The sequence below is a fragment of the Rhizobium giardinii bv. giardinii H152 genome (genome assembly GCF_000379605.1).
Lineage (GTDB): Bacteria > Pseudomonadota > Alphaproteobacteria > Rhizobiales > Rhizobiaceae > Pararhizobium > Pararhizobium giardinii.
This window is the reverse complement of sequence record NZ_KB902579.1, coordinates 171,596-283,613: the sequence shown is the minus strand read 5'-3', so window position 1 is coordinate 283,613 and position 112,018 is coordinate 171,596. Positions and strand designations below refer to the sequence as shown.

Below are 112,018 nucleotides of genomic sequence, written 5' to 3'. Positions count from 1 at the left end.
CGCCCGCAGTCGGCTCGTCGAGAAACAGGATGCGCGGCTCGTGCGAAAGCGCCTTGGCGATCAGCACCCGGCGCTTCATGCCGCCGGAAAGCTCGCGCAGCATGTTGTCCTTCTTGTCGTAGAGCGACAGGTCCTTCAACACCTTCTCGATATGTGCCGGGTCCGGCTTCTTGCCATGCAGGCCACGCGAGAAGGACACCGTGTTCCAGACGGTCTCGAACTGGTCGGTCGTCAGTTCCTGCGGCACCAGGCCGATGATCGAGCGCGTCTCGCGAAAATCCCTGACGACGTCGTAGCCGCCGACCTTAACCTCGCCGCTCGTCGGATTGACGATGCCGCAGATGATCGAGATCAGCGTCGTCTTGCCGGCACCGTTCGGGCCAAGCAGCGCAAGGATCTCGCCCTCCTCGATCTCGAGGCTGACATCTTTGAGCGCCTGGAAGCCAGACGCATAGGTTTTCACCAGATTGGAAACGGAAACGATGGGCGCCATGTAATGTGTTCCGGAGGGGTACGTGCGGAAAGAGAGGCCTTATATGGACCTTTCCGCGGCAATGTTCACCCCGGCATCGCAAAAAATAGGCAGATGCGTTTTGCCCGAGCGGATCAGAACGCCAAGGCGCTGCGGGCAAGCATATAGAGCGCGACGGCCAGGATCAGCACCGCGAAGATTCGGTTGAGGACGGCCTTGCGCCGCGCGAGGCGTGCCCCCATCACGGTTCCCCCAATGCCGCCCAGGATTCCGCCGGCGACGAATTCCGCTGCCACCACCCAGTCGATCAGGCCGGAGGCGGCATAATTCAGCGCTGTCGCAAGCCCGAACGTGCCAATGGCCAGAAGAGACGAGCCGACGGCCTGTATCATCGGCATTCCGGTCGCGAGAATGAGGCCCGGCACGATGAGAAACCCGCCGCCTATTCCGAAAAAGCCAGAGGCTGCGCCCGTCGCCGCGGCGACCAGCGCGGTCGTCAGGCACATCCGCAGGTCGACGGGTCGCACGACAGCTTCGGCGGTTTTCCTCGGCTTCAGCATCAATCCGCCGACGATGATCATCAGTAGCCCGAAGGCAAAGAGAAGAAGCTGCCCGTCGACCGCCTTGCCGAGCGTCGAGGCAACGAGCGCCGCGATAGTGCCGAACAGCGCGAAAACGGCAGCGCAGCGCCACCAGACATGCCCTGCCCGCGCATGGACGACGAAATTGGCGAAGGCATTGACCGAAACGGCAACGGCGCTCGTCCCGATCGCCACGTGCGGATTGGCGACGCCGACGACGTAGAGAAGCAGTGGCACGGCGAGGATCGATCCTCCTCCACCGACGAGACCGAGGGTAAAGCCGACGATGCCACCCGAACCGAGCGTAGCGAGAACGGTGGCGCTCATGTCCTTGGCACCACGAAACGGTCGTGGACGATCATGCCCGCCAGCATGGCAACGACAAACCAGACCGTTGCCGGCAGCCCGAGCGACAGCGATGCCAGCGCCGGTCCCGGGCAAAGCCCGCCAATGCCCCAGCCGATGCCGAAGATGGCCGAGCCGGCGACCAGGCGGCTGTCGATCAGCCGGCCCTCCGGCAGGTGGAACCGGTCGTCAAGCATCGGCGCGGCCATGCGTTTGGCGAGAAGCGTGCCCAGAGCCGCCACCGCCACCGCGCCGCCGAGAACGAAGGCAAGGCTTGGATCCCAGGCACCGGTGATGTCGAGAAAACCACGCACACGGGCGGGATCGAGCATTCCGGACAAGGACAGGCCGAGGCCGAACACGAGCCCGGAAACCAGGGCGGCGATCATGCGTGATCCGGCAGGCTTTGTCATGAAATGGCTCCCATCAGGAATACGGTCAACACCGCCGCTGTCATGAATGTCGCGACGGCAACGAGCGACCGCGGCGATAGCCGCGCCAGCCCGACGACGCCATGGCCGCTGGTGCAGCCGGAGCCCATCCGCGAGCCGAAGCCGACGAGCAGGCCGGCAATGATGAGCAGCGGCGTCGAGGCCTGGATCGTCACGGCCGGCCATGCCCCGGCGATCAGCCGGTAGCCTATGGGGCCAAGCATAAGGCCTGCCACGAACGCCGTGCCCACGCCCGGTTGCCGGCCCTGCAGAAGCCGTCCGGCAATGCCGCTTATTCCGGCGACCCGGCCGTTCGCCAGCATCAGGATCGCCGCCGAAAGGCCGATCAGCATGCCGCCCGCAAGCGAGATCAGATATACGCTCATATGCGGCCTCCATCGGCGCAGAAGATATCGTAGAGGGCGGTGACGAGGCGCGCGGCCCGATCTTCGGTCAAGCGGTAAAAGATCTGCTTGGCATCCCGCCTCGTTTCGACGAAACCGCCATCGCGAAGAACACCCAGTTGCTGCGATAGCGTCGGCTGGTGAATGCCGAGCAGTCCCTCGAGCTCACTCACCGAGCGCTCCCCTTCGACCAGCGTGCAGACGATCATCAGCCTGTTCGGATTGGCAAGGATGCGCAAAAACTCGGCGGCGTCCGTGGCGCGCGCTGCCATATCGGCACGCAGATGCGGCTGGGTGGGCGATGCTGTGTTCATGTGCTTACTCCCAGGCCGCGCCGCTCAGAGCATCAAGCGGAATTTTCAGATAACGCCGTCCATTGTCCTCCGGCTCGGGCAGCCTGCCGCCGCGGATGTTGACCTGCAGCGCATGCAGGATGAGCTTCGGCATCGGCAAGGTCGCATCGCGCGCCTTGCGCAGGCGGATGAAATCCTCGGCACTGCGCCCGGCGACATGCGGATTGTTCCGCTTCTGGGCGCCGACTGTACTTTCCCACAGCGGCGGGCGGCCATCCGGCTGGTAATCGTGTCCGGTAAAGACGCGCGTCTCCTCGGGCAGCGACAGGATCGCCTGGATCGTTTCCCACAGCCGCCGGGCGTCCCCGCCGGGAAAATCGGCGCGGGCGGTGCCGCTGTCGGGCATGAACAGCGTATCGTGCACGAAGGCCGCATCACCGATCACATAGGTGACCGAGGCCAGCGTATGCCCCGGCGAGAACATCACCCTTCCCTCGATCTGACCGACCTTGAACGTATCGCCGTCGGCAAACAGCCGATCCCATTGCGAACCGTCCGTGGCAGGGCCCGGCAGATTGTAGAGACCGCTCCAGAGCCGCTGCACGTCGACCACGCGTTCGCCGATCGCGGTTGGCGCGCCGGTTTTCTCTTTCAGATAGGCGGCGGCAGAAAAATGATCCGCATGGGGATGCGTATCGAGGATCCAGGTGACCTTGAGTTTCCGCTCCGCCACATAGGCGAGAATGGCATCGGCCTCGACGGTGGCCGTCGCCCCCGATTTCTCGTCATAGTCCAGGACCGGATCGATGATTGCGCAAGCGCCTGTCTGCGGATCGGACACGACGTATTGCACGCTTCCGGTCCGCGCATGGTAAAATCCCCGCACATCCGGTTTTTCCGCAGCAATCGGGGCGAAGGCCTGCAACGGCATGGGACGAACTCCTGCGTTTCTGTCAATTAACAATTACATATATTGTATATTGTTAACTTGCAAGACGAAACCCGCGGCAAAACGTCATCGCCCGCTCGGACGAGGAGTCCCGCAATCCCTCATCGCGGGGTTCAGGTGAAGGCCGGCTACGCGGATTGGCTCAATCGCAATGCCGGTAGCCAGACTTGCGGTTCCGCAGGTCGAAATGGAAGTGATCCTTGTGCTGCGGGTCGCTGCCGGGGCCAAGCACGGTGTTGAAATATTTGCAGCTGTCGCTGCGCACCGCCTTCAAGAGACCCTTTTCGCGGAAGGCGAAGAAGCCCGGCTTGCGCACGTCGATCTCCTTGCCGGACTTCAGCACGAACTTGCCGACGTCGATGGCATTGCCGCGGGCATGTTCCGACATCGGGTTGCCGCGCCGCGAATTCATCGTCCGGCAGGAATAGCCGCCGAGCGGCTTGATCGTCCTGACGCCGGAGAGATAGCGGTAGCGGGCCGACGGCGCCAGTTCGTTCTTCACCCAGAGCGCGAAGGCCTCGGTCACCTCGCAATTCAGCTTGACGGCGGGCTTGACGTCGATGCCGCCGGAAAGGCCGGTGAGCTCGATCGGATAGTCGATGCCGCAGGCCTTGCTGTCATGGATGCGCGCAATGTCCCTGAATTCGACCTTCAGCTTCTTCAGCCGCTTTCGGCAGGCGACTTCGGCTGCCGGCATCCGGCCGGTGAAATCGGGTTCGCTCAAAGGGTTTTCGGCCCGTGGCAGGAAGGCCACCTGCTGTTCTTCCTGCGCCTGCTGCCGGCGCAGCATCACCCGCTGCTGCTGCTCGAGAAACTGCGCCTTGCGCGCTTCCTCGGCGGCAATTTTCTCCGGGCTCAAGGGCGGCAGGTCCGGATCATAGCCTGGATCCGCCTCCGCCGACGCCGTTGCGCCCTGCGGTCCGCCGAGCTGCTGCACGGTATCGCCGCCGATGCCGCCGACCACCGGCTGGCTGGTGTTGCCCTCGGCGATCTCATTGCCCACGGCGATATCATTGCCTACGGCGATATCGCCGTTCTGCTCCTCGGCAAGGCCGACGACCGGCACGGAGGCCGGCTCGACGCCCAGCATCGCGTCCATATTGACGCCCTCGGGCGGTACGACCATCGGCTGAACGCTCGCCATGGCGGAAGACTGCTGGCCGCTTTCCATCGGCTCGCTGTCGATCATCGGCAGCCGCTCGCTTGTCTGCATCCGCGGATCGACGGGAACGGCACCGTCGGAATTTTCGGAGAATGTGCCGACCGGCGTTTCCGCCGAGGGATAGGCGGTTTCCCGCCTCCCCCGTGCCTGATCACGGACCGGTTGGATGGCGCTGACCCGGGCTGACGAATCGATCCGCGCCGGCGGGCTGAGATCGTCCGTCGAACAGGCCGTCAGCGAAAGCGACAGCACGAAAACCTGCGCGGGCCGCCGGAAAAGGGAAACCATACTCATTGCCGCCCACTGCGCCGCGCGTCGAAGCGGAAAGAACGCTGCAACGCTGTTACACTTGGTGACGATGCGCCGAACGCACCATCCGCTATCCGCCCGGCCCCGCATGAAACCTGAGGTCCGCCTGTGTCGAAAGGCGGGCACCGGTTCGCAAAGGTCGCGATCACAGCAGATTTTATGCAAACAGGGTAAACGAAGCCTTTCGGTTCCCTTACCGGATATGGTCCCTGCCCGCCTGGAAGCGCACAGAAGCCATGCGGCACATATCCGTCACAAATGCCTGACGGAGAGCGCCCCGCCCCATTTACCGTTGAGATAGTCGCAGACGAGCTGGCGGTGGCACTGGTGCGGCAAGGCCTCCGAGCAGAGCAGGCAACTCCCTGCGAACGCCGCAGGCGTAAGGCGACTCTCGATGCGGCGCTCCGCCATCAGTTCCATGAACCGATGGCGCATCGTGGTCCAGTCGCCCTTCTCCTTCTTGAAGGCCGTGAGAATGTCTTCGGTCGGTGCGAGCAGCGGCTGGTGGACATAGTCCGCGCCACACAACTCCTTGAGAAAATACGGCAGATCGCCGGCCTTGGCGAAGCCGGCCAGCTGGGATGTGTTGTGCAGCCTGATGTCCACGACCCTCTTCACGCCAGCCTGCCTCAGACGGCCAAAGAAATCCGCCGCGCTGCTCTGGGTAAACCCGATCGTGGTCACGTCAATCGGCATCTGCCACCTCCCTGACTGTGCGCGCGTGCCGATCCTAAGCAGGTTTCGGAAAAGTGTCCCACGATTTTCCGATCAGAACCTGCGACGAAGCCAAGCAGATCAGCGCATCTCCAGAAGCAGCGCTCGATGGTCAGAGACTTCGGGCTGCGCTACCACGTCGAAGCCGACGACCTCCACATCCGGCGTCACCAGCATGTAGTCGGCAAAGCGTCCCGGTTTTTCGTAGTAGGACGTCCGTGTATCCGTATGCCCCCGCGCCGTCACGAGATCGGCGAGGCCGAGATCGGCGAGCGCGCCGAACATCCCGCTCTCCGGCCGGACGTTGAAATCGCCGCAGACCACCAGCCGCTCATCGCCGCGCCAGAGATTCAGGATCACTTCGATCAACGCTTCCGTCTGCCTTTCGCGCGCCGGCGTATCGCCCTTGCCGCTGAGATCGCGAAGGCCGTGCATCTGGACGATGGTCACCGGAAAGCCGTCCTCATAGCTGAACAGCCGAACGCAATGGGCATTGCGCGCCCGCGGGTGCGGCCCCCAGCCATCCGGTGAAAATTCGCCGTGGACGAAATCGCTGGCCTGGCCGATGACGGCGAGCGAACGGCGCACGAAGGTCGCCAGCCCGAATTCGGAGGGAATTTCCTCGTTACCGTCAAACAGCGTGCCGCGCGCCGTCGGGCAGAAGAACGCATCATGCGATGGAAGCGCGGCGCGGATCTCGTCGAACAGATTGGCCCGCTGCGGCAGTTCCACGTCATGATCCCGATAGACCAGCCATGCCGAGGTGGTCGCCGGCGTGCGCACCACCTCCTGCAGGCAGATCACATCCGCGTCCACATCGACGAGATAACGCATCAGCGGTGCATAAACCCGGCCACCCCAGGCGTTCAATGAAACAATGCGCAAAGACATGCCGCAGCTTCCTGTTTTCCGTCGTCAACTGTGAACCGCTGCGAACGGGCGGTTCGATCGTCAGCGTGTTCTACCAACCCGTCCTCTTTGCGCCAAACGGTCATTGTCGCTGTCGCAGCTAATGTACCAGATCGCCCGCATCACCTGGGATTGCGGAGCGCTGGCCAAGGATAACTAGCTAGGGCATACCTCCGTTTGTTTTTCGGCTCCATCTATCCCTTAATTTTGCGTAAAATTCATGATTGCAGCGAAGGCGGCAAGTCATATCCTAACTGCATCTTGAACAGCCATAAGGAGTGGCAATTGGATATACTCCCTTTAACAGCGGCTATTGTTGCCATCACTGGTTTGATCGCGGCGATCAACTCGCTTCTTCGTGAGCTGCGAAGCTGGCGCAGGCGCCCGTTACGGGAAAGGAAATAGTGTGGCGGACATGGATGATGACGAGGATGTTTACTGCCCCGGCTGCAACGGCAGGGACTTCGTGAAGGACGGGAAGGTTCGAAAAATACAACGCTTTCGATGTGGGTGTTGCGGCTTGAATTTTGTCAATGACCCCAAGCATCGCTGGCCCCCTTCCGCCAAGATGATCAATCTGATGCTGTTCCAGGAGGAGGATGGGCCAGTGGAACCTGCTGAGGCCGCTCGGGCTGATCGGTGGCTATTGGAAGCCAAAGAGCATCATTCTTGGTTCGTCAGGGCTCTGGCCGAGCACGCGGTGACCACAGCGGACCAAGAGGGAGAAACGATGGAGACGACCCTCACGAGGACATGGGACCTGTATGCCTTCATCACGAAGCGCGACCCAGAACATTTCTATGACGCGCTTGCTCCCGAGCTATACCTCGACATGTTCAAGATCGGGGGCGCGCGCTTCCAAGAGGACCTCCTGACGTGGCTGGCTGCACATTCATCGGAAGCCGACGACTTTCAATTAATGTAGCACAACGTCAAACCATCCTGCCCGCCTTACTGGCACGGGCCGTTGTCGATCACCCTGAACCCCTCGGCCTCTGCCGTGCAGGCATTCGGAAAGGTCTGCCGCTGGCGGCCCTGGCGGGCGCAGACCGGCGCGTATTCGCGGGTGCAGGCCTGCGGCCGGCGATCGGGGTCGCGGTCGGGAGGCACACCGCTATCGTCGATGGGCGGCATTTCCGCGCGGCGGCATTCGCCGCGGCCGATCACCCGGAAACCTTCGGCTTCGGCCATGCAGCCATTGGAAAAGGTCTGCTGGCGGCGTCCCTGCCGGGCGCAGACGGGAGAGTATTCACGCGTGCAGACCCGCGGCCGGTCGTCGCCGAAATCAGGCCGCTGCGGCCGGCATTCGCCGCGGCCGATGATGCGGTAACCGTTGGACCGCGCCTGGCAGGCATTGGCAAAGGTCCTGCGGTTGTCACCGCGATCGGCGCAGACCGGGTCGTACTCCATCGTGCACATCTGCGGGTAGGAGGGCTCCGGCCGCGGCTCGTCGACGACGACGGTGCAGGCCGAAAGCCCGCCGAGCGACAGCGCCATCAGCGCCCCGATACGGATCGTCACACGTCGAAATGGCATCACTGGCAGTCCTCTCCGATTTCAGCGCCATGGCTGGCGCAGACGGTTAACATCTTGAATCACCGCGCCATTCTGGCTGCAAACCCGCCATGGTCAAGACAGGCCCGCAAGTGCCGGTATCGTGTCGACGCTTGCCTCGAAAATACATCCTTGCTAGCATTCGTGCCGGGACGAGGTTACAGGGCTGCCGGATTGAGTGCAGCGCTTGGAGGTATTTCATCAGCAAGCGCTCGCTCTTGCCACCTTTTGTAGCGGCACTCCTGCTCTTGGCGGTTGCTGCTTGCAGCCGCCCGCCCGAGCTCATAGGCATCGACAACCCGGCAGTCCCGACCGCATCGGTGCGTGACCTCAGCCGTAAACGCATCTTCATCACCACGACGCGCGAGGCCTCTGAAGTCGTGGGTGCCTTTTACTCGGCAAACCGTGCGCCGGAGCTCGGCCTCGCCTCGGTGGAAGTCACTGTTCCGCCGAACCACACCCCGGGGCAGCTCGAACGCGCAAAGCGTCTGCCACCCGATCCGCGCACCGAGTTCGCGATCGTCGATCCGGTGATATACAATAGCGACGACGCCTTTGTCTCGGAGATAAACCGCGAACTGGCCACCCGGCCGGTGGGCCAGCGGAAGGTGCTGCTCTTTATCCACGGCTACAACAACACGACGAGTGATGCCCTCCTTCGCCTGGCACAGTTCGTCGAGGACACTGGTTTCCAGGGCGTGCCCGTCCTCTTCACCTGGGCCTCCGCGGCCAGGGCGCCCCGCTATGTCTACGACCTCAACAGCGCGCTTGTTGCGCGCGTCAAGATCAAGGAGATGGCCGACATCCTGGTCCGGACCCGGGCCGAGAGTGCCGACCTCTTCGCTCATTCCATGGGCGCGTTCCTGATGATGGAAGGCCTCGTCGACGCCGAGCAGGCCGGCTACCTCGGTCGCCGCAAAACCATCAACCACTTCATCCTGGCCTCTCCCGACATCGACATCGACCTGTTCCGCACCCAGATCGGGCTGCTGCCGCAGGCCGTGCGCGACAAGATGTATATCCTCGTCTCCAAGGACGACAGCGCGCTTCGTCTCTCGCGTCGGATCGCGGGGGGTGTCCCGCGCGTCGGCGCGGCGGATGCGCAGGAGTTGGAACGACTCGGGCCCACGGTCATCGACCTTTCCGAGATCGACAATTCGAGTTCGGGCAGCCATTCAAAGTTCGCTGGCTCTCCCGAAGTCGTCCGACTCATCGGGTCCGGGTTGAACACCGCCGGCCGCTTCGGCGATAGCGCTACTCCCGGCCTCGACAGGATCCTGGAAGGCGTGCCGATCCGCATCGTTGGAAACTGATGTCGGACGATGTCGGATCGCCGCTGGCGATCACGGCGAAGAAGGCACTGGCGCCTCCATGCCAAAGGTCATGCGCGCAGGATGTCCTGCGCTGAGTAAACGCTCCATGTCGATGATGGCGCGGGACGCTTGCATCTGAGCACCATGGCCCGCAGGCAGCAGGCGCTGCGCTTTGTTTTTGATCCACGTCAATGCAGTTCACTGTCCTCGGTGCGATCGGTGTAAGGTGAATTTTGTCCTGTCACGGCAGCGTCCGTGTCCGGTCGATGGAGGGCGACGCAAATGCTACTTTCTCCTGAACTTTCAAATCTTCGCAGGGCAGTCTCGATCGGGGCAATCACGGCGGCCATGATCGTGGGAACAGGGGCGCCCGCGGCCCTGGCTGACGAGGCGCAGGCTCGCGATCTCCTGAAGGCGATGACCAAATACCTCGGGGCGCAGCAGAACCTGTCCTTCGATGTGGACCTGAGCCTCGAGATTGTGACAACGGACGGCCAGAAACTGGCCATCGCAAGCTCGGGCAGCGTCCATATGCAACGGCCCGACAAAATACATGTCACGCGCCACGGCGGCTTTGCAGAAGTTGACATGACGTTCGACGGCAAGACGCTGTCGGTCCTGAACCGAAGCACAAACAGCTTTGCCCAGTCCGAATTGCCGGGCACGATCGACCAGTTGGTCGACAAGCTGCGCGATGAATACCATCGCCCGTTGCCCGCGGCCGACCTGTTGGGTGCGGACGCCGAGGCCGTGCTTCTGGCCGAGGTAACCGAAGTGAAGGATCTCGGCAGCGGTGTGATCCGGGGCGAGGAATGCGACCACGTCGCCTTCCGTACCCCCGAAGTGGACTGGCAGATGTGGATCGCCCAGGGCGACGTGCCACATCCCTGTCGGTTCGTGATCACCAGCAAGACGGTTGAAGGCTGGCCCGAATATACGCTGGACTTCAGCGCCTGGGGTGCTGGTGCGGCAGCCGCCACGTTCACGTTGGCGGCGTCGGACGGGACAAAGAAGGTGGAAATGAAGGATATCCCCGATCTCGACGAGATGGGTGGGATCTACGTGCGAAAGGGCGCGAAATGAAAACGACTCGAAGAATCAGATGGATGCTCGTCACGCTCGCAATCGGCATGGGAGCACTGGAAACGGGCACGAGCCTGTTTTCCACTGGGACGTTCGGCCCCGGCCTTCCCGCCGAGGCCCGTGTCGGTCGCCCGCTCACCCCGGTCAGCGCCGCCGGCGTGGCGCGCCGAACGGTGCGGCGCTGCGCGGCCGGCGTATACTACTGCTGATGACCTGTCCCGCTTAAGACTTGGGTCTGTTGCATTTGAACCTTCCGCCCGGTTGGGGCGAGGCTTCCGCGTTAAGCCTCGTCCCGATCGGTCTCGGGCCGATGCGTAAGATCGCGGCCGCCGCACTCGTGCTATCCCCGAACGGAAAAAGCCCGCATCCTTGCGGACACGGGCAATCGGCATTTCCGTCTTTTTGAAGTGATCAGGCCGCGCGCCCGTAGGCGGTTTGGCTGGTGCTGGCGGAAAGGCGGAAGGTCTGCAGCAGGCTCTTCAGCTCGCGGCTTTCCTGCGCCAGCGTCTGGCTCGCCGCCGTCGTCTCCTCGACCATCGCCGCGTTCTGCTGGGTCATCTGGTCCATGCTGTTGACGGCCGTATTGACCTCCGCCAGACCGGTTGCCTGCTCGCGCGCGGCGGTGGCGATCGAGGCCACATGGTCGTTCACTCGATTGACGAGCGCCTCGATCTCCATCAGCGCATCGCCGGTCGAGCGCACCAGCGTCACGCCGGTTTCGACTTCCGTTGCCGAATTGCGGATCAGTTCCTTGATCTCCTTGGCGGCACCGGCCGAACGCTGCGCCAGTTCGCGCACTTCCTGGGCGACGACGGCGAAACCGCGGCCGGCTTCGCCTGCCCGCGCCGCCTCGACGCCGGCGTTCAGCGCAAGCAGGTTGGTCTGGAAGGCGATCTCGTCGATGACGCCGATGATCTGGTTGATGCGGCTGGACGAGCCCTCGATCCGGCTCATCGCGGCAACCGCGTTACGGACGATCTCGCCGGATCTGGCGGCGCTGCCCTTCGTCTCGTTGACCATCTCGCGCGCTTCGGCCGCGCGGTCGGAGGCGCTCTTGACGGTCGAGGTGATCTCGTCGAGCGCCGCTGCCGTCTGCTCCAGTGCTGCGGCCTGCTGCTCGGTGCGGCGCGACAGGTTGTTGGCGGCCTGCGAAATGTCGCCGGCGCTGCCGTGCACCACTTCGGTCGATTGCGCGATCGACTGGATGACGCCGCGCAGCGCCGCCACCGCCGTGTTGAAGTCGTCCCGCAGCTTGGAATATTCCGGCGCGATGCGGCCGATGTCCGCCGTCAGGTCGCCGCTCGCCAGCTTTTCCAGCGCTGCGCCGACCGTTGCCATGGCGTCGGCCTGCGCCTGCGCCCCGGACTGCAGGCGGTGTTCGTTGCTGCGGCGCTCCTCGTCGAGCTGGTTCTGCTGCTCGGCCTCGCGTTCGCGAAGCTCGATGCGCTCCTTCACCGAGTCGCGCAGAACGACCAGCACCCGCGCCATCTGGCCGACCTCGTCCTTGCGGTCGGTTTCCGGCACCTCGGCCGAGACATCCTCGTCGGCGATTGCCCGCATCGATGCCTTCAGGCGTTCGACCGGGCGAACGACGCTGCGAACGATCGACAAGGCGGCAAGCAGGATGATGAGAGCCGCGACGCCACACATCACGGCCACATGCATCAGGCCTTCCCGGAACATCGCAGCCAGGTCGTCGGCATAGACGCCGGTGCCGACGACCCAGCCCCAGGGCTTGAAGCCGGCGACATGCGAATATTTCAGCACCGGCTCCTCGGCGCCCGGCTTCGGCCAGTAGTAGTCGACGAAACCCTTGCCCTCGGCTTTGACGGTGTTGACGAACTCGATGAACAGATGCTTGCCGTTCGGATCCTTGTTTTCGGTGAGGTCCGTACCGTTCAGCGCAGGCTTGATCGGATGCATCACCATCTTCGGCTGCATGTCGTTGATCCAGAAATAGCCGTTTCCCTGATAGCGCATCGCGCCGACCGCCTCGATGGCGCGGGCTTGCGCATCCGCCTGGCTGAGCGTGCCGGCCTGCTCCTGCTTGTAATAGGCATCGAACACGGCGATCGCGTTCTCGTTCATGGCTTCAAGCATCGCCTTGCGTTGCGTCACCAGCTTTTCCTGCTCTTCGATGAGGCCAAGCAGCATCACGGCCGCCATCATCAGCAGCGCCAGCGCCACCAGCGCATAAAGGCGCACGGAAATTCGAAAATGTTTCATGGACGCAAACCCCTCCGCAGTGTCGAACCGCACGATAACCGCTCGTATTTTCAAACTCCCTAACAATAGATGGCTAAAATTGGCGGTATTCGACTTACCTTTTGTTAATCCCTGGCAGCAAACACCTTTGATGGTGCCCGGCGGATATTTTCCTGCGGGTCTTTTCCGATGCCTCCTCCTTGGGTTACATCGAACCAAACGGAGACAACGAACCATGACGAAACCAAATGGCGACCTGACGTTGCGCACGCTGGCGATGCCGGCAGACGCCAATGCCGCAGGCGATATCTTCGGCGGCTGGGTGATGGCGCAGATGGACCTGTCCTGCGGCATCCGCGCTGCCGAACGGGCCCGCGGGCGCGTCGTCACCGCCGCGGTCAAGGAAATGGCCTTCGAGATGCCGGTCAAGATCGGCGACACGCTGTGCATCTATACCGATGTCGTCAAGGTCGGCCGCACCTCGATGACGCTGAAGGTCGAGGTCTGGGCGCAGCGCTACCTCTCGGATCGCATGGACAAGGTCACCGACGCACTGTTCGTCATGGTGGCGCTCGACGAAAGCGGTCATCCGAAACCGGTGCCGCCGGAGGCCTGAAGACATGGAGCCATTGGCCCCGCCCGTCGATCCGCAGGTCTTTTCCCATATCCGCGTCGTCATGGGCATGGTCATCAGCCTCAGCATGGCCGGTTGCTGACCGGGCTTGCCCTCTTCGTGCAGCATCCCGGCAAGACGAAGATCTACTGGCCGCATCTCGGCTGGGTGCTCTTCATGTTCCTCTTCCTGATCTATTTCTGGTGGTGGGAGTATCGGCTGCATACGGTGCCGGTCATCGATTTCGGCGTCTATCTTTTCGTCATCGTCTATTGCTGCATTTTCTTTTTCCTCTGCGTGCTGTTGTTTCCCACCACGATGGAGGATTACAGCGGCTACGAGCATTATTTCATGTCGCGCCGCGCCTGGTTCTTCGGCTTCCTGGCGCTCGCCTATGCGGTCGATCTCGTCGACACTGCGGTGAAAGGCCGGGCCTATTTCGCCTCGTTCGGACTGGAATATCCGCTGCGCAATGCCGCCTATATCCTCATGTGCATCATGGCCGCCATCACCCCGAACCGCCGGTTTCACGCGCTTTTCCTCATTGCCGGCCTGGGCTATCAGGTCATCTGGATTTTCCGCGCCTTCGATCTGCTCGACTGACCGCCGGCAAAAATCGGGTCACTTACCCGGCAATCGCGAAAAACCGTTTCCCTCTCCGACCAATCTACAAAATAAATAAACTCTATAATCTTAATGGATTTATCTAGCATGACCTCATGTTCAGCGGATAGGCGTCATCGCCTGCCGCCAACCGCAAGAGGGATCGATGCTCGCACTGACCAGACGGATTTTCGCCACCGGCCTTTTGGCTGCCGGGCTTTTTGCAGCCTCCAGCGCCGTCGCCGCCGAGCTGACGGAATTCAGGATCGGCTACCAGAAGACCGGCCTGCCGGTCATCGCCCAGCAACAGAAGATCATCGAGAAGGCGCTGGAGCCGAAGGGCATCAGCGTGTCCTGGGTCGAGTTCACCGCCGGCCCGCCGCTGGTCGAGGCACTGAACGTCGGCTCGATCGATGTCGGCTGGACTGGCGATGCGCCGCCGATCTTCGGCCAGGCAGCGGGCTCGGCCATCGTCTATGTCGCCGCCCTTCCGTCGCAGGGCACGGGCGAGGCGATCTTCGTCAAGCCGGATTCGCCGATCCGGTCGGTGGCCGACCTCAAGGGCAGGAAGATCGGCGTCGCCAAGGGTACCAGCTCCCACAATCTCGTCGTCGCCGCCCTCGAAAAGGCCGGTATCGGCTTCAACGAGGTGACGCCCGTCTATCTCAGTCCCGCCGATGCCGCCGCCGCCTTCGCCAGCGACAAGGTCGACGCCTGGGCGGTGTGGGACCCCTTCTTCGCCATTGCCGAAACGCGCTACAAGCCGCGCATTCTCACGACCTCGGCCGAGACGCTGAAGGTCAATACCTATTTCCTCGCCAACCGCGATTTCGCCGCCAAACACCCGGAAACGGTTTCGACGACGATCGCAGCGCTGAAGGAAGCCGCCGGCTGGGCGGATGCCAACCGCGACAAGGTGGCCGAGGCGCTGCATGAGGTGACCGGCGTGCCGCTGGACGCGCAGACGCTCGCCGCCGGCCGCGCCTCCTTCGGCATCGGACCGGTCACGCCCGAGATCGTCGCCAGCCAGCAGCAGACTGCCGACCGCTTCTTCAAGCTCGGGCTGATCCCGAAGGCGATCACCATCAGCGATGCCGTCTGGACAGCTCCGAGCAACTGATTTCCTCCCGGGAAATGCGCCAGGCGTGCCGGTCGATCCGGGCCGGCACGCGGACAAGGGACACAAAGGACAGACGATGAGAACCACCGGTCGATCGATCCTGAAAAATGCTTCGGGCTGGGCCTTGCCCGCCATTATCCTGCTTCTCTGGGAAATTGCAGCCCGCACCGGCCTGATCTCGCCCAACGTCATGGCCGCCCCTTCGGCGGTTGCCGAAGCCTTCTGGCGTCTGCTTTTGTCCGGCGAACTGATCCGGAACATCGGCGTCAGCAGCGCCCGCGCACTGTCCGGCTTCGTCATCGGTGGCTCGATCGGCCTCGTCTTCGGCCTTGCCAATGGTCTCTCCAGCCTGTCGCGAAACCTCACCGACACGACGCTGCAGATGGTCCGCAACATCCCGCATCTGGCGCTGATCCCGCTGGTCATCCTCTGGTTCGGCATCGACGAGCAGGCAAAACTGTTTCTCGTCGCGCTCGGCGTGTTCTTCCCGATCTACGTCAACACGCTGCTCGGCATCCAGAGCGTCGATCCGCAGCTGGTCGAGATGGGCCGCGTCTATGGCATGTCGCGCAGCAGCCTGTTCTTCCGCGTCATCCTGCCCGGCGCCCTGCCCGCCATCTTCGTCGGCCTGCGTTATGCGCTCGGCATCATGTGGCTGACGCTGATCGTCGCCGAAACCATCGCCGCCTCCTCCGGCCTCGGATACATGGCCATGCAGGCCCGCGAGTTCCTGCTGATCGACGTCGTCGTCCTGTCGATCCTGATTTACGCGCTGCTCGGCAAGCTCGCCGACAGTTTTGCCCGGCTGCTCGAGCGCCTGACGCTGCAATGGCACCCGGCCTTCCAGACCGCCTGAAGACACGAGCCAACCGAATACGGAGTGACCTGAATGTCTGTCATTGCCCTTAATCCGAAATCCGAGCCCCTTGGTAAGACGCCGAAGGAAACGGCCGAAGCGCGTGCGTTGCGCGAAACCACGCCGAGACAGTGGTTTCCCTACGCGGCGCCCCAGGCCCGCGGGCGCGATCCGCAGGATATCGCCGTTTCCTTCCGCGATATCGGCCGCAAATTCGGCGAAAAGACCGTCCTCGACAATATCGACCTGGATGTTCCCGCCGGCCAGTTCCTCGCAGTCATCGGCAAGAGCGGCTGCGGCAAGAGCACCCTGCTGCGGCTGCTCACCGGGCTCGACAGGCCGACCACCGGCACACTGACGGTGAAAAAGGGGGAAAACGGCGAAAACCGCACCCGCATCATGTTCCAGGAGCCGCGCCTGCTGCCGTGGGCACGGATCGCCAAAAACGTCGAAGTCGGCCTGACCGGCATTGCCGGCGGCGAGGAAGCCCGCGAAAAGTCACTCGCCATCCTCCGCGAAGTCGGCCTTGCCGACCGCGCCGGCGAGTGGCCCTCGGTGCTTTCCGGCGGTCAGCGCCAGCGCGTCGCACTCGCCCGCGCCCTCGTCGCCCACCCCTATATCCTTGCCCTCGACGAGCCGCTCGGCGCGCTCGACGCCCTCACCCGCATCGAGATGCAGCAGTTGCTCGAGCGCATCTGGCTGCAGCAGAAGTTCACCGCCGTGCTCGTCACCCACGACGTTGCCGAAGCGGTAGCACTGGCCGACCGCGTCATCGTCATCGACCGCGGCAGGATCGCCCTCGATCTCGACATCCCCTTGGAGCGCCCCCGCCGCCACGGTTCGCCCGAACTGGCACGGCTGGAGGGGGAGATACTGGACACGCTGTTCGGCGAAAAGGCAGGCTAGCGGCGAAAAGCCGACGCCTTGGATCTCAGAGATTGGCTTGCGGCTGGTCGTCCCCTACCCCCTTGGGGCAGGGCTTGCCTATGGGCTCGCGCTCATCCCTCTTGCTGCGCAGTCCCAACCGTCAGACGGATTTGAGGTAGATCGACGACGGGCTGAAATCCAGACCCGGAAAGATGGTGTTCGTCAGGCTGCCCGGTGAAATATCGAACTGCCGATAGAGCATCGCCGCCGCCAGTTCGCGCACGTCGCCGGTCGGCATCAGGTCGCGCCCGTTGAGCAGATGTTCTTCGCCCAGCCCTGGCCATTGTCCGATGACCTTGCCGCCATCGATGCCGCCGCCGGCGATCACCGCAAGGCCGCCGGTTCCGTGGTCGGTTCCCAGGGAGCCGTTCTCGCGCGCGGTGCGGCCAAACTCGGTAATGCAGACGACGATCGTCTCCTTCCAGACATCTGGCGAAAGCGTGCTGCGAATGGTCAGGATCGCCGTTGCCAGCTCCGCGGCGGGTCCCCTGAAAGCCATCTTCTGGCCGGCATGGGTATCCCAGCCGGTGAGCGAGAAACTGGCGATCCGGTAGTCCTGCATCAGCATGCCCGCGGCAAGGCGCGCAATATCGACGGCCTTCACCCCGCGCTTGCCGTCGCCATAGAGTTCGTCGACCGAAAAATCGGTGAGGGACGCATCGGCCATCGCCTTGGCGAACACCGGGTCGTTGCGGTAAAGCCGCTCGAAAAAGCTGCGCTCGTCGTTCTTCATCGCCAGATCGGTGCGTGGCGACCAGACCTCCACATCGTTGTCACCGCTCAACAGCAGTTCCGCCGAGGTGTTGACATCGATCGCTTTCCGGGCCGGTCCGGAAGGCATGGCCGACAACGCCCGGTTCAGCCAGCCGCTCTTTTCCTCGCCGACCGCGGAGCCGCCGTTCTCCAGAACGTCCTGCCCGTCGAAATGACTGCGCCCGTCCCGGTAGGGCGTCGAGACGGCGTGCACGAAAGCAAGCTCGCGGCTTTCCCAGAGCGGCAGAAAATCCTTTGCGTCGGCGTTGAGGCCGTAGAAACCGTCGAGATCGATCAAGCCGCTCTCCGGCGTCAGGGCAAGCGTCGGGCGATGAAGCTTGAACGCGCCGTCGGCATAGGGCTGGACGAGGTAAAGCCCGTCCATGGCGCCGCGCAGGATGATCGTCACCAGTCGCTTGTCGCCGGGCGCCGCCGCCAGCGTCAGGGACGTCATCAGCGGCGCTGCGGCAGCGCAGCAGGCCGAAGTGAGAAACGCCCGGCGGCTCATCGACAGCTTGACCATCTGCGGCTTACCTTCTGTTGAATTCCGGGGATGCGAGAACGAGTGAAAGCCCCATCTGCCGGCTGGGTGCCCGCGAGACGATGTCGATCGTGTCCTGGCGGGCCGCATCGCGCAATGCGGCCTGCAGGAAATCCCGCGGGTCGCGGTCGCCGCCCAGCCTTGCCGCGGCAAGCCGCGCCCAGGCGATCCGGTCCGCCAGAGGGCCGCCGGCGATCCAGGTCGAAAAATTGTCCTCGAACCCGGCTGGGCTCGGCGGTCTCCAGAGCGGCTGGCCGAGCCTTGCCGCGGCCTGCACCGTCAGCGGGTTGACACGCAGCGTCGGCATCGCCAGATCGAGGCTTTTGCCGGCGGCAGCCGGCATTGTCGCCCTCGCCTCCATTGCGTCCCGATCGACGGCCTGCGCCATCTTCCTGGGCTTGGCCAGGCCGCCGTCCTGCAAGTCCTCTTGCGTGGCGGACAGCGCGCGCAGGCCGGATACGATGTAATCGAAGGGTGGCTTGGCTTTCTGTCCTTCGTCGTCCCAGCTTTTGGGGTGACGAAGCATCGCCGCATAGACGGCGGTCAGATCGCCGTCCTCGTCCTCCCAGGCGGAGGTCATGGCCCGCACCACCTCCGGCGGCGGCGTGTCGGCCAGGAAATGGCCGGCGATCTTGCGGCAGACATGATCGCGTGTCGCCGGTGCTGCCGCCAGATCCTCGATCAGGGCGAGGATATCCGGCAGCCCGCGACCGCGGCCGCCATAGGTTCTGCCCAACACATCCCGCGCCCCCGGTTCGGCGATCTTCACGGCATAGCGGGCGCGGTAGCTGCGGCGATCGACGGTCATGCCGGTGAGCACGAACGCCGCATTGCGCACATCCGCCTGGCTGTAGCCGCTGCCGGCGCCGAGCGTATGAAGCTCCAGCAGTTCGCGACCGAGATTCTCGTTCAATCCGAGCTTGCGCTTCAATCCCTGCGGCGAGTTCGGACCGAAGGATTTCACCTGGTCGAGATAGATCAGCATCGCCGGATGCAGGACGGCCGCCTTGACGAGGTCGGCGAACCGGCCGCCAATGTTCGGCCGGATCGCCTCGGCCTCGTAGACGGGCACCAGAAGCCGCATGAATTGCGCCTTGATTGAGCTGACGCTGAAGTGGTTCAGCCAGAAGGTCGCCAGCCGCTCGTTGAAGCCGTTGGGCGACAGCACGGCCTGCATGAACCGCGCATGCTCATCCTCGCCGAGATGCGTGTTGATTTCGACCATCAGGCGCTTGCGGTTGACGCGTTTCGTCGCTTCATCGGCGGTCTTGTTGGCCCGCTTGAGCGCGTCCTGCTTGTCCGCCGCCTCGACGATCCGCTGGCGGGCGGCGCCAAGCCCGCCATGCGGGAACAACAGCGTTTCCCGCCGCCCCGCCGGCAGTTGCGCCAGCAGTTCCTCGACGCTTGCCGGCGGCACCTGCTGTGGCCGGAATCCCGTGCCGAACCGCAATGCCGCCATGGTGGAAAATGCCAGGCTCATCAAACCCTTCCCTCGCGCATTCCAGATAGCGCTACGGCATGCTTGTGGCGATTCTGCGAAGCACCGGCAGGATGGCGAAAGATCAGCCCTTGAACACGAAGGCCGCGCCGCCGGCGATCAGGCAGAAGCCGATCGCATGGTTCCAGGTCAGGGTTTCCTTCAGCCAGAAGGTCGAGAAGGCGGCGAAGACGACGAGGGTGATCACCTCCTGCATCGTCTTCAGCTGGGCGGCGGAATAGACCGTGTTGCCCATCCGGTTGGCCGGAACCGCCAGGCAGTATTCGAAGAAGGCGATGCCCCAGCTGGCGACGATCGCCAGGTACAGCGGCGACGAGGCGTGTTTCAGATGGCCGTACCAGGCGAAGGTCATGAACACGTTCGACAGGAGCAGCAGCAGGATCGGCCAGACGGCGGCCGGATTGATCGCAAAGGGCATGGGACGAATCCTGGGAGAGTGGAAAGCGGCCCGCATCTAGCTGCAGCGCGCCAATCCGGGCAAGACCCCGCGGCGGTTTTTCACCCTGCGCTGTGGGCGCCGCCGTGCCTCTCGCCATGTGTCAGAAACTGGCAGTAGCCGGCCTGTCCGTTGCCTTTTTGTACTCATCGCCCCCTTCCCTTTCCGCCGGACTCTCTCCATATTCCCCGGCATGTCGAAAGCACCGAAAAAATCCCCCCGCCCCGACCCTGGCGGCTTCGAGGAAGCCCCGCAGGCCTCGTTCGAAGGCACGCCGCTGTCGTCCAACGTGTCGGACTGGGCCGAAGAGCTGCAGCGCATGGCCGAGGCCGAGACGATCGAGACCCGCCACGACGTCGCCTCGAAGGCCGGCAAGCACCGCAAGAAGGTCGAGATCGCCGCCTCCAAATCCGCGCGGGGAACATCGATGGGCGGCACCTCCGACCCGAAGACCCGCGCCGCCGCCGGGCTCAATCCGGTCGCCGGCCTCGATATCTCGCTCGAGGAAGCCCAGCGGCTCGGCCTTGGCCGGCAGGGGACCTCCGGAGGAAAGCGCAGCGGACAAGCGTCCGCCGCCGGCCGCCCGGCGCCCCGCGCGGAGGGCGACGAGCCCGTGAGCGCAGAAAATGGCGTCACCGCCACCGTCGAGGCGCTGTCGAAGCTGATCGAGAGCGGCAATCCGCTGTTCAAGGACGGCAAGCTGTGGACGCCGCACCGGCCGGCCCGGCCGGAAAAGTCAGAGGGCGGCCTGCGGATCGTCATGAAATCCGACTACGAGCCCGCCGGCGACCAGCCGACCGCGATCCGGGACCTCGTCGAGGGCCTCGAAAACGGCGACCGCACCCAGGTGCTGCTCGGCGTCACCGGCTCGGGCAAGACCTTCACCATGGCCAAGGTGATCGAGGCGACGCAGCGCCCCGCCGTGATCCTCGCGCCGAACAAGACCTTGGCGGCGCAGCTCTATTCCGAGTTCAAGAACTTCTTCCCCGACAATGCGGTGGAATATTTCGTCTCCTACTACGACTATTACCAGCCGGAAGCCTACGTGCCGCGCTCGGATACCTTCATCGAGAAGGAATCGTCGATCAACGAGCAGATCGACCGCATGCGCCACTCGGCCACCCGCTCGCTGATCGAGCGCGACGACGTCATCATCGTCGCATCCGTCTCCTGCATCTACGGTATCGGCTCGGTCGAGACCTATACCGCCATGACCTTCCAGATGACGGTCGGCGACCGTCTCGACCAGCGCCAGCTCTTGGCCGACCTCGTCGCCCAGCAATACAAGCGCCGCGACATGGATTTCCAGCGCGGCTCTTTTCGCGTGCGCGGTGACACCATTGAAATATTCCCCGCCCACCTTGAGGATGCCGCCTGGCGCATAAGCATGTTCGGCGACGAGATCGACGCCATCACCGAGTTCGATCCGCTCACCGGCCAGAAGACCGACGACCTGAAATCGGTGAAGATCTACGCCAATTCCCACTATGTCACGCCGCGCCCGACGCTCAACCAGGCGATCAAGTCGATCAAGGAGGAGCTGAAACTGCGCCTCGCCGAACTGGAAAAGGGCGGCCGCCTGCTCGAGGCCCAGCGGCTGGAGCAGCGCACCCGCTACGACATCGAGATGCTCGAGGCGACCGGCTCCTGCGCCGGCATCGAGAACTATTCCCGCTACCTGACCGGCCGCCAGCCCGGCGAGCCGCCGCCGACCCTGTTCGAATACATCCCCGACAACGCCCTGTTGTTCATCGACGAGAGCCACGTCTCGGTCAGCCAGATCGGCGGCATGTATCGCGGCGACTTCCGCCGCAAGGCGACGCTGGCCGAATACGGTTTCCGCCTGCCGTCCTGCATGGACAACCGGCCGCTGCGCTTCGAGGAATGGGACGCCATGCGCCCCGATACCATTGCCGTCTCGGCGACGCCTGCGGCCTGGGAGCTGGAACAGTCCGGCGGCGTCTTTGCCGAACAGGTGATCCGCCCGACCGGCCTGATCGACCCCCCGGTCGAGGTCCGCTCGGCCAAGACCCAGGTCGACGACGTGCTCGGCGAGATCCGCGAGACCGCTAGCGCCGGCTACCGCACCCTCGTCACCGTGCTCACCAAGCGCATGGCCGAGGACCTCACCGAATATCTGCACGAACAGGGCGTGCGCGTCCGCTACATGCATTCCGACATCGACACGCTGGAGCGCATCGAGATCATCCGCGACCTGCGGCTCGGCGCCTTCGACGTGCTGGTCGGCATCAACCTGTTGCGCGAGGGCCTCGACATCCCCGAATGCGGCTTCGTCGCCATCCTCGACGCCGACAAGGAAGGTTTTCTGCGCTCGGAAACCTCGCTCGTCCAGACCATCGGCCGCGCCGCCCGCAACGTCGACGGCAAGGTCATCCTCTATGCCGATACGATCACCGGCTCGATGCAACGCGCCATGGAGGAGACCTCCCGCCGCCGCGAAAAGCAGATGGCCTATAACGAGGCCCACGGCATCACCCCGGAATCGGTCAAGGCAAAGATCTCCGACATCCTCGATTCGGTCTACGAGAGAGACCATGTCCGCGCCGACATCGGCATCAGGGGCGTCAAGGGCGGCATCACCGAACTGGTCGGCAACAACCTCGCCGCCCATCTCGAGGCGCTCGAAAAACAGATGCGCGCCGCCGCCACCGACCTCGACTTCGAAACCGCCGCCCGCCTGCGCGACGAGATCAAGCGCCTCAAAGCCGCCGAACTCGCCGTCATGGACGACCCAATGGCACGGCAAGAGGCGCGGGCGATGGAGGGTAGCCGTACTTCTCCGTCATCCTCGGGCAAGCGCAGCGCGACCCGAGGACCGGGTGCGGCATCCTCGGCCCCAATCTCCCCCCTTGTGGGGGAGATGTCCGGCAGGACAGAGGGGGGTGCCCCCTCAACCGCCGAATCTGCCGCAATACCCCCCTCTGACCCTTCGGGCCATCTCCCCCACAAGGGGGGAGATCAACCCGGCCGCTCCCTCTTCGCCAAACCCAGCCTCGACAACATGGGCCCAGGCACCGACATGACCCGCCCGGCCCGCTCGCCCGGCGCGGCATCCACGGTCGACTCCCGCCCCCCTGTGGGGAGGGAGGGGTCTTCCCTCTTCCGCAAGAACACCCTCGACGAAATGACCGTCGGCCGCACCGAAAAGCCGCTCAACACCCGCGGCAAGCTGCCGGAAAAACCGGTGCTGCCCGGCCAGCCGGAAAAACGCGACCTCACCTCCCCTGCGTCATCCTCGACCTCCCCTGCGTCATCCTCGACCCCGTCATCCTCGGGCCTGACCCGAGGATCCAGCGCCGACGACGCAAAGCCCTTCATCCGCGCCAAGGCGGGCGTCGGCTCCTACGAGGATGCGGGCGATGTGAAGCGGCAGAAGAAGACGAAGGGGAAAACGGGGCGGCCGGGGCAGTAGACTTGGGGCCAACTGGCAGGGATTTCGTTGTTCTCAAGATTGAGCGTGACTTGCTAGATTGATCGTTAATCCGCCAGTATTGCTGAGCACCAATTTTTACTGATTCGACAGCATGCCGTTCATTCGGTGGCGAATTTGCGCTCAAAAGCGCGAATATGTCGTTCAGTATTGTGCGGCTGGCGCTCAAGTATCCGTGCGAGAACTCGCCTAGATCCAAATTGTTTACAAGGATTGTATCCATTCCCGAAAGAACGAAGACCGGAGGTGTCACACCCACACGTGGGAAACCATGTAGCCACCCAGACACCTTAAGAGCGGTGTCCGTCTCCGAAACATAAGATGTGGTTCTCGTTGAATGGTTTATGGCGTGAACACCAACGTAAGGCATAATGCCAGTATCTACATCCGCCGCAGCTAAAATTATCTGATTCAGACGCTTCAGCACATGAGATCTCGTCGATGATAAAACCTCAAGCGCTCCGAGTACGGTTCGACAACCCATGCTATGGGCAATTATATTTGCGCTTTTCTGTCGCGAATTCTCGACAAACTGCTCGATGAAATCAGCTAGTGCATATTTGCTGGACTCAGATGAGGCTTCATCGGCGTTGTAGGCAGTCATGCTACCTTTGGAAGGCCAACTGAATAGCCCGATGCCCTGGCCAAGGCCGATGTCGTATCCTATTTGAGCAGCCCGCAATACGGCCTGCTCAAATGTATTGTTAAAACCATGAACGAATATCGTTGGGCGCTCCTTAATCCTCATTTTATCTGATGTGGATTTTAGAAAAGACCAAAATAATTCCTCATTTAGCGGAATTAAGGAATCTAGTCTTAAGCGATCGTCTTTTCTATTGAGAAGTCGCTTCCAAAGCGGAGAGCCCAAAGACCCGATTTTGTGGCTATTTGGGACAATGACTTCGCAAACACCATAGCTGATATTGGTGGTGTGATCCCGATTGAAATCAACCAAGACTCCCCTAGTAAATACAGGTGTTCTGTTGGTGCCGAAGAAGACGTCATATTTATTTTTACGCGTCTTCTCATCCGCTGCTTTGCGTCCAATAAGTCTATGCGAAACGGAATCGTTGATTTGAATCGCAGAACGGTTAACAGCGAATTGAGCCTCGTAAGCATCGCGATCTTCAAATACGTGAGCAGATTGCTTTTCAATCGACTCCTGCACGCCGTTATCGAAGTCGCTTCCTAGGAAAATTGCATTTGAGACATTGGCATCCGCGAAAGACACCTCTAACAGTCGTGAGTTCTCGAAAACGGTGCCTATTAGCAGTGAGCGAGTTAAGTTCGCTCCCGACAGATTCGCGTCAATGAACGTTGCGTTGTTAAAATTGGACATAGACATGTCCGCGCCGGTCAAATCGGAATACGAAAACTTTCCATTGTAAAAATTAAGTCCTGATAGATCAGCGCCAGTTAAATTGGCGTTTGACAAATCGATGCCTTCGAAAAAACGCGACGTCTTCGGAGAGTCACGGAAATCTGGCGGTAAGAGGTCAAAAAATTTGACGCCAGATAACTCTGGCGAAAAATCTACTTTTTTACGGCGCTTATTCCATCGCTCAACGCCTTCACTGAGCCAATTCACATGCCAACGGTCAGCCATAGCTTCCTAAATCAATGTTATCGGTACAAGTAAATGGTTCATTTTTGAGTACTGCAAGTCAAGCTGGATACCATAAATCATTTTGGCAAACTTTTCTTGATAGTAGCAGATGACGGCGGCATCTTAATCCATGGTGCAAAGGACTAATTGCTTTGGGAAAGACGCTGCTCCCCCCGACGCGCGGTGGCTGGATCACGGCTACAAAGGCGAAGAAGACGGGCAGTGAAGCAAGCGGCAGAATCGTATCTCTCCCCTAGCGGCACAAAACGAGGATAGTGAGTTGGTCGGGCAAGCTCGCCACACCTCCTCCACGAGGATAATAAGCACTTAGACTCAAATACTTAATCGTGACCGTGACCAAAATCTTCTCGAGATTCACCCTTCCTGCAGCCGCGCCACACCCCCGTTCATCCCCGCCCCGCGCCCTCATGCCATACTCCTCCCGTCCCGCCACGGATACCCTGCCAGCCGTGGCAGCGAGGCGGGGCCGGCGCCGGGGTCGGGGAAAGGACGGAAGTCCCCGAGGCCGGGGTTCGCAAGAAGGTTCCCCTCCGCAGGCCGATGCTGCTGCTGCGGGCGTGCAATCGCACAGAGGGCTGATCAGGCCGTAGCGGAACGAGTTTGCGGGCAAAAACCGCCGAACGGGGCGCTGGCGAGAGCCACCTTCCCAATACTCCATGAGGCTCTTGCGAGCGCCCCGTCCGAAGCCTGCCGCAACGGCAGGCGGGCGGATACGAAACCGAACCAAACCACGGACCGGCCGGTCGCGTGAAGGCGGGTTCATGCCCGCTTTGCCGGCCGCGCCACCACAACGGAGAAACGCCATGCCCGCCAAGCCCACCTCTGCCGATCTGCGCGAAGCCGCGCTGCCGCCCCGCATCGTCGAGATGTTCGGACTGCCCGGCGATATCTGCGCCAATCCGGCCTGCCGGCGAAAGGGGCGCTGCCTCGGCCGGTCGCCGCACGGCCCGGCCTGCCTCGACCGACTCGCCCCCGGCGACCTGAAATTTTACCGGCGATTGCTGGCAACGTGTCTGTGGGCCGACCGGGGCGAGCTTCATTTCCTCCGTCACTACATGCGCGCCACCGACGATCCCTACCTGTGGCTCGTCGGCGAGATCGTCCGCCGCGTCCAGCCACGCGACCACTGGATGCACCGGTCCCTTCCCTACTGGTACCGGTACGCGACGGGCAAGCGCGGCCGCCCCCTCATCTCGCTGCGGGCCGCCGCCAACGTCCCGGTCCGGTACTATTGTTGATGCGTGCCGCGGCCAATCGCCGCCTGCGGCCCGCCTTATTCCGCCGCCTTCACCTCCGGCAGCAGCTCCAGCTCATAGGAATAGCCCTCCAGCATCGTATAGGCCTGCTCGATCGCCTCGATCTGTGCTTCGGCGCTGCGGATGGCGTCGGCGATCGATTGCGAGCGGGTGCGCAGCATCGAGCCGAGCACGTCGGCAGCAGGCCGCCGGCCGAGCCGGTCGATGTGCTGGCGGACGCGCGCGCGGTGGCGCTCGAGCTCGAGGATATGGAAGCGGCTCTTGACGATGTCGTCCGACAGTTTGCGGCGCATGGCGGCGAGCGGGTCGAAGCTGCCGGGCTCGCGCTCGTCGAGGATGAACTCGTTGACCAGCGTCTCCAGCATCAGGATGCCCTTCAAGTCGCGCGGATCGGCAAGCTGCGGGTCGTAGCCGGTATTGTCATAGACCTTGCGCCGCACCGGGTCCTTCAGCAGGTCGTAGCAGGCCTGCAGCCGGCCAAAACCCTCGACGTCGCCGCCCTGGTCGGGATGGGCCGTCTTCGCCGCCTTGCGCCAGGCCGCCTTGATCGCCTGCTCATCGGCATCGCGTTCAAGTCCAAGCGTTTCATAGGGATCGATCACCAGGCCACCTCGTCTTCCAGCATCCGTCGTTCCCGCCCTAACCCGTCGCGCCCGCTGCATCAAGCCGGAACCGGAGGGCGGTTCGCCCCTTCTTCCGCCATAGCCGGGACGAAATTGTGGAGACATGGCGGCCAACGGACGGTTTTCCCCGGACGGCTGTGCCATTGCGGCACGTACCGCAACCTGCGCAGATCACCCCGGAAAAGGAACAGCATGCGGTTGAAATTCGGGGCATTAATCGCTTGCTATTTTCACGATTTGCTGCCAATTATTTCAGCGTTCGGGCGTTTGCATCCCGGAGACTGGACTGGCTGTATGGTCCCGGAGCAATCCGGGCGTGCCGAAAAGGCACTGTAGGCGTTCTTTCCCCGTTATCGACTTCACCGACTGGCTTTCCGGAATAAAGACAAAACCGGGAAGAAAAAAGGTCTCCACCCTGGCAGGGGTGAAGGCACATCATCAAGGGAAATAAGGACTTCTCCCATGGCCACCAAGGGCACCGTAAAATTCTTCAACCAGGACAAGGGTTTTGGTTTCATCACGCCGGAAGGCGGCGCCAAGGACGTTTTCGTTCACATCTCGGCGCTGCAGGCCGCTGGTCTCCAGACCCTGAAGGACGGCCAGCAGGTCACCTTCGACACCGAGCCGGATCGCATGGGCAAGGGCCCGAAGGCCGTCAACATCCAGGCTGCCTAAGCTTAGATCTGATCGCTTTGCGATGACTGACTTGAACGGCGTCCCTCGGGGCGCCGTTTTTTTCGAGAAAATAGACAATAGAATCAAAGACATACTGCCTACTGCTACTGCCTCATTCCTACTCCGCCGCCTGCCTCGCCTCTGCCGCGGCAAAGATCGCGTCGAAAGCGGCGGCGATCACCTCCGGCCCGGCCCCTGCCCGCGTCGCATCGGCCGACAGGATCTGCCGGAACCGCCGCGCCCCCGGCCAGCCCTGGAACAGCCCGACCATGTGGCGGCTGATATGGATGAGCCGCCCGCCGGACGCGATATGCCGGTCCGCATGCCCCATCATCGCGTCACGCACCCCGGCCCAGAATTCCAGCGACTGCCGGTGGCCATTGGCGGTGAAGGCCTCGGCGCTGAGATCGACCGGCCCCACACCCGTCACGGGATGCGAAAAATACTGATCCACGGCACTCAGCATGGCGCTATCATGATAGGCGGTCCGACCGAGCATGACGCCGTCCACATGCTCAAGCTCGTCGAGGGCCTGATTCAAACTGCCAAGACCGCCGTTCAGGCCTATGAAAAGAGAAGGATTTTCTGCCTTGAGCCGATGCACCAGACCATAATCCAGCGGCGGAACCTCGCGGTTCTCCTTCGGCGACAGCCCCTGCAGCCAGGCTTTGCGCGCATGCACCCAGACGGCATCCGTACCGGCCTTGGTGACCTGGGAAACGAGATCGCGCAGCGCCACCTCCGGCTCCTGGTCGTCGACGCCGATCCGGCATTTGACCGTCACCGGGATCGACACCGCCGCCTTCATCGCCGCCACGCAGTCGGCAACGAGCGAAGGCTCGCGCATCAGGCAGGCGCCGAACGTGCCCGACTGCACCCGGTCCGACGGACAGCCGACATTCATGTTGATCTCGGCATAGCCGAAGTCCTCACCGATCCGCGCCGCCTGCGCCATCCTGCCCGGATCGTTGCCGCCAAGCTGCAGCGCCACCGGCTGCTCGGTGTCGTCGAGCCCCAGCAGCCGCTCCCGGTCGCCGCGCAGGATCGCCTCGGAAACGATCATCTCGGTATAGAGCAGCGCATGCCTGGAAAGCTGCCGCGCCAGGAACCGGTAGTGACGATCGGTCCAGTCGATCATCGGCGCCACGGCGAAGACGGGAGCTTTGAAATAGCGTCCGCCGCCCGGCCCCGCCGGCATCTTGATGTCGTCACCCATGATAGTCGTTCTCGGTTCGGTGCCGGAAACGGCACCCGCGTCAATCCGCGTCCGCCGGCCTTATATAATGCACCGCCCGGCAAATCTACATGCCCTGTGTGTCACTCAGCCGGCCTCATCGGCAGAGCTCGCCACCGCCTTCCACATACTGGTCGCCCGGAATGCCCAGCCCGCCGGCCGCTCGCCGCGACGGTCATCTGCAGCCGCCATCAGGCCGAACAATTCCAGGGCATCCATGCGCTTCTGATCGACCGCGCCGCTCTTGAGAACCGTCGCCAGCCATTGCCGGTCGATCGGGGAGGCAAGCCCTGCGCGCCTGACGATTTCGGACCACGTCCTTTCCTTGTAGAAGATCGCGCTCGCCGCCCGCTCGAGCGCCGCCCCGACATCGGCAGTGATAGCCTCTGTCGCCTGCAGGTGCTCGAGCGTCGCCAGCGCGTTGACCAGCGGTACGGTCAGCGGCAGATAACCGAGCTCCGCCGGACCATGGAGCAGCGCCACATCGGCATCATCCTCCAGAATACCCGCAGCATAGTCACTGAAAATCCGCCCCACACCGATCATGCCGAAGTCGGCGCATTCAGCGGCCCGCAGCGCGCCCATGCTGGCGGCACCATAGACCTTTACACCATGCGACAGCGCATGGAGGATTTCCTTATGCCAGATCGGCGCCACATACTCGAAATTGCCGTCAATAATGCCGACTGCGGAAGCGCCGGAGCGTACCGCACGCAGGAGATCGCCCTGGATGGCCGGTGGGCGGATGATGATATCCTTGGCTGCCAGAACTCGGGCGTCGGGAAGTGTCGGGCCGACGAAGACGATTTTCATGCCGTCTCCAGCATACGGGCGACAGCGCGCGGTCCCAATCGCCGCTTGCGCAGGCCGTCGGGATTCTCCAGCTGCGGCAGGAAAACCTTCACCACCGAAAACGGGAAATCACCATGCAGGAGCGGCAGGGCAACCGCCGTTTTAATGTGCGCATCGCTGAGCCTTCGAAGAACATGGGCAAGGAGCGCATCCGGCCCTTCGGCGACAGGCGGCCGGGCGACGGCGCGCGGCGCAGCTGTGGCGGTAAACAGGACGCGCGTTTCCTCAGCGAGCGGGCGGGTAAAGGTCTCAGGAAAGACGTCGTCCCGCGCGCCGCTGATATAGGTCAGGCGCGATTGCGCGACTTCCGTAATTGCCCGGACAGCGGCGCGAACGGGGTTGGGATGGCAACCATGCCCGATCGTCGCCTGATGGTAGAGCGGCTGTTTCATCGAAAGAATGTCCTTGGGAGCAAGAAGGGCCGTGTAACAGGGCACGGCGATATCGCTGGTGATATCGAAAAGGCGCAGCGTCAGTCCGGCGTCGATGATGCGGCCCACCACATCGGAGAGCACCGCGTCGCCGAAAGCTGCGTGGTCAAGGAATGTCTGTAGCCTTTTTGCCAATGGCATCATCCGCCACAGCACCTCGGCATCTCTCTCGATCCGCTCGAGCGTGCCGTGCAGCGTTGCCTCCGTCTGCGTGTTGCCGGACGCCAGTCCATCGGAGGACTGCCAATAGCGGCAATCGTCACGCGTCCGGTCGAGGCTGGCGGCGTCAAGCGGTACCCACGCGGTCTCGTCCTTCAAAAGATCGTGGCCACTCGCCCAGCGAACTTCCTCACTATCGTCAAGGTCGGCAAATCCGTGCGCTGTCAGGGCATGAAGGGGTATGGCCTGCTCGCCCGCCGCCAGCATCGCGTCGCGGCTTGCACAACGGGTCGCAATGCACGGCTCGCAGGCAACGGCGCGCTCCAGCGCTTCCATGGCGGCGGAGACCTTGGCGTCGATGTCGGTGATGCCCTTGCCCTGGTTGATGACGATCGACCGGGCGTTGGGCGAAACGGCATTCCACACCGGAATGCCGATGTTGTCGAGCCCCGTCAGACGACCAAGCCGTGTCACGCCGAACCGGCACAGGAAGGGTTTTATTCGCGCAAGCGTCTCTTCCGGCGCGATGACACGATCGCAATAGCTGCTCAGTGCCGTCTCACCCACAGCGCCCACGCTCTCGGTTCGCAACCGGCTTATTCCGGGCCGCGATCCATGAAGCCGCCGGATGCGCTGCCGTTGCTTGCCATGAGCGCGACATCGATGCCGCGCGTGACCGCACCACGATCGCAATGCCCGCTGGCAACACCGTGGCCGGTGTGCGTCATCACGGAGCACTCCTGTCCCTGGACCGCCGGCTTGCGGGATAGGCCGCGATCGACATGGCCGCCAGCAGGGTCTTCGCCATTGTTCGTGACGACGGCAAATTTCACTCCGTGCACCCGGGGGGCAGCGGTAGGGCCACGATCAAAAAGACCACTGGCCGGCTCCTCACCGTTGTCTGCCAATACCGCAAATTTCACCCCGCGCACCACCGGTTCGCCGGATTGACGCGATCGGGCAGCAAACGCGAAAGAGTCGTCGGCCCCATCATCGATTTTAGTGAGCGTGCCCGCCTCGAAATCGACAAGCCAGAACCCTTCTTCGCCTTCTACACCAGACCAACAACCTTGGACATTCTGTTCAATCCCTCGGGTTAAATGCTGGTTGGAAAATTGCACGTGAGCATGAGACAAACAAGAGACGGGAACGGAACACGCGGCCTCATCCATCGGGCAGATCATGCTCAATGTGCAGGGTACAGTCAACGTGGGGTAGTAAAGGAAGAAATACGAATTATTAAAAAAGTTACTGGCTCCGCCAGCAGGCTGGCGGTTCGCGAGAGGCGTTTTTCACGCGCGGTTGCAGGCTTCAGCTTCTGAAGTCTGCCCGGTCAACCGTCAATGCGCCTGTAGTCTTGCCTCTTTCGCGGCGGAGATGAAGACCTCCCTCGCTTCCTCGGGCGACTTGCGGCCGTCGAGCGCGGCGCGGCACAGACTTCTGGCAGCGACATAGCGCGGACCGCGCAAATCCGGCCAGGTGTCCATCAGGCAGATCAGGGCATCAAACGGTCCCTGGACAAGCTGAGAGCCTTTTTGTCCAAACCCGACCTCTACGGGACTGGACCACTTGGCATATGGCATGAGCGTCTCCTCCGATTTTCTTGCCATCAGACAAGAAGGATAACTCATTTGGTTCCCGTTGGGCAAACAGCAAAATGAAAAAAGCCTGCCGCGGGAGGAGGTGCGGCAGGCTTCTGAAAATGACCCACGGTCGGGAGGAGGTGACCGCTGGTCGATCGCAGCCTTTCGGGAGGAGGTGAATCGCTGCGATAAATATGACTTTATTGTTGCATTGCAGCAAAGTCAAGCAATTTTTCATGCGACGCAGCATTTACCAGTAACGGCGGCGCTGCGGGGGTGGGCTGGCGGCGCTGCCGAACAGATAGCCCGCAAGAAAGGCTACCGCACCGACCATGAGGAACGCCGTGCTGGTCGCAGACGGGTGATCACGAGCCGTCATTGCCACCGCACTCGCCTCGTCCTTGACATAGCTCGCCGCCTGTTTTGCTTTTACCGCCACGCCGCCTGCCTCATCCAGTTCACCTGTGAAACCAGTTCGCAAATTTTTGACATTGGCCATCTCGGTACTCCTGTTCTCCAGCAACGAAACATCTCAAAAGTAATATTGTTCCATCAAAAAACCGGAGAGGATGCCCGCATTCTGGGCGTATGCTCGAAAAATACCTCCAAGCAGATTCTTTGCTCGAAAATCACGTATCGTTACGCCACGAAAGCCAAGCTTTTGCTGAAAAATGACTGTTGTGATTCGTTTACCTGTGGCATGTTATTAGTGAAGGCGCCTCATAAAAACCAATTTCGGAGTAACAACTGCGGCCCAGAATCAAAAGAATACGCGACGGGAGAGAAAACATGGTAGAGGAAAATCTGTATCGCATCGTCGAAGTCAGCTTGAAGCGTGGAACCGATCGCCGTGACGTCGGCATTATGACCGTGCGCCAGGCGCTTGAGCTTCCAGACGTCCCCAGCCTTGAATACACCCATCCGGACCTCAATTCCCGAGCCGGCGGCCGATTCCTGACGCGGGACCAGCTCGAAGCCTACGCCTGCAGCTGAAGCATCTTTCGCCACCCCTTGAAGGGGTGCTATCGTCAGGCATTCGCAATCGAATGCCTGGATATTTGATGACCACTGTAATTCCCCTTCCCGCCCCGGTCCTGCTGCCGGTTGCGAATTCCGATCGGGCCTTTCCCGTTCGCCGCGTTTATTGCGTGGGTCGTAACTATGCGGCCCACGCAATCGAGATGGGCCACGATCCCGACCGGGAGCCGCCTTTCTTCTTCCAGAAAAATCCGGACAATCTGTCGGTGCCGCGCGAGGAGTTTCCCTATCCACCGCTGTCGAGCGACGTGCACCACGAGGTCGAACTCGTCGTCCTTTTGAAGGGCGGCGGCGACAATATTGACAGCGGCGATGCTCTCGATTGCGTCTACGGCTATGCGGTGGGCATCGACTTCACGCGCCGCGACCTGCAGGCCGAGGCAAAGGCGGCGGGCAAGCCATGGGCGGCAGCGAAAGCCTTCGAGCACTCGGCGCCGGTTTCAGACATCGTTCCGGCCGAGACAATCGGCCATCCCGAGGCTGGCAATATCTGGCTTACGGTCAACGGCGACCGCAAGCAGCAGGGCGACCTCAACCAGATGATCTGGAAGGTTCCGGAAGTCATCGCCGAACTGTCGAAACTGTTCACGCTCGCTGCCGGAGACGTCATCATGACCGGAACACCCTCCGGTGTCGGGCCGGTGTCGCGCGGCGACGTGGTTTCCTGCGGCATCGATGGCGTTGCCACGCTGACCGTCACGGTCGTCTAAGCACAAGAAAGTAAAATCATGCCGCTTTATGCACTTGGCCCGACACGCCCCTCTGTTCCGGCGGAAGGCAGCTATTGGGTGGCGCCGGACGCGCATGTCATCGGCAAGGTCGAACTGGGTGACGATGTCGGCATCTGGTTCGGAGCGGTGCTGCGCGGCGACAACGAGCCGATCAGGGTCGGCGCCCGCACCAATATCCAGGAAGGCGTCGTCATCCATGTCGATCCCGGCTTTCCGGTGTCGATCGGAGAAGGTTGCACCATCGGCCATCACGCCATCGTGCATGGCTGCACCATTGGCGACAATTCGCTGGTCGGCATGGGCGCGGCGGTGCTGAATGGCGCGGTGATCGGCAGCAACTGTCTTATCGGGGCCAATGCCCTGGTGACGGAAGGCAAGGTCTTTCCCGACAATTCGCTGATCGTCGGCGCACCGGCAAAGGCGATCCGGCTGCTCGATGACGCGGCCGTCGCCGGCTTGAAGAAGTCGGCGATCGGCTATGTCAAGAAATGGCAGCTTTTCGCGACAAGCCTGTCCGTCATCGGGTAGTTGCCGTCAGAGCTTCAATCGCCTCAGCCGGAGTGCATTGACGACGACGGAAACCGAAGACAGGCTCATGGCGGCGGCGGCGATCATCGGCGACAGCAGCGAGCCGGTCAGCGGGTAAAGCAGACCGGCTGCGACCGGCACGCCGACGGCGTTGTAGGCAAAGGCGAAGAACAGGTTCTGGCGAATGTTCGACAGCGTCGCCTTCGACAGGGTTCGCGCCCGCACGATGCCGGACAGGTCACCCTTCAACAGCGTGATGCCGGCGCTTTCCAGCGCAACATCGGCGCCGGTGCCCATGGCGATGCCGACATCGGCTGCTGCCAGAGCCGGGGCATCGTTGATGCCATCGCCCGCCATGGCGACGACGCGCCCCTCGGCCTTCAGGCGCTCGACCAATGCTTTCTTGTCCTCCGGCAGCTGGTCGGCCGCGACATCGTCGATGCCGAGCGCCTTCGCCACCGCGTCGGCTGTAACGGCACTGTCGCCCGTCGCCATGACGACGCGGATGCCATCGGCATGCAGCGCGCGGATCGCCTCGGCCGCATTGATCTTGATCTCGTCGGCCAGCGCCAGAAGACCGGCCAGCTCGCCATTGACCGCGACGTAGAGTGCGGTGCGGCCATTCTGGCGCAGCCCTTCGGCGTGACCGGCAAAGGCCGACGTATCGACACCGACATCAGCCAGCAGCATGGCGGCATTGCCTGCGAGCACGCGATCGCCATCCACTCGGCCGGAGACGCCCTTGCCGTTGACCGCTTCGAAGTCGGAAACGGCAACCAGCGGCACGTCGCGCGCCCTGGCCCCTGCGACGATGGCCTCGGCCAAGGGGTGTTCCGAGGCCTTTTCCAGGGAGGCGGCGAGCATCAGCAGCCGGTTTTCCGGAAAGGTGGGCCCCACAAGCACGTCCGTCAGACGCGGCTTGCCTTCCGTCAGCGTACCGGTCTTGTCGACGATCAGCGTATCGATGGCCGCGAGACGCTCCAGCGCCGCGGCTTCACGGACGAGCACGCCGGACTGGGCGCCCCTACCGGTCGCCGTCATGATCGAGATCGGCGTGGCAAGACCGAGCGCACAGGGACAGGCAATGATGAGGACGGAGACGGCAGCGACCAGCCCGTAGGCGAAGGACGGTTGCGGACCAAGCACCAGCCAGCCGACGAAAGCCGCCGCCGCGACAAGCACGACTGCAGGCACGAACCAGCCGGACACCCGGTCGGCAAGCTTCTGGATCGGCGCGCGCGACCGCTGGGCCGACGCGACCATCTCGACGATCTGGGACAGGACCGTATCGCTGCCGACCTTTTGTGCCCTGACGACCAGCGTGCCGTTGCGGTTGATGGTGCCGCCGGTGACCTCGGCGCCCACGATCTTTTCCACCGGCAAAGGCTCGCCGGTGATCAGGCTCTCATCGACGCTGGAGTGGCCTTCGGTGACGATGCCATCGACCGGCACGGCTTCGCCGGGCCGTATGCGCAGATGATCGCCAGCCAGGATGTTTTCAAGTGGCGCGTCCTGTTCGGTTCCGTCCGGCTGTATGCGGCGCGCCGTCTTCGGTGCGAGGTTCATCAGGGCGCGGATCGCATCGCCGGTGCGCTCACGGGCGCGAAGCTCGAGGATCTGGCCGACGAAGACCAGCGTCACGATGACGGCCGCGGCCTCGAAATAGACGGCAACCTCCCCGTGATGACCGCCGAACTCCATCGGAAACAGGCTGGGCAACAGCGTCGCGACGACGCTGTAGAGATAGGCCGCGCCAACGCCGAGCATGATCAGCGTCCACATATTGTAGTGGCCCGTGCGCAGCGACACCCATCCCCGCTCGAAGAAGGGCCTCGCCGCCCACAGCACGACCGGCGTTGCAAGGAGGAGTTCGAGATAGGTGACGATGCGGGCGCCGATCCACTCGCGGATCGGAAGCCCGACCATCGGTCCCATCGATAAAATCACCAGCGGCACGGCGCAGGCAAGGCTTACCCAGAAGCGACGGGTGAAATCGACGAGTTCGGGATTGGGGCCCTCGACTGGGGCGCCCATCGGCTCGAGCGCCATGCCGCAGATCGGGCAGGTTCCGGGCGCGTCACGGACGATTTCCGGATCCATCGGGCAGGTATAGAGCGTCGCCTTCTTCGCAGCCTTCGGCTTGTTTCCGGCATGGCCCGACAGGTAGAACCAGGGATCGGCGCCGAAGCGCTCGTGGCAGCGCTGGCTGCAGAAATGATAGATGGTTCCCTGATAGTCGAGGCTCGGCTTTCCGGCATTGAGTTTGACGGTCATGCCGCAGACCGGATCAATGGCGGTTTCGGCCTTGTCCGTCGCCTGAGGGGCATGGACGTGATCACGCGTATGGGCGGAAAACAGGAAATCGGACATCGAATCGTGATTGTTCACAGCTGAACCTCGGGCCCGGATGGTCACACATCCGCTGGCGGTGGGGAAGACTTTGACCGACGGCAGAATTATCCGCTGGTGCAGTTCTGGCAGTGGCCGCGAATCTCGATCGTGGTCTTTTCGGTCTTGAAATGCTCCCTGCCGGCCAGGACGGAAAGCCGCTCCTCGATGCCGGCATCATGCATTTCGGTGACCTGGCCGCAATCCTCGCAGATTGCAAAGGCGGTGACGCCGTGATCATGGTGATGATGATCCGGATGCGAGCAGGCGACGAAAGAATTCATGCTTTCAAGCCGGTGGATCATGCCGAACTCGAGCAGCTTGTCCAGCGCGCGGTAAACCTGCAGCGGCGCGCGAAAACCGTGATCACGCAGCTTGTCGAGGATCGTATAGGCGCTGAGCGGACCTTCCGCATGGGTCAGCGCATCGAGCACCAGCGACTGGTTCCTGGTGAGTTGCTGCGCCATCAGTGGTGTCCTCCATGCGTCGAATGAATGGCCGTCTCGATTTCTCCCTTGCGGCCGAAGGGCAGCAGGCTGAGGACGAAAAGCCCCATTGCCGCAACCACGATCGACGGACCGGACGGCGTATCGAAGTGCAGCGAGCCGAAAAGGCCGCCGGTAACGGCGAGCACGCCGATCCCCGAGGCGAGCACGGCCATGATTTCGGGCGACGTGGCAAAACGCCGGGCGGTGGCCGCCGGAATGATCAAGAGCGAGGTGATCAGGAGGATGCCGACGATCTTCATGGCAATGGCGATCACCAAGGCCATCAGCAGCATGAAGTAAAGCCGCGCCCGCTCCGGCTGGAGGCCTTCGGCCTCGGCCAGTTCCGGATTGACGGTGGAGGCAAGCAGCGGCCGCCAGAGATAGACGATGGCAAACAATACGAGAATGCCACCGCCCCAGACGAGATCGATATCGGCCTCGGAAACCGCGAGAATATCACCGAACAGGAAGCCGACGAGATCGATGCGCACCCATGTCATGAAGGCAACCATCACGAGGCCGATCGACAGCGCCGAGTGGGAGAGAATGCCGAGCAGCGCATCTGTCGACAGCGCGCCGCGCTTCTGCAGCAACAGCAACAGCAGCGAAACGACGGCGGCGACGATAAAGACGCTGAGCATCAGATTGAGGTTGAACAGCAGCGACAGCGCCACGCCGAGCAATGCCGAATGGGCCATGGTGTCGCCGAAATAGGCCATGCGCCGCCAGATGACGAAGCAGCCGAGCGGACCGACCGTGATGGCAAGGCCGATGCCGGCAACGAGCGCGCGGGTGAAGAAATCGTCAAACACGGCGCGTCTCCTTGTTGCCCAGGCCCTGCAGGCGGTTTTGATGGCCGCAGCCGCAATCCGGACCGTGGACATGATCGGCATGGTCGTGATCGTCATGCCCATGCTCGGCGTGGGCGCCATGGTGGTGGCCGTCATCCGGATGGCAATGTTCGGTGATGCTGCCATCGGCATGCAGAACGCGGCCGTCGGGCAGATGGGTATGGTCGTGGTCGTGGCTGTAGACGGCAAGCGTCTTGGCCGCCCGGCTGCCGAACAGTTTCAGATATTCCGGGCTCTGGCTGACCACTTGCGGCGTGCCGCGGCAGCAGACATGGCCGTTGAGGCAGATCACCGTATCGGTCTCGGCCATCACCACATGCAGGTCGTGCGAGATCAGGAGGATGCCGCAGCCGGTCTGGTTGCGGATGGACTTGATCAGGTCGTAGAGCGCGATCTCGCCGGAGAAGTCGACGCCCTGCACCGGTTCGTCGAGCACCAGCAGGTCGGGTTTGCGGGCAATTGCGCGGGCAAGCAGCGCCCGCTGGAATTCGCCGCCGGACAGGTGCTGGACCTCGGCGCGGGCGAGATGCGCGATGCCGGTGGAGTGCAGCGCTTCCTCGATCTCGCGGCCCTTCAGCGGGCCGGTCAGTGTCATCAGGCGCTCGACCGTCAGGGGCAGCGTCCAGTCGATCGCGAGTTTCTGCGGCACATAGCCGACCTTGAGGCCCGGCTTGCGCTCGACCCAGCCCTCGTCCGGCTTCAAGACGCCGATCGCGGTTTTCGCCGTCGTGGATTTGCCCGAGCCGTTCGGGCCGATCAGCGTGACGATCTCGCCGCGGCTGATCGAAAACTCGACGCCGCGCACCAGCCAGCGGCCGCCGCGGCGCACGCCGGCATTGTTCAAAAGGACGAGAGGCTTCTGGTCGGGGTCGCGGAAATTCAGCATCAAAAAAATCCGGGTGAGGTGTTGCCAGCCGCTATGCCACACGTTATAGCATAACGCAATTGATGTAATAACATTACATTGATTTACAAGACAGGAGTCCCCCCGCATGAGCCTGAAAAAATCCCTGCTTTTGACATCCTCCCTGCTCGCCTCTTCCCTGCTTCTGGCTGCAGGCAGCGCGCATGCCGAAGTCCCGAACGTCGTCGTTTCGATCAAGCCGATCCACTCCCTGGTCGCCTCGATCATGCAAGGGCTGGGCGAGCCGGCGCTGATCGTCGAGGGCGCCGCCTCCCCCCATACCTACAGCATGAAGCCCTCCAACGCCTCGGCGCTGGAGAACGCCAACATCGTCTTCTGGGTCGGGCACGGGCTGGAAGCCTTCCTGGAGAAGCCGCTGGAGTCGCTCGGCAGCGGCGCGAAGATCGTCGAACTGGACGATGCGCCCGGGCTCGAAAAGCTGAAATTCCGAGAAGGCGGCGCCTTCGAGGCGCATGACGACGGCGACGAGCATGAAGCAAGCGCAGAAGGCGGCGAGGATCACGCCCATGAGGAGGGTCGCCACCACGAAGAAGGTGAATTCGACATGCACCTGTGGCTCGATCCCGCCAATGCCAAGGCGATGGCAGCCGAGATCGAAAAGACGCTGGCTGCTGCCGACCCGGACAATGCGGCGACCTACAAGAGCAATCTCGATGCCCTCAACATGCGGCTCGACGCGCTCGACAAGACGCTTACGGAAACCGTCGCGCCGATCAAGGACAAGCCCTTCATCGTCTTTCACGACGCCTACCAGTATTTCGAACATCGCTATCATGTGAAGGTGGCAGGTTCGATCACCGTCAGCCCCGAGGTCCTGCCCGGCGCCGAGCGCCTGTCTGAGATCCACGCCAAGATCGTCGAACTGGGCGCGACCTGCGTCTTTGCCGAACCGCAATTCGAGCCGAAGCTCGTCAATGTCGTGCTCGAAGGCACGCCGGCGAAACCCGGCACGCTCGACCCCGAAGCGGCCACCTTGGAGGCCGGCCCTGACCTCTATTTCCAGCTGATGCAAGGTATCGGCACATCTCTGAAAACCTGCCTTTCCAACGGCAGCTAAGCAGGTTTCCTTGGAAGGCGGCTCCCGGCCCTCTCAGGCTGCCGACAAATGCCGCAAACCTCTCTTTCGTCATGGTCGGGCCTGACCCGACCATCCGGGATGCGATTGGATTCTCGGCTCAAGGCCGAGGATGACGTCGTGTGCGAGGCAAGGTTTGTCAACGAACTGAGGCGGCCCCTAGGGCCACCTTTTCGGGCCACTGCACGTTATAGAAAAAAGGATACAGGATAATGCCCGGCAGACTTCCGGTTACCGTTCTCTCCGGCTTTCTCGGCGCCGGAAAGACGACGGTGCTCAACCATATCCTCAACAATCGCAACGGCCTGCGCGTCGCCGTCATCGTCAACGACATGAGCGAAGTGAACATCGACGCCGCTTTGGTGCGCGACGGCGGCGCGAACCTGTCGCGGACGGAAGAACAACTGGTCGAAATGACCAATGGCTGCATCTGCTGCACGCTGCGCGACGACCTTCTGAACGAGGTGCGGAAACTCGCCGAACAGGGCCGGTTCGATTATCTGCTGATCGAATCGACCGGCATTGCCGAGCCGCTTCCCGTCGCAACGACATTTGAATTCCGCGACGAAAGCGGCACCAGCCTTTCCGATGTGGCGCGCCTCGACACGATGGTAACCGTCGTCGATGCCGCGAGCCTCCTGGCCGACTATTCCTCCAACGATTTCCTGGCAGGAGACGGCGACAGCCGCACGCTTGTCGATCTGCTCGTCGAACAGATCGAATTCGCCGATGTCGCCGTGCTTAACAAGGCCGGCAGCGCCACGCCCGAACAGCTTGACGCGACCCGCAAGATCGTCGTCGGGCTTAATCCGGACGCGCGGCTGATCGAGACGGATTTCGGGCGGGTGGCGCTGGGCGATGTGCTGGGCACCGGGCTGTTCGATATGGCGAAAGCCGAGCAGCATCCGCTCTGGTACAAGGAACTGCACGGCTTCAAGGACCACGTACCCGAAACGGAGGAATACGGCATCCGCTCCTTCGTCTACCGCGCGAAACGGCCATTCGATCCCGCCCGGTTTCATGCCTTCATCAATCGTTCGTGGCCGGGCGTCGTGCGCGCCAAAGGCTTCTTCTGGCTGGCGACACGGCCGCATCAGGTCGGTGAACTGAGCCAGGCCGGCCCGATGGTGCGCACGTCGAAGATGGGGCTCTGGTGGTCGGCGGTCCCCAAAGCCCAATGGCCGGACGATCCCGGGTTCCTGGCGACGATGAGACCCTATCTTGATCCCGTCTGGGGCGACCGGCGCCAGGAGATCGTCTTCATCGGCGCAGATCCGATGAACCAGGTGGCGCTCGAAGCCGAGCTCGACGAATGTCTGGTGGATGCCGGAAGCTTCACGCCCGAGCGCTGGCGGACACTGCCCGATCCGTTCGCGGACTGGTCCGCCGGGGCAGGTTCGTAGCCCCGCCGCAGTTTGAGAAAGGCGGCGCGACGCCGCCTCTCGATCATCGTGCTCAGCGGGTCGCGAGGCTGACGATCGCGCCGGTCGCAACGCTGATCAGCAGGAAGTCGTTGTCGACGCGAACCCACTGCTGGCCGCGCTGTGGCGCATAGAGCCTGTAGCGGCGATAATCATTGACGGCGGCGATGCGGCGACGCTCGGCCGGCGACAGGCGATGGCCCCGCGCCCAGCGCTTCTTGACGACGACGCGCTTCTCGACGATTTTCGTCTTGCCATGCCTGTAGACATTCTTTTCGACATGCCGCTCCTTCACCTGAGCGACTTCGAACGGCTTTGCCGGCTGCGCGGAAGCCATTGGCGCGGCCAGGAAAGAACCGGCGACCAGGGCGATCAACAAGCGTTTCATCGGGGTGTCCTTTCGTTTTTGACACCCCGAAACTACGACCTGGCAGATGAACGGAAACTGAAATCAAAAATTACAAAACCGTAATGCGATCAGCTAATTACAACTACCTTCTAATGCACTGCTTGCTCATTCAGCAGTGAATGGCCGCGCCTCGTAAGTGAACCGATCGAAATCGGCGACCTGCGCCCGGCCGGACGTATCGAAGGCGAACACGCCCGCGAATGCGCCGGTGAACGACCCGTGTTCGCCGCGCCCGCCCTCGTCGGATACGACGCCGGCATCGAGCACCGGGCCGATCTTGCGCCAGGCACGGTAGCCGTCGGGGTGCCAGAAGAACTGCAACTCGTTATCCCGGACTTCCATGGCCAGATAGACCCGTCCGAATGGAACGGTGACGCCACTTTCGGCCGGAAACGTCATGCGGCCATGCGGAAAATCTCCGGCGCAGGAGAAGATCGTCACGACCCGGCCGAGCTTTTCATGCAGCGTGACGGCAAGCGCGTGAAACTTGTGGCGGTTGTAGTAATGGGTCAGACCGGCAGCCTGCTGATAGGTATCCGGCTCGAATTCGACGACCGTCTCGGCGCGGAAGGAATGGTGCTCCTGGCGGCGCGCCACCAGCGCCTGTTCGAACCAGCTGCCGATGCTCTCGCGGCCGAACAACCGCAGATGGCCGGGCTTGTCCGTCAGCGAAAAAATCCGCTCGGGCAGTGGCGTGCGTAGCCATTGGAATTCGTCGGGCAAGGCGGGGCCGTCGAAATCGGTTTCGACCCTTGCGGGCTTCTCGATGGCCGCGGTCTCGCCGGGCGCCGGAACCTCGACAGCCGGCACGACACCGCCCTGCTCGAGATAAAGCCAGCCATCGTCCCGCCAGACGCATTTCTGCAGCGCCGTCTCGCGGCCAAGCGTGCAGCGCTGCTGCGGCGGCAAGGGCCGGCCCGTCAGGTGGGTGTGATAGGCCTGGCCGTCCGGCGTCTCGACATACTGGCCGTGCCCTGCCCTTTGCAGCACCGCGTCCGGCGCGTCCTTCGAGGTGATCAGATGCGTCTGCGGATGCATCTCGTAGGGACCTTCGATGCTGCGCGCGCGAGCCATCGTCACCACGTGATCATATCCGGTGCCGCCCTCGGCCGTCGTCAGATAGTACCAGCCGTTGCGCTTGAAGAGATGCGGGCCTTCGACGAGCCCTTGCGCGCTGCCGGCGAAGATGTTCCTGATCGGCCCGACGAGCTTTTTCGAGACCGGATCCCACTCCTGCAGCAGGATACCGTCGAAGGCCGGCGATTTCGGCGCCCCGCCGAAGCTTTCGGTACGGTGGTTCCATTGCATGTTAACGAACCACTTGCGGCCATCGTCATCGTGGAACAGCGATGGATCGAAGCCGGAGGAATTGACATAGACCGGGTCCGACCACTCGCCTTCGATCGAAGGGGACGTGACGATGTAGTTGTGCGCGTCCTTGAAGTTGCCGTCGAAGCGCTTGACGTCGGTATAGACGAGCCAGAACAGGCCGTCGGCATGGGAAAGGCACGGCGCCCAGACGCCGCAGCTGTCGGGATTGCCGCGCATGTCGAGCTGGCTTGCCCGCTCCAGCGGCCGGCGCACCAGCCGCCAGTTGACCAGATCGCGCGAGTGGTGGATCTGCACGCCCGGATACCATTCGAACGTGGACGTGGCGATGTAGTAATCCTCGCCCACGCGGCAAATCGACGGGTCCGGATTGAAGCCCGGCAGGATCGGATTGCGGATCGTCGCGGTCATGTCTTCTCCCAGGTTTCTCAGGGCACCCGGCCTGAAGCTCGGCGCCGTTTCAAGACAGTCGCACCTGTTGCGCCACATTGAAATGCCGTTCTGCCGAGTCGCCCATGTTACAGAGACACGCCGACATTGCCGGGGGCGCCAAGGGTTTGGCAAGGCTGCTTTTCCACGATTTTTGCCTAAGCTTTGGGCATTGCCGGGAAGCTCACATACTACTTTGGTATCACGCGGCGTGACGATGCGGGAAAAACCTGTCCCAGCCTTGAAAGAGGCCTTGAAATCGGCACTGTGGTTGTGCTCGGCAACAAAAATCGAAAACTGCCATTGCGGGGAGGAACAACTTATGGCCGCACTGCTCGGTATCAGCAGGCTCATTGACCGAATTACGGAAATCATCGGCAAGTCAGTCTCCTGGCTTATCCTGGTGGCCGTTCTGGTCAGCGCCGGCAATGCCATTATCCGAAAAATGTTCAACATGTCGTCGAATGCCTGGCTCGAGGCGCAGTGGTATCTGTTCGGCGCCGCCTTCATGTTCGCGGCCGCCTACACGCTGAGCCAAAACGAGCACATCCGCATCGACGTGATCTACGGCAAGTTTTCGCGCCGTGTGCAGCACTGGATCGACCTGTTCGGACATGCCTTCTTCCTGATGCCGTTCGTATTGCTGATGACATACTACCTCGTCCCCTATTTCCTGATGTCCTACCGCTCGCAGGAAGGCTCATCCAGCGCCGGTGGCCTGATCGTCTGGCCAGCTAAGGGGATCCTCCTTTTCGGCTTCATCCTTCTCGCGCTGCAGGGCGTCTCGGAGATCATCAAGAAGATCGCGATCATGACCGGCAACATGGATGACCCGTCGCCCTACGTACCGACCCACGCACCGCTGGAAGAAGCCGCCATTCCGGAGGCACGCCCATGATCGAGTTCATCGCCGTAAACCTCGCACCGATCATGTTCGTGTCATTGATCGTGTTCCTCCTGCTGGGTTATCCCGTTGCCTTTTCGCTCGCCGCCAATGGCCTGCTGTTCTTCTTCATCGGCGTGGAGCTTGCTCCTTTGTCTGCCGACTCCATCAATCTCTCCTGGCCTCTGCTCAATGCACTGCCGGAACGATTCTGGGGGGTGATGTCGAACGACACCTTGCTCGCCATCCCCTTCTTTACTTTCATGGGGATCGTGCTCGAACGATCCGGCATGGCGGAGGACCTGCTCGACACGATCGGCCAGTTGTTCGGCCCCATCCGCGGCGGTCTCGCCTACGCGGTCATCTTCGTCGGAGCGCTGCTCGCAGCCACCACCGGCGTGGTCGCGGCTTCGGTCATCGCCATGGGTCTGATCTCGCTGCCGATCATGCTGCGTTACGGCTATGACCGGCGTGTTGCCTCGGGCGTCATCGCTGCGTCCGGCACGCTTGCCCAGATCATCCCGCCTTCGCTGGTCCTGATCGTTCTTGCCGACCAGCTCGGCCGTTCGGTCGGCGACATGTATGCCGGCGCCCTGATCCCCGGCCTGGTGCTGACCGGGCTCTACATGCTCTATATCCTGATCATGACCTTCGTCCGGCGCGACTCGATGCCGGCGCTTCCGCTCGAGGCCCGCACGCTCGGCTCGGGCGTTGCCTCGCTCTTTGTCGCGCTCGCCGTTGCGGCGGGTATCGCCTATGCGGCGCATATCTACCTCTCGTCGACGCAGGGCGAAAACGCCGATATTCTCGGCGCCACTGTCGGTGTGGCCTTCATCTACGTGGTTGCGCTCATCGACAGGGGATTGAAGATCAATGCGATGTCCAGGCTTGCCCAACAGGTCATCATCGTCCTGATCCCGCCACTGGCACTGATCTTCCTCGTGCTCGGCACGATCTTCCTCGGCATTGCGACGCCGACGGAGGGCGGCGCCATGGGGGCTGTCGGCGCCCTGATCATGGCGGCAGCCAAGGGACGACTGACCTTGGATGTGGTCCGCTCCGCGCTGGCCGCCACGACCCGTCTGTCGGCCTTCGTGCTGTTCATCCTGATCGGCGCACGGGTGTTCTCGCTGACTTTCTACGGCGTCAACGGCCACGTCTGGGTGGAACATCTGCTGGTGGGGATGCCCGGCGGTGAAACCGGCTTCCTGATCACCGTCAACCTGCTCGTCTTCTTCCTGGCATTCTTCCTCGATTTCTTCGAACTTGCCTTCATCATCGTGCCGCTGCTGGCACCGGCCGCCAACGCGCTCGGCATCGACCTCATCTGGTTCGGCGTCCTGCTCGGCATCAACATGCAGACAAGCTTCATGCATCCGCCCTTCGGCTTTGCTCTGTTCTACCTGCGCTCGGTTGCTGCGAAAGTGCCTTATCTCGACCGGGTCACGGGCAAGCTGACCGACCCGGTGACGACGGGGCAGATCTATTGGGGTGCGGTCCCCTTCGTCGGCATCCAGATCTTGATGGTTGCATTGACGATCATGTTCCCGCAGATGGTCATGCACTACAAGGGCGACGCCGCCGTCGTCGATCCGGCCACGATCAAGATCGAGGTCCCAGGGTTCGGCACCGGCGGCGGCGGCCTGACCCTGCCGGACAATGGCGGCGGGCTCGGACTGCCGGGCGGCCTGCAATTGCCAGGCGGCAATCCGCTCGACGGCACCGGTCAGAAACCAGCGGATCAGAACGGTTCGGGAAACCAGCAGAAACCCGCCAACGATCTGAGCGCCCCGCCATCGTTCAACTAGTCATGACGAGGCCGGCCTTGGCGCCGGCCCCGTTCTTCCATCGATTGCCACAAAGAAAAACCCCGGAGTGGCGCTCCGGGGTTTTTCATTTCGAGTAAAGAGGCAGGCGCTTAGAGCTTGCCGCCGCGCTGCTGGATCATCATGAAGGTGTCGTAGTTGTATTCGGCAACCTGCGCATTGAGGTAGTACTCGCCGCGGAAAGCCTTGATCGAGCCCCAGATCTTCTTGAAGGTCGGGTTCGAGGCTTCCATCTCGGCATAGACCTCGTTGGCCGCATCGAAGCACGCCGACAGGATTTCCGGGCTGTACGGGCTGAGCTTGGCGCCGGCGCCGACGAGACGCTTGATCGCCGCGGGGTTGAGGTAGTCGTACTTCTGCAGCATGTTGGCATCGGCCGCCTGGCAGGCCGTGCGCAGCAGTGACTGATAGTTCTTCGGAAGGCCGTCGAAGGCCGCTTTATTGAACATCGCATGCACCGTCGGACCGCCTTCCCACCAACCGGGATAGTAGTAGTAGGGCGCAACCTTGTAGAAGCCGAGCTTCTCGTCGTCATAGGGACCGACCCATTCGGCGGCGTCGATCGTGCCCTTTTCAAGCGACGGATAGATGTCGCCACCGGCGATCTGCTGCGGAACCACGCCGAGTTTCTCGGCAACCTTGCCGGCGAAGCCGCCGATGCGCATCTTCAGGCCCTGCATGTCGGCGACCGTCTTGATCTCCTTGCGGAACCAGCCGCCCATCTGCACGCCGGTGTTGCCGCCGGGGAAGCCGACAAGGCCCTGGGTTGCCAGGAATTCGTTGAACATGTCGATGCCGCCGCCATGGTAGTGCCAGGCGTTCATGCCGCGTGCGTTGAGCGCGAAGGGAACGGCGGCGCCCAGCGCCCAGACCGGGTCTTTGCCCCAATAGTAGTAGGAAACGGTGTGGCAGGCTTCGACGGTGCCGGCAGCGGCGGCGTCGGCGGCCTGCAAGCCAGGCACGATTTCACCGGCGGCGAAAACCTGGATCTGGAAATTGCCGTCGGTGGCTTCCGAAACGTATTTCGATAATACCTCGGCTCCGCCATAGATGGTATCGAGCGACTTCGGAAACGACGACGTCAGCCGCCAAGTGACCTTCGGAATGCTCTGCGCGATGGCAGGGGCTGCGAGCGTCGTTGCCGCGACGGCGCCGGCGCCACCGAGACCTGCACGTTTGATGAATGAACGGCGATCCATATTTTCTCCTCTGTTTTAGCGGACAGCCGGCCTTGCCGATACTGCTCCTCCCGCAGGACGCAGGCCGCACCCGCCGGTCTCGGCTGGTTCAAACGGCATGCACGATTCCCGGTTCACGACATTCAGCCACGCAATTCCCAACGAAATCACGTGGCTTCGGCGGCAGCTTACACGCTCACCCCATCATGTCCAGCGGCGCGAATAATGCACGATCTTCGACTTTTGTCTAATAACAACTTTCAATGTTTGCAGCAACTTACGGAACCTTGGTTAAATTGCTCGCGCGGCGGCCTGAGGGGAAAAATCCGGGCAGACAGGCCGTTGATCAAAGCCCGCAGGAGACGGAAAGGGGCACCGGACCAGACGATCCGATGCCCCCATTAGCAACCCGAGTGCTCGTGCCGCTTACGCGCGCTCAGCCGACGAAGCCCAGAGATTGATGTCGGCTTCCTTGGCATAGACGTCGATCTCCGCCAGCTCTTCCGGCGTGAACGTGTCGTTCTTCAGCGCGGCGACACAATCGACGATCTGCGAGGCGCGGCTGGCGCCGATCAGCGCCGAGGTGATATGGCCGCCGCGCAGCACCCAGGCGATCGCCATCTGCGCCAGCGTCTGGCCGCGTTTCTCGGCAATCTCGTTGAGCTTGCGGATATTGTCGATGATCGACGGGCGGATGAAGTCCTTCTTGAGGAAATGGTTTTGCGCGGCGCGGCTGTCGGCGGGAATGCCGCCGAGATATTTCGTCGTCAACATGCCCTGCGCCAGCGGCGAGAACACGATCGAGCCGACGCCGAGGCCTTCGAGGGTATCGACGAGGCCGTCATCCTCGACCCAGCGGTTCAGCATCGAATAGCTCGGCTGATGGATGAGCAGCGGGGTGCCGAGATCCTTGAGAATTGCAGCTGCCTCGCGGGTACGCTGCGAGTTGTAGGAGGAGATGCCGACATAAAGCGCCCTGCCCGAGCGGACGATATGATCGAGCGCGACGCAGGTTTCCTCGAGCGGCGTGTCGGGATCGAAGCGGTGCGAATAGAAGATGTCGACATAGTCGAGGCCCATGCGCTTCAGGCTCTGGTCGCAGGAGGCGATCAGATACTTGCGGCTGCCCCATTCGCCGTAGGGACCCGGCCACATGTCATAGCCGGCCTTGGAGGAAATGATCAGCTCGTCGCGCAGACCGGCAAACTCCGTGCGCATGATTTCGCCAAACGCGGTTTCGGCCGAGCCCGGCGGCGGACCGTAATTGTTCGCGAGATCGAAATGGGTGATGCCGAGGTCGAAGGCCGTGCGGCACATGTCGAGCTTGCGCTCATGCGGCGTGTCATGGCCGAAATTGTGCCACAGGCCGAGCGACACAGCCGGCAGCTTCAGCCCGCTCTTGCCGCAGCGATTGTACTTCATCGTCTCGTAGCGGGTGTCCGCCGGTTGCCATGCCATGTCAGAGATCCTTCCCATTGGGTCCGCAGAAGCGAGACAGCGATATGCCACGGAGGCGCCAGCTGAAACAAGGGCGCCGCAATCGAAGTTCAAGCCGTCGAACGGTTTTGGTCGCCAACAAACGGGCGAATATCGACATCGCTAACCGGACGGTAACCGCATTGATTTCATCATCGGATAAGGGAATTCAATTGTCGACGGGTGAACCGTGCCACTCACCAATATTACCAGCATCGAAAAGGCGGGCTTTCTGTCGAAGACCGCAGCCTTTCTGAAGACGTGGGAAAATTCCCCCCCTATCGGCAAGACCGCGCCGAGCGCACATGGCGGCATCCATGACGACGGCAAGCACATCCCGACAATCGGTTATGGACTGAACATCAGCTTCAGCGCCATCTCGGCGGCCTACAAGCTGGCGCTGACGGGCAAAATCGATGGCAAGCTGTCCGCCTTGCAGGAAAGCGGCCTGAAAATCATCGCGAAATGGAAAGCCGACCCGACGCCGACGGCCGCAGACGATGTCGCGCTGATCAATACCTCGCAAGGCAAAGCGGGCACGGCAGCGGAAAAGAAGGCGCTGCAGTCGCTCTGGCTCACCGATGCGCAGGCGACCGTTCTGCTGGAGGCAAGGCTCAAGGGTCAGGCGGGGCTGTTCACCTCCTCGATCGAGACGGACCTGGCCGCAAGGCTGAACGCCTTCGGCGTCTCTCTGCCGGACGAATCGCAGGAACGCCTCGTCCTCTATTCGCTATACTACAATGCACCAACCCTGATCGGCCCGGGCATCGCCACCGCGATCAAGACCGACAACCATGCCCGATTCTGGTACGAAGTCCGCTACAACCACAGCAATTTCGACTTCAAGGGCCTGCAGAACCGGCGCGAAGACGAATCGAACAAGGTGGGCATCCTTGCGCCGGCCGATCGAAAGGATGCCGGCGCCGTGCTCAAGGCGATGGACTTCCTGTTCGATCGCGAAGGCGGGGCATCGAGCGTCTACGAGAAGATCGCCGCCCGCGACAAGGTCATCAACGAGGCGGACGCGGTGAATGCGAAGACCCAGTCGTTCGAGGCACAAATCGCGTCCTACCTGAAAATCCTGTCGGACAAATATGCCTTTGGCGACCAATTGCACTTCGTCCAGGCGGGCGGTGCGGGCAACGACACATTTGCACCGGGTGTCGCGGCGACTGCGCGGCTCGATGCCGAGACGACGCTGAACGAGACGAACACCAACGATCTTGTCATCGCCGGCGATGGCGACAACAGGATAAAGACCGGGGGCGGCGACGACTGGGTCTATTCCGGCAGGGGAAAGGACAACATAAACCTTGGCGCGGGCGACGATCACGCGTCCACAGGCGCCGGCAACGACATCATCAACGGCGGCGACGGCAGCGACGTCATGAAGGGTGGCGCGGGATACGACACCTATTTCATCGATGATGCCGCGGATCGCGTTTTCGATACCGACAGGGGGGAAGATCAAGACCGAAATCTCGCTCAAGGCGCTGACGCAGAACATCGACACCTATGTCAACCTCCGGGCCGGACTGACGCACAGCCTGACACTTGACGCCGACAAGCTCCCCGCCGACCCAGACGGCGACACCATCACTTTCGAAGGCAGCAGCGGCAACGATGCCTACCGCCTGTCAATGACCGGCGACACCCTGCTCGTCCAATTCAAGACCGGCAACGGCAACGACAAGATCACCCTCACCGGCCGGGAAAACCCCGGAACCGGCACCACGACGATCTCCGTGGAAGACGCGGCAAGTACGGATCGGTTCGACATCTCCGTTTTCAGCGCCCTTTCCCTTGACGCTTTCGAAGGCAAGGCGGACGAGATCGGCAACTACTATTGCAAGCTCGAGAGCCAGTCGGGCGTCAGCACCGTGGCAATCTGGTATGCGTCAGACGGCGGCGGTGGCACCGTCAATCTCAACAATGCCATCACGATCTCCTCCACCATGCCGATGTCGGATGCCATGTTTCTCGTCTGATCGCAGGCCGAGGCACTGGCCCGCCGCATTGCATATCCAGGCAGCGGGCCAGCAAACATCTTACCTCAGAAGCGCGTTGGCCTCCTCGATGCCGAGCGCCGCCGGCTGCGTGCAGGTCGTCGTCAGTTCGACGAACTGGCCCGTCTCGCCCGACTTCAGGATCGACACCATGACATCGACACCGTGCAGCGCGCGCTCCAGCGAGCAGCGGGCGTCGCGCCCTTCGAGGATGGCAAGCGCCATGTCGGCAAGGCCCGCGGTGCGATAATTGGCCATCGGTCCCTGCGGATGCTCCTGATTGTTGACGGCGAAGGGATGATCCCACATCTCGACGGGCTGGATATCCTTGTCGCGGCCGCTGGCCAGGACCGTGCCGCCAAAGAAGTTCGGATCGGGCAGGAAGAGCGAGCCTTCCGTGCCATAGAGCTCCATATTGCCGTGGCGATGCGACCAGACATCCCAGCTTGCCGACAGAGTCACCGTCGCGCCGTTCTGGAATTCGAGCAGCGCATGGATGTTGGTCGGGGTTTTCACCGGAATGACCTCGCCCTTGCGCGGCTCGCTGGTGATGGTGCGGGTCGGATTAGCCATCGACGTCAGTGCCGCCACGCGCTTGACCGGGCCGATCAGGTTGACGAGGTTGGCGATGTAATACGGGCCAAGATCAAGGATCGGACCGCCGCCGGGCAGGAAGAAAAAGTCCGGGTTCGGATGCCACATCTCCATGCCAGGGCTCATCACGTGGCAGGTGCCCGAGGTGACGCGGCCGATCTTGCCCTGGTCGATATAGTCCCGCGCCAGCTGGTGCGCGCCGCCGAGAAAGGTATCCGGTGCGCAGCCGACCTTCAGGTTGTTGGCCGTGGCGATGCCGCGCAGCTGCTCGCCCTGCTCCAGCGAAAGCACGAGCGGCTTTTCGGAATAGACGTGCTTGCCGGCCTCCAGGATCATCTTCGAGACGGGGAAATGCGCTTCCGGGATCGTGAGGTTGACGACGATGTCGATCTCCGGATTGGCAAGCAGGGCCTCGATGGTCTGCGCCTTGACATCATATTCGGATGCGCGCGTTTCGGCGGCGGCCGGATTGATGTCGGCGCAGGCGACGACCCTGATGCCCCTGAAGAGCGGCGAAAGCTTGAAATAGGTGGTGGAGATGTTGCCGCATCCGATGATGCCGACGCCGAGTTCTCGTGTCATGATCTGCTCTTTCTGTCAGTAGGTCTTGATCGATGCGATCGAGCGCTCGGCCGTCGCCTTGAAATCCTTGGGGTTGTCGTGCTCGACGATGTAGTATCGGGCAGGTGTCGCGGTCAGCGCCTTGAACAGCCTCTTCCAATCAACGGTGCCATGGCCGACATCGGCCCAGCCGTCCTCATCGGCATTTTCGCCGGCTGCAGCGATGTCCTTGACGTGGACGGCAGTAATCCGGCGGCCATATTTTTCGATCCAGGCAAAGGGATCGGCACCGCCGCGGATGACCCAGGCGATATCTGCTTCCCAGGAGAGGTTCGGTCCGCCGGCAAAGATTTGCTCCTGCGGGATCGAGCCGTCAGGCAGTGCGATAAATTCAAAGTCATGATTGTGCCAACCGAAGTCGAGGCCGGCGTCACGGATGGGCTTTCCTGCCTTTTCCAGGCGTTCGCCGAACGCCCTCCAACCGGCCGCGTCCGTCGGCCGCTGATCGGGAAGCAGATAGGGGCAATAAACGGCCCTGATGCCGAGGGTGTTGGCGATCTTCAGAACGCCGGCCGGATCGGATTCGAGCATGTCGAGGCCGAAATGCGCGGTCGGCATCGTGACGCCGCTTTCGTCCATGTCGGCCTTCAGGCGGGCAAGTGCTGCGTCGTCGAGCGAGGCGTACAGCGCGCCGTAACCCTCGACCTGTTTGTAGCCGACGGCACCGACCGTCCTCAGGACGTCGGAAAGCGGCGGGAAATTCCGGGCGCTGTAAAGCTGGAAGCTGACGGTCTGCATGGGCAAGTTCTCCTTGGGAGTTAGGGGAGCCAGGTGTCGTCTCCGAGATCATCAGATGGCTCGGGCGGGTGTCTTCTTGGGTGATGGCAAGCGGTAGGCACTTTGAAGCATCAAGATCTCGCTAACCGGTGCCCTGGCAGGACTGCAGGTCGTAGCCGATAAAGACCGGCTTCCAATCTGCGGCCTGCGGCTGCTTGGGTGTGAAACGGATGACGCGGCGTTCGCCGGCCGTCAGGTCGAAGGCGTTATCGGAGTAGCGGCCCTCAATATCGGTTTCGATCATCACATGCAGGGCAAGGCCACTCGCCGCAACGGTGATCTCGTAAGTGCCGTCGACGGCCGGGGTCGTCGAGATCAGGAGATCGGACGGGACCAGATCGAGCGCCTTGTAGGTGCCCTGAACATGGTGCCCCTCGCCGCGCATGCCGTTCGAGGCTTCGAAGGACCAGAACAGCAGCATGTTCTCCGGGATATCCGCAGCAGTGATCGACAGCAGTGTTGCGGCGCGATCCGGGCTGCAGGTGCCGGCGGCAGCCGTCAGGGGCTGCTTCTCGCCCGACAGCGAGACCAGGAAGGTCTGCAGTTCGACCGTGACCGGGGCGGCGGTGTCGTTGACCATCGAGAAGGCGATGGTCGTTCCATCGTCGGAGGGAATGGCGGCGACAGCCACCGGCTGGAAGAACCGGCGTACCATGTAATGCATGGCCTTCCAGTTGCCGCCATAGTCGAGGCTCGCCCAGGAGGCCACCGGCCAGGTGTCGTTGAGCTGCCAGTACAGCGTTCCCATGCAATGAGGCTTCAGCGACCGCCAGAATTCGACGGCAGTGCGGATCGCCAGCCCCTGCTGGATCTGGCTGAGATAGACGAAGTTGGAAAAATCCTTCGGAAAGCGGAAGTAGCGGAACATGGTCGCCGCGATGCGCTCATTGCCGCCTGCATTCTTCTGGTGCGATTCCATCACCGGCGAAGCGATGTTCAGGTCCTTCTGTTCCGCGAATTGCCGCACGATCGGCATCGAGGTATAGGACTGGAAGCCAAACTCCGAGCAGAAGCGTGGCCGGACCGTGCGGTAGTTGTCGAACGACTTGTTCTCGTGCCAGACCGACCAATAGTGCATGTCCCCGGAACCATCCGCATGCCAGGCATCGCCGAAGTTGAGCGGCCCGACAGACGGGCTTGACGGCCACCAGACAGCATCGGGTGCGGCGGCCTTGATGCCGGTCTCGATGGTGCGGTTGAGGCGGTCGTAGGAAACGAGATAGCGGTCGCGATCCTTGCGGCTCTCTTCAAACCAGGTAAGCGCGCCGACGAGCTCGTTGTCGCCGCACCAGAGCGCGATCGATGGATGCGATGACAGCCGCTTGACCTGGTAATCCACCTCCGCCGCGACGTTTTCGAGGAAATCCGGGGTCGAAGGGTAAAGATTGCAGGCAAACATGAAATCCTGCCAGACCATCAGGCCCAGCCGGTCGCAGAGGTCATAGAACCAGTCCGTCTCGTAAAAGCCCCCGCCCCAGACACGGATCATGTTCATGTTGGCATCGACCGCCGAGCGCAGCAGATCCTCGACGCCCTCAGGCGTCACCCGCGAGGCGAGCGCATCGGCCGGGATCCAGTTGGCACCGCGGCAGAAGATTTCGCGTCCGTTGACGCGGAAGGCAAAACGGCTGCCGGCCTCGTCCTTGTCCGTCAGAAGCTCGATCGTCCGCAAGCCGATCTGACGGCTCACGGTTTCACCCGGAAGCGAGACGATGAGTTCAGACAACGCCTGCTCGCCGCTGCCTGCCGGCCACCAGAGCCTCGGATTGTCGACGGTAAAGACGTGCGTCACCTGCGTCTCACCGGCATTGACGGCGCAATCCAGGCGCTCCCTTGCGCCGTCGAGCGAGAAGTCGATGCCGACGACGCTCGGATCCTCCGCAAAGAGCGTCACCGTCACCTGAAGGTCGATGGCGCCGCCGGCCTGCGGCACCTGGCGGGTCGTGACGTGTTCGATGCGGGCAGCTGCGAGTTTCTTGAGGGCGATTGCGCCGTAGATGCCAAGCGGCGCGACGGCGATGTTCCAGTCCCAGCCGAAATGGCATTGCGGCTTGCGCAGCATATTGCCATTCGGGATCGGGCAATTGCCGGTCGAATAGGGTATATAGAAGGGCTGGGCAGCCTGCGCCTGCGCCCCCGCAGCGATCGCTGAATGGATGACGATGCGCAGCCGGTTCTGGCCCGCTTTCAAGACCGAGCTTACGGCCGGGCGATAGCGAAGAAAGCAGTTCCTGGCATCGAGAACCAGCTCGTCGTTGACATAGACCGAGGCGACGGTGTCCAGGCTTTCAATATCGAGATACCAGAATCCGGCGAGATCGGCCGCGTCAATGTCGAACGTGCGCTCAAGCACCCAGTCCTTGTGTGCCACCCACTGGACGTCATCCTCGTTGCGACCGGCATAGGGATCGGCGATCGCGCCGGCCGCCTGCAAAGCGCTGTGCACGTCGCCCGGAATGGTCATCGTCAGCGCATGACTGTTGTCCGACGAGGCAAGCAGCCACTCGCCCGACAGGTCAAGCGCCACGGGTTCGGAGGGGAAGACATCAGCAGACATTGTCAAAAATCCATTTGCGGCCCAGCGCAGGGATGGGCGTCATCATCTTCGAAGCGGCCGCGGAGCGCGGCCGCATGATGTTGCAGTTGATCAGATCCTGTTTTCGGTGGCGGCGTCGAAGACCGAGGCCATCGACATGTCGAAACTGATTTTCAGCGCCGTCCCGGGCGCGTAGCGTCGCGCACCGGCAATGCGCACCGACATGGTCTGCCCCGCATGCTTCAACCACAGGAGATTGTCGGCGCCCATCGGCTCCTCGATATCGACGACCGCATCGTGAACTTCCCGTCCAGGCACGTTTTCATCGACCTTCACATGTTCCGGCCGCACGCCGAGCACGACCTTGCGGCCGGCCTCCAGTGGTCCGCGCGCCGGATAAGCCTCCATGCCGAAATCGACGCCATTGACCTCGATCACCTTGCGCCCTCCCCGGTCCTTGATCTCGCCGCGGAAGAAGTTCATCGACGGCGAACCGATGAAGCCGGCGACGAAGAGATTTTCAGGGAAATTGTAGATCGTCATCGGATCGGCAAGCTGCTGGATGACGCCGCTCTTCATGACGGCAATACGATCCGCCAAGGTCAGGGCTTCGATCTGATCGTGGGTGACGTAGATCATCGTATTGTTCAGCGACTGGTGAAGCCGCTTGATTTCGACACGCAGCTCCGAGCGCAGCTTGGCGTCGAGGTTGGACAGCGGCTCATCGAACAGGAACACATCGACGTCACGAACAAGGGCGCGGCCGATCGCGACGCGCTGGCGCTGACCGCCCGACAGTTCCGAGGGCTTGCGCTTGAGCAGCGGCTGGATCTGCAGGATTTCGGCGGCACGCGCAACACGCTTGTCGATTTCAGCAGCCGGCAGCTTTGCGACGCGCAGGCCGAAGGACAGGTTCCGCTCGACCGTCATCTGCGGATAGAGCGCGTAGGACTGGAACACCATGCCGATGCCGCGGTCCTTGGGCTCCTCCCACGTGACGTTCTTGTCCTTGATGAAGATCTGGCCGTTGGTGACGTCGAGAAGACCGGCAATGCAGTTCAAGAGTGTGGACTTGCCGCAGCCGGACGAGCCGAGCAGGACGAGGAATTCGCCGTTCTGGATGTCGAGGTTAAGCGTGTCGAGCACGGTGACGGCACCGAAGCTCAACGACAGATCCCTGACCGATACGCTGACGTTGTTCATGCACTCACCCTTTCACTGCGCCGGCGGCAATACCGCGGACAAAAAGCCGTCCGGAAACGAAATAGACGATCAATGGAACGGCCCCCGTCAGGATGGTCGCCGCCATGTTGACGTTGTATTCCTTCACGCCCTGGACCGAGTTGACGATGTTGTTGAGCTGGACGGTCATCGGATAATATTCCGGTCGGGTGAACACGACGCCGAACAGGAAGTCGTTCCAGATGCCGGTGATCTGCAGGATCATGGCGACGACGAAGATCGGCAGCGACATCGGCAGCATGATCTTGAAATAGATCGTCCAGAACCCGGCACCGTCGATGCGCGCCGCCTTGAACAGTTCTTCCGGCAGCGACGAGAAGTAGTTGCGGAAGAGAAGCGTCAGGATGGGCATGCCGAAGATGGTGTGGACGATGATCAGACCCGTCAGCGAGCCATAGAGACCGATTTCGCGCAGAACGATGACGATCGGATAAATCATCACCTGATAAGGGATGAAGGCGCCGACGATGAGGATCGTGAAGAACAGGTCGGCGCCCTTGAACCGCCAGTTCGCCAGCGCGTAGCCGTTGATCGACGCGATCGCGATCGAGACGACCGTCGAGGGAATGGTGATACGGACCGAGTTCCAGAATCCGCGCGACAACCCGTCACAATTCAGGCCCGTGCAGGCGCTGGACCATGCCTTGACCCATGGTTCGAAGGTTATCTCGAGAGGAGGCGAGAAGATGTTGCCGAGCCGGATTTCCGGCATGCCCTTCAACGACGTCACCACCATGACGTAGAGCGGCAGCAGATAATAGGCCGCGGCGAAGATCAGCGCGCCATAGATCATGATGTTTCTGGGAGAAAACATCGGGCGAGGCTTTTTGCCCTTCGGGCCCGGGGCAAGTCTTGAGGCGCTGTGGGCAGCCCGCCCCTTGAGCGATACGGTGTCATCCACGCTTGCGTCCTCCGAATTCCAGATAGGCCCAGGGCACGATGATGATGGCGACGGTGATCAGCATCATGGTCGAGGCGGCAAACCCCTGACCGAGGTTCTGCGCCTGGAACATGTAGTCGTAGACATATTTGGCAGGCACTTCGGAGGCGATGCCGGGACCGCCGCTGGTCTGCGCCACGACGAGGTCGTAGACCCGGACGATGCCGCTTGCGATGATGACCAGCGTGGTGATGAAGACGGCGCGCATCATCGGAATGATGATGAAGAGGTAGGTTTTCCACATCGGAATGCCGTCGACGCGCGAGGCCTTCCAGATGTCCTCGTCGATGCCGCGCAGGCCGGCGAGCATCAGGCACATGACGAGACCCGTTCCCTGCCAGAGGGCGGCGATCAGGATGCCGTAGATGACGATGCTTTGATTGTAGAGCGGATCGAAGGTGAAGCTCGTCCAGCCGAGCGACCGGACCACCGACTGCACGCCGAATTCCGGATTGAGCACCCATTGCCAGACCAGGCCGGTGACGATGAAGGAGAGAGCGAACGGATAGAGGAAGATCGTCCGAAACGTATTCTCGAAGCGGATTTTCTGGTCCATCAGCGCAGCGAGCACGAAACCGATCACCAGGCTGAAAATCAGCGAGAAGAAGCCGTAAATGGCAAGGTTCTGGATGGACATCAGCCAGCGCGGGGCTGCCCACAGGCGCTCATACTGATCAAGCCCGACAAACGATAGGCGCGGCAGGAGCTTCGAATTGGTGAAGGAATAAAACACCGTCCAAAGCGTGCCGCCGAGAAAGATCACGACGGCGGTCAGTATCATCGGAATTGAGGCAATCTTGGAATGCAGATTGCGCAACAACTGGTTTGGCCGGCCGGCATACGCTTGGCCCGTCATGTCTCATTCCTCCCCTGGATCAGGTTCATCCGATTGAAAGCGGCGGCGCACACCGCAGCACTTCGCTCCATCCTCAAGTCCGAAGGATCGCCGGTCCGTGGCGCGGTATCCTGAGCCCACCGCAACAGCCGGCATTGAACTTCCGGGTTTGAGTTTCGAACCGGCCCCGCGCGAGGCGGAGCCGGCTTTCGATAGAGTAGCCGTTGATCAATCGGCCGACGCGATGATGTCGGTGAAGCGCTTCTGCGCATCTTCCGGCGTCATCGAGGGGTTGGCGAAGAACTCCGAGAAGAGGTCTTCCTTCTGCTTCTGGCTGTCTGCGGACAAAAGCTGGTCGGTGCCCTGGATCACATTGCCCTTGGCAAGGATCTCGAGACCCTTCTTCATGCAGTCATTGGCTGTATCGAGGTCGACGTCACCGCGTACCGGCAGCGACCCCTTCTTCAGATTGAAGGCGACCTGCGTCTTCGGATCGAGCAGCGTCGAGGCGAGCACTTCCTGTGCCTTCGACTTTTCCTCATCCTTCAGCAGCGGGAAGTAGAAAGCATCGCCGCCGGTAGAGATGATCTCGTTGACGCCAAGACCCGGAAGGCAGGTATAGTCCGTGCCAGCCTTCTGGCCGGCAACCTGGAATTCGCCTTGCGCCCAGTCGCCCATGATCTGGCCGCCGGCCTTGCCGGTGATGACCAGATTGGTGGCCTGGTTCCAATCCTGCACGTTGCTGCCCTTGGACATCTTGCGGGCATCATCAGCAGCCTTGAAGACCTTGGCGATATCGGGACCTGCGGCCACTTCCGCATCCTTCTCGCCGAACACCTTGTTGAAGACGTCCTTGCCGGCAATCGCGACCATCAGCACGTCAAACGCACCGGCCGACTGCCAGGGCTGGCCACCGACGGCGAGCGGTATGATGCCAGCCTTCTCCAGGGCCGGGGCCGCGGCGACGAATTCGTCCCAGTTCTTCGGCACCTCGACGCCGGCCTGCTTGAAGGCCGCATTCGACAGCCACAGCCACTGCCAGGAGTGGATATTGACCGGCGCGCAATAGATCTTGCCTTCGATGGTGCAACTGTCGAGCAGGCTCGACGGCTTGACGATATCCTTCCAGTTCTCCCTGGTGGCGACGTCGGTCAGGTCACGCATCAGGCCGGCCTCTACCAGTTCCTCCGCCTGCCGGCCGTGGTTGAACTGCGTTGCCCCCATCGGATCGCCGCCAGTGATGCGGCTGATCATGATCGGCCGGGCGGTACCACCCGAACCGGCAATGGCGCCATCAACCCAGTGATTGCCGGTCGCGTCGAATGCTTTTGCCAGTTCGGCGACCGCCGCGGCTTCGCCACCGGACGTCCACCAATGAGTTACTTCCAGATCGGTAGCGCTGGCTACGCTCAATGGAAGCACAACAGTCGCCGCCAAAGCAGCTGCCAACAAACGCAATTTCATGAGTTCTCCTCCCTCACTGTAACGTTACCGGAAAAAACTTAGTTCAATCGATTTGCATGCGCAACAGCCACAACGCGAAATTCTTAAGAAATTTTCACAACAATTATTACGGGTATTTCGAAGGTGCATTGTAGATCAGCCTGCGTCACTCATGTTGACGTGCAGTTTGGACAGAAAGTCATTTTTATCCGGGAATTTCAGCACATTTCTTAAGATGCGAAGCTTTTGAAACGCGACCTTCTTTTCGCAGATGCAAAGTCTTCATGATGCATTGCGAGATACAACCTTACGGAGAGACCGCGCTGATAGTCGATAAAAAAAGCGCTCGACAAGCAAACTGTATCGTTACAGATTTTCGACAAATTGAGCGCGCTTAGGCGACGGGTGCCCATATGTCATAAATCGTATATAAGGCATGAAAGACCAGAGAGGGTCTGCCGCAGGAAAAGATGCGGACGAACATGAAAAGGCGATAGGCGGGAATGGACGAGAAGACCAAGAGCAACCAGGCCTCGGCGTCCCCCTCATTGCAGGAGCGCCCGACCCTGAAGACAATCGCCTTCATGACGGGCCTTGGCATCACGACGGTCTCGCGTGCCTTGAAGGATGCGCCCGATATCGGCGCCGAAACCAAGGAGCGTGTCCGGCTTGTCGCCAAACAGGTGGGCTACCAGCCGAACCGCGCCGGCGTCCGCCTTCGCACCGGCAAGACCAACGTCATCAGCCTGGTACTGTCACTCGAAGAAGAGGTGATGGGACTAACCAGCCCGATCGTCGTCGGCATTTCGGAAGTGTTGGCCTCCACGCCCTATCATCTGGTCATCACGCCCTACGGGTTTTCGAAGGACGCCCTCGCCCCGGTCCGCTACGTGCTCGACACCGGCGCCGCGGACGGCGTGATCATCTCGCGCACGGAACCGAAAGATCCGCGCGTCGCACTGATGATGGAGCGAAATTTTCCCTTCGCCACCCATGGCCGCACCGATATGGGACTGATCCACCCCTATCATGATTTCGACAATGAAGGATTTGCCTATGAAGCCGTCCGGCGGCTGGCGGAGCTCGGGCGCAAGCGAATCGTCCTGTTGCAGCCGCCGCCGCATCTGACCTTCCACCGCCACATGCGCAAGGGCTTCGACGAAGGCATCCGCGATTTCGGCGTCGAGGCCGTCGCCTTCGGCGCGGTCGATCTCGACAACAGCCTGACGGAAATCCGCGCAGCGTTCGAGACGCTGATGCGCTCCGACGACGCACCCGACGGCATCGTTTCGGGTTCCGGCGCCGGTTCGATCGCGTTGATCGCCGGCCTCGAAGCCGTCGGCAAGAAGCTCACGCAGCATGTGGATATGGTGTCCAAGGTGCCGAGCGACTTCCTGAGCTGGCTGCGTCCCGAAGTCATCACCATGAACGAGGACATCCGCCACGCCGGCCGGGAGCTGGCGAAAGCGGTAATCGGCCGCATTGCCGGTTTGCCGGCGGAAGAATTGCAGAGCCTGAGCCAGGCCATCTGACGCGCATTTCACAGAAGCAAAAAGCCGCGCGAAGCAATTCGCGCGGCTTTTTTGTCCAGGGACCCGACGAGAGCGCCGAGATCAGGCGCTCAGGCCGCTGCCCCAAGGGCCATGGTGCGCATCTTCGCCGTCGATGCGATCAAAGCCATGGGCGCCGAAGAAATCGCGCTGCGCCTGAATGACGTTCGCCGTACCGCGCCCGCGACGGTAGCTGTCGAAATAGCCGAGCGCAGATGCGAGAGCCGGCACCGGCAGGCCGCCGAGGGCGGCCGCGGACACGACGCGGCGAAGCGCGCCGTCGCTCTCCTTGACCATCCTGGCAAAGGCCGGCGTGACGATCAGGTTGGCGACATCCGGATCCTTGGTGAAGGCCGTGGTGATCTCATCGAGGAACTGCGAGCGGATGATGCAGCCGGCGCGCCAGATCTTGGCGATGGTCGGCATCGGCAGGTTCCAGTTGAATTCCTTGGACGCGGCGGACATGACGGCAAACCCTTGAGCATAGGCGCCGATCTTCGATGCAAGCAGTGCGCTCTCGAGGTCCTTGAGGAAGGCAGCCTTGTCGGCCACCCTGAACTCGCCGACATTCGGCAGGCCCAGCACCTTTTCGGCGGCTTCGCGCTCATCCTTCATCGACGAGATGCTGCGTGCGGCGACGGCGGCTTCGATGCCGGTCGCCGGGACGCCCATGTTCTGCGCCTCGATCACCGACCATTTGCCCGTGCCCTTCTGGCCGGCCTTGTCGAGGATCAGATCGACGATCGGCCTGCCGGTGATGGGGTCTGCCGCCTTCAGCACCTTCTCGGTGATCTCGATAAGATAGGAATTCAGCCGGCCCCTGTTCCACTCGCCAAAGACTTCGCCGATTTCGGTGGCGCCCATCTTCAGGCCATCACGCAAGATGCCGTAGATTTCGGCGATCATCTGCATGTCGGCATATTCGATGCCGTTGTGGATGGTCTTGACGAAGTGACCGGCGCCGTTTTCGCCAAGCCAATCGACGCAGGGGACGCCGTCATATTTCGCGGCGATCGAGGTCAGCACCTTTTCGACGCGTTTCCAGGACTCCTGCCTGCCGCCGACCATGATGGACGGACCGTGGCGCGCGCCCTCCTCGCCGCCGGAAACGCCCATGCCGATGAAGGTCAGGCCGCTGTCCTTGAGATGGTCGAAGCGACGCATCGTATCGCGGAAATTGGCATTGCCGGCATCGATCATGATGTCGTTCTTCTCAAGATAGGGCTTGAGCAGTTCCATCTGCTGATCGACGGCTTCGCCGGCCTTGATCATGATGATGATCGGCCGTGGGGGTCGGATGGCGGCAACGAACTCCTCGATGGTCTCGCAAGGCACGATCTGGCTCTGCAGCTCGCCGGCATCGGCAAAGAACTTCCGCGTCGCTTCCACCGTACGGTTGAAGACTGCGATCCTGTTGCCTTTCTCGGCAATGTTGAGCGCCAGATTCGATCCCATAACGCCAAGACCGATAAGGCCGATTTCCGCCTGTGCCACCGTATGTGCCTCCGTTAGACAGTGAAGCGGCCGATGTCCGGCTGGACATGCGCCATAACTACACCAGATTGACTTATGCAGGGCGGTTTCGTGCGGCAGGGGATGCCTCAAAGCGCCTTGCATGCTGACGGAGTTTTGGCATTCAAATCGATTAACGACAAGTGATTGTTGTCGAAAGCGAGACTTTTCCGGGTAGGCCGGGTAAGCTTGGACGAACGCCCCGAGCGCTCACACGGCACGGCGATTTTCCGTCTTGCCCAAGACTTTGCGCCGCATTTTCCATCGAACTCGCAGACACGTGGAAGGAAAGTACCGATGAGCGCGAGGCAAGCCAGGATCGTTCACATCAGCATCGAGAGAAATTGGCGTGAAGTTTACGACTTTGCGGCCAAGCCGGAAAACATGGCGCTCTGGGCCTCCGGCCTCGGCAGCGGCCTGGAGGCCGACGGTGAGAATTGGGTGGCGCATGGCCCGCTGGGCAGCGTCCGCGTGAAATTTGCGCCGGAGAACGATTTCGGCGTGATGGACCATATCGTGACGATGGCATCGGGACTTGAAGTCCACAATGCGCTGCGTGTCGTGCCCAATGGCGACGGCGCCGAGGTCATGTTCACGCTGCTGCGGCTGCCCGATGTGAGCGAGGAACAGTTCGAGGCCGATTTCAGATGGGTTCTGAAAGACCTCAACACGTTGAAAAAACGTCTGGAAACATAGCAAGGACACCACCCATGGGACAGAAGGGCGTTGATCGCCAGATCGACAATATCGAATTCGCGGTATCGGATATCGCCCGTTCAAAAGCGTTTTACGGCGCCGCGTTCGGCTGGTCGTTCACCGACTACGGTCCGCAATATTGTGAATTCAGCGACGGTCGCCTGACGGGCGGCTTGACGACCGGAACGGTGAAACCGGGCGGACCGCTGGTGATCCTGTATGCAGACGATCTTGCAGCCACCCAGGCTCGGCTGGAAGCGGCCGGCGCCCGCATCGTCAAGGACACCTTCTCCTTTCCGGGCGGCAGGCGCTTCCATTTCCAGGACCCAGACGGCTACGAACTCGCGGTCTGGTCCGACAAATAGCCGGCATGCAATTCGGCGCGCGGGCGGTGGTCCTCGTCGCCCGTCGCCCTCACGCGGCGATCGAATGGCGACGGTCGGCAATCTCCTGGAGGATCAGGATTGCGCCGATGATCTTGCCGGTGCTCGACATGCAGGGCGTCATCCGGCAGCGCACGATGATCGTGCGGCTCTCAAGCTCCTTGGCAAAGGTGTAATCCACGAGTTCGCCGGCAAAACATCTGTCGAGGTTCGGCTTGACCCGTTGCTCGAAGCGCTGAATACCGACGAACTCGACGATGTGTCGGCCGACGAGGTCCATCGGACGCGCTTCCAGTCGCGCGGCGTTGACGGAATTCGTGTAGAGGTAACGGTAGTCGGGGGTGATGACGGCGATACGGTCGGGCATGCAGTCGAGGATCGCCTCGTTCAGGAAGCCCTCGTCGACGCGGCCCTTCTGGAAGCTGCCGCACGTTCGCGGCGCAAAGGATTTCTCGAAGCCGTCACCGCTTCCCGCCTGCAAATAACGGTCCGCCAGGGTCTGGAGGACGTCGCGCTGGCGCAGCACGCTGGAAACGTCGCCGGCTTCCTTCTGCAGCAGGTCGAGAACGAACTGGAACTGCAGGCGGGCGTCCACCGAATCCCGTGCCTCTTCGTGATAGATGGCTTGCAGAACCGGTTCGATTTCCCGGTCGAGAATGTTTATCAGAAGATAATCGCCGGATTTCACTGCATATTGCAGCTGGGAATATTTGAACCAGAAAAGGTCAATCAGTGCCTTCAATTTTCCACCCCACCCCTGCGCAACCCGTTCATGCCCCCGAAGCCACGGATACGCGATGCAATCCAGACATAGATCGATTTGCGCGGCGCATGGTCGGTCGTCCGGAGCGCCTGCAATCGGCTTGCCTTAAGAAGTCAACTTACACCCGCGCAAACCGTATTCAACACCCGAGCACCGGCCGGAAACGTTACCGTTGAAATTATTTCAGGCAGTTGCCGATTTGAGCGACATTCGGCCGGCGGATGGCTGGTAGGGAGCCGCCCACGGGCGGGCGAGCCTCGATCCGAGGACCAGCGCGGTCGGCGTCAGCAAGGGTGCGGATTCACAGCCGGGAAGAGGCTCGCAGCAGGCGCCTTCCTCGCCCCGCTGCCGATCAGTCCTTCAGGCTGCGCTTGATATTCCAGCGGTCGTGATACCAGAGCCACTGACCCGGATACTCCCTCACCCAGCGCTCGACCTTGTCGTTGAGAAGCTGCGCCGTCGCGTTGACGTCAACGCTGCCGTCAGCCCTGCGCGGAATGGTGATGGCCGGTTCGAGCTCGAGCCGGAAGCGCCCGTTCGGCAGCCGGATCGAGCGGGCCGGATAGACCTCGCAATTGAACTGCCGCACCAGCTTGGCAAGCAATGGATTGGTGCGGACGTCCCGGCCGAAGAACTTGGTCGTCAGTCCCTTGCGGAACTTCTGGTCGACGAGCACGCCGACGGCGCCGCCCGCCTCCAGCTTGCGCGCGAGCGTGAACGAGGAACCGGCATGCGACGGCACGAGACTGCCCATCCGCTGCTTGCGGAAATTGAACACCTTGTCGGCGACGTAAGGGTTGTTGGGTGGGCGGAAAAGCACCGTCACGTCCAGACCGAAGGCCGCACCCGCAACCGGCAGCAGCTCGAAATTGCCGCTATGGGCGGTAAAGACGATGAACGGACGCGGATTGTCGCGCAATTCGACAAACAGCGGGATGCCGGAAACCTCGATGCGGCCCGGCTCCGGGTTTGCCGGATCGAAATCGAAGAGTTCGTCGAGAAAGACGTATTCGGCCGCCAGCCTGCCGATACTGCCCCAGCTTTCGAGCGCGATCGCCTCGATCTCCGCCTCGCTCTTTTCGGGAAAGGCATTGCGCAGATTGGTCATCGTCAACCTGTGCCGGCGCTTCAGCTTCGGCCCGAGCCAACGGGTGAAACGATCGGCAAATTCGATGGCGCCATTGGCTGGAAACAGCTTGAGCGTACCGAGCAGCAGGAAGACGAACTGCGCAATCGCCCATTGGCGGAAATGCTCCACCGCAAGAACCAGCCGTGTGATCAGCATGCGCACGATGATCAGTCCATTCGCAGGATGATTTTGCCGAAGACCTGCCGCGTTTCCATGCGCTCCAGCGCCTTGTCGATTTCGTTGAAACCGACTTCGGTGTCGATGACCGGATGGACGAGGCCGCGCGCCATCTTCTGCATGGCGTTGGCCATGTTCTCCATGCGGCAGCCGAAGGAGCCGAGCAGCTTCAACTGCTGCTGGAACAGCATCATCAGGTTGATCTCGGTGGAAACGCCGGAGGTCGAGCCGCAGGTGACCAGACGCCCACCACGCTTCAGGCTGAACATCGAGGCTGCCCACGTATCCTTGCCGACATGTTCGAAGACGACGTCGACGCCCTTCTTCTTGGTCAGCTTGCGCACGACACCCTCGAAGCGATCGGTGCGGTAGTTGATGACATGATCGGCGCCAAGCGCCTTCGCCTTCTCGATCTTGTCGTCGGAACCGACCGTCGTGATGACGGTGCAGCCGATCTTCTTGGCAAGCTGGATCGCCGCCGAGCCGATGCCCGAGCCGCCCGCATGGATGAGGATGGTTTCGCCGGGCTCGAGCTTGGCATTGTCGAACAGCATGTGCTCGACCGTACCGAAGGTCACAGGAGCGACAGCCGCAGCCACCGCATCGACACCGGGAGGAGCCGGCACGAGCAGGCGCGCCGGCAGGTTGACCTTCTCCTGGGCAAAACCGTCGAGATGGAAGCCGTGCACGCCGCCGACATGCTCGCAAAGATTGTCACGGCCTTCCCGGCACGCTCGGCAGAGGCCGCAAGTGCGCGCGCCGTAGATCGAGACGAGTTGGCCGGGCAGCACATTGGCGACACCCGGGCCGATCTGATCGACCACGCCCGACGCTTCCGCGCCGATCACCAGCGGCATCTTGCGCTTGGCAAAGGCCATGCCGCGCCAGCCCCAGACATCGATATGGTTGAGCGCGACGGCCTTGACCCGCAGCGTGACCTCACCGGGTCCCGGCGCTTCCGGCTCGGGAAGGTCGGTGATTTCCAGCTTGCGGTCGTCGATCAGTTGCAAAGCGCGCATGATATTTTAGTCCTTCGCCCAGGGGCGTCTTCATCAAAATTGCCGCCTGTCGGATTAGGCGGGTTCCGCCGTCATGACAAGGCTGGCGTTCTGGCCGCCGAAGCCGAAGGAATTCGACAGGACCGCAGAGACGCTTGCTTCCCGCTTCACGTTCGGCACGACGTCGAGCACGATCGACGGGTCAGGATTGGTGTAGTTGATCGTCGGCGGCAGTGTGCCGGTCAGCATGGTCTGCAACGAGAAGACCGCCTCGACTGCACCGGCCGCCGTCAGCGTGTGGCCGATCATCGACTTGTTCGACGACACCGGGATGCTGGCGAGCGCCTCGCCGAACACCGCCGACATGGCGCCATATTCCATCTTGTCGTTTTCCGGTGTCGAGGTGCCATGGGCGTTGATGTAGCCGATGCCGCTTTCGGCAAGCCCGGCATCGGCCAGTGCCGCGCGAATCGTCGCGATCGCCGGGCCGCCGTCCGGCGACGAGCGGGTGCGGTGGAAGAGGTCCGCCTTCTCGCCGCAGCCCTTCATGATACCGAGTACGCGGGCGCCGCGGGCAAGCGCCGCCTCCAGGCTTTCGAGCACCAGCGTCGCCGCACCTTCGGCGATGACGAAGCCGTCGCGATCCTTGCTGAAGGGCTTGGAGGCCTTCTCCGGGGGATCGTTCTGGGTCGAAAGCGCCGACAGTAGCGAGAAGCGGATCAGCGCTTCGGCGCTGACCGAACCGTCGGTCGCAACCGTCAGCGCGCGGGTGGTGCGGCCCTGACGGATCGCCTCGACGCCGAGCTGGATCGCGGTCGCGCCGGAAGCGCAGGCGGTCGAAAGCGTCACCGGCAGGCCGCGCGTGCCGAAGCGATCGGCGAGGCGCTCGGAAATGGCGCCGAACAGCATGGCTTCGTGGAAGACGGGATCGGCCTTGTTGCGCAGCACCGCCATGAACCGGTCATAGGCATCGCCAGGGCGCTCGGAGGCCGGTGCCCGGTCGGCGAGCGCAAAGCGGTCGCTCCATTCCGGCTCGATCGGCGGCGCGGCAAGGAACAGCGGCCCGTTGAAATCGCCGGAAAGCCCGGCCTGCGCCAGCGCCTCCTCCGTCGTCGCACGAGCGAAGGCATAGGACCGCTCGACGGAGTTTTCCGCCGGCACATCGATGAAATCGACGGTGCCGGAAATGCGGGTCGACAATCCTTCCGTCGGAAAGCGCTTGATCGCGTGGATGCCGGAAACGCCAGCGGTCAGCGCCGCCCAATTGTCCTTCAGTCCCTGGCCGAGCGAGGTGATGACGCCCATGCCGGTCACCGCGATGATCGGCCGGCCGAGATGATCGGTGAATTTCGATGCAGTCATGATGGCTCACTCCTCACGCATTGGCCGACAAGAGGGCAACGCCCTCGCCGCGAACATGGCCGACAGTTGTGACCACGGCCGCCGTTGCCCTGGCGGTCATCGCCCTTTCGTGACCGGCGTCGAACGGCGGAACCTTCGCTCCGCCGTCAAGCGTCAGTGCAGCGAGCGCCAGGCCAAGCGGGAACTGGGTCTCAAGCGCATGGCCGGTCAGGCCACCATAGGCGCGAAGCGCCGCACCCGGAACCGCTGTCCTAAGCACCGCCTGCTCGCGCGCAGCCAGATCCTGAAAGCCGGTCGTGCCGCAGAAGACAACAGTCCCCTCGCCCGCCAGTTCCTTCGCCGGCTCCAGCAGCCGTTCGAGCCGCGCTTCCAGCCGGCCAGCCTCCCGGCTGCCGCGATCGCCCTCGATCGTGTCGATCGCCGCATAGATGTGGGCGCCGCGCGCCTCCGCATGAGCGCGCGATTCCAGGACGAGGAAAGCGCCGACCGAACCGAGGATCATGCCGCCGCCGTCTTCGGCCTTGCGCGCCCAGAGCGGCTGCCACTCGCCACGGGCGTGGCCCTGGATCGCCTCGATCAGCAGCAAGACGTCCTTTCTCTCGGCCACGAAGGCGCCGCCGACGAGCGTATGACTGGACTGGCCCGCCTTGATGCGGGCGAAAGCGGTTTCCACGGCCGAAATGCCCGCTCCCTCTTCGCCCATGAAGGTACGGGAGGAGCCGGTCACCTTGTGGACGATGGAGATGTTGCCGGCCATCAGGTTCGAAAGCTGGGCGAGGAACAGCGTCGGACGCAGCTCCGTCGTCAGCTTCTCGTTGAGCAGCCGCTCGCGGTCGTTGCGCTTCAGCCCCTCGTCGACAATCAGCGAATCGACGGTGATGTCGCGTTCCCCGCCCCCGGCCGCCACGATCATGTCCATGCTGCTGCAGGCTTCAAGGTCATCCTTGAAGCCGGCGTCATCCAGTGCCAGCCCTGCCGCGAAGACGCCGAGGCGCTGCCAGTTTTCCATCTGCCGCTGGTCGCCGCGTTTCGGAATCTGTTGCGACCAGTCGATCTCCGGCAGCGGGTGCACCGGATAGGGGGCGAAACGCTCGGTCTCGACGCGCACGACAGGCGTCTGGGCAGCAGCGAGAACCGCAGCATGAACCTCCGTGCCGACGCCCTGGCTGGTGACGATGCCGACACCGGTGATCACAACATCATTGGCCGATTTGCCCATCGTCATTCCCCCGTCGCGGCCGTGGCTGCCATCGCCGCCATCAGCCCCACTTCTTCGGCACGCTTCCTTACAATCGGGCCAAGCGGCACCTGATCGAACGGCATGGTCCGCAGTTTCAATTGCGCGTCGCAGACCTTCTTGCCCTGCGAGGTGATTTTTGCCTTGGTCACGGCAAAGCCGGAGCCGTCATGCTCCAGAAAAGCCTCGATGTCGAGGACGGCTTCCGGCTCGACGAAGGTGCGCATCTTGGCGCCATCGACCGACATCAGGAACGGCATGGCCGCAAAACCGGTCGCCGCCAGGACGAGAAAACCCGAGGCCTGCGCCATCGTCTCGATCAGGAGAACGCCTGGCACCAGCGGATAGCCGGGAAAGTGGCCCTCGAAGACGGGGCTCTTGGCGGGGACGACCGAGCGCGCCGTCAGCGTCTTGGCGGTAAGATCGAGGGTCTCGACCCGGTCGATCATCTGAAAATATTCAAGGAGCATCAGGAGCAAATCCAGCTGGCCCGGAGCGCGGCGCATCGCGATACAGCGCCTGGAATGCTCCGGATTTCAAATCCGCGCACGACCTCGCCAGGTGTGGCCCGTCCGAAACCGGTGCGGTGGCGCGATCATGCGACCGTCAAGTAAAAACGCAAATGCCGCCTGTCAAGCGCAGTCCACGCGACAGGCGGCATTGATATGGTTGTTGCACGTGTTCCCGCGTGGTTGAACGCGGAACATTCGTCAGCCCTTGGCGGCCCTCAGTTCGTCGATCTTGGCGCAAAGGTTCTTGAGGACGAAATATTCCTCCGTCGAGACCTTACCTTCGTTGACTTCCTGGGTCCACTGCTCGAGCGGAATCTTGATGCCGAATTCCTTGTCGATCGCAAAGACGATGTCGAGGAAGTCCAGGCTGTCGATGCCGAGATCGTCGATCGTGTGGCTTTCCGGTGTAATCGTCTCGCGGTCGATTTCGCTTGTCTCCGCGATAATATCCGCAACCTTGTCGAATGTAGCTGTCACGCGCTTACCTCTTTCGAATGCATGTTTTGGCGAACCTATAGGTAATTGCGGCTGAAAAGCCAATGGGCCTGAGCCCGAGAGTTGCAATTATGGAAAGGGTGTTGCGCAAACATCAGACGGCTGGCCACCGGCCTCGTCAAGCCGGGTCGCCGCAGGCAGGCCCTCGGCCAGGGCGTCGAGGGCAAGCCGTACCCTGAGCGGCAGATGTGGCGTCTGCGGCCAGACGGCGTAGCAGTCGAAAGAAAGCCTCGATTCATTCTGGAAGAGACAGACGAGGCTGCCGTCCCTCACCCGGTCGCGCACGAGCCAGCATGGCAGCCAGACGAGGCCCAGCCCCTGCACGGCAGCGTCCGCGATCATCTCGAGATCATCGAAGCGCATGCGCGAGCGCGGCATGATTTCGAGGTCCGGCGCGCCCTCGACCGGGAAAAGCCAGGAGCGCACCCGACCGGAGCGCGCATAGAGGATCGCCGTGTGATCAAGCAGGTCTTCCCGCGTCTTCGGCACGCCGTGGACCTGCAGATAGCCCGGAGAGGCGCAGACGGTCATGCGCTGGTGCGCCAGGCGCCTGACCATCAGGCCCGGCCATTCGCCAAGCGGGCCATTGCGGATGGCGAGATCAAATCCGTCGTTGACGAGATCGACCCGGCTGTCGGTGAAGTTCAGGTCGAGCTCGAGTTTCGGATGGTCCTGCGCAAACTTCAGCAGAATCGGCGCCGCACAGCGGCGACCGAAAAGAACCGGCATGGAAACCCGCAGGCGGCCGGCAACTTCCTTGCGCCCCGATTCGAGCATCGCCTCGCCTGCCCGCAACTCTTCAAGCGCGCGCAGGCAGCGCTCGTAGAAAGCCTGGCCATCTTCGGTCAGCGTCTGGCTGCGTGTGGTGCGGTGGAACAGACGAGCACCAAGCCGCTCCTCCAGCCGGCCGATGGTCTTGGCCACGGCAGAGCGGGACAGGTTCAGCCGCTGCGCTGCCGTGGAAAAGCTGTCGGACTCAACTGCTTCGACAAAGACGGACACGCCATTCAAACGATCATTCATCAATTTGTCGCTCTCGAGGAAACAATTATCGGAAATCTTATCGCCACTGACGAATGAAAAGCAATGCTAGTTTCGCCGCATTCATGGAGCCTACCAAGCAGGAGACAAACATGGCGGACACAATGAGGCGCTGGTCGATGGCGGCCATCGGACGCGACAAGCTGAAGCTCGAAACGGTGGCGGTCCCGCGACCGGGCCCGGCTGAAATCCGCGTCAAGGTGTCGGCCGCCTCGCTCAACTATCGCGACAAACTGGTTATCGAAACAGGCATGGGGCTGGCGCTGCCGCAGCCTTTTGTCCCCGCATCCGACATGGCCGGCGTCGTGGACGCGATTGGACCCGGTGTCACCCGCTTCAAGCCCGGTGACCGGGTCATTTCCACTTTCAAGCCGGATTGGATCGATGCCGCAGACAACGGCAATGCGCGCGTACCGGCCTATCAGACGCTTGGCGGCGTCTATCAGGGTGTGCTTGCCGAGTATGTGGTATTTCCGGACAATTGGTTCTCTGCGGCGCCCGAAAGTCTGAATGATGCCGAGGCGAGCACCCTGCCCGTCGCCGGTCTCACCGCGTGGTTCGCTCTGATCGAGCGCGGCGGGCTGAAAGCCGGATCGACGGTGCTTGTCCAGGGTACGGGCGGCGTCGCGCTGTTTGGCCTGCAGATCGCCAAGGCGCATGGTGCGACGGTCATCGTCACGTCGCGAAGCGATGAAAAACTGGAGAAGGCAAAGGCGCTTGGCGCCCATCATGGCATCAACAGCAGCGAGGAAGACTGGGTCGAGGCCACCTACCGGCTTACCGGTGACGCTGGCGTCGACCATATTCTGGAGATTGCCGGCGGTCCGAGCCTTGCCCAGTCGATCCGCGCCGTGGCGGTGCACGGAAAAATCTCGCTGATCGGCGTTCTCGACGGTTTCGAGATCGCGGGACCAGCCGGACCGCTGCTACTGAAATCACCGGTCATCCAGGGCATCAGCGTCGGTCATCGGCGCGCTCTCGAGGACTTTTCCCGCGCCATCGATTCGACAGGCATCAAGCCCGTCATAGACGCACACTACCCGCTCGAAGACCTGCAAGCCGCGCTCAATCATCTCGACCGGGGGCCGTTCGGCAAGATCGTCATCAATCTGAACTGAGCGCAACAAGTTGAGCAGAGGCTGGCGGAACGCCAGCCTCGAATAGTTCGGCGGTCGTTCAGCTCAACGCGTGACGATAATCCGCGTGTTGCTCAGACCGTTCTGGCTGGCGAGCGAAAAGAACTCCGCGGCATTTTCCGGGTGAAGGCGGATGCAGCCGTGCGACGCCGGGCGGCCGAGGCGTTTCAGGTCATAGGTCGCGTGTACGGCATAACCGCCGTTGAAAAACACCGCATACGGCATCGGCGCGTCGTCATATTTGCGCGAGCGATGGTTTTTCGACAGCCACTTGGCACTCCAGCTGCCTTTCGGGGTGACATACCCCTTGCGCGCGGTCGATACCTTCCAGCGATGGCGGACGATGCCGTTCTGCGAGACTGTCATCGTTTGAGAAGAAAGACTGACATTGGCAATAAGATTGGCGGCAAAGGCAGTTGGTGAATGAATTTGCGTGAACAAGAAGGCCAAAAAGACCACGGCAATTCTAGGCATTAAAGTCCTCTCCCGAGATACGCACCTTACCGGTGTTTACAACGGACGTAGACCTAACGTTATTCGAATGACAATCGCTTAAGCCACATGGAAAATGCCGGATTAACAAAGCCCGTGTTTTCTCTTGCCGATGCAACAACGAAGCTAAAATATACTGGCAGCGACAGCGACAAGCCCGACCAATACAACAAGGGTTGCACAGGCGCGGTAGAATAGCGAAACACCGGCTTCCACGTCGCCGACCGTTGCGACAGCCCGGCCGGACCCATTGATCATCGGTTCGTTGACAAGAGAGCCCGCATAGATCCGCGGACCTGCCAGTTGCACGCCGAGCGCACCGGCCATCGCCGCCTCCGGCCAGCCGGAATTGGGCGAACGATGCAGACCATGATCGCGCAACGCCGTGCCGAGGGCGCTGCGGGCGGCACGGCGGCCGTCCGTGAACGCGGCACCCACGGCGATGAGGAAGATCGACAGCCGTGCTGCGGGCAGGTTGGCGAGGTCGTCGAGACGGGCGGAAGCCCAGCCGAAATGCAGATATTTCGGGCTCTTGTGACCGACCATCGAATCAGCGGTGTTGAGCATCTTGTAAGCGAGGAGCCCCGGCAGACCGAGAAAGGCATACCAGAAGGCAGGCGCGACGACGCCGTCGGAAAAGTTTTCGGCCAGGCTTTCGATGGCCGCACGGCAGACCGCAGGCTCGTCAAGGGTTTCCGGATCCCGGCCGACGATCATCGACACCGCCTTGCGCCCGCCTTCCAGCCCGCCGGTGCGAAGCCCGGAGGCGACGCGCGAAACGTGATCGGCAAGGCTTTTCTGGGCGAGGAAGATGGCGACGAGGATCGCTTCGAGCGCCACGCCGACGAGACCCAATGGAGAAAACAGCCGATGCAGCAGAAAGCCGCAGACGAGGCTCCACGCCAAAAGCGCGGCGATGACGAGGGCACCCCTGAATTTCAGCGTCTCGTCGCCCAGACGCTTGCGATTGAAGGTCCGGTCACACCAACCGATCATTGCGCCGAACAGGACGACCGGATGCGGCAGACGGCGCCAAAGCCAGTCCGGATCACCGACAATGCGGTCGAGCAGCAAGGCGGCAACGAGGACAACGAGGGTTTCGGTCGACATGCAGGGATCCGTTCAGGCGAGGTCTGCCCGGCGCAGGGCATCCGCCAAGCGTGTATCGCCTGCAACGTCCGGCGCAAGTCCAATCCTCAGCCAGGACGGCGCATAGTCGAATTTTCTCGTCAGGATGTGAGCCTCGCACAGATGCGCGTGGAGATGGGCAGCCCGCTCAAGTTCCACCAGGGTAAAAAGCGGCGTGCCGCCGACGATTTTCAGCGCAGCATTGCGTAGAACAGCGTCAAGCGCGGCGTGGCGCTCGGTGATCGCCGATTGAACGGCGCTCGTATCGCCGTCCATCAGCGCCTGCGCGATCACCAGCGCCGGTCCCGATACCGGCCATGGCCCAAGCCACTCGCGGAAGGCTGAGAGCACCGGCTCGCCGGCAATGACGAAGCCGAGCCGCAGACCGGCGAGACCGAAAAACTTGCCGAACGAGCGAAAGACGATCAGATTGCCGTGCTCGACCGCCGAGCGCGCGACGCTCAGATCAGGCCGCGTGTCACCGAAGGCTTCATCGACCAGCAGCATGCCGCCATTCGCCTTCATCCGGCGCGCCATGGCGGTGATTTCGCCCGGAAAACAGGCGTGCCCCGTGGGATTGTTGGGATTGACCAGGATCGCCAGCGCGTGCTCGCCCATCAGTTGGTCATGCCCCGTTATCTCATCGACGGCAAAGCCTGCGGCCAGCAAGACGCGGGCATATTCGCCGTATGTCGGGGCGAAAATGGCGACACGCCGGCCGGCTTCAACCAGACGCGGCAGAAGCTGGATCACCGACTGCGTGCCGGGAACCGGAAGCGGCAGGACATCGCCGCTGCGATAGTAGCGGGCGGCGGCGTTTCGCGCGGTATCGACCAGGTGACGGTCCGGCAACCGGTGCCAGGCGTCGAGCGGAATATCCGGCAAGGCAACAGGATTGGGATTGATGCCCGTCGACAGATCGAGCCAGTCTTTCGGCTCGCCGCCGAAGACGGCTGCGGCTTCGGTGATGCCGCCGCCATGGATGATCGCCGCGCTCATGGGACCATGGCCATATCGACGATATGCATGAACGAGCCGGCCACTTGCCCCCGCCGCAACCCGGCAGCCCCGAGCGGCGTGCCGACGGCATCGGTGGTGTCGAACAGACGCTCGGCGTCGCCCTCGGACAGGATCGAAGCATAGTGAAATTCATGCGCCATCAGCGGACCGTCAAAGAAACTGGTGTCGAGCGGCCTCACCCGCCGGTAGCCGAGATGCCGCTTGCGCACGGCAAAACTGGTCGCGAGCGGCAGGAAACCCAGCATCTCGTAGCCTGCGCCATCGGCTGCGACAAGCATCTCGCCAAGTACCATGTAACCGCCGCACTCGCCGAAAATCCGGGCGCCACGGTCGCGGGCCGCCGTCATGCCCGACTTGAACTGCGCGGCATTCGCCAATGTCCCGGCGTGAAGCTCGGGATAGCCGCCCGGCAAATAAACCGCGTCGGCGTCCTCGGCGGGCGCCTCGTTGGCGAGCGGCGAAAAGAACGATAGTTCGGCACCCGCCTTGCGCCAGCCGGACAAAAGGTGCTCGTAGCAGAATGCGAAAGCGATATCGCGGGCGATGGCGATCTTCTGGCCAAGCGGCTTCAGTTGCAGCACATCAGTATTTGAGCGGCGCGGGAACGCGGACCGTGCCGCCGACAGGATCGCATCCAGATCGCAGCCCTGCTCAACATGCACCGCCGCCCGCTCGATAAACGCATTCAGTTCGCCATGTTCACCGGCCTGCACGAGCCCAAGATGGCGTTCGGGCAACTGCAGGGAAGCATTCTGCCGAAGCACGCCGAAAACCGGCATATCGGTCGTTTCCAGCGCGTCGCGCAACATGCTTTCGTGGCGATCGCTGCCGACCTTGTTGAGGATCACGGCCGCAACGTGAACGTCGGCGCGATGGCCCGCAAAACCGCGCACCAAGGCCGCCACGGAATGCGCCATGCGGGCGCAATCGACAACGAGGATGACCGGCAGTTCGAGCAAGGCAGCCAGATCGGCTGGCGATCCGGTCCCGTCGGCGGCCGCATCGTAAAGCCCCATCATCGCCTCGATGATCAGCGCCTTGCCGTCGGCGGTCGCCGCGGCCGCGTTGGCGCGCAGCAGGTCCGGCCGCATCGCCCACGGGTCGTAGTTGAGGCAGGCCGTGCCACTCGCCGCCGTATGAAAAGCCGGGTCGATATAGTCCGGCCCCGCCTTACCCGGCGCCGAAGCAATGCCCCGATTGCGCAGGGCGCGCATCAATCCGAGGGTCACCGTCGTCTTACCCGAACCCGAAGACGGTGCCGCAATCAACAGGCCTGTCATGCCGGGTCCTTGAAGGCGCGGCTCGACAGCGGATCGGCATCGAGAACCCGACCTTCGAGTGCGCCCAGCCAATCGAGTGCCGAGCGCAGGCGAACGACTTCGCCGACCACGACGATGGCCGGCGGTTCGAGCCCAGCGGTGGCGACATCCGCCTCGGCGCGCCCCAGCGTCGTCTCCAGCACCGACTGCTCAAGCGTCGCGGCATTGCAGACGAAGGCAACCGGCTCCTCCGGCGAGCGGCCGGCGGCGATCAGATTGGCGGTGATCTGGCCGATATGCTTCATCGCCATGTACATGACGATGACCGGCGAGCCCTTGGCGATGCCCTCCCAGTTGATGCGGTCGGGAACGACACCGGACGAATCGTGGCCAGTGAGAAAGGTCACGGCGTGATTGACCTCGCGATGCGTCACCGGAATGCCGGCATAGGCAAGCCCGCCGATACCGGCCGTGATGCCCGGCACGATGCGAAACGGGATGCCGTGCTCGACCAGCGTCAGAGCCTCCTCGCCGCCGCGGCCGAAAACGAAGGGATCGCCGCCCTTCAGCCGCAGCACGCGCTTGCCCTGGCGCGCCAGTTCGACCAGTCGAAGGGAAATGTCCCGCTGCTTGGGCGAAGGCTTGCCGCCGCGCTTTCCGGCAAACTCCAGCACCGCGCCGGCTTTCGCCATTGCCAGGCAATCGGAATTGACCAGCGCGTCGTGAACGATGACATCGGCCTGGCGCAACGCATTGAGCGCAAGCAATGTCAGGAGGCCGGGATCGCCCGGACCTGCGCCGACGAGCCATACGGAGCCGGGCACGAGTTCGGGCAGACCGGAAAACAGCGCTTCCGTCATGGCTTCGTCCTTGGCGCAGTTCGCAACATCCGCGCTGAATGAGATTGCGAAGATAAAGAATCGTTTTGCTCGCAAACGGCGGCAACATCCTCGATTGATTCGACAAACACGCCACCGGCCACCGCCGCGGTTGCATTCGCAGACTTGATTTTCGGCACGATCAGCGAACTTGCCTGGCCGGCTGCAGCCAGCGCCGCGGCCTCCGCCACACCATGGCAGCCAGTCAGCGCAAAAACGATTTCCGAAGGGTTTTTCAGCCGTGCGGTTTCGGCCTCGAGCGTCCCGGCATCGAAGACACGGAAGGGAACGGAGAAGTGGGCGGCGGCGGCGATCATCGCCGGCTCCTGCGCGCGCGCATCGAGCGACGCCACACAGGCAAGCGCATGGCGATCGATCCTGGCGGCCGCCATCGCCTCTTCGGCAAGCCGGATTACTTCGTCAGACGGCGTACCGCGCTCGCAGCCGAGGCCGAGAACGAACGGCGCTCCCACCAACGGATTGCCGGTATTCACATGCATCAGAAAAGAGGCCTCCCCACGCCGTATGGTTACGATACGCGGGCCTTCGACGCCAAAGAAGCGTCGAAGCGGTCTGGACAGCACCGGATGAAGCCCCGTGGATGGGTCGGCCGCACCGGACGCTCTTTCAGCCCACCATGATGGGCACCGTCGCACGTTATTCTTTTTACCGAACAGCACCTGACGGGTCAAACCGGATTGCGTCATTCGGCATGCGGCCAACGCCACAATGCGGAATGTTCCAACGTCGATGGGGATCAACCACGCAGGCTGTCTTTGCTTTTCCGGGCAACCTCTGACAAACAGGGCCGAATTTCCCCGCTTTCAGCGAGTCTCCCTTGCACGATCTTGCCCCCCAACTCTTCGCCCTGCTGTTTGCTGCTGCATTTCTTGCCGGGTTCATCGACTCGATCGCCGGCGGCGGCGGCATGATCACCATTCCCGCCATGCTGATCGCAGGCATTCCGCCACTCGAGACGCTGGGCACCAACAAGCTGCAGTCGCTGTTCGGCTCGGGCTCGGCAAGCCTTGCCTATGCCCGGCATGGCCATGTGAGCCTTCGCGAGCAACTGCCGATGGCGGCCATGTCGGCCCTGGGGGCAGCGCTCGGTGCCATACTGGCGACGGTGGTGCCGGGGCACGTGCTGAAAACCGTCCTACCCTTCCTGCTGGTGGCAATCGCGCTCTATTTCGCCGTCAAGCCCAGTCTTGGCGATGCCGACAAGGCGCAGCGGATGACGCCCTTCCTGTTTTCGCTGACGCTGGTACCGGCCATCGGCTTTTACGACGGCGTTTTCGGCCCGGGTACCGGATCGTTCTTCATGCTCGCTTTCATCGCCCTTGCCGGGTTCGGCGTCCTCAAGGCGACCGCCCACACGAAATTCCTCAACTTCGGCTCCAATCTCGGCGCCTTCGTCGTCTTCGTGCTTTACGGCGCAGTCCTGTGGAAAGTCGGCCTGCTGATGGGCGCCGGCCAGTTCGCCGGCGCTCAGGTCGGTTCGCGTTTCGCCATGAAGAACGGCGCGAAGATCATCAAGCCGCTGCTGGTCGTCACCTGCATCGCGCTGGCGATCAGGCTGCTGGCCGACCCGGCGCATCCGCTCCGGGTTTGGCTTGGTTGGTAGCCGCAGAGACGCTCAGTATTCCACCCCGACCTGCGCCTTGATGCCGGAGCGGAAGGGGTGCTTGATCAGTTCCATCTCGGTGACGAGATCCGCCGCCTCGATCAACTCTTCCTTGGCGTTGCGGCCGGTCAGGACGACATGGGTCATGTGCGGCTTTTCTTCCTTCAAAAACCGCACGACCTCCGCGACATCGATATAGTCGTAGCGAAGGGCGATGTTGATCTCGTCGAGCAGCACCATGGAATTGCGCTCGTCGCGGATCAGTTCCTTGGCCTTCTCCCATGCCTTCTCAGCCATGGCGATGTCGCGGGCGCGGTCCTGCGTTTCCCAGGTGAAGCCCTCGCCAAGGGTGTAGAACTGGCAGAGATCGCCGAAGTGCTTTTCGATCAGATCGCGCTCGCCCGTCTCCCAGGCACCCTTGATGAACTGGACGACGGCGGACGGCATGCCGTGGGCGATATGGCGGAAGATCATGCCGAAACCGGCCGTCGACTTGCCCTTGCCCTTGCCGGTATTGACGATAATCAGGCCCTTCTGATCCGTTTTGGTCGCCATGATCTTTTCGCGCGCGGTCTTCTTCTTCGCCATTTTCATGGCATGGCGGGCCTCGTCATTGCCGGGACCGGTGTCGGTCGTTTGATCTTCGCTCATGGTGTGTCCTCTCAGAATTTGATTGTTTCTCGAACGACGCGCTGTGGCCTACTCGGCGGCCGCCCGGCCCTGCAGTTCGAAACGCGCCGAATTGGAACGCGGCGACCACAGGCCGCGGTCGATCGCCTCCAGCAGCTTGTCGGACATCTCGCGCAGCGCCGCCGGGTTCTTGTCTTCCATGAACTGGCGGACGCGATCATCCATGACATAGGCCTGGTAGACCGCCTCGAAATGGTGGCTTCGCACCGCCCCGGTCGTTGCCGCGAAGGCGAACATGTAGTCGACCGTCGCGGCGATCTCGAAAGCGCCCTTGTAGCCGTGGCGCATGACCCCCTCGATCCATTTCGGATTGACGACGCGGCCACGCACCACCCGGCCGATCTCTTCCTCCAGCGAGCGGATCACCGGTTTTTCCGGGCGGGAATGATCGTTGTGGTAGATCGACGGGCGCGTGCCCGACATCTGCTCCACCGCAAGGCTCATGCCGCCTTCGAACTGGTAATAGTCGTCGCTGTCGAGCAGGTCGTGCTCGCGATTGTCCTGATTCTGGACGACGGCCTCGACCGTCTTCAGCCGTGCTTCGAGCAACCCGCGCTCGGCCTTGCCGTCCTCGCCGGCGCCATAGGCGTAGCTTCCCCAGGTGAGATAAGCATCGGCCAGGTCGGCGCGGCTTTCCCAGCCCTTTTCATCCATCAAGGTCTGCAGCCCTGCGCCATAGGCACCGGGCTTGGCGCCGAACACGCGGTAGGAGGCGCGCCGCGCGGCCTCCTTCGGCGCAATGCCGGCCGCTTCGAGGCGGCTGGTTTCCGCCCGCATCCGTGCGGCGATCATATTGTCGGCATCGTCTTCCTCAAGCGCCCCGATGGCCCGGATCGCATTGTCGAAAAGCGCGATCTGATCCGGGAACGCATCGCGGAAAAAGCCGGAGATGCGCAGGGTCACGTCCACACGCGGACGCCCCAGCACGGCAAGCGGCACGATCTCGTAACCCGTCACCCGCCGCGACATCATATCCCAGGTCGGCCTGGCACCGATCAGCGCCAAGCCTTGCGCAATATCGTCGCCGCCGGTACGCATGTTCGAGGTGCCCCAGGCCGTCAACCCGAAGGAGGTTGGCCATTCGCCGTGGTCCTGCAGGTAGCGGCGGATCAACAGCTCCGCGGACTTCTTGCCGAGCTCGAACGCCGCCGGAGTCGGCACGGCGCGGCTGTCGACGGAATAGAAATTGCGCCCGGTCGGCAACACGTCCGGCCGCCCGCGCGTCGGCGCGCCGGAAGGACCGGGCGCAACGAAGCGGCCGTCGAGGCCTCTCATCAGCGCTGAGATCTCGGCGGGGCCGGATTGAACGATCGACGGTTTCAGGCGAGTTTCGATGTCCTGCAGGACAGCTTGCGTTGCGCTCCAGTTTTCCGGGCAACGGCATTCCCCGGAGACCAGCGCTGCAGCCAGAATCTCGATGCGCTCGACCGTGTCGCCGGCGGTCCGCCACGGCACGTCGCTGAGCTCAGCCAGCACGGCAGGCTTCGGACCGGTCCAGGCATCGGTCAGGACACAGTCGAGCGGGTCGAAGTGTCTTTCATTTATTCTTGTCGCGGAGGGAGAAATACCCCCCTCTGCCCTGCCGGGCATCTCCCCCTCAAGGGGGGAGATCGCTGGAGAGCGGCCTTGCCTCCCGCTTGAAGCTTCCTCTGGAGCAATCTTGACAGGCGATCGCAGGGGATCAATCTCCCCCCTTGAGGGGGAGATGTCCGGCAGGACAGAGGGGGGTGCAGCGACATTCAGCAGCCCTGCATCCTTGGCTATCGCCCGTTGCAGGCTCTGGTCGCCGCCCTCGCCCTGACCGCGCGGCACGCGGGCCAAAGCCACCGTCAGATCGGTCAGAAGGCGACCTTCCGGTGCCACGCCAAACACGTGCAGGCCGTCGCGGATCTGCAGTTCCTTGAGGTCGCAGAGATAGGCGTCAAGCTTCTCCAACGCCTTGTCCTCGGCGTCCGTGCGCGCGATGCCGGCGTCCTGATCGAGGCCGATGTCGCGCACGAGGTCGAGTATCTGCTTGCTCAAGAATCGCAGGCGGCGGGGATCGCCGCCGGCCGCGTCGTAATATTCGTCTACCAGCGCCTCGAGATCCTTGAGCGGCCCGTAGGATTCGGCCCGGGTCAGCGGCGGCGTCAGGTGGTCGATGATGACGGCACTGGTGCGGCGCTTGGCCTGCGTGCCCTCGCCCGGATCGTTGACGATGAACGGATAGAGATGCGGCAGCGGCCCGAAGACGGCTTCGGGATAGCAGGTTTCCGACAGCGCCAGCGCCTTACCGGGCAGCCATTCGAGGTTGCCGTGTTTGCCCATATGGATGATGGCGTGGGCGCCGAATTCCTGTCGCAGGAAGGCGTAGAAGGCGAGATAGCCGTGCGGCGGCACGAGGTCCGGCGAGTGATAGGTTTCCTTCGGATCGATGTTGTAGCCGCGCGCCGGCTGGATGCCGACGACGGTCGCGCCGAAGCGGGCGAGCGGCAGGGCGAACCGGCCGTCGCGGAAGAACGAATCCGCCTCGGGCTTGCCCCATCTTTCAACGACCTGATTCTGAATCTGAACCGGAAGAGACGCGAAGAAGGCTTTGTATTGATTGAGCGTAAGCGTCTCGCGGATTTCGCAATCCGCCCGCGCCGCGTTGGTTGGCCCTGCCATCAGGTGGCGGATCAACGCATCGCCGTCGCCTGGGATATTGTCGATCTCGTAGCCAGCGGCGGCCATCGCGTTAATCACTTCGATCGTCCCGGCCGGCGTATCCAATCCGACACCGTTGCCGAGACGGCCATCGCGATTCGGATAGTTCGCCATGATGATCGCCACCCGCCGCTTGCGCGGCGCGGTCTTGCGCAGCTTCACCCAGTTGGCCGCGAGTTTCACGGCGAAGGCGATACGGTCGGCGAGAGGCTCATGGCCGACGATATTCGCCTCGACATTCGGATCATAGACGGCGGCCGCCTTGAACGAGACCGCGCGTGACAGGATACGGCCATCCACCTCGGGCAGCGCCACGTTCATCGCCAGGTCACGGGCCATGAGACCCTGGGGCGAGGCCTCCCACGCCTTGCGGGTCGAGCCCGAGAAGATGACCTGCAGGACCGGCGCGTCGGTGAATTCCAGCACCGTCGGCTGACGATCGGCGCCCGGCGCCGAGACCGCAAAGCCAGTGGCATTCATGACCACGTCCGGCGGCGCCTCGCCGAAGATCGCTTCCAGCGTGCCGATCGACACAGCGTCCTTGAGGCTCGAAACGAAGACCGGGAGAACGGTCACTCCCTCGGCGGCGAGCGCCTCTATCAGGGCTTCCACCGGCCTGGTTTCGCCGCTTTGGACGAGGGCGCGGTAGAAGCAGAGGGCAACGATTGGCCCTGAGGTCCGACCTTCCGAGAACAGAGGGGGGGTCCCCCCCTCTGCCCTGCCGGGCATCTCCCCCTCAAGGGTGGAGATCACTGGGGGACGTTCTCGCCTTTCAAACCCTTCCGCGCCGTCTTTGGGTTGGTTCGGCTGCCGCGGGTCAATCTCCCGCCTTGAGGGGGAGATGTCAGCAAAGCCGACAGAGGGGGGTAACACACCGCGCGCACCAAACCCCACCGCTTTCTTCCAGGCGTCAACACCGATCACGCCCTCGCCCGGCCACCAGATACCGGCCTTGAGCAGCGGCGCGGCAGGCTCAGGCTTTTCAGAACCATCGATCAGCGCCTCGGCATAGGCGAGCAGCCGCGCCATATTGTCGGCGCCGCCCTCGGTGAAATAGGCCCACATCCGATTGCGGTCATCGGCGGCAACCGTCGAAAACGGCTCAAGGCCCGGATCCGGCTTGTCATGGCCCGGCAGGACGGCGATCTGGAATTTCTGCGTGACGGCAGCGGCATGCAACGCCTCCAGCACATACTGGAAATAGCTGGCGCCGCCGAGCGGGCGGACGATGATCAATTTTGCGTGCCGCGCCGTGCGTTCGACATAGGTATCGACCGACATCGGATGCTTCAGCGTTAAAAGGCTTGCCACCCGCAAGCTGGATTTGCCTTGTCGTATCCGGTGCGCAGCGGCGATCGCCGAAAGCTCGGTGTCGGCGGCGGACAGGAACAGGATATCGGCCGGCGACTGACCGAGGTCGATCGCTTCCTCGCCGTCCGAGATGGTGCCTTTCTGGGCTAGGAGGAGATGCATGTCATTACCTGCTTCCCGGAGAGAAAGATCCCCTCCCCAACCCCTCCCCACAAGGGGGCGGGGCTAATCTGCCGCGCCCTCCTGCTCAGCCAAACAAACTCATTCAGGGAGCGAGCCAGCGAAGCAACCATAGGGCAAAACGGTCGCGGCAAACGCAGCCCAAGCCCCTCCCCCTTGTGGGGAGGGGTTGGGGAGGGGATTTTTTCTCGCCCGGTCAAAATACCCTCAAACTGCCGCTGCAATGGCGGCGCGGACGGCGGCCTCGTCCATGTCGTGCAGCCCGATGACGACGAGGCGGGTGCCGCGGGTCTCGCCCGTCGCCCAGGCGCGGTCGAAATACTGGTCGATGCGGGCGCCGACGGCCTGGATCAAGAGGCGCATCGGCTTGCCGGGCACCTCGGCGAAACCCTTGAGGCGCAGCACGTCGTGTTCGGCGATGACGGTCTTCAGCCTTTCGATAAAAGCGACAGGGTTCTCGATCGCGCCGAGTTCGACGACGAAGCTGTCGAACTCGTCATGATCGTGCGCTTCGCCATTCTCATGTTCCATCTCGTGATGGGACTTGCGGTTGGCGATGTCGCTTTCGGTACCGACGCCGAGGCCGAGCAGCACGGCGGCCGAAACCTCGCCGTTCTTCGCCTCGATCATCGAAGGCTTGCGGCTGGTGCGGGCAGCAACTTCCTTGCGGACGAAGGCAAGGCCGGTCGAATCGAGCAGGTCGGTCTTGTTGAGAACGATGAGGTCGGCGGCAGTGAGCTGATCCTCGAACAGTTCCTCGATGGGGCTTTCATGATCGAGATTGTCGTCCTCGACGCGCAGGGCATCAACCTTGTCGTGGTCATCGGCGAAGCGGCCGGCGGCAACAGCAGCACTGTCGACGACGGTGATGACGCCATCGACGGTGACTTCGCTGCGGATTTCCGGCCAGTTGAAGGCGGCGATCAACGGCTGAGGCAGGGCGAGGCCGGAGGTTTCGATGACGATGTGGTCCGGGCGGTTCTCGCGCTCGAGCAGCTTGGTCATCGTCGGGATGAAATCGTCGGCGACGGTGCAGCAGATGCAGCCATTGGTGAGCTCGATGATGTCGTCCTCGCTGCAGGCTGCGGCGCCGCAGCCCTTCAGCACGTCGCCGTCAACGCCAAGATCGCCGAACTCGTTGATGATCAGCGCGATGCGCCGGCCGTTGGCGTTTTCCAGGATATTGCGGATCATCGTCGTCTTGCCGGCGCCGAGAAAGCCGGTAATGACGGTGGCCGGGATCTTGCCGTGGGCGGCTTTTGCGAGTGTCATGGATCAACCCTTCATTTTCAGCGGCAATCCGGCCGCGATAAAATAGACTTCCGCGGATTTCTCCGCAATGAGCTGGTGCAACCGGCCGGCATGGTCGCGAAAGTCGCGCGCCATGCGGTTTTCGGGCACGATGCCGAGGCCGACCTCGTTCGAAACGAACACCAGCCGCGCCTTAGCCTGCGGCAACCATTCGACCAGCTTTTGAAACTCTGCCGGCAGGTCGCGATTCTCCATCATGAGATTGGTGACCCAGAGGGTCAGGCAATCGATCAGGATGACACGGTCGGCCGCGTCGATCGCTTTCAGGCGGGCGGCAAGTTCGAGCGGCTCCTCATGCGTCTGCCAATCCGGACCCCGCCGGATGCGATGCTCGGCAATCCTTGCCTGCATCTCGCCGTCCCAGGCCCTTCCGGTCGCGACGTAATGCATGCCGAGACCCGACGTGGTGACGAGTTTTTCAGCGAACGTCGATTTGCCGGAACGGGCGCCGCCGAGGACCAGCACGGGTCCTGCTGTCGTCGATGTCATGGAACGATCCCAGCCTTAATGTTCGCCGGGAAATACGCAGGCGCTCAGGCGAGAAAGGCAAGAACTGCCGCTGCGAGAGCGGGATGAGAAAGCCATGACAACCTCCGTGCTGGCATCGGGAGCGTCTCTCCCTGGATCGGGCACGATGCCCTTGAGGATGGCAGGTCTCCTGGCTCACGGCGTCACGGACCTCATCAAAGGCCCGAACGGGTCCGCCTCGCCTTCCCGAAGTTTTTCGCGCCAGATTGCGTGACCGCAATCGACGGGCATCACGAAGAGGTGGACGATTCGTAGACATAGAGGCGTCCGGCCCCGGCTGATCGTGATGCCACTCCAGTGGCTTTTCCGGTTGGACCGGCCATTCCGCACGCCGCACCACGCGGCCTGTCCGGAAGTCGGTTTTCCCGGATGGCGAACCCTGACCGTTCTACAGTCGCGGGGTCGGCTGCGATAAGAATGCCCGGCTTGGGTCCATCCCTTCACATTCCCATTTACTCCCGAACCGAAACGCCGGTCCGGGAACCATCCAATGGCTGATGATTAGGCGCTCCGCCGGACCCTGTCAATTGAAACGCCGCCTGACGGTTGCTCACGGCATCAGCGAATCCAGCCAGCGCGGATCAAGTACCGTTTCGAGTTCTGACGCGACATCGTCGAGCGCCCGGTCGACGGATTGACGATAGTTTTCGCCGCCGCCTTCGATGCCGAAACTTTTGAGAAGGGCGGCGCGATAGGCGTCGCTGGTAAACAGGCCATGCAGGTAGGTACCGCAAACCCTGCCGTCCGCCGAGACGGCACCGTCCGCCCGGTCGTCGATGATCACGGCCGGGCGAGCACAGTCCGGTCCGGTCGTCCGGCCCAGGTGGATTTCGTAGCCCTCCAGCGCCACATCATAGACGGCCGAACGGGCAGTGCTGTTGCGCACCGTCTTTTCCGGCGCCATTTCGGTTTCGACGGACAGAAGGCCAAGCCCCTCGATCTCGCGGACATGTCCCTCGATGCCGTGCGGATCGGTAACGCGGTCTCCGAGCATCTGGAAGCCGCCGCAGATACCGATGACGCGGCCGCCGCGCCGCACATGCGCCTGGAGGTCGCGGTCCCATCCCTGAGCGCGAAAATCGGCGAGATCGGCGATCGTCGCCTTCGAGCCCGGAATGACCACAAGGCCCGCGTCGGCCGGCATGCGCTCACCAGGCCGAACAAAAACGAGATCAACCTCAGGCTCGGCGGCCAGCGGGTCGAGATCGTCGAAATTGGCGATGCGCGAGAGCACGGGAACGGCGACCTTCAGCGCCTTGCTTCCGCCGCGCGCCAGTCTTTCCAAGACGACGGAGTCCTCGGCCGGCAGGCGGCCTGCGCTTTTCAGCCAGGGCACTACACCGAAACAGCTCCACCCGGTGAACCCCAGGACGGCCTTGATCCCATCGTCGAAAAGCGACACGTCGCCCCGGAACTTGTTGATGATGTAACCGGCAATCATCCGCCTGTCCTCGTCCGGCAGGATCGTATGGGTGCCGACCAACGATGCGATCACGCCACCACGGTCGATATCCCCGACAAGCACGACGGGAACGTTGGCGCGGGTGGCAAAGCCCATATTGGCGATGTCGCCGGCGCGCAGATTGATCTCGGCGGGTGACCCCGCCCCTTCGACGACAACAAGATCACGCCCGGCGCTGACCGTTTCGAAGCTTTCCAGGACGGCGGTCATCAGCTTCGGCTTCAGCGCCTGATAGTCGCGTCCTCTTGCCTGTCCTGCCACCCTGCCCTGCACGATGATCTGGCTGCCCGTTTCCGACTGGGGTTTGAGAAGAACCGGGTTCATGTGCACCGAGGAGGGAATGCGGGCGGCCATCGACTGCAGCCACTGGGCGCGACCGATCTCGCCGCCATCATCCGAAACCGCGGCGTTGTTGGACATGTTCTGCGGCTTGAACGGGGCGACCTTTACACCGCGATTGGCCATGAGGCGGCACAGGCCCGCCACGAGTACCGTTTTTCCGACATCGGAGCCGGTTCCCTGAAGCATGATCGTCTTTGTCATGGCGTCTCGTCTAGCACTGCCGCCGCCACAAGCAAAGCCATGTTTTGCCGCATTTTCGCCGTCATTTCTGCCGCCCGTTCACGCGTTGTTACAGATCGCTGCAAGTCTTGCGCGGTCTTGCCGCAGCACTATCCGGAAAACGACATCGCACGGCGAAAACGATTGTTGCCCCGCGCCAAATCAGGCGTATATCCGCGTCATCAATCACGGAGCGATTGGCGCTCCGCACCCAAGGTCCTAACGCCGATGCTGTTTATCTTCTCAAAGCCCAATTTCGTGCAGATCGCCTGGAACTCCAAGGCACCGGAAAGCCAGTCGCGCGTTCGCAACGCCGTGATGCCGGCACCGTTTGGCCCGCTCGGTTTCATTCGCACGCGCAGCGTCGGCTGATCCCTCCTCCCCGCGACCATTCCAGCCGCGCCTCAGCCTGGGGCGCGGTTTTTTCTTTTCTACAGCCAATGTCTCGGTGCCCAAACGCGAAAACCGCACCCGTCCCTTTCGGAACTGTGCGGCCTGCCAAGATACGCATGGCTTCTGCGACAAACATCCCGCAGAACGCTCCGGCCCGGGACGCAATACCTGATCCGGCCGGGCGGCAAGTCTCCTCCGCCGCAGGCAAACAATTAGCCCGACAGTGTTACCGGATGGTTAGTGAGAGCTTAACCAAAGATGAATTCCGGGTTTTTTCATTTTTTTTCGCTCTCTCGAAAAAACCTGTCGGCGACGCATACGGAACACAATTTGTCTGCGATAAAACGCGCTCCGAGAGGGCTTTGTGAAGCAGTGCTAATTTTCCGCCAATGAAGCCGGCATTTGCACAAAAATCTTGCCCATCTGGTTAAAATTCAACGGCTTGCGCCGGCATCCTCGCACGTCGAAACTCATGCCGGGCGATCGCGGAGGTTGATTTCTCCGGAGGAATACTTACGCTGTTCCCAACGGTAAAAAGAGGGATGGCTGAGACACGATCTGTGCTCAGACGAGAAAACTCGAACGCCGTTGCAAGCGGGGATAAAAAGACTGGCCTTTATCTAAAAAAAGCCCCCGGCCTGCTTCAACCTAAACGTTTGGGTGTCCAGGACGTGCAGTATTCTGGCTCGCCCCAAAGATTTTTGGCTGCACTAAGACTGGGAGGTCTTAAACATGAAGAAGCTTCTCGCTTCCACCATTCTCGCCGCTGGCCTTTACGCTATGGCCGGCTCGGCACAGGCCGCAGAATGCGGCGAAGTCAGCATCGCAGAAATGAACTGGGCATCGGCTGGCGTTGCTGCGCATGTCGACAAGTTCATCCTTGAAAACGGCTACGGCTGCACGGTGACGCTCGTCACCGGCGACACCATGCCGACATTCACCTCGATGAACGAGAAGGCCCAGCCCGACATGGCCCCCGAATTGTGGGTCAATGCCGTGCGCACGCCGCTCGACGCCGCCATCAAGGAAGGCCGCCTGATCGAAGCCGCTCCGCTGCTCAGCGAAGGTGGCGTCGAAGGCTGGTGGATTCCGAAATTCATTGCCGATGCGAACCCGGACATCAAGACGGTCCAGGACGCGCTGAAGCATCCTGAACTGTTCCCGGCGCCTGAGGATCCGTCCAAGGCCGCCATCTACAACTGCCCGTCGGGCTGGAACTGCCAGGTGTCCTCCGCCAACCTCTACAAGGCGCTCGGCGCAGAAAAGCTCGGCTTCGAGCTGATCGACACCGGTTCGGCTGCCGGCCTCGACGGATCGATCTCCAACGCCGTTGAAAAGAAGGCCGGCTGGCTCGGCTACTACTGGGCTCCAACCGCCATTCTCGGCAAATACGAGATGACTCGCCTCAGCTTCGGCGTCGAACACAGCAAGGCCGACTGGGACGCCTGCACGGCGGTTCCGGACTGCCCGGATCCGAAGGTCAATTCCTATCCGACCTCGGATGTCTACACCGTCGTGACCAAGGCCTTCGCCGAGAAGGCCGGCGTTGCCATGGACTACGTCAAGACCCGCAAGTGGGATAACGGCACGGTCAACAAGGTTCTCGCCTGGATGGATGAAAACCAGGGCACGAACGAGGACGCAGCAAAGCACTTCCTGGAAAACTATCCGGACATGTGGACCAAGTGGGTCGCACCAGACGTCGCAGAGAAGGTCAAGGCTGCTCTCTAACCAACGCCTGCCGACGGGCGGCGGAGCTTCACGCTCTGCCGTCTCACTTTCTGAATGATCCGGGAACGTAGCAAGTCGCGACGACCGCAAGACAATGGGCGAGTGTCCGGCGGCGCAAGATGCCGCCGGTGCTTCACCACATGCGAATGTGAAAACGAAGATCGTCGCAAACGGCATAGTCGCCTGCGGCGAAACTTGTCATATTCTCGAAATGCCGGGGTCCGAAGAGACCACCCAAGTCTGCGCACGAGCCTTGAACTGGCCCGATGACGTAGCCGGCACTTTAAAATTTCCGGCTAAAAGGGGAACACAATGGCAATATGCAGTTACTTGCCAGATCTGCTTTGTAAATTTCCGGCGATCGACGACACGACAATCCGCATGGCACGCAAGAGCGTGGACGAAGGCTTCAAAGGTCTCGTCCGCAGCTATGTGAATGCCATCGATGCGCTTGTCCAGCCGCTTCAGTGGTTCCTGAACTACCTTGAAAGGCTGTTCGTCAGTTCGCCCTGGATCGTCATTCTGGCCGCGATGGTTGCGATCGTCTATTACGGCAGCCGCAACATGCGCATCACGCTCGGCACCATCGTGTCCATGTTCGCGATCGGTCTTGTCGGGCTGTGGAACGACACGATGATCACGCTGGCGATGGTCACGGTCTGTACGCTGATCGCCATCCTGGTCGGGATTCCGATCGGCATCGTCATGGCTCGCTCCGAGCGAGCCCAGTCGATCATCAATCCGATCCTCGACGTCATGCAGACGATGCCGAGCTTCGTCTACCTCATTCCGGTCGTCATGATCTTCGGTATCGGCAAGGTTCCCGGCCTCATCGCCGTGGTCATCTATGCCGTGCCGCCGATGATCCGCCTGACCAATCTCGGAATCCGGCTTGTCGACAAGGAGGTGCTGGAAGCCGCGGACGCCTTCGGTTCCTCGCCGTGGCAGCGGCTGAAGAACGTCCAGATGCCGCTCGCCCTGCCGACCATCATGGCCGGCATCAACCAGACGATCATGATGTCGCTCGCGATGGTCGTCGTCGCATCGATGGTCGGCGTCGGCGGTCTTGGCCGCAACGTGCTGCAGGCGATCAACAACCAGTTTTTCACCGTCGGCTTTTTCAATGGCTTCGCGCTCGTCGCGATCGCCATCATTTTTGATCGTACCAGCCAGGCTTACGGAAAGCGGCTGCAGAAGCATTCGGAGGTGATCCATGGCTAGTCACGCAATCGAGGTCAAGAACCTCTACAAGATCTTCGGGCCCCGCGGTGGCGACTTCGTCGACCAGGTGAAGGCCGGGATGACCAAGGGCGAACTGAACGAGAAGCACGGCCATGTGCTCGGACTTCAGGACATCAACATCTCCATGCCTGCCGGCGGTGTCATGGTGGTCATGGGCCTGTCGGGTTCCGGCAAGTCGACCCTCATCCGCCACATCAACCGGCTGATCGATCCGACGGCCGGCGAAGTGCTCTATGACGGCGTCGACGTCTGCAAGATGAACGAAAACGACCTTCGTGAATTCCGCCGCCACAAGACGGCAATGGTGTTCCAGAAGTTTGCGCTGCTGCCGCACCGCACCGTCATCGAAAACACCATCTATGGGTTGGAAATCCAGGGGGTGCCGGATGCGGAATGCCGCAAGCGGGCGCAGGGCTGGATCGAACGGGTCGGCCTCAAGGGCTTCGAGAACCACTATCCGAACCAGCTTTCGGGCGGCATGCAGCAGCGCGTCGGGCTTGCCCGCGCGCTGACCAACGATGCCGACATCCTGCTGATGGACGAAGCCTATTCGGCGCTCGACCCGCTGATCCGCGTCGACATGCAGACCGTCCTGCTCGACCTGCAGAAGGAATTGAAGAAGACGGTGGTTTTCATCACCCATGACCTCGACGAGGCGCTGAGGCTCGGCGACAAGATCGCCATCCTGCGTGACGGCAAGGTGATCCAGCAGGGCACGGGCCAGGATATCGTCCTGAAACCGGCCGACGAATATATCACCGCCTTCGTCAAGGAGGTGAACCGCGGCCGCGTGATCAATGTCGAGACGATCATGAGGCCGCTGTCGGGAAATCCGGAAGGCGTCCCTGTCGTGGTCGGCACCGTGCTCGAAAGTGCTGCCCGGATGATGACCCTCGCCAACCAGAATATCGCCCATGTGGTCGACGCCAATGGCAAAGCCGTCGGATCGATCGACCTCGGCACGATCATTTCCGCCATGGTGACGCCGATCAGCCACGAAAAGGTGGCCCAGGCAGCGGAGTGATCATACGCTGCATTGAAGCACCGTAAAGCGCCCGGAAACGGGCGCTTTCCCAGCTGTCGTTCACCTTGGCTTAACCATAAACCGTCATGGTAACGGAAACGCCTCATCCACCGGGGCGGTCGCGCCACGGCGCCTTCCTCAATCCGGCCGGTCAGATGCAGGATCATGCTTCGACAGCGTCGCGGGATTATCACCGCCTTGCCGTCCCTCCTCGGGGGAGCGACGGCCTTCTTGCGGAGCAGATCACGCGAAAAGTGGCCGCATTCCTGTCCGGCGCCGGCCTGTTCCTGATCGCCTTCACGCTTGCTCCGTTCCAGGGCACCTACGACCCCGACCCCACGGCGGTCAAGGACGGCAACATCGTCAATCAGCTCGGCTATCTCGGTCTCGGCGGCATATATCTTTTCGCCATGCTCTTGATCGTCGACGCGCGCGTGTTGAAGCGCATCGCATCGCCGACATGGGTCATGGTCTTCGCCATCGCCTTCTTTTCCTGCCTGCAATCCTATGATCCGGCGTCATCGGCCCGCGGCTTGATGTTGAGCCTGGTGGCGATGATCCTGGTCGCCGGCGTGCTGGTCCTCCCGCGCAGCGAGAAGGATTTCGTCAAGGCCGGCGCAAACGCCGTTCTCTTTCTGATCCTCATCGACTACGCGGCGCTCGTCCTCGCACCCGGCCTTGCCATTCACACCGCCACCGGTGCTGAACCGTGGCATGCCGGATTCTGGAAAGGCCACCTGATCCACAAGAACGTCACGGCGCCGGTATTTTCCGTGCTGTGCATGTTCGGCATCTACTGCCTGCGGGCGGGCGCCACCGTGCGGGGCCTGCTGATCGCCCTTCTCGCAGCCAATTTCGTGCTTCACACGGGTTCGAAGACGACGATCGGCTTCCTACCTCTGGCGATCATGCTGGTGCTCGGCGGCCGTGCGGTCGGCAAACCGGGCCTGATGGTCTTTGCCCACTTCCTCTTCGCGGTCCTGATTTTCTGCCTGACGCTTGGCACCATCTATTCGAACCTGTTCCTGTCGATCACCACTGTACTGCTGGAAGACCCGACCTTCACCGGCCGCGACGACATCTGGAAGTTTGCGAGCGCAAGCATTCCCGACCACCTGTGGGTTGGCCACGGCTATGCGAGCTTCTGGCAGTCGCCGATCATTCGCGGCCTCGAAGCAAATTTCGAGGCGAATTGGGACGTGCGGGGTATCGTCTCGGGTCACAACAGCTATCTCGACGCCGTTCTCACCTTCGGCCTGCCGGGCGGGCTGCTGATGATCCTGCTGCTCTTCGCCAAACCGTTCTACGACTATATTCGCGCCACCCGGCAGCCCGCGAGCCGCCATTTCGCGGACTTCTGCATCATGGTCATCATCTTCATGACTTATAACGGCATGATGGAAAGCTTCCTGCTCAACCGCGCCGATCCGATGTGGCTCATGACCGCCCTGGCCGTTTTCGGCTTGGGAATTGCGGCGCGAATGGGCGTGCGGATGCCGCGCTGATCAAAGTCGAGACCATTGCAATCACATAAAGATATCTTTATATGCTTGTGTCACTCGATTAATCAGGAATCCGCCATGACCGCGCAAGCCAATCCGCTTTCCGACCTTCTCAACGCCAAGGGCGTGCTGCTCGCCGACGGCGCGACCGGCACCTCGCTGTTTGCAATGGGTCTCGAGGCTGGTGAAGCGCCGGAGCTCTGGAACGAGGCCAAGCCTGAAAACATCACCAAGCTGCACCAGGACTTCGTCGATGCCGGCGCGGATATCATCCTGACCAATTCGTTCGGCGGCACGCGCCACCGGCTCAAGCTGCACCATGCACAGGACCGCGTCCACGAGCTCAACAAGCGGGCCGCGGAAATCGCCCGCGCCGTCGCCGACAAGGCACCGCGCAAGGTGATCACCGCCGGTTCCGTCGGCCCGACAGGCGAGTTGCTGGTCCCGCTCGGTGCGATGACCTATGAGGATGCGGTCGATGCTTTCGTCGAGCAGATCGAGGGCCTGAAAGCCGGCGGCGCCGAAGTCGCCTGGATCGAGACGATGTCCTCCCCGGACGAGATCCGTGCGGCCTCTGAAGCAGCGGTGAAGGTCGGCCTTCCCTATGTCTACACCGGATCGTTCGACACGGCCGGCAAGACGATGATGGGTCTGCACCCGAAGGATATTCACGCGGTAGCCGCGGATATCGGGGACGGCCCGGTCGCCACCGGTGCCAATTGCGGCGTCGGCGCCTCGGACATCCTCTCTTCGCTGCTGGACATGACGGAAGCCAACCCGGCGGCGGCGATCATCGTCAAGGGCAATTGCGGCATCCCGGAGTTCCGCGGCTCGGAAATCTTCTATTCCGGCACCCCGCCGCTGATGGCCGACTATGCCCGGCTTGCCCGCGATGCCGGCGCGAGGATCATCGGCGGCTGCTGCGGCACCTCCTGCGAGCATCTGGCCGCGATGCGCGTCGCGCTCGACACCTATGTGCCGGGCGAGCGGCCGACGGTCGAAGCCATCGTCGAACGCATCGGCCCGTTGCGCAACAAGACCGCCAATGAAGCACCTGCGGCTCCTGCACGTGAACGCGCCGGCCGCCGCCGGGGGTGATATACGCGCAACGCGGAATCTGACGGAGGCTCGGGACCGGACGGTTCCGAGCCTTTTCTTGTTCGGTCGCTGCCTTGCACCGGTGATCCGGTCGAATCCAGTTTTGCCCCAGCCTGATCGGTTAGACGCTGAACCATCACCAGACGAACAAGACGAGAGACAACCGACGATGCAGGCAGCAGCGACTTTTCCGGACCGCGATTCCGTTGCAGAAAAACTCGCAGCCCTTGGCGAGAGCGACCAGTCCTACCTGAAGCTGCTGATGGAGAATGCCGCACAGGATGAAAATCTGGTCGAGGGTCTGTACCGGCACTTGAGTCTTGCGGCGGAAGCCCGGCTGTTGAATTCGCTCAAGCTCGAAAGACTGGGCGAATGGTTGGGTTCGAACGCCCCTGCCCGGCTGCAGATCCGGCTTATGGAAACGGCGCGCTCCAGTCAGCACGCCGCCTACCAGGCCTTCAGGACTGGCCTCGTCAGATCGGGAGGCCTCGAAAGGGCCTACCCGAAAGCCTGACCCTTCGCTGCCTCATTCGCCACCGAGGCTCTTTGCCAAACGGACAAGGTTGAGGAACTCGGCGCGGTAGCCGTAGGTGTCCTCCCCCTTGGCGCTCGCAGCCAGATCGAGGATCGAACCGTAGGGATAGGCCGACACGGCATCCGTTCCCCGCAGCTTTTGGCCGAAGGCCGCGACCGCGACGGAGAATCGCACATCCTGCCCCGCCTGCTGCAGGGACGGCACGGCGTTTTCTTCCGTCACGGGCGTCGTGATCAGGCTGCTGGTGTTGCCGTCCGGCTTCTTGTAGCGGATTTTCAGGAAGGCCAGTTCGCCCGACTTCTCTGCCGGGTCGGCCTGTTGCGTTGCCGGCGCGGCGCCGTAGCGCAGATCGTCGTTGAGGACCGCGGGGCTGCCCTTCGGGGTGATCTCGTAGATCGCGGTGACGCGGTGGCCTGAGCCGATGTCGCCGGCGTCGACCCTGTCGTTGTTGAAGTCCTCACGCTTCAGGGCGCGGGTCTCGTAGCCGATCAGCCGGTATTCGGCGATCTCGCGCGGATTGAACTCGACCTGGAACTTGACGTCCTTGGCGATCGGGAAGAGCGACGACCCCGCCTCCTCGACCAGCGACTTCTGCGCTTCGGCCAGCGTGTCGATATAGCTCGCCGTGCCATTGCCATTCTGCGCCAGCGTCTGCATCAAGGCATCGTTGTAATTGCCGCGGCCAAAGCCAAGGACCGAGAGGAAGATGCCGCTCTTGCGCTTCTGTTCGATCGTCGCTTTCAGGTCCTCGTCGCTGGAAGGGCCGACATTGAAGTCGCCGTCGGTCGCCAGCATGATCCGGTTGACGCCGCCCTTGACAAAGGCCCGCTCAGCCAGATCGTAGGCCGCCTCCAACCCCTGCGCTCCGGCCGTCGAACCACCCGGCTGAAGCGTGTCGATCGCGGCCAGGATTTTTGCCTTATCCTTGATCGCTGTCGGCTCGAGCACCGTGCCGGCATTGCCGGCATAGGTGACGATCGAAACCGTATCCTCGGGCTTCAGCTTGTCGACCAGAAGACGGAAGGCGCTCTTCAGGAGAGGCAGCTTGTCGGGCTCGTCCATCGAGCCGGAAACATCGATCAGGAACACCAGGTTCGCGCGCGGCGCCGCTGCAGCCACCACGTCATACCCCTTGATCCCCACATGCATCAGCCGCGTATTGGCATTCCACGGCGTCGGCAGGACGGTGACCGTTGCCTTGAACGGCTCGGCTTCGCTTTCCGGACCCGGCCAGTCATAGGGGAAATAATTGATCATCTCCTCGACGCGCACGCTGTCAGGATCCGGCATCTCGCCGGCCATCAGCGCCTTGCGCACGAAGGAATAGGAAGCCGTGTCGACATCCGCGGAGAAGGTCGATACCGGATCGGTGGTGACGCTCTTGACGGGGTTGGTTTCGCCCGAGGAAAAGCGGTCCCGATTTTCTTCCTGAGGAGGCATTATGTCACTTGGGACGATGGACGGCGCGGGCATGGTACGCATGGCAGAGCCGCCAGCCAACATTTCAATCCCACCCGCCGGAGATGGAGCAGCATGCCGTTCGCGGACGATTCCATAAGCGTCGTCAGCCACAATGCCGGTTTCTCTTTTCACGGCAATTTCCGCCTCAGCTTCTGCCACCGTGCTTGAGGCTTCCGGCGTCAACTGTTTGTCCGCTGCGACGTCCGACGCGGGCTTTGCGGCAATTGCGCCCTTCGTCTCTGAGCCCTTCGATGCATCTTTGCCGACCACCTCGATCTGCTGCTCGCCCGTATCGACCGGCAATCCATTGCGCGTCAGCTCCAGCGTGAGAAAAGCAGCGGCAGGCACGACGAGCAGCGTGGCAAGTGCCGAGCCTGCGAGGAATTTCCTGTTCATGATGGGGCTCCATAGCCTGTTGAATATGGAGCTTTGACGCCGGTGCGCGGCGGTTCCTTGGGGTGCGGCTAAACTATTTTCGGCCGCCTCGAACGCCTGCATCGCGAGCGCCAGCGCACGGGCCCGCGCTTCGGAAGACGGCGCCGGCGGGGTCATGTGGCCAAGATTCTTCAGTTCATCGTTCATCATACCATCTCCCTGCCAAGCAGGATCTTCAGGCGCTTTCGGGCTTCGTGCACATGCCAGGATACCGTCGCCTCCGAGCATCCCATGACGTCGGCCGCCGCGGCATGGCTGAGCCCCTCGCCATAGACCAGGAGCACCGCGTCCCCTTGTTTGTCGGGCAATTGCCGCACAGCCTCCCACAGCGCCTCGACCTGATCGTGATTGTCAGTGGCGCAAGCGCTGGTCGGATCGGCGAGAAATCTCGCCGCATTGCGCTGTTCACGCGACCGACTGCGCTGATGGTCGCGCGCCGCGTTCAGCGTCAGCGCATAGAGCCAGGTACGAAACCGGCTCGCGCCGCGAAAGGCCCGGATCGCATTGGCGAGCTTCAGGCAAACGGTCTGCGCAATATCCTCGGCATCGCTGACATTGCCGGACCAGCGCCAGGCAACGGCATGCACAAAATCATAGTGCCGTTCCACCAGCAGAGCGAAAGCGTTCCGGTCGCCTCTCTGCGCCCTTTCGATCAGTTCTTCGTCCAAGTTATCAGCCGGGATTTGTTGCAACTGGTATTGAGACGTTCGGCGATGACGAATCCTTGGGGCGACAGGCGAATTATTTTACTGGCCGGGCGCTTTTTTCGTCACGGCGATGATCGGGCCCATCGGATGGGCATTGTCATAGCGTTTCATGCTCGGCGCAAACAGGCTGGAGATCGAGCCATCCAGGAATAGCGCGTTGGCGCAATCGAGCTGATCGCGAAACAGCGTCGCGAAATCATGGAAGCGCACCGGTTCCAGGGAAATGGCGAAAACCGCCATTCCGTCGCGCGCGACACCGACGCCGTTGCGAATCTGCAGGCTGTCGCTTTGCGGCAGGAACGCAGGATGCAGCGTCCCGTCGATAACGAGCATCGGCCCGGACTGCGTCGCGAAATCCGGTTTGATCCCCGTCGCGACATAAGCCTCGGTCTCCATCACGCCGGCCCGGTCACCCTGCAGGAAAAACACCCCGTTCGGCTTCAGATAGAAATTGCCCCAGCTTTTGCTGCGATCGATCGGCTTGCGCTCGACGCCGTCGGTGATCAGCAATCCGACAGAGCTCAGGTCTGCCTCGTACATGCCGCCGTTCATCGCAAATTCGAGATACTCGCCCTCCTGCCGCAGGTCGCGGGAGAGGTTTTCAAAGCCGCCATAGGGCCGACCGTCGTGGCCGCGATGGAAAATGCGGATGTCACTCGCGGCAGGGTCGAAGCTGCACACTGCATACGGTCGCGTCAGATGCATCACCTTACGGCAGGCGGCAGCAGCGTCGTCAGCGGAAGAAGCAAAAGCAGTCATGGCCAACCCGATACTCCAGTAGCGGAACATCCAAATCCCTTTTCATGAGAGCATCCGAGTCTGCCCCCGCGACAAAAGCAAAATGCCGGCCGAAATGCTACACACTCAGGGCGGCCATATGAAACTGCAGCTGTTCCGGGCGATAGCGGTACTGCACCCCGACCGGACAGGCATTGCGGGCGAGACATCCGCTTACCATGCAGCCGGCCTTCCCCTCCGCCGCTCCCAGATGCGCGCGACAGGGCGAAATCTGAAATCCGGTAGCCAGGACGGCAGCCGCCGGACAGGCCGACAGGCAGGGCTTGCCGGAACAGTGGTCGCAGGGATGCCCATGGCGCGCCGGCGGTGCGGCGACAAGAGCACGGCCAAAGCCGAGCGCACCGCGGTAGCCATGCCACAGGCCGTATTGCGGATGGATGAGGATGCCGAGAGGCGACGGACGCAGGCCTTCCGCGCTCATTGCCCATTGCTGGAAAGGCTGCCACGGCGGATCCGAAGGGAAATACGCCGTTGCGCCGAAATCTTGCGCGACCGGCTCGATCACAGCTTTCGACCAGGTGTCGAGCGGGTTGCGCGCGTCCTTGTTTGCCGGCGCATCGCGCCAGCGTTCGAATGCCGGCCAGATGGAACTGCCGATATTCCCAAGCAGGACGACGCTTGCAGCCGCCGCCCCCTCTTTCAGGACCGGTCCCCTGTCGCCATCGGCAAAATTGACGACCCCGCGCAAAAAAACTCCGTGCGGTGCAAGGACCGCACGGAGTTTCGTCAAAACATCATTCGACGATGTCAGCGGGCCGCTCATTTCGGCTTCGGCCCCTGTCGGTCGTAATGCGGACGCCAGACCTCCTTCTGGATGAGGTCGGCCACCTGTGCCGCGCCGCCTTGCTCCCTGGCGTTCTCGGGCTCGCTTCAGGTGAAGGCGTCCGGCATGGAGTCCTTCTTGCGAGCGATATAGTCCTTGAGCGCGTCGTCGATCGCCGGATCGAGATGCGGTGCCTCGTAATGCTCCAGCCAATTGCGGGCCAAGGCATTGGCGCGCTGCTCGATTCGCTTCTCGCCCTCGATTTCCCACTGCTCGAAGGAGTTGTTGTCGGCAAGCGCCGAGCGATAGAACGCCGTCTGGAAGTTGGCCTGCGTATGGGCGCAGCCGAGATAGTGGCTGCCCGGACCGACCTCACGGATGGCGTCGAGCGCCTGTGCGTTTTCGGAGAGATCGACGCCTTCGGCCATCTTCTGCATCATGCCGAGCTGGTCCTGATCGATCATGAACTTCTCGTAGGACGACACCAGACCGCCTTCCAGCCAGCCGGCGGCATGCAGCGAGAAATTCGTGCCGGCAAGCAGCGTCATGTTGAGCGTGTTGGCCGACTCATGCGCCGCCTGCGCATCCGGAACCTTGGAGGCACAAAGCGACCCGCCGGTACGGAACGGCAGACCGAGCCGTCGCGCAAGCTGGGCTGCGCCGTAGGAGACCAGCGACGGCTCCGGCGTACCGAAGGTCGGCGCACCGGACTGCATCGAAATCGAGGCTGCGAAGGTGCCGAACAGCACCGGCGCACCCTTGCGGATCAACTGGGTGAAGGAAGCGCCCGCCAACACCTCGGCGAGGATCTGCGTCAGCGTGCCAGCCACCGTCACCGGGCTCATCGCGCCCGAAAGAATGAACGGGGAGATCACCGTTGCCTGGTTGTGACGCGCGTAGACCTTCAACGCGCCGACCATCGTCTCGTCGAACACCATCGGCGAGTTGGCGTTGATCAGGTTGAGCGTGACGCAGTTGTTTTCGACGAAGTCGTCACCGAACACCAGCTTGGCCATGGCGATCGTGTCTTCGGCGCGCTCGGGCGCGGTCACGGAGCCCATGAACGGCTTGTCGGAATATTTGATATGGCTGTAGACCATGTCGAGATGGCGCTTGTTGACCGGAATATCGACCGGTTCGCAGACCGTTCCACCCGAAGAGTGCATGGACGGCGCCATGTAGGCGAGCTTCACGAAATTGCGGAAGTCTTCGATCGTCGCATAGCGCCGGACACCTTCGAGGTCGCGCACGAAGGGAGGTCCGTAGACCGGCGCAAAGACGGTCGCCTTGCCGCCGATCTGCACGCTGCGTTCGGGATTGCGGGCATGCCAGGTGAACACCGGCGGCGCGGACTTCAGAAGCTCGCGGCACAGGCCCTTCGGGAAATGCACCCGCTCACCCTTGACGTCGGCCCCTGCTTCCTTCCACAGCGCCAATGCTTCGGCGTCCTCGCGGAATTCGATGCCGATTTCCTCGAGAACCGTGTCGGCGTTACGCTCGATCAGTTGCAGGCCTTCCTCATCGAGAACCTCGTATTCGCGGATCTTGCGGGTGATATAGGGAAGCGACGGACCAGCGCCGCCGCCGGTGCGCGAGGCGCGCCTTGCGGCCGCACCCCGTCCTTGGCCGCGCGAGCGGCGTCCGCCACCACTTTCTTCCGTGTGTTCCGTTACTTCGCTCATGTGCCATCCTCTCCCGCGCGTATCCTGCGCACTTGTCGAGCCTATGCTACCAAGCCTCGGCATCGGAACGGTTCTCTGTGCGCCAACAAGTGGCGCAACTCGGACACGGTCTTAACAGAGCGCCCAGCCGGAAGACAGAGCGCGCCGCATTTTCACCCATCCTGGTGAACCGAAGGTGCAATATCTGGCAGAATCGGCGCCGGGCTGTCATATAAAACCTTGTTTTTGTTGAGTACAGAGAGCTGCGCTGCTGCATCACCCAGGCGCCGTCGTTTTTCGTCGCTTGCGACGTCGCATTCGAAAAGAGCTTTTGGAACCAACAAAGCTAAGTATAGTGCGTCCGTCCGGGAGGTTGAGCCGGGCAGCGCCAGGAACCGAGGAAACCTATCATGGCAGACGACGAAATCATTCTCGAGGATCTCTCCGACGACGAACTCGTGCAGCAGATGCATGACGACCTCTATGACGGGTTGAAGGAAGAGATCGAGGATGGCACCAACATCCTTCTGAAGCGCGGTTGGGCGCCCTACGACGTCCTGACCCAGGCACTGGTCGAAGGCATGCGCATTGTCGGCATCGATTTCCGCGACGGCATCCTGTTCGTTCCCGAAGTTCTGCTGTCCGCCAACGCGATGAAGGCCGGCATGGCCATCCTACGCCCGCTGCTTGCCGCCACCGGCGCGCCGAAGCAGGGCAAGGTGGTCATTGGCACCGTCAAGGGTGACATCCACGATATCGGCAAGAACCTCGTCGGCATGATGATGGAAGGTGCCGGCTTCGACGTCGTCGACCTCGGCATCAACAACCCCGTCGAAAACTATCTCGACGCCATCGAGCGCGAAAAGCCGGACATTCTCGGCATGTCGGCGCTTTTGACGACAACCATGCCTTATATGAAGGTCGTGATCGACACGATGAAGGAAAAGGGCATGCGCGACGACTACGTCGTTCTCGTCGGCGGTGCGCCGCTCAACGAGGAATTCGGCAAGGCCGTTGGCGCCGACGCCTATTGCCGCGATGCCGCCGTTGCCGTCGAAACCGCGAAGGACTTCATGAAGCGCAAGCACAACCAGCTGTCCGGCGCCTGATCAAACCAGTTTGACCATGTCAAACCGGCCGCGCTGATGAAAAGCGCGGTCGGTTTTCTTATATCAAGGGCCAGGCCTTAGTTGGCAGCGCGTTCGACGCTACGGCCAGCGTCCTGGGTTGCATCCACCGCACTGGCGGTATCCCGGCCCATGCCGCGGATGGTATTGCCGCACGAAGCGAGCGTGGCGATCGAGAAGAGCACGAGGCCGATGGTGGCGATTGTCTTTGCTGTCATGGCTTGGGTTCCTTGAACTGAAACAGGTGGGCAAGATGGCAGAATCATCTTCGGCTATGCAACGCGCGAAAGCGGAAAAAGTTCACGTCATCGGTTGTGGTGCGATTGCCCGCGAAATCCTCGCCGTGTGCGAAGCAAACGGGCTCGACCACGTCGATCTCATATGCTTGCCCGCGATCTGGCACAACACCCCGGAAAAGATCACCCCCGGTATTAAAGCGGCGATCCACAAGGCGCGCGCCGAAGGGTTCAGCCGCATCTTCATCGCCTATGCCGATTGCGGCACCGGCGGCCTCCTGGACAGGCTCTGCGAGGAGGAAAAGGTCGAGCGCATTGCCGGGCCGCACTGTTATTCCTTCTTTGCCGGCAATGCCGCCTTCGCTTCCCGCTGGGAGGACGATTTCACGTCGTTTTTTCTCACGGATTTCCTCGCCCGCCAGTTCGAGGCCTTCGTTATCGAGCCCTTGGGACTGGACCGCCATCCGGAGTTGCGCGACATGTATTTCGGCCACTACAAGAAGCTCGTCTACCTGTCGCAGGTCGAGGATGAAAAGCTGCAGCAAAAGGCGAGAGCTGCGGCAGAAACGCTCGGTCTCGCTTATGAATATCGCTTTACCGGTTTTGGCGACCTGACGCCGGCTCTGCTTCACGCCTGACATTTCCCGGTCCGGAAACAATCTGTTAGCCCTGCGCCGAATTTTGCTGCGCTGATCGCATTTGATTTAAGTGCATCGTAACCGCTGCCCGCGACACTCCCTGGACAAACACAACAAACGGGGACGGGGATGACGGACACTTTCGCAACGGCGGCACTGACAAGGACTGACGCGCGCAGCCACCCGCAACAGCTTTCCCAGCTTCTGCGTAACCTGTCGCTCACCGCCGGACCGAAGATCACGCTGCGCGATCTCGCCGTTGCCATGGAAGATCGATCGTTCGGTGCATTTCTCGTCGTCTTTGCCCTTCCCAACCTCATCCCGCTGCCGCCTGGCTCCACCTTCATTCTCGGCCTGCCGCTGATCTTCGTCGCCTGGCAGATGCTGGCATCGCGGCACGCCCGCATCTGGCTGCCGAAGCGCATGGGTGACTACGCTTTCGAAAACGCCACCTTCTTCGTCTTCGTCAACCGCATCTCGCCCTGGCTGCAGCGCGCCGAGACGCTGATCAAGCCGCGCGGCTGGTTTCTCGGTGGAAGACTGGCCGAACGCGTGATCGGCCTCTTGGCCCTTACCCTCGCGATCGTGATCTTCCTGCCTATTCCCCTCGGCAACTGGCTTCCCGCCTTCGCTCTCGCCGTCATCGGCTTTGCCCATATGGAGCGGGATGGCCTCGGGCTTGTGGCCGGCGCGCTGATCGGCGTCGTGTCACTGATCCTGGCCGGCACCATCATTGCCGCCGCCGCGGCGGTCCTGACGTTCGTCGTCTGAAGATTGCAGCGATGGAAGCGGTACACGACCAACCCATTGTGATCGTGACGGCGGGTGGGCGAAATCCGCAGGTGCTGATCAATGCGCTCAATGGCCGTTTTGCCAAGGTCACGGTTCTCATCGAACAGCCGGAATCAAAGACGCTCTTCATGAAGCGCCGCGCCCGCAAGCTCGGCTGGATGACCGCTGCCGGCCAGTTGGCGACGATGGTGGTGTCGAAGTTCGGAAAACGGTTCACCGAGCAGCGCGCCGAAGACATCCTGCGCAATTATGGCGTTAGTGATGCGGTCGACCCAGCAGTCCCGGTCATTGAAATCGAGTCGATCAACAGCACGTCCGCGATCGGGCACATCCGCCGAATCGGACCCGCCGTCGTGTTCCTGGTCAGCTGTCGCATGCTCTCGGCCCCGACGCTGACTGCCATGCCCTGCCCGGTTATCAATTTTCATGCCGGCATCAACCCGCAATATCGCGGCCTGATGGGTGGCTACTGGGCGCGTGTCGAGAACGACGAGGAGAATTTCGGCGCGACCGTGCATCTGGTCGATGCGGGCGTCGACACCGGCGACATTCTCTATCAGTCGCGCATGACGCCGTCGAAAAGCGACACGTTGCACACCTACCCGCTGCTTCAGACCGCAGCCTCGACCGACATTGCGATTCGCGCCGTCGAAGACGTCCTTTCCGGTACCGTCAAACCCTTGCCCGCAAACGGGTCTTCCCGTCAATGGTATCATCCGCCGATCTGGACATGGCTCTGGAACGGCTTCACGCGCGGGATCTGGTAGTTATATCTTCAGCATGGACAATGGGTCGCTTTTGAGCATGACGCGCGTCGTGCCAAGGTGAGCCATGAGGCGCAGAGATGCGCATTGTCGGCCAAGAGGAGAATTCGGGCATATGGCAGATCGCATTATCGTTTACTGGCGTGACATTCCCGCACAGGTCATCATCAAGCAAGGCCGCAAGAGCGCCAAGCGCGAACTCAGCCTGCGTTTTACCGAGGCGATCGACATGTGCGCCATGCGCACCGGCGCCGCCGACAGCGGTGACTATCTCGCCGAATGGCGCAAGGCCGATCCGGTCCCGGTATCTGACGATCTGGAGGCGGAAGCCGACAAGGCGGCCGCAGAGCTCGAAGCAGCCTACGACAAGGAGCGTCTCGTCGCCCTCGTCAAATCCGGTGGTAAAGACAATGGCTGATCCAAAACCCGGCAATGCCGCTCCCGCCAAGAAGGCCGCGACCGGCGCCTATACACCCTCCGGCGTCTCGCCCAATCGCCGCGCGCGCCGCAGCTACACGATCCGACTTTGGGCGGTGCGACATTCGCGTTTCCTCGAATGGTTCTACAGCCGCTTCGCCGACATGTTCCTGCTGCTTCATCCTCTGTGGAAGGCGCTCGGCTATAACCGGGTGGAAACGCCGATCACCTTCGTCGAGCGCAACGTCAAGGGCCTGCTGTTCGACTGTCGCATGTGCGGCCAGTGCGTGTTGTCGTCGACCGGCATGTCATGCCCGATGAACTGCCCGAAGCAACTGCGCAACGGCCCCTGCGGCGGCGTGCGCGCCAATGGCAACTGCGAAGTGGAGCCGGACATGCCCTGCGTCTGGGTCAAGGCGTGGGAAGGCTCGCGCAACATGGTGAGGGGCGATGCGATCATGAACGTGCAGAAGCCCGTCAACCAGTCGCTCAGGGAAACCTCCTCCTGGCTGCGCGTCACCGCGCAGGCCGCCGAAGCCCGCGAAGCAGCCGCGGCAGCAAAGGACGCATGACGCATGGCCCATATCGATGAAAATCCGCTCGGCCGCCATCTGCCGCTCGAACCCCTGCCCGGCCATTCCTCGCGCGGACGTCTGGAGCGCGTGTTGCGCCGCGGCGAATTTGCCGTCACGGCCGAACTGAACCCGCCCGACAGCGCTAATCCGGAAGACGTCTACGAACGCGCCGCGATCTTCGAAGGCTGGGTTGACGGCATCAATGCGGTCGATGCATCCGGTGCCAATTGCCATATGTCGTCGGTCGGTATCTGCGCGCTGCTGACCCGCATGGGCTATGCGCCGATCATGCAGATCGCCTGCCGCGACAAGAACCGCATCGCCATCCAGGGCGACGTGCTCGGGGCCGCCGCCATGGGCGTCACCAATATCATGTGCCTGACGGGCGACGGCGTGCAGGCCGGCGACCAGCCCGGTGCGAAACCCGTTTTCGACCTCGACTGCATGTCGCTGCTCGAAACCGTGCGCATCATGCGCGACAATTCGAAATTCCTGTCGGGCCGCAAGCTGACATCGCCGCCGCAGGTCTTCCTCGGCGCGGCGATCAACCCGTTTGCACCGCCCTACGACTTCCGCCCCTACCGTCTTGCCAAGAAGATCGAGGCTGGCGCGCAATTCGTCCAGAGCCAGTATTGCTTCGATGTTCCGATGTTCAAGGAATACATGAAGAAGGTCCGCGATCTCGGGCTCGACGAAAAATGCTTCATCCTCGTCGGCGTCGGCCCAATGGCATCGGCCAGGACCGCCAACTGGATCCGCAACAACGTGCCGGGCATCCACATCCCCGACGCCGTGATCAAGCGGCTGGAAGGCGCGCAGGACCAGAAGAAGGAAGGCAAGCAGCTCTGCATCGACATCATCAACGAGGTGAAGGAGATCAAGGGCGTATCCGGTGTCCACGTGATGGCCTACCGGCAGGAGGAATATGTTGCCGAGATCGTCCACGAGTCGGGCGTGCTGAAGGGCCGCACGCCCTGGAAGCGCGAGGAAAATCCGGGCGATAGCATGGTGGCCGAGCGGCTGGAACATCTCAAGGAAGGCAAGCCGGAAAATCAGGAAGAGATGGCCGAGATCGCAGCTCACCATCCGCATTGACAATGCCAGTGAACAACCAGGGCGTCGCCACATCCGCGCCTATCGCAAACCTTTCAGGCGCAGTACACAAGAACGCGCCCACCGACCCAGAGGATCAGTATGACCCGCACCATCGTTGCCTCCGCCACCCGCGAAATCATCATCGGCTTCGACCAGCCCTTCTGCGTCATCGGTGAACGCATCAATCCGACCGGCCGCAAGAAGCTCGCCGCCGAGATGATCGTCGGCAATTTCGAGACGGTCATCAAGGATGCGCTGGAACAGGTGGCAGCAGGCGCCACGATGCTCGACGTCAATGCCGGCGTCACCTCCGTCAATCCGAACGAGACCGAACCGGGCTTGCTCGTCCAGACGCTGGAAATCGTCCAGGGGCTCGTCGACGTGCCGCTGTCCATCGACAGCTCGGTCACCGCCGCGATCGAAGCCGGCCTGCGGGTTGCAAAGGGCCGGCCGCTGGTCAACTCCGTCACCGGTGAAGAGGAAAAGCTCGAGGCCATCCTGCCGCTCGTCAAGAAGTACGATGTTCCGGTCGTTGCCATATCCAACGACGAGACCGGTATTTCCATGGATCCCGACGTTCGTTTCGCAGTTGCGAAAAAAATTGTCGAACGGGCGATGGATCATGGTATCAAGCCGCATGACATCGTTGTCGATCCGCTCGTCATGCCGATCGGCGCTCTGGGCGATGCTGGCCGTCAGGTCTTCGCGCTGCTGCACCGGCTGCGCAACGAACTGAAGGTCAACACCACCTGCGGCCTGTCGAACATCTCGTTCGGCCTGCCGCATCGCCACGGCATCAATGCCGGCTTCATCCCCATGGTTATCGGTGCGGGCATGACGTCGGCGATCATGAACCCCTGCCGTCCGCAGGAAATGGAAGCGGTGCGTGCCGCCAACGTGCTGAACGGCACCGATCCGAACTGCGGCAACTGGATCATGACCTATCGTGATCACAAGCCGGCTGAAGGCGGCGCTGCTGCCGCAGCAGCATCCCCGGCAGGCGCCGGTGGCGGCCGCCGCGGCGGACGCGCCGGCCGTGCCGGCGCAAACGCAAGGGCGGAATGACCGCCCGGAAAGAGACAAGCCCGTGAATGCCGACCTTATCGATGAATTCGCCGTCCTCTTGTTCCAGGCCCCCCTGGTAATGTCGAGCCGCATGCAGGATTTCGCCTTTGCCGGCGTCCTCGGCGGCTCAAACGAAATGGGCCGAATGGTGACGGAAAAGGTCGCTGCCGCATTTGAAAGCGTCTCGGCCGTGAATGTCGCGCTCGTCAAGGAAGGCATTGCCACGGCTGCCGCATTCGCCACCGGCACTTTTGCAGGCATGGCGGGTGCATCCGATCGCGTGGCGGTGGCCGCGCTCATACCATACGGCAAGCGGGTCCGCGCCAACATGCGGCGCTTGAGCGAATAGGAATCTAAGAGAAGTGGTGCCTCGATATGTTTGACCCAAAACAACATTACGAGAATTCGTCACTTCGCGAGAACATTGTCGAGCATCTTTTCATCGGCCATGCGCTAAAACACCGTTGGACCAAAGGTATAACGACTGCCGAGATTCTGAGGTCGGAGTTTGACGCTTATGGATATGACCTTGTTATCAGCTACGGAAATCTTGTTAGACATGTTCAGCTAAAATCTGGCACGTCTCTCAAGACCATTTCCGTTTCAAACCACCTTGCTCAAAAGCCTAGCGGTTGCGTCGTGTTCATAGGCCTCCGCGAAAATTTGGAAATGGGGCCTTTTTTCCTGATCAGTGCTGAACCTGGCGACGGCCTTTCGATAGACGGGTTCCAGCCAACGAAAAGGACTACTCCCAAGAGCAATGGTATCAAGCCGTTGCGAACAAATCATCACAACGTGCCGCCATCTAAGTTCAAGAAACACGAAAATCTAACGAGCCTGATGTCCGCCCTCCTTGGCTTGAACATGGAAATCGCTACGAATGAGCAATGATCCTCTCGTCCTGTTCATGCCGTCCGGCAAACGCGGCCGTTTTCCCGTCGGCACGCCGATCCTTGATGCTGCGCGTTCGCTCGGGGTCTATGTCGAAAGCGTCTGCGGCGGTCGCGCCACCTGCGGCCGTTGCCAGGTATCGGTGCAGGAAGGCAATTTCGCCAAGCACAAGATCGTCTCGTCGCTGGAAAACATTTCCGTCAAGGGACCGAAGGAAGAACGTTACGAGAGCATTCGCGGCCTGCCGGATGGCCGCCGCCTTTCCTGCTCCTCGCAGGTGCTTGGCGATCTCGTCATCGACGTGCCCCAAGACACCGTCATCAATGCGCAGGTCGTGCGCAAGGCCGCGACCGATCGGGTGATCGAGCGCAATGCCGCCGTCCAGCTCTGCTACGTCGAGGTGGACGAGCCCGACATGCACAAGCCTCTCGGCGATCTCGACCGCCTGAAGGTCATGCTGGAAAAGGACTGGGGCTGGAAGGATCTGTTGATCGCGCCACACCTGATCCCGCAGATTCAAGGGATTCTGCGCAAGGGCAATTGGGGGGTCACCGCCGCGATCCACCGCGACATGGATTCGTCCCGCCCCTTCATCGTCGGCCTGTGGCCGGGGTTGAAGAACGAGGCCTATGGCATTGCCTGCGATATCGGCTCGACGACGATCGCCATGCATCTGGTCTCGCTGCTCTCCGGCCGCATCGTCGCCTCGTCGGGCACGTCCAACCCGCAGATCCGCTTCGGCGAGGACCTGATGAGCCGGGTCTCCTATGTGATGATGAACCCGGATGGTCGCGAGGCGATGACCAAGGCGGTGCGCGGCGCCGTCAATTCGCTGATCGGCAAGGTCTGCGAGGAAGGCGAAGTCGACCGCCACGACATTCTCGACATGGTCTTCGTCGGCAATCCGATCATGCATCACCTGTTCCTCGGCATCGACCCGACGGAACTTGGCCAGGCGCCGTTTGCACTCGCCGTCTCGGGCGCATTGCAGTATTGGGCGCATGAGATCGATATCGACGTCAACCGCGGCGCGCGGCTCTATATGCTGCCTTGCATTGCCGGCCATGTCGGCGCCGACGCCGCCGGCGCGACACTTGCCGAAGGTCCGTATCGGCAGGACCGCATGATGCTTCTGGTCGACGTCGGTACCAACGCCGAAATCGTGCTTGGCAACAGGAACCGCGTCGTGGCAGCTTCGTCCCCGACCGGCCCCGCCTTCGAAGGTGCCGAGATTTCGTCGGGCCAGCGGGCGGCACCAGGCGCGATCGAACGCGTGCGCATCGACCCGCAAACGCTGGAGCCGAAATTCCGCGTCATCGGCGTCGACAAATGGTCCGACGAGGAGGGTTTCGCGGAAGCCGCCGCCGCTGTCGGCGTCACCGGCATCTGCGGCTCGGCGATCATCGAGGTCGTCGCGGAGATGTATCTCTCGGGGATCATTTCGGAGGACGGCGTCGTCGATGGCGCGATGGCGGAAAAAAGCCCACGCATCATCCAGAACGGTCGTACCTTCTCCTATCTGCTTCATGAAGGCGAGCAGCGCATCACGGTGACGCAGAACGACGTGCGTGCCATCCAGCTCGCCAAGGCAGCGCTCTATGCCGGCATCAAGCTTTTGATGGAAAAGCTCGAGATCGACCATGTCGATACGATCCGCTTCGCCGGCGCCTTCGGCTCGTTCATCGATCCGAAATATGCGATGGTTCTCGGGCTCATTCCCGACTGCGAGCTCGCCGAGGTGAAGGCCGTCGGCAACGCCGCCGGGACCGGCGCGCTGATGGCGCTTCTCAACCGCGGCCATCGTCGCGAGATCGAGCAAACTGTCAGCAAAATCGAGAAGATAGAGACGGCGCTTGAATCGAAATTTCAGGAGCATTTCGTGTACGCGATGGCGCTGCCCAACAAGGTGGATGCCTTCCCGAAACTGGCTGCGGTGGTCACATTGCCGGAGCGCAAGGTGCTGACCGACGATGGCGGTGGTGAAGGTGGCGGCAGACGCCGGCGCCGCAGCCGCGAGTAACGGGGCCGCGGGGCGGGAACCAAATGACCACGGTGACGTTCTTGCGTCACTGTGGACCAGACGCCCTCTCACACCGGAAAACGCTGCGCGCAGCAAGCCGATGCGGCAAGATCGCGATCGACGAAACTCGTCTATCGTGCCGATCTCGACGGCGGCATAACCCGCAAGCCGGGCAAGCGCGCTTTCCTCTACTACGATGCCGCCGGCCGGCGCATTACCGACCGGGCCGAACTTGACCGGATCGCAGCCCTTGCGATCCCGCCCGCCTATTCCGATGTGCTGATCTCGCCCGATCCGAACTCGCATCTGCAGGCAACCGGACGAGACGCCAAGGGTCGCAAGCAGTATCGCTATCATCCCGAATGGTCGGCCGAGCGCGACAAGGCCAAATTCGCGCTGCTGCCGGATTTCGCCGCCACGCTGCCGAATATACGCGAAAAGGTCGATACCGACCTGCGCCAGAGAAAACCCGGCATGGACAAGGCCTTGGCGACGGTCGTCTGGCTCCTCGACAATCTCTATATACGCGTCGGCAACACCAACTACGCCGAGGCAAACGGCTCCTACGGATTGACAACGCTGCGCAACCGCCATGTGAAGATCGACGGCTCCAGCGTTCATTTCAATTTCACGGGCAAGTCCGGCAAGGAATGGTGCCTCAGCTACCGCGACCGGCGGATCACCAAGGCGATCCGGACGTTGCAGGAGCTCCCTGGCCAGCAGCTCTTCCAGTATCTCGACGAAGATGGTTGCCGCCGTCCGATCCGCTCGCAGGACGTCAACGCCTATATCCGCGACGCCTGCGGCGCCGATTTCTCCTCCCGCCAGTTCCGCACCTGGGGCGCGACGCGTATGGCAGCGACGGCATTGGCGGCCATTGAGCCGGCTCCCAGCCAGCGGCAGCGAAAACGGCAGGTCAATGATGTCGTCGACGCCATTGCGGCACGCTTGGTCAATACCCGCGCGGTCTGCCGGTCATCCTATATTCATCCGCAGG

106 protein-coding genes, 3 pseudogenes and 1 riboswitch (2 of these 110 cut by a window edge) are annotated in these 112,018 nt (G+C 62.1%); of the genes and pseudogenes, 46 read left to right on the top strand and 63 right to left on the bottom strand.

The genetic code is table 11. The annotated features are described in order from the left end of the window. The 9 genes and pseudogenes from A3AY_RS0104970 to A3AY_RS0104930 all read right to left on the bottom strand — a co-directional run. Window positions 1-493: the 5' portion of an ABC transporter ATP-binding protein gene (locus A3AY_RS0104970; protein WP_018324584.1), read on the bottom strand. 434 nt of this gene lie to the left of the window's left edge; 493 of the gene's 927 nt are visible here — the first part of the coding sequence; it begins with the start codon at window positions 491-493; the stop codon falls past the left edge of the window. A 113-nt stretch (window positions 494-606) separates the two neighbouring features. Continuing rightward, a complete protein-coding gene (locus A3AY_RS0104965) occupies window positions 607-1,380 on the bottom strand; it encodes a sulfite exporter TauE/SafE family protein (RefSeq protein ID WP_018324583.1) in 774 nt (257 codons plus the stop codon). After that, entirely contained in the window at window positions 1,377-1,811 is a 435-nt protein-coding gene (locus A3AY_RS0104960) for a DUF6691 family protein (protein ID WP_018324582.1), read from the bottom strand. Before A3AY_RS0104960 ends, A3AY_RS0104965 begins: the two co-directional genes overlap by 4 nt. Then, window positions 1,808-2,215, bottom strand: a complete 408-nt coding sequence (locus A3AY_RS0104955; RefSeq protein ID WP_018324581.1) for a YeeE/YedE family protein — start codon at window positions 2,213-2,215, stop codon at window positions 1,808-1,810. Before A3AY_RS0104955 ends, A3AY_RS0104960 begins: the two co-directional genes overlap by 4 nt. Beyond that, on the bottom strand, window positions 2,212-2,547 hold the full coding sequence (locus A3AY_RS0104950) for an ArsR/SmtB family transcription factor (RefSeq protein ID WP_018324580.1): 336 nt from the start codon (window positions 2,545-2,547) through the stop codon (window positions 2,212-2,214). Before A3AY_RS0104950 ends, A3AY_RS0104955 begins: the two co-directional genes overlap by 4 nt. Window positions 2,548-2,551: 4 nt before the next feature. Continuing rightward, window positions 2,552-3,430, bottom strand: a pseudogene (locus A3AY_RS0104945) (MBL fold metallo-hydrolase); the annotation flags it as partial. Window positions 3,431-3,617: 187 nt separating this feature from the next. Then, window positions 3,618-4,931: an extensin-like domain-containing protein gene (locus tag A3AY_RS0104940; protein WP_026203122.1), complete on the bottom strand. Its 1,314-nt coding sequence runs from the start codon at window positions 4,929-4,931 to the stop codon at window positions 3,618-3,620. A 267-nt stretch (window positions 4,932-5,198) separates the two neighbouring features. After that, window positions 5,199-5,642 (bottom strand): DUF488 domain-containing protein, encoded by a 444-nt coding sequence (locus tag A3AY_RS0104935; protein ID WP_018324577.1) that lies wholly within the window; start codon window positions 5,640-5,642, stop codon window positions 5,199-5,201. A gap of 99 nt (window positions 5,643-5,741) precedes the next feature. Next, window positions 5,742-6,551, bottom strand: a complete 810-nt coding sequence (locus A3AY_RS0104930) for an endonuclease/exonuclease/phosphatase family protein (RefSeq protein WP_018324576.1) — start codon at window positions 6,549-6,551, stop codon at window positions 5,742-5,744. A gap of 424 nt (window positions 6,552-6,975) precedes the next feature. Here A3AY_RS0104930 and A3AY_RS0104925 point away from each other — a divergent pair, with 424 nt between their 5' ends. Continuing rightward, window positions 6,976-7,494, top strand: a complete 519-nt coding sequence (locus A3AY_RS0104925) for an IS1/IS1595 family N-terminal zinc-binding domain-containing protein (RefSeq protein ID WP_018324575.1) — start codon at window positions 6,976-6,978, stop codon at window positions 7,492-7,494. A 26-nt stretch (window positions 7,495-7,520) separates the two neighbouring features. On the opposite strand, the gene A3AY_RS0104920 is transcribed toward A3AY_RS0104925, so the two are convergent. Further along, entirely contained in the window at window positions 7,521-8,108 is a 588-nt protein-coding gene (locus tag A3AY_RS0104920) for a Kazal-type serine protease inhibitor domain-containing protein (RefSeq protein ID WP_026203120.1), read from the bottom strand. 263 nt (window positions 8,109-8,371) lie between these two features. Between A3AY_RS0104920 and A3AY_RS0104915 the strand changes: the two genes are divergently transcribed. Beyond that, window positions 8,372-9,436: an alpha/beta hydrolase gene (locus tag A3AY_RS0104915; RefSeq protein WP_018324573.1), complete on the top strand. Its 1,065-nt coding sequence runs from the start codon at window positions 8,372-8,374 to the stop codon at window positions 9,434-9,436. Between the two features lie 30 nt (window positions 9,437-9,466). Here A3AY_RS0104915 and A3AY_RS38920 read toward each other — a convergent pair whose 3' ends face one another. Continuing rightward, entirely contained in the window at window positions 9,467-9,628 is a 162-nt protein-coding gene (locus A3AY_RS38920) for a hypothetical protein (RefSeq protein ID WP_154663250.1), read from the bottom strand. Window positions 9,629-9,718: 90 nt separating this feature from the next. Here A3AY_RS38920 and A3AY_RS0104905 point away from each other — a divergent pair, with 90 nt between their 5' ends. Together A3AY_RS0104905 and A3AY_RS0104900 are read left to right on the top strand one after the other, a co-directional pair. Continuing rightward, a complete protein-coding gene (locus A3AY_RS0104905) occupies window positions 9,719-10,519 on the top strand; it encodes a DUF2092 domain-containing protein (protein WP_018324571.1) in 801 nt (266 codons plus the stop codon). Continuing rightward, complete coding sequence (locus A3AY_RS0104900) at window positions 10,516-10,728, top strand: hypothetical protein (protein ID WP_026203118.1); 213 nt, start codon at window positions 10,516-10,518, stop codon at window positions 10,726-10,728. The genes A3AY_RS0104905 and A3AY_RS0104900 overlap by 4 nt, the downstream gene beginning before the upstream one ends. A 202-nt stretch (window positions 10,729-10,930) precedes the next feature. Here the strand turns inward: A3AY_RS0104900 and A3AY_RS0104895 are convergent, their stop codons facing one another. After that, window positions 10,931-12,745, bottom strand: a complete 1,815-nt coding sequence (locus A3AY_RS0104895; protein WP_018324569.1) for a methyl-accepting chemotaxis protein — start codon at window positions 12,743-12,745, stop codon at window positions 10,931-10,933. 214 nt (window positions 12,746-12,959) lie between these two features. Here A3AY_RS0104895 and A3AY_RS0104890 point away from each other — a divergent pair, with 214 nt between their 5' ends. From A3AY_RS0104890 to A3AY_RS0104865, 5 genes and pseudogenes are all read left to right on the top strand, one after another. Further along, window positions 12,960-13,340, top strand: coding sequence for an acyl-CoA thioesterase (locus A3AY_RS0104890; protein WP_018324568.1), 381 nt, complete (start codon window positions 12,960-12,962; stop codon window positions 13,338-13,340). A 4-nt stretch (window positions 13,341-13,344) separates the two neighbouring features. Continuing rightward, window positions 13,345-13,940 (top strand): annotated as a pseudogene (locus tag A3AY_RS0104880) (hypothetical protein). Window positions 13,941-14,106: 166 nt separating this feature from the next. Then, the gene (locus tag A3AY_RS0104875) at window positions 14,107-15,060 is read left to right on the top strand and encodes a sulfonate ABC transporter substrate-binding protein (protein ID WP_018324565.1); all 954 of its coding nucleotides are present in this window, start codon (window positions 14,107-14,109) and stop codon (window positions 15,058-15,060) included. 76 nt (window positions 15,061-15,136) lie between these two features. Continuing rightward, complete coding sequence (locus A3AY_RS0104870) at window positions 15,137-15,916, top strand: ABC transporter permease subunit (RefSeq protein WP_026203117.1); 780 nt, start codon at window positions 15,137-15,139, stop codon at window positions 15,914-15,916. 33 nt (window positions 15,917-15,949) lie between these two features. Further along, entirely contained in the window at window positions 15,950-16,822 is an 873-nt protein-coding gene (locus A3AY_RS0104865; RefSeq protein ID WP_018324563.1) for an ATP-binding cassette domain-containing protein, read from the top strand. 121 nt (window positions 16,823-16,943) lie between these two features. Here the strand turns inward: A3AY_RS0104865 and A3AY_RS0104860 are convergent, their stop codons facing one another. The 3 genes from A3AY_RS0104860 to A3AY_RS0104850 form a co-directional block, all read right to left on the bottom strand. Then, window positions 16,944-18,119 (bottom strand): DUF1501 domain-containing protein, encoded by a 1,176-nt coding sequence (locus A3AY_RS0104860; RefSeq protein ID WP_018324562.1) that lies wholly within the window; start codon window positions 18,117-18,119, stop codon window positions 16,944-16,946. 7 nt (window positions 18,120-18,126) lie between these two features. After that, window positions 18,127-19,617 carry a DUF1800 domain-containing protein gene (locus tag A3AY_RS0104855; protein ID WP_018324561.1) on the bottom strand — a complete coding sequence of 497 codons (1,491 nt, stop codon included), beginning with the start codon at window positions 19,615-19,617 and terminating at the stop codon, window positions 18,127-18,129. Between the two features lie 82 nt (window positions 19,618-19,699). Further along, window positions 19,700-20,053 carry a DMT family protein gene (locus A3AY_RS0104850; protein WP_018324560.1) on the bottom strand — a complete coding sequence of 118 codons (354 nt, stop codon included), beginning with the start codon at window positions 20,051-20,053 and terminating at the stop codon, window positions 19,700-19,702. 211 nt (window positions 20,054-20,264) lie between these two features. Here A3AY_RS0104850 and uvrB point away from each other — a divergent pair, with 211 nt between their 5' ends. Further along, window positions 20,265-23,504 (top strand): excinuclease ABC subunit UvrB, encoded by a 3,240-nt coding sequence (gene uvrB, locus A3AY_RS0104845; protein ID WP_018324559.1) that lies wholly within the window; start codon window positions 20,265-20,267, stop codon window positions 23,502-23,504. Here the strand turns inward: uvrB and A3AY_RS37375 are convergent. Then, a complete protein-coding gene (locus A3AY_RS37375) occupies window positions 23,407-25,128 on the bottom strand; it encodes an alpha/beta hydrolase (protein WP_083925892.1) in 1,722 nt (573 codons plus the stop codon). The two genes, uvrB and A3AY_RS37375, sit on opposite strands and share 98 nt — an antisense overlap. Window positions 25,129-25,952: 824 nt before the next feature. Between A3AY_RS37375 and A3AY_RS0104835 the strand changes: the two genes are divergently transcribed. After that, entirely contained in the window at window positions 25,953-26,387 is a 435-nt protein-coding gene (locus A3AY_RS0104835) for a hypothetical protein (protein ID WP_018324557.1), read from the top strand. A gap of 35 nt (window positions 26,388-26,422) precedes the next feature. Here the strand turns inward: A3AY_RS0104835 and A3AY_RS0104830 are convergent, their stop codons facing one another. Further along, window positions 26,423-27,067, bottom strand: a complete 645-nt coding sequence (locus A3AY_RS0104830; RefSeq protein WP_085995004.1) for a J domain-containing protein — start codon at window positions 27,065-27,067, stop codon at window positions 26,423-26,425. 423 nt (window positions 27,068-27,490) lie between these two features. On the opposite strand from A3AY_RS0104830, the gene A3AY_RS0104825 reads away from it, so the two are divergent. Continuing rightward, window positions 27,491-27,703, top strand: a complete 213-nt coding sequence (locus A3AY_RS0104825) for a cold-shock protein (protein ID WP_018324555.1) — start codon at window positions 27,491-27,493, stop codon at window positions 27,701-27,703. A 118-nt stretch (window positions 27,704-27,821) separates the two neighbouring features. On the opposite strand, the gene dusA is transcribed toward A3AY_RS0104825, so the two are convergent. The 5 genes from dusA to A3AY_RS0104795 all read right to left on the bottom strand — a co-directional run bounded on the left by dusA (window position 27,822) and on the right by A3AY_RS0104795 (window position 31,962). Next, window positions 27,822-28,919: a tRNA dihydrouridine(20/20a) synthase DusA gene (dusA, locus tag A3AY_RS0104820; RefSeq protein ID WP_018324554.1), complete on the bottom strand. Its 1,098-nt coding sequence runs from the start codon at window positions 28,917-28,919 to the stop codon at window positions 27,822-27,824. Between the two features lie 105 nt (window positions 28,920-29,024). Then, window positions 29,025-29,750: a TfuA-like protein gene (locus tag A3AY_RS0104815; protein ID WP_018324553.1), complete on the bottom strand. Its 726-nt coding sequence runs from the start codon at window positions 29,748-29,750 to the stop codon at window positions 29,025-29,027. After that, window positions 29,747-30,970: a YcaO-like family protein gene (locus A3AY_RS0104810; protein WP_018324552.1), complete on the bottom strand. Its 1,224-nt coding sequence runs from the start codon at window positions 30,968-30,970 to the stop codon at window positions 29,747-29,749. Before A3AY_RS0104810 ends, A3AY_RS0104815 begins: the two co-directional genes overlap by 4 nt. A 5-nt stretch (window positions 30,971-30,975) precedes the next feature. After that, entirely contained in the window at window positions 30,976-31,551 is a 576-nt protein-coding gene (locus A3AY_RS38915) for a hypothetical protein (RefSeq protein WP_154663249.1), read from the bottom strand. A 168-nt stretch (window positions 31,552-31,719) separates the two neighbouring features. Then, window positions 31,720-31,962, bottom strand: coding sequence for a DUF982 domain-containing protein (locus A3AY_RS0104795; protein WP_018324549.1), 243 nt, complete (start codon window positions 31,960-31,962; stop codon window positions 31,720-31,722). 58 nt (window positions 31,963-32,020) lie between these two features. Between A3AY_RS0104795 and A3AY_RS38910 the strand changes: the two genes are divergently transcribed. The 4 genes from A3AY_RS38910 (at window position 32,021) to A3AY_RS0104775 (ending at window position 34,259) form a co-directional block, all read left to right on the top strand. Further along, window positions 32,021-32,758 (top strand): hypothetical protein, encoded by a 738-nt coding sequence (locus tag A3AY_RS38910; protein WP_154663248.1) that lies wholly within the window; start codon window positions 32,021-32,023, stop codon window positions 32,756-32,758. Beyond that, a complete protein-coding gene (locus tag A3AY_RS0104785) occupies window positions 32,752-32,955 on the top strand; it encodes a hypothetical protein (RefSeq protein ID WP_018324547.1) in 204 nt (67 codons plus the stop codon). The genes A3AY_RS38910 and A3AY_RS0104785 overlap by 7 nt, the downstream gene beginning before the upstream one ends. A 68-nt stretch (window positions 32,956-33,023) precedes the next feature. After that, window positions 33,024-33,710, top strand: coding sequence for a fumarylacetoacetate hydrolase family protein (locus A3AY_RS0104780; protein ID WP_018324546.1), 687 nt, complete (start codon window positions 33,024-33,026; stop codon window positions 33,708-33,710). Between the two features lie 18 nt (window positions 33,711-33,728). Next, entirely contained in the window at window positions 33,729-34,259 is a 531-nt protein-coding gene (locus A3AY_RS0104775) for a gamma carbonic anhydrase family protein (protein WP_018324545.1), read from the top strand. Window positions 34,260-34,265: 6 nt separating this feature from the next. On the opposite strand, the gene A3AY_RS0104770 is transcribed toward A3AY_RS0104775, so the two are convergent. The 4 genes from A3AY_RS0104770 to A3AY_RS0104755 form a co-directional block, all read right to left on the bottom strand. Beyond that, the gene (locus A3AY_RS0104770) at window positions 34,266-36,629 is read right to left on the bottom strand and encodes a heavy metal translocating P-type ATPase (RefSeq protein ID WP_051108303.1); all 2,364 of its coding nucleotides are present in this window, start codon (window positions 36,627-36,629) and stop codon (window positions 34,266-34,268) included. An 86-nt stretch (window positions 36,630-36,715) separates the two neighbouring features. Further along, on the bottom strand, window positions 36,716-37,117 hold the full coding sequence (locus A3AY_RS0104765; protein ID WP_026203114.1) for a Fur family transcriptional regulator: 402 nt from the start codon (window positions 37,115-37,117) through the stop codon (window positions 36,716-36,718). Further along, window positions 37,114-37,947 carry a zinc ABC transporter permease subunit ZnuB gene (gene znuB / locus A3AY_RS0104760; RefSeq protein ID WP_018324542.1) on the bottom strand — a complete coding sequence of 278 codons (834 nt, stop codon included), beginning with the start codon at window positions 37,945-37,947 and terminating at the stop codon, window positions 37,114-37,116. The genes A3AY_RS0104765 and znuB overlap by 4 nt, the downstream gene beginning before the upstream one ends. Beyond that, window positions 37,940-38,872, bottom strand: a complete 933-nt coding sequence (locus A3AY_RS0104755) for an ATP-binding cassette domain-containing protein (RefSeq protein WP_018324541.1) — start codon at window positions 38,870-38,872, stop codon at window positions 37,940-37,942. The genes znuB and A3AY_RS0104755 overlap by 8 nt, the downstream gene beginning before the upstream one ends. Before the next feature lie 106 nt (window positions 38,873-38,978). On the opposite strand from A3AY_RS0104755, the gene znuA reads away from it, so the two are divergent. Together znuA and A3AY_RS0104745 are read left to right on the top strand one after the other, a co-directional pair. Further along, a complete protein-coding gene (gene znuA / locus A3AY_RS0104750; RefSeq protein ID WP_018324540.1) occupies window positions 38,979-39,968 on the top strand; it encodes a zinc ABC transporter substrate-binding protein ZnuA in 990 nt (329 codons plus the stop codon). A 230-nt stretch (window positions 39,969-40,198) separates the two neighbouring features. Further along, on the top strand, window positions 40,199-41,389 hold the full coding sequence (locus tag A3AY_RS0104745) for a GTP-binding protein (protein ID WP_018324539.1): 1,191 nt from the start codon (window positions 40,199-40,201) through the stop codon (window positions 41,387-41,389). A 52-nt stretch (window positions 41,390-41,441) separates the two neighbouring features. Here A3AY_RS0104745 and A3AY_RS0104740 read toward each other — a convergent pair whose 3' ends face one another. Together A3AY_RS0104740 and A3AY_RS0104735 are read right to left on the bottom strand one after the other, a co-directional pair. Continuing rightward, window positions 41,442-41,795 (bottom strand): RcnB family protein, encoded by a 354-nt coding sequence (locus A3AY_RS0104740; RefSeq protein WP_018324538.1) that lies wholly within the window; start codon window positions 41,793-41,795, stop codon window positions 41,442-41,444. A 126-nt stretch (window positions 41,796-41,921) separates the two neighbouring features. Beyond that, on the bottom strand, window positions 41,922-43,556 hold the full coding sequence (locus A3AY_RS0104735) for a glycoside hydrolase family 43 protein (protein WP_018324537.1): 1,635 nt from the start codon (window positions 43,554-43,556) through the stop codon (window positions 41,922-41,924). 340 nt (window positions 43,557-43,896) lie between these two features. On the opposite strand from A3AY_RS0104735, the gene A3AY_RS0104730 reads away from it, so the two are divergent. Together A3AY_RS0104730 and A3AY_RS0104725 are read left to right on the top strand one after the other, a co-directional pair. After that, on the top strand, window positions 43,897-44,472 hold the full coding sequence (locus A3AY_RS0104730; protein ID WP_018324536.1) for a TRAP transporter small permease subunit: 576 nt from the start codon (window positions 43,897-43,899) through the stop codon (window positions 44,470-44,472). Continuing rightward, entirely contained in the window at window positions 44,469-46,265 is a 1,797-nt protein-coding gene (locus tag A3AY_RS0104725; RefSeq protein ID WP_018324535.1) for a TRAP transporter large permease, read from the top strand. Before A3AY_RS0104730 ends, A3AY_RS0104725 begins: the two co-directional genes overlap by 4 nt. Before the next feature lie 110 nt (window positions 46,266-46,375). Here the strand turns inward: A3AY_RS0104725 and A3AY_RS0104720 are convergent, their stop codons facing one another. After that, window positions 46,376-47,482 (bottom strand): TRAP transporter substrate-binding protein, encoded by a 1,107-nt coding sequence (locus A3AY_RS0104720; protein WP_018324534.1) that lies wholly within the window; start codon window positions 47,480-47,482, stop codon window positions 46,376-46,378. A gap of 405 nt (window positions 47,483-47,887) precedes the next feature. Continuing rightward, window positions 47,888-48,919 (bottom strand): L-glyceraldehyde 3-phosphate reductase, encoded by a 1,032-nt coding sequence (mgrA, locus tag A3AY_RS0104715; RefSeq protein ID WP_018324533.1) that lies wholly within the window; start codon window positions 48,917-48,919, stop codon window positions 47,888-47,890. Window positions 48,920-49,127: 208 nt separating this feature from the next. Here mgrA and A3AY_RS0104710 point away from each other — a divergent pair, with 208 nt between their 5' ends. Together A3AY_RS0104710 and A3AY_RS41015 are read left to right on the top strand one after the other, a co-directional pair. Beyond that, window positions 49,128-50,495: a calcium-binding protein gene (locus A3AY_RS0104710; protein WP_018324532.1), complete on the top strand. Its 1,368-nt coding sequence runs from the start codon at window positions 49,128-49,130 to the stop codon at window positions 50,493-50,495. An 82-nt stretch (window positions 50,496-50,577) separates the two neighbouring features. Continuing rightward, on the top strand, window positions 50,578-50,925 hold the full coding sequence (locus tag A3AY_RS41015) for a hypothetical protein (RefSeq protein WP_162803943.1): 348 nt from the start codon (window positions 50,578-50,580) through the stop codon (window positions 50,923-50,925). 60 nt (window positions 50,926-50,985) lie between these two features. On the opposite strand, the gene A3AY_RS0104700 is transcribed toward A3AY_RS41015, so the two are convergent. From A3AY_RS0104700 to A3AY_RS0104665, 7 genes are all read right to left on the bottom strand, one after another. After that, window positions 50,986-52,119, bottom strand: a complete 1,134-nt coding sequence (locus A3AY_RS0104700; protein ID WP_018324530.1) for a Gfo/Idh/MocA family protein — start codon at window positions 52,117-52,119, stop codon at window positions 50,986-50,988. A gap of 15 nt (window positions 52,120-52,134) precedes the next feature. After that, the gene (locus A3AY_RS0104695; RefSeq protein ID WP_018324529.1) at window positions 52,135-52,896 is read right to left on the bottom strand and encodes a sugar phosphate isomerase/epimerase family protein; all 762 of its coding nucleotides are present in this window, start codon (window positions 52,894-52,896) and stop codon (window positions 52,135-52,137) included. Between the two features lie 121 nt (window positions 52,897-53,017). Next, window positions 53,018-55,492 (bottom strand): beta-mannosidase, encoded by a 2,475-nt coding sequence (locus tag A3AY_RS0104690; RefSeq protein WP_018324528.1) that lies wholly within the window; start codon window positions 55,490-55,492, stop codon window positions 53,018-53,020. Between the two features lie 90 nt (window positions 55,493-55,582). Beyond that, window positions 55,583-56,674, bottom strand: a complete 1,092-nt coding sequence (locus A3AY_RS0104680; protein ID WP_018324527.1) for an ABC transporter ATP-binding protein — start codon at window positions 56,672-56,674, stop codon at window positions 55,583-55,585. 4 nt (window positions 56,675-56,678) lie between these two features. Next, window positions 56,679-57,527 carry a carbohydrate ABC transporter permease gene (locus A3AY_RS0104675; RefSeq protein WP_018324526.1) on the bottom strand — a complete coding sequence of 283 codons (849 nt, stop codon included), beginning with the start codon at window positions 57,525-57,527 and terminating at the stop codon, window positions 56,679-56,681. A 79-nt stretch (window positions 57,528-57,606) separates the two neighbouring features. Beyond that, window positions 57,607-58,509 carry a carbohydrate ABC transporter permease gene (locus A3AY_RS0104670; protein ID WP_018324525.1) on the bottom strand — a complete coding sequence of 301 codons (903 nt, stop codon included), beginning with the start codon at window positions 58,507-58,509 and terminating at the stop codon, window positions 57,607-57,609. A 207-nt stretch (window positions 58,510-58,716) separates the two neighbouring features. Further along, window positions 58,717-59,952 carry an ABC transporter substrate-binding protein gene (locus A3AY_RS0104665; protein ID WP_018324524.1) on the bottom strand — a complete coding sequence of 412 codons (1,236 nt, stop codon included), beginning with the start codon at window positions 59,950-59,952 and terminating at the stop codon, window positions 58,717-58,719. 482 nt (window positions 59,953-60,434) lie between these two features. Between A3AY_RS0104665 and A3AY_RS0104660 the strand changes: the two genes are divergently transcribed. Then, window positions 60,435-61,463: a LacI family transcriptional regulator gene (locus A3AY_RS0104660; RefSeq protein WP_018324523.1), complete on the top strand. Its 1,029-nt coding sequence runs from the start codon at window positions 60,435-60,437 to the stop codon at window positions 61,461-61,463. Between the two features lie 81 nt (window positions 61,464-61,544). Here the strand turns inward: A3AY_RS0104660 and gndA are convergent, their stop codons facing one another. Beyond that, window positions 61,545-62,975, bottom strand: a complete 1,431-nt coding sequence (gene gndA, locus A3AY_RS0104655; RefSeq protein WP_018324522.1) for an NADP-dependent phosphogluconate dehydrogenase — start codon at window positions 62,973-62,975, stop codon at window positions 61,545-61,547. A gap of 315 nt (window positions 62,976-63,290) precedes the next feature. On the opposite strand from gndA, the gene A3AY_RS0104650 reads away from it, so the two are divergent. Further along, on the top strand, window positions 63,291-63,689 hold the full coding sequence (locus A3AY_RS0104650) for a hypothetical protein (protein WP_018324521.1): 399 nt from the start codon (window positions 63,291-63,293) through the stop codon (window positions 63,687-63,689). Window positions 63,690-63,703: 14 nt separating this feature from the next. Then, on the top strand, window positions 63,704-64,054 hold the full coding sequence (locus A3AY_RS0104645; RefSeq protein WP_018324520.1) for a VOC family protein: 351 nt from the start codon (window positions 63,704-63,706) through the stop codon (window positions 64,052-64,054). Between the two features lie 49 nt (window positions 64,055-64,103). Here the strand turns inward: A3AY_RS0104645 and A3AY_RS0104640 are convergent, their stop codons facing one another. The 8 genes from A3AY_RS0104640 to A3AY_RS0104600 form a co-directional block, all read right to left on the bottom strand. Further along, entirely contained in the window at window positions 64,104-64,814 is a 711-nt protein-coding gene (locus A3AY_RS0104640) for a PAS domain-containing protein (RefSeq protein WP_018324519.1), read from the bottom strand. Window positions 64,815-65,187: 373 nt separating this feature from the next. After that, window positions 65,188-66,120, bottom strand: a complete 933-nt coding sequence (locus tag A3AY_RS0104630) for a lipid A biosynthesis lauroyl acyltransferase (protein ID WP_018324517.1) — start codon at window positions 66,118-66,120, stop codon at window positions 65,188-65,190. An 11-nt stretch (window positions 66,121-66,131) separates the two neighbouring features. After that, on the bottom strand, window positions 66,132-67,160 hold the full coding sequence (locus tag A3AY_RS0104625) for a zinc-binding dehydrogenase (protein WP_018324516.1): 1,029 nt from the start codon (window positions 67,158-67,160) through the stop codon (window positions 66,132-66,134). A 54-nt stretch (window positions 67,161-67,214) separates the two neighbouring features. Further along, entirely contained in the window at window positions 67,215-68,501 is a 1,287-nt protein-coding gene (locus A3AY_RS0104620; protein ID WP_018324515.1) for a beta-ketoacyl-ACP synthase, read from the bottom strand. A gap of 13 nt (window positions 68,502-68,514) precedes the next feature. Beyond that, on the bottom strand, window positions 68,515-69,720 hold the full coding sequence (locus A3AY_RS0104615; protein ID WP_018324514.1) for a beta-ketoacyl-ACP synthase: 1,206 nt from the start codon (window positions 69,718-69,720) through the stop codon (window positions 68,515-68,517). Window positions 69,721-69,722: 2 nt separating this feature from the next. After that, window positions 69,723-70,208: a 3-hydroxyacyl-ACP dehydratase FabZ family protein gene (locus tag A3AY_RS0104610; protein WP_026203111.1), complete on the bottom strand. Its 486-nt coding sequence runs from the start codon at window positions 70,206-70,208 to the stop codon at window positions 69,723-69,725. A gap of 240 nt (window positions 70,209-70,448) precedes the next feature. Beyond that, on the bottom strand, window positions 70,449-70,727 hold the full coding sequence (locus A3AY_RS0104605; protein ID WP_003502893.1) for an acyl carrier protein: 279 nt from the start codon (window positions 70,725-70,727) through the stop codon (window positions 70,449-70,451). An 87-nt stretch (window positions 70,728-70,814) separates the two neighbouring features. Beyond that, a complete protein-coding gene (locus A3AY_RS0104600; RefSeq protein WP_018324512.1) occupies window positions 70,815-71,768 on the bottom strand; it encodes a LysR family transcriptional regulator in 954 nt (317 codons plus the stop codon). Between the two features lie 110 nt (window positions 71,769-71,878). Here A3AY_RS0104600 and A3AY_RS0104595 point away from each other — a divergent pair, with 110 nt between their 5' ends. Continuing rightward, entirely contained in the window at window positions 71,879-72,904 is a 1,026-nt protein-coding gene (locus tag A3AY_RS0104595) for a zinc-dependent alcohol dehydrogenase family protein (protein ID WP_026203110.1), read from the top strand. A 63-nt stretch (window positions 72,905-72,967) separates the two neighbouring features. Here A3AY_RS0104595 and A3AY_RS0104590 read toward each other — a convergent pair whose 3' ends face one another. The 6 genes and pseudogenes from A3AY_RS0104590 to A3AY_RS34470 form a co-directional block, all read right to left on the bottom strand. Beyond that, a complete protein-coding gene (locus A3AY_RS0104590; RefSeq protein ID WP_051108291.1) occupies window positions 72,968-73,396 on the bottom strand; it encodes a L,D-transpeptidase in 429 nt (142 codons plus the stop codon). Between the two features lie 144 nt (window positions 73,397-73,540). Then, entirely contained in the window at window positions 73,541-74,524 is a 984-nt protein-coding gene (cbiB, locus tag A3AY_RS0104585) for an adenosylcobinamide-phosphate synthase CbiB (protein ID WP_018324509.1), read from the bottom strand. A 12-nt stretch (window positions 74,525-74,536) separates the two neighbouring features. Next, complete coding sequence (gene cobD / locus A3AY_RS0104580; protein ID WP_018324508.1) at window positions 74,537-75,541, bottom strand: threonine-phosphate decarboxylase CobD; 1,005 nt, start codon at window positions 75,539-75,541, stop codon at window positions 74,537-74,539. Beyond that, window positions 75,538-76,842 carry a cobyrinic acid a,c-diamide synthase CobB gene (locus A3AY_RS0104575; RefSeq protein WP_018324507.1) on the bottom strand — a complete coding sequence of 435 codons (1,305 nt, stop codon included), beginning with the start codon at window positions 76,840-76,842 and terminating at the stop codon, window positions 75,538-75,540. Before A3AY_RS0104575 ends, cobD begins: the two co-directional genes overlap by 4 nt. Further along, window positions 76,839-77,681 (bottom strand): uroporphyrinogen-III C-methyltransferase, encoded by an 843-nt coding sequence (cobA, locus tag A3AY_RS0104570; RefSeq protein WP_018324506.1) that lies wholly within the window; start codon window positions 77,679-77,681, stop codon window positions 76,839-76,841. The genes A3AY_RS0104575 and cobA overlap by 4 nt, the downstream gene beginning before the upstream one ends. A 113-nt stretch (window positions 77,682-77,794) precedes the next feature. Next, window positions 77,795-78,199 (bottom strand): annotated as a pseudogene (locus A3AY_RS34470) (cobalamin biosynthesis protein); the annotation flags it as partial. A gap of 338 nt (window positions 78,200-78,537) precedes the next feature. On the opposite strand from A3AY_RS34470, the gene A3AY_RS0104560 reads away from it, so the two are divergent. Next, window positions 78,538-79,323 (top strand): TSUP family transporter, encoded by a 786-nt coding sequence (locus A3AY_RS0104560; RefSeq protein WP_018324504.1) that lies wholly within the window; start codon window positions 78,538-78,540, stop codon window positions 79,321-79,323. 12 nt (window positions 79,324-79,335) lie between these two features. Here the strand turns inward: A3AY_RS0104560 and cobO are convergent, their stop codons facing one another. The 5 genes from cobO to A3AY_RS0104535 all read right to left on the bottom strand — a co-directional run bounded on the left by cobO (window position 79,336) and on the right by A3AY_RS0104535 (window position 88,033). Next, complete coding sequence (gene cobO / locus A3AY_RS0104555) at window positions 79,336-79,974, bottom strand: cob(I)yrinic acid a,c-diamide adenosyltransferase (protein WP_018324503.1); 639 nt, start codon at window positions 79,972-79,974, stop codon at window positions 79,336-79,338. Window positions 79,975-80,022: 48 nt separating this feature from the next. Continuing rightward, a complete protein-coding gene (gene cobN / locus A3AY_RS0104550; RefSeq protein WP_018324502.1) occupies window positions 80,023-84,171 on the bottom strand; it encodes a cobaltochelatase subunit CobN in 4,149 nt (1,382 codons plus the stop codon). Between the two features lie 225 nt (window positions 84,172-84,396). Beyond that, window positions 84,397-85,461 (bottom strand): cobalamin biosynthesis protein CobW, encoded by a 1,065-nt coding sequence (gene cobW, locus A3AY_RS0104545; protein WP_018324501.1) that lies wholly within the window; start codon window positions 85,459-85,461, stop codon window positions 84,397-84,399. Window positions 85,462-85,464: 3 nt separating this feature from the next. Continuing rightward, entirely contained in the window at window positions 85,465-85,989 is a 525-nt protein-coding gene (gene cobU, locus A3AY_RS0104540; RefSeq protein WP_018324500.1) for a bifunctional adenosylcobinamide kinase/adenosylcobinamide-phosphate guanylyltransferase, read from the bottom strand. A gap of 142 nt (window positions 85,990-86,131) precedes the next feature. Continuing rightward, a riboswitch (cobalamin riboswitch) is annotated at window positions 86,132-86,531 on the bottom strand. Window positions 86,532-86,578: 47 nt separating this feature from the next. After that, window positions 86,579-88,033, bottom strand: coding sequence for a cobyric acid synthase (locus tag A3AY_RS0104535; protein ID WP_018324499.1), 1,455 nt, complete (start codon window positions 88,031-88,033; stop codon window positions 86,579-86,581). A gap of 246 nt (window positions 88,034-88,279) precedes the next feature. Between A3AY_RS0104535 and A3AY_RS38560 the strand changes: the two genes are divergently transcribed. The 7 genes from A3AY_RS38560 (at window position 88,280) to A3AY_RS0104500 (ending at window position 95,555) form a co-directional block, all read left to right on the top strand. Then, window positions 88,280-88,423 (top strand): hypothetical protein, encoded by a 144-nt coding sequence (locus tag A3AY_RS38560; RefSeq protein ID WP_018324498.1) that lies wholly within the window; start codon window positions 88,280-88,282, stop codon window positions 88,421-88,423. A gap of 753 nt (window positions 88,424-89,176) precedes the next feature. Continuing rightward, window positions 89,177-90,175 (top strand): ABC transporter substrate-binding protein, encoded by a 999-nt coding sequence (locus A3AY_RS0104525; protein WP_018324497.1) that lies wholly within the window; start codon window positions 89,177-89,179, stop codon window positions 90,173-90,175. Between the two features lie 312 nt (window positions 90,176-90,487). Beyond that, window positions 90,488-91,396, top strand: a complete 909-nt coding sequence (locus A3AY_RS0104520; RefSeq protein WP_026203108.1) for an ABC transporter permease — start codon at window positions 90,488-90,490, stop codon at window positions 91,394-91,396. Further along, window positions 91,389-92,441 carry a quaternary amine ABC transporter ATP-binding protein gene (locus A3AY_RS0104515; RefSeq protein WP_018324495.1) on the top strand — a complete coding sequence of 351 codons (1,053 nt, stop codon included), beginning with the start codon at window positions 91,389-91,391 and terminating at the stop codon, window positions 92,439-92,441. Before A3AY_RS0104520 ends, A3AY_RS0104515 begins: the two co-directional genes overlap by 8 nt. Window positions 92,442-92,527: 86 nt before the next feature. Continuing rightward, entirely contained in the window at window positions 92,528-93,946 is a 1,419-nt protein-coding gene (locus A3AY_RS0104510; protein ID WP_018324494.1) for an O-antigen ligase family protein, read from the top strand. Window positions 93,947-94,021: 75 nt separating this feature from the next. Continuing rightward, the gene (gene bmt, locus A3AY_RS0104505) at window positions 94,022-95,041 is read left to right on the top strand and encodes a betaine--homocysteine S-methyltransferase (RefSeq protein ID WP_018324493.1); all 1,020 of its coding nucleotides are present in this window, start codon (window positions 94,022-94,024) and stop codon (window positions 95,039-95,041) included. 169 nt (window positions 95,042-95,210) lie between these two features. Further along, the gene (locus tag A3AY_RS0104500) at window positions 95,211-95,555 is read left to right on the top strand and encodes a hypothetical protein (protein ID WP_018324492.1); all 345 of its coding nucleotides are present in this window, start codon (window positions 95,211-95,213) and stop codon (window positions 95,553-95,555) included. A 12-nt stretch (window positions 95,556-95,567) separates the two neighbouring features. Here A3AY_RS0104500 and A3AY_RS0104495 read toward each other — a convergent pair whose 3' ends face one another. From A3AY_RS0104495 to A3AY_RS0104475, 5 genes are all read right to left on the bottom strand, one after another. After that, window positions 95,568-97,622, bottom strand: a complete 2,055-nt coding sequence (locus A3AY_RS0104495) for a vWA domain-containing protein (protein WP_018324491.1) — start codon at window positions 97,620-97,622, stop codon at window positions 95,568-95,570. Further along, window positions 97,619-98,140, bottom strand: coding sequence for an RNA polymerase sigma factor (locus A3AY_RS0104490; protein ID WP_018324490.1), 522 nt, complete (start codon window positions 98,138-98,140; stop codon window positions 97,619-97,621). The genes A3AY_RS0104495 and A3AY_RS0104490 overlap by 4 nt, the downstream gene beginning before the upstream one ends. A 78-nt stretch (window positions 98,141-98,218) precedes the next feature. Then, a complete protein-coding gene (locus A3AY_RS0104485; RefSeq protein WP_018324489.1) occupies window positions 98,219-98,968 on the bottom strand; it encodes a phosphodiester glycosidase family protein in 750 nt (249 codons plus the stop codon). Window positions 98,969-99,035: 67 nt separating this feature from the next. Further along, window positions 99,036-99,740: a hypothetical protein gene (locus A3AY_RS0104480; protein WP_018324488.1), complete on the bottom strand. Its 705-nt coding sequence runs from the start codon at window positions 99,738-99,740 to the stop codon at window positions 99,036-99,038. Between the two features lie 107 nt (window positions 99,741-99,847). Then, the gene (locus A3AY_RS0104475; protein ID WP_018324487.1) at window positions 99,848-101,422 is read right to left on the bottom strand and encodes a trimethylamine methyltransferase family protein; all 1,575 of its coding nucleotides are present in this window, start codon (window positions 101,420-101,422) and stop codon (window positions 99,848-99,850) included. Window positions 101,423-101,811: 389 nt separating this feature from the next. On the opposite strand from A3AY_RS0104475, the gene A3AY_RS0104470 reads away from it, so the two are divergent. Further along, window positions 101,812-102,510: a corrinoid protein gene (locus A3AY_RS0104470; protein WP_018324486.1), complete on the top strand. Its 699-nt coding sequence runs from the start codon at window positions 101,812-101,814 to the stop codon at window positions 102,508-102,510. A gap of 77 nt (window positions 102,511-102,587) precedes the next feature. Here the strand turns inward: A3AY_RS0104470 and A3AY_RS0104465 are convergent, their stop codons facing one another. Beyond that, window positions 102,588-102,746 (bottom strand): entericidin domain-containing protein, encoded by a 159-nt coding sequence (locus A3AY_RS0104465; RefSeq protein ID WP_018324485.1) that lies wholly within the window; start codon window positions 102,744-102,746, stop codon window positions 102,588-102,590. Between the two features lie 35 nt (window positions 102,747-102,781). Between A3AY_RS0104465 and A3AY_RS0104460 the strand changes: the two genes are divergently transcribed. From A3AY_RS0104460 to A3AY_RS0104410, 11 genes are all read left to right on the top strand, one after another. Continuing rightward, the gene (locus A3AY_RS0104460) at window positions 102,782-103,402 is read left to right on the top strand and encodes a DUF1638 domain-containing protein (RefSeq protein ID WP_026203106.1); all 621 of its coding nucleotides are present in this window, start codon (window positions 102,782-102,784) and stop codon (window positions 103,400-103,402) included. Between the two features lie 129 nt (window positions 103,403-103,531). Beyond that, window positions 103,532-104,173: an exopolysaccharide biosynthesis protein gene (locus A3AY_RS0104455; RefSeq protein ID WP_018324483.1), complete on the top strand. Its 642-nt coding sequence runs from the start codon at window positions 103,532-103,534 to the stop codon at window positions 104,171-104,173. Between the two features lie 11 nt (window positions 104,174-104,184). Beyond that, window positions 104,185-104,961: a formyl transferase gene (locus A3AY_RS0104450; protein ID WP_018324482.1), complete on the top strand. Its 777-nt coding sequence runs from the start codon at window positions 104,185-104,187 to the stop codon at window positions 104,959-104,961. Between the two features lie 112 nt (window positions 104,962-105,073). After that, entirely contained in the window at window positions 105,074-105,376 is a 303-nt protein-coding gene (locus tag A3AY_RS0104445; protein WP_018324481.1) for a virulence factor, read from the top strand. Beyond that, window positions 105,369-105,947, top strand: coding sequence for a methylenetetrahydrofolate reductase C-terminal domain-containing protein (locus A3AY_RS0104440; RefSeq protein WP_018324480.1), 579 nt, complete (start codon window positions 105,369-105,371; stop codon window positions 105,945-105,947). The genes A3AY_RS0104445 and A3AY_RS0104440 overlap by 8 nt, the downstream gene beginning before the upstream one ends. Before the next feature lie 3 nt (window positions 105,948-105,950). Beyond that, window positions 105,951-107,045 carry a methylenetetrahydrofolate reductase gene (locus A3AY_RS0104435; protein ID WP_018324479.1) on the top strand — a complete coding sequence of 365 codons (1,095 nt, stop codon included), beginning with the start codon at window positions 105,951-105,953 and terminating at the stop codon, window positions 107,043-107,045. A 99-nt stretch (window positions 107,046-107,144) separates the two neighbouring features. Further along, window positions 107,145-108,110 carry a methyltetrahydrofolate cobalamin methyltransferase gene (locus A3AY_RS0104430; RefSeq protein ID WP_018324478.1) on the top strand — a complete coding sequence of 322 codons (966 nt, stop codon included), beginning with the start codon at window positions 107,145-107,147 and terminating at the stop codon, window positions 108,108-108,110. A 22-nt stretch (window positions 108,111-108,132) separates the two neighbouring features. Further along, entirely contained in the window at window positions 108,133-108,459 is a 327-nt protein-coding gene (locus A3AY_RS0104425) for a hypothetical protein (RefSeq protein ID WP_026203103.1), read from the top strand. Window positions 108,460-108,485: 26 nt separating this feature from the next. Next, window positions 108,486-109,001: a hypothetical protein gene (locus tag A3AY_RS0104420; protein ID WP_018324476.1), complete on the top strand. Its 516-nt coding sequence runs from the start codon at window positions 108,486-108,488 to the stop codon at window positions 108,999-109,001. Then, window positions 108,991-111,021 (top strand): ASKHA domain-containing protein, encoded by a 2,031-nt coding sequence (locus A3AY_RS0104415; protein WP_018324475.1) that lies wholly within the window; start codon window positions 108,991-108,993, stop codon window positions 111,019-111,021. The genes A3AY_RS0104420 and A3AY_RS0104415 overlap by 11 nt, the downstream gene beginning before the upstream one ends. 51 nt (window positions 111,022-111,072) lie before the next feature. Then, window positions 111,073-112,018, top strand: the 5' portion of a protein-coding gene (locus A3AY_RS0104410) for a DNA topoisomerase IB (RefSeq protein WP_018324474.1). 134 nt of this gene lie beyond the right edge of the window; the window shows 946 of its 1,080 coding nt (coding positions 1-946); it begins with the start codon at window positions 111,073-111,075; its stop codon lies off the right edge, out of view.

Excerpts from the sequence above, each read along its gene's own strand:
- A3AY_RS0104510 (WP_018324494.1), top strand. The coding sequence starts at position 92,528 with ATGGTAACGGAAACGCCTCATCCACCGGGGCGGTCGCGCCACGGCGCC.
- A3AY_RS0104780 (WP_018324546.1), top strand. The coding sequence starts at position 33,024 with ATGACCACTGTAATTCCCCTTCCCGCCCCGGTCCTGCTGCCGGTTGCG.
- cobN (WP_018324502.1), bottom strand. The coding sequence starts at position 84,171 with ATGCATCTCCTCCTAGCCCAGAAAGGCACCATCTCGGACGGCGAGGAA.
- A3AY_RS0104835 (WP_018324557.1), top strand. The coding sequence starts at position 25,953 with ATGCCCGCCAAGCCCACCTCTGCCGATCTGCGCGAAGCCGCGCTGCCG.
- A3AY_RS0104700 (WP_018324530.1), bottom strand. The coding sequence starts at position 52,119 with ATGACACGAGAACTCGGCGTCGGCATCATCGGATGCGGCAACATCTCC.
- A3AY_RS0104855 (WP_018324561.1), bottom strand. The coding sequence starts at position 19,617 with ATGAGCCTGGCATTTTCCACCATGGCGGCATTGCGGTTCGGCACGGGA.
- A3AY_RS0104620 (WP_018324515.1), bottom strand. The coding sequence starts at position 68,501 with ATGACTGCATCGAAATTCACCGATCATCTCGGCCGGCCGATCATCGCG.
- znuA (WP_018324540.1), top strand. The coding sequence starts at position 38,979 with ATGAGCCTGAAAAAATCCCTGCTTTTGACATCCTCCCTGCTCGCCTCT.
- A3AY_RS0104445 (WP_018324481.1), top strand. The coding sequence starts at position 105,074 with ATGGCAGATCGCATTATCGTTTACTGGCGTGACATTCCCGCACAGGTC.
- A3AY_RS0104615 (WP_018324514.1), bottom strand. The coding sequence starts at position 69,720 with ATGGGCAAATCGGCCAATGATGTTGTGATCACCGGTGTCGGCATCGTC.
- A3AY_RS0104900 (WP_026203118.1), top strand. The coding sequence starts at position 10,516 with ATGAAAACGACTCGAAGAATCAGATGGATGCTCGTCACGCTCGCAATC.
- A3AY_RS0104770 (WP_051108303.1), bottom strand. The coding sequence starts at position 36,629 with ATGTCCGATTTCCTGTTTTCCGCCCATACGCGTGATCACGTCCATGCC.
- A3AY_RS0104420 (WP_018324476.1), top strand. The coding sequence starts at position 108,486 with ATGTTTGACCCAAAACAACATTACGAGAATTCGTCACTTCGCGAGAAC.
- A3AY_RS0104690 (WP_018324528.1), bottom strand. The coding sequence starts at position 55,492 with ATGTCTGCTGATGTCTTCCCCTCCGAACCCGTGGCGCTTGACCTGTCG.
- A3AY_RS0104745 (WP_018324539.1), top strand. The coding sequence starts at position 40,199 with ATGCCCGGCAGACTTCCGGTTACCGTTCTCTCCGGCTTTCTCGGCGCC.
- A3AY_RS0104905 (WP_018324571.1), top strand. The coding sequence starts at position 9,719 with ATGCTACTTTCTCCTGAACTTTCAAATCTTCGCAGGGCAGTCTCGATC.
- A3AY_RS0104875 (WP_018324565.1), top strand. The coding sequence starts at position 14,107 with ATGCTCGCACTGACCAGACGGATTTTCGCCACCGGCCTTTTGGCTGCC.
- A3AY_RS0104825 (WP_018324555.1), top strand. The coding sequence starts at position 27,491 with ATGGCCACCAAGGGCACCGTAAAATTCTTCAACCAGGACAAGGGTTTT.
- cobA (WP_018324506.1), bottom strand. The coding sequence starts at position 77,681 with ATGACGGAAGCGCTGTTTTCCGGTCTGCCCGAACTCGTGCCCGGCTCC.
- A3AY_RS0104850 (WP_018324560.1), bottom strand. The coding sequence starts at position 20,053 with ATGCCCTTTGCGATCAATCCGGCCGCCGTCTGGCCGATCCTGCTGCTG.
- A3AY_RS0104590 (WP_051108291.1), bottom strand. The coding sequence starts at position 73,396 with ATGCCTAGAATTGCCGTGGTCTTTTTGGCCTTCTTGTTCACGCAAATT.
- A3AY_RS0104680 (WP_018324527.1), bottom strand. The coding sequence starts at position 56,674 with ATGAACAACGTCAGCGTATCGGTCAGGGATCTGTCGTTGAGCTTCGGT.
- A3AY_RS38915 (WP_154663249.1), bottom strand. The coding sequence starts at position 31,551 with ATGGATGAGGCCGCGTGTTCCGTTCCCGTCTCTTGTTTGTCTCATGCT.
- A3AY_RS0104695 (WP_018324529.1), bottom strand. The coding sequence starts at position 52,896 with ATGCAGACCGTCAGCTTCCAGCTTTACAGCGCCCGGAATTTCCCGCCG.
- A3AY_RS0104665 (WP_018324524.1), bottom strand. The coding sequence starts at position 59,952 with ATGAAATTGCGTTTGTTGGCAGCTGCTTTGGCGGCGACTGTTGTGCTT.
- A3AY_RS0104535 (WP_018324499.1), bottom strand. The coding sequence starts at position 88,033 with ATGACAAAGACGATCATGCTTCAGGGAACCGGCTCCGATGTCGGAAAA.
- A3AY_RS0104610 (WP_026203111.1), bottom strand. The coding sequence starts at position 70,208 with ATGCTCCTTGAATATTTTCAGATGATCGACCGGGTCGAGACCCTCGAT.
- A3AY_RS0104470 (WP_018324486.1), top strand. The coding sequence starts at position 101,812 with ATGGCAGACGACGAAATCATTCTCGAGGATCTCTCCGACGACGAACTC.
- A3AY_RS0104435 (WP_018324479.1), top strand. The coding sequence starts at position 105,951 with ATGGCCCATATCGATGAAAATCCGCTCGGCCGCCATCTGCCGCTCGAA.
- A3AY_RS0104465 (WP_018324485.1), bottom strand. The coding sequence starts at position 102,746 with ATGACAGCAAAGACAATCGCCACCATCGGCCTCGTGCTCTTCTCGATC.
- cobU (WP_018324500.1), bottom strand. The coding sequence starts at position 85,989 with ATGACATCGACGACAGCAGGACCCGTGCTGGTCCTCGGCGGCGCCCGT.
- A3AY_RS0104440 (WP_018324480.1), top strand. The coding sequence starts at position 105,369 with ATGGCTGATCCAAAACCCGGCAATGCCGCTCCCGCCAAGAAGGCCGCG.
- A3AY_RS0104480 (WP_018324488.1), bottom strand. The coding sequence starts at position 99,740 with ATGAGCGGCCCGCTGACATCGTCGAATGATGTTTTGACGAAACTCCGT.
- cobD (WP_018324508.1), bottom strand. The coding sequence starts at position 75,541 with ATGAGCGCGGCGATCATCCATGGCGGCGGCATCACCGAAGCCGCAGCC.
- A3AY_RS0104450 (WP_018324482.1), top strand. The coding sequence starts at position 104,185 with ATGGAAGCGGTACACGACCAACCCATTGTGATCGTGACGGCGGGTGGG.
- A3AY_RS41015 (WP_162803943.1), top strand. The coding sequence starts at position 50,578 with ATGACCGGCGACACCCTGCTCGTCCAATTCAAGACCGGCAACGGCAAC.
- dusA (WP_018324554.1), bottom strand. The coding sequence starts at position 28,919 with ATGGGTGACGACATCAAGATGCCGGCGGGGCCGGGCGGCGGACGCTAT.
- A3AY_RS0104740 (WP_018324538.1), bottom strand. The coding sequence starts at position 41,795 with ATGAAACGCTTGTTGATCGCCCTGGTCGCCGGTTCTTTCCTGGCCGCG.
- bmt (WP_018324493.1), top strand. The coding sequence starts at position 94,022 with ATGACCGCGCAAGCCAATCCGCTTTCCGACCTTCTCAACGCCAAGGGC.
- A3AY_RS0104960 (WP_018324582.1), bottom strand. The coding sequence starts at position 1,811 with ATGACAAAGCCTGCCGGATCACGCATGATCGCCGCCCTGGTTTCCGGG.
- A3AY_RS0104730 (WP_018324536.1), top strand. The coding sequence starts at position 43,897 with ATGGCCGCACTGCTCGGTATCAGCAGGCTCATTGACCGAATTACGGAA.
- A3AY_RS0104595 (WP_026203110.1), top strand. The coding sequence starts at position 71,879 with ATGGCGGACACAATGAGGCGCTGGTCGATGGCGGCCATCGGACGCGAC.
- cobW (WP_018324501.1), bottom strand. The coding sequence starts at position 85,461 with ATGACACTCGCAAAAGCCGCCCACGGCAAGATCCCGGCCACCGTCATT.
- A3AY_RS0104755 (WP_018324541.1), bottom strand. The coding sequence starts at position 38,872 with ATGCTGAATTTCCGCGACCCCGACCAGAAGCCTCTCGTCCTTTTGAAC.
- A3AY_RS0104950 (WP_018324580.1), bottom strand. The coding sequence starts at position 2,547 with ATGAACACAGCATCGCCCACCCAGCCGCATCTGCGTGCCGATATGGCA.
- A3AY_RS37375 (WP_083925892.1), bottom strand. The coding sequence starts at position 25,128 with ATGGCTGACCGTTGGCATGTGAATTGGCTCAGTGAAGGCGTTGAGCGA.
- A3AY_RS0104475 (WP_018324487.1), bottom strand. The coding sequence starts at position 101,422 with ATGAGCGAAGTAACGGAACACACGGAAGAAAGTGGTGGCGGACGCCGC.
- mgrA (WP_018324533.1), bottom strand. The coding sequence starts at position 48,919 with ATGGCATGGCAACCGGCGGACACCCGCTACGAGACGATGAAGTACAAT.
- A3AY_RS0104630 (WP_018324517.1), bottom strand. The coding sequence starts at position 66,120 with ATGCTGATCACACGGCTGGTTCTTGCGGTGGAGCATTTCCGCCAATGG.
- A3AY_RS0104930 (WP_018324576.1), bottom strand. The coding sequence starts at position 6,551 with ATGTCTTTGCGCATTGTTTCATTGAACGCCTGGGGTGGCCGGGTTTAT.
- A3AY_RS0104645 (WP_018324520.1), top strand. The coding sequence starts at position 63,704 with ATGGGACAGAAGGGCGTTGATCGCCAGATCGACAATATCGAATTCGCG.
- A3AY_RS0104600 (WP_018324512.1), bottom strand. The coding sequence starts at position 71,768 with ATGAATGATCGTTTGAATGGCGTGTCCGTCTTTGTCGAAGCAGTTGAG.
- A3AY_RS0104415 (WP_018324475.1), top strand. The coding sequence starts at position 108,991 with ATGAGCAATGATCCTCTCGTCCTGTTCATGCCGTCCGGCAAACGCGGC.
- A3AY_RS0104725 (WP_018324535.1), top strand. The coding sequence starts at position 44,469 with ATGATCGAGTTCATCGCCGTAAACCTCGCACCGATCATGTTCGTGTCA.
- A3AY_RS0104785 (WP_018324547.1), top strand. The coding sequence starts at position 32,752 with ATGGTAGAGGAAAATCTGTATCGCATCGTCGAAGTCAGCTTGAAGCGT.
- A3AY_RS0104525 (WP_018324497.1), top strand. The coding sequence starts at position 89,177 with ATGAAGAAGCTTCTCGCTTCCACCATTCTCGCCGCTGGCCTTTACGCT.
- A3AY_RS0104735 (WP_018324537.1), bottom strand. The coding sequence starts at position 43,556 with ATGACCGCGACGATCCGCAATCCGATCCTGCCGGGCTTCAATCCGGAC.
- A3AY_RS0104965 (WP_018324583.1), bottom strand. The coding sequence starts at position 1,380 with ATGAGCGCCACCGTTCTCGCTACGCTCGGTTCGGGTGGCATCGTCGGC.
- A3AY_RS0104830 (WP_085995004.1), bottom strand. The coding sequence starts at position 27,067 with ATGCAGCGGGCGCGACGGGTTAGGGCGGGAACGACGGATGCTGGAAGA.
- A3AY_RS0104670 (WP_018324525.1), bottom strand. The coding sequence starts at position 58,509 with ATGACGGGCCAAGCGTATGCCGGCCGGCCAAACCAGTTGTTGCGCAAT.
- A3AY_RS0104955 (WP_018324581.1), bottom strand. The coding sequence starts at position 2,215 with ATGAGCGTATATCTGATCTCGCTTGCGGGCGGCATGCTGATCGGCCTT.
- A3AY_RS0104895 (WP_018324569.1), bottom strand. The coding sequence starts at position 12,745 with ATGAAACATTTTCGAATTTCCGTGCGCCTTTATGCGCTGGTGGCGCTG.
- A3AY_RS0104890 (WP_018324568.1), top strand. The coding sequence starts at position 12,960 with ATGACGAAACCAAATGGCGACCTGACGTTGCGCACGCTGGCGATGCCG.
- A3AY_RS0104495 (WP_018324491.1), bottom strand. The coding sequence starts at position 97,622 with ATGATGAACGATGAACTGAAGAATCTTGGCCACATGACCCCGCCGGCG.
- A3AY_RS0104460 (WP_026203106.1), top strand. The coding sequence starts at position 102,782 with ATGGCAGAATCATCTTCGGCTATGCAACGCGCGAAAGCGGAAAAAGTT.
- uvrB (WP_018324559.1), top strand. The coding sequence starts at position 20,265 with ATGTCGAAAGCACCGAAAAAATCCCCCCGCCCCGACCCTGGCGGCTTC.
- A3AY_RS0104675 (WP_018324526.1), bottom strand. The coding sequence starts at position 57,527 with ATGTTTTCTCCCAGAAACATCATGATCTATGGCGCGCTGATCTTCGCC.
- A3AY_RS38560 (WP_018324498.1), top strand. The coding sequence starts at position 88,280 with ATGCTGTTTATCTTCTCAAAGCCCAATTTCGTGCAGATCGCCTGGAAC.
- A3AY_RS0104815 (WP_018324553.1), bottom strand. The coding sequence starts at position 29,750 with ATGAAAATCGTCTTCGTCGGCCCGACACTTCCCGACGCCCGAGTTCTG.
- A3AY_RS0104940 (WP_026203122.1), bottom strand. The coding sequence starts at position 4,931 with ATGAGTATGGTTTCCCTTTTCCGGCGGCCCGCGCAGGTTTTCGTGCTG.
- cobO (WP_018324503.1), bottom strand. The coding sequence starts at position 79,974 with ATGAGCGAAGATCAAACGACCGACACCGGTCCCGGCAATGACGAGGCC.
- A3AY_RS0104500 (WP_018324492.1), top strand. The coding sequence starts at position 95,211 with ATGCAGGCAGCAGCGACTTTTCCGGACCGCGATTCCGTTGCAGAAAAA.
- A3AY_RS0104515 (WP_018324495.1), top strand. The coding sequence starts at position 91,389 with ATGGCTAGTCACGCAATCGAGGTCAAGAACCTCTACAAGATCTTCGGG.
- A3AY_RS0104485 (WP_018324489.1), bottom strand. The coding sequence starts at position 98,968 with ATGTTCCGCTACTGGAGTATCGGGTTGGCCATGACTGCTTTTGCTTCT.
- A3AY_RS0104625 (WP_018324516.1), bottom strand. The coding sequence starts at position 67,160 with ATGCGCGCTTTGCAACTGATCGACGACCGCAAGCTGGAAATCACCGAC.
- A3AY_RS0104660 (WP_018324523.1), top strand. The coding sequence starts at position 60,435 with ATGGACGAGAAGACCAAGAGCAACCAGGCCTCGGCGTCCCCCTCATTG.
- A3AY_RS0104935 (WP_018324577.1), bottom strand. The coding sequence starts at position 5,642 with ATGCCGATTGACGTGACCACGATCGGGTTTACCCAGAGCAGCGCGGCG.
- A3AY_RS0104865 (WP_018324563.1), top strand. The coding sequence starts at position 15,950 with ATGTCTGTCATTGCCCTTAATCCGAAATCCGAGCCCCTTGGTAAGACG.
- A3AY_RS0104430 (WP_018324478.1), top strand. The coding sequence starts at position 107,145 with ATGACCCGCACCATCGTTGCCTCCGCCACCCGCGAAATCATCATCGGC.
- A3AY_RS0104575 (WP_018324507.1), bottom strand. The coding sequence starts at position 76,842 with ATGACAGGCCTGTTGATTGCGGCACCGTCTTCGGGTTCGGGTAAGACG.
- A3AY_RS0104455 (WP_018324483.1), top strand. The coding sequence starts at position 103,532 with ATGACGGACACTTTCGCAACGGCGGCACTGACAAGGACTGACGCGCGC.
- A3AY_RS0104860 (WP_018324562.1), bottom strand. The coding sequence starts at position 18,119 with ATGGTCAAGCTGTCGATGAGCCGCCGGGCGTTTCTCACTTCGGCCTGC.
- A3AY_RS0104520 (WP_026203108.1), top strand. The coding sequence starts at position 90,488 with ATGGCAATATGCAGTTACTTGCCAGATCTGCTTTGTAAATTTCCGGCG.
- A3AY_RS0104775 (WP_018324545.1), top strand. The coding sequence starts at position 33,729 with ATGCCGCTTTATGCACTTGGCCCGACACGCCCCTCTGTTCCGGCGGAA.
- A3AY_RS0104650 (WP_018324521.1), top strand. The coding sequence starts at position 63,291 with ATGAGCGCGAGGCAAGCCAGGATCGTTCACATCAGCATCGAGAGAAAT.
- A3AY_RS0104795 (WP_018324549.1), bottom strand. The coding sequence starts at position 31,962 with ATGCCATATGCCAAGTGGTCCAGTCCCGTAGAGGTCGGGTTTGGACAA.
- A3AY_RS0104870 (WP_026203117.1), top strand. The coding sequence starts at position 15,137 with ATGAGAACCACCGGTCGATCGATCCTGAAAAATGCTTCGGGCTGGGCC.
- cbiB (WP_018324509.1), bottom strand. The coding sequence starts at position 74,524 with ATGTCGACCGAAACCCTCGTTGTCCTCGTTGCCGCCTTGCTGCTCGAC.
- A3AY_RS0104720 (WP_018324534.1), bottom strand. The coding sequence starts at position 47,482 with ATGGATCGCCGTTCATTCATCAAACGTGCAGGTCTCGGTGGCGCCGGC.